The following is a 115,343-nucleotide window of genomic DNA, read 5'->3' as shown; positions in this document are numbered from 1 at the left end:
GGCATACACCATTTTTTGCGAATTACCAGCCACAGTTTTATTTAAGGACAACGGATGTAACTGGGAGCATAAAATTGCTAGATGGGAAGGAGATGGTAATGCCAGGAGATAATGTGAGTGTAGAAGTAGAATTGCAAGTACCGATAGCAATGGATAAGGGATTGCGTTTTGCGATAAGAGAAGGCGGTAGAACTGTTGGTTCTGGTGTTGTTTCTGAAATTTTGGAGTGAGTGTAGTAACTAAGATGAAGCAAGATATATATATTAACATTAAGGCTTTCGATTGTTCTTTATTGGAGGAGTGTGTTCGAAAATTTGTTGATGAATTAAAGCGGTCCAGTGCAAAATTATCTGGTCCGATTGCGTTGCCAAGGAAAGATTCTAAATTTATTGTTAATAGATCTCCTCACGTTGATAAAAAATCTCGTGAACAGTTTGAAATGAGAACTTCTAGGCGTTTGATTGTTTTACATGATCTTACTCCTACTATGATGCAGATGCTTACAGGTTTATCTTTTTCTGCTGGCGTAGAAGTGGATTTAAAAGTCAAGGAAGTTAAGGTTTAGGAGAAGGAAATGAAGAGAATAAATTCGCTGAGGAGAATTGGTTTACTAATGATGAATATTGGTCATACTGCTATGTATTCTGACAATAGTCGCATGGCTGTAACTTTATTGCATCTCAGCGAAACTTATATTATTGATATAAAAGGACAAGATAAATGTGGCTATAATTCAGTCATTTTAGGCACAGGAGATTTTAAAAATATAGCAAAACCTCAGTTGGAATATTTAAAGAAAAAGGGTATAAATAATAAATGTAAGTTATACGAAAGTAGATTAAATGACCTGTCGGGAATAGAATGTGGTAAAAAAGTGGGAATCAATCATTTTGTGGTTGGTCAATATCTTGATATTACGGGTTATTCTATAGGTAAAGGATTTGCTGGTGTGATGAAGCGGCATAATTTCAGTGGGCTTAGGGCATCTCATGGTGTTTCTATTGCTCACAGATCACAAGGTTCCACTGGCCAATGTCAGGATCCTGGTAGAGTATTCAAAGGAAAGAAAATGGCTGGTCATTTAGGTAACAGCAGGATAACTGCACAAAATATGAAGATATTATCCATTGATCATGAAAATAGTATAATTGCTGTGAAGGGTAATAATGTTCCTGGGTTTAAAAATTCCTATGTTTTTGTAAGAGATGCAGTTAAAAAATCTTTACATAAAGATGTTCCTTTTCCGGTAGGTTTACTGTTAGATGTAAATGATGATGCTAGTAATTTGGTAAGTTAGTTATGGAATGTAATTTAGTTAATCTATCTAATGATAATGTAGGTACTGCTCAGCTCAATCCTTTGATATTTTCTGCTAAGCAAAAATTGAGTATTTTGCATGATATAGTGAGATGGCAATTAGCGAAGAGAAGAGCTGGTACTCATAAAACAAAAGGTATTAGTGATGTCTCTGGTACAACAGCTAAACCTTATGATCAAAAACGTACCGGTAGGGCAAGACAAGGGAGCTTGCGATCTCCTCAATTTAGAGGTGGTGGGATTATTTTCGGCCCTGTTGTGAGGAGTCATACTTATTCTCTTAATAAGAAGGTACGCAAATTTGGTTTAAAAATTGCTTTATCTCTAAAGTATTTAAATAATCAAGTAATTATTCTGGATAATTTAAATATTGATGTGAAGAAAACGTCTGAAATGTGTAAATGTATTAAAAATTTTAAATTTTCTTCCTTTTTGATAGTTGGTGATTATGGAGATGATTTGTTGCGTGCGGCTAAAAACTTGCACTATGTAGACTTAATCAAACCTATTGGGTTAAATGTTTTTGATATATTGAATCACGAATGCGTGATGTTGACAAAGGATACTTTAAAGCATCTTGAAGGTAGATTGTTATGATCAAATATAATAATATAATAAAATCTCCTATAATTACAGAAAAGGCCTCTTTTTTGAGGGAGAAGTTTAATAAATATTCTTTGTATGTTTTTGTAAATGTAAATAAGCGTCAAATAAAGTTGGCAATAGAGTCTCTATTTGATGTTAAAATTTCTTCTATAAATGTTGTTAGAATTAAGCCTAAATATAGGCGTTTTAGGGGTGTGATTGGTTGTGAAAAACAGAAAAAGAAAGTTTATTTTTCTTTGATGGATGGTCAAAAATTAGATATAATGAGCGTTTAGTATGGGTATGAAATTTTTTAATCCTGTTACTCCGTCTTCTCGTGGGACTGTGTTAGTAAGTAAAGTTGGTTTATCAAAAGATGAGCCAGAAAAGTCTCTTACATCCGGTAAAAAGTCCAGTGGTGGAAGAAATAATCATGGTAGAATTACAACTCGTCATAGGGGTGGTGGTCACAAAAAGAAGTATAGAGTGATAGATTTTAAGCGTAATAGAAGTGGTCAAGGTATAGTTGAAAAAATAGAGTATGACCCAAATAGAAGTGGGTTTTTGGCGTTAATATCATATAAGGAAGATGATATTAAGTCTTATATATTAGCTCCTCAAGGTATGAAGCCAGGTGATGTTGTTACAGCTGGGAATGATGCTGATATTTTGCCAGGGAATTGTTTACTACTCAAGCATATACCTGTTGGTTCTTTCGTTCATAATGTTGAGCTGAAGCCAGGTAATGGTGCTGCGATTGCTAGAGCTGCTGGTTGTTATGCACAAATCGTTGGTCGTGATGGCCAATATGTTTTATTACGACTCAGGTCTGGTCAAATTAGGTTGATTTTATCTTCTTGCAAGGCTACTATTGGTGTAGTATCTAACCCTGACCATAAGAATAGAAAGTTGGGTAAAGCTGGGAGAAGTAGGTGGCTTGGGATTAGACCTACTGTACGTGGAGTTGCAATGAATCCGGTTGACCATCCTCATGGAGGCGGGGAAGGAAAAACCTCTGGTGGTCGTCATCCTGTTACTCCTTGGGGTGTTGCAACAAAAGGAAAGAAAACTCGAAGGAGAAATAAATCTAGTGATAAGTATATAAAACAATTGAAAGGTTAGTTTATGAGTAGATCTGCATGGAAGCCTCCTTTTTGTCATCCTTCTATATTAAAGTCGGTGAATAATGCTTTAAACAAGGGGTTTGTTAACATGGCTATAAAAGTTCATTCCAGGGCTTCTGTAATTCTTCCTAATTGTTTAGGTTTAAAGTTTGCTGTTTATAATGGTAAGGATTACATTCCTGTGAATGTTAATGATCAGAATATGATAGGTCATAAGTTTGGTGAGTTTTCACCCACTCGTAAATTTACTGGGCATAGTGGTGATAAAAAGGCGACAAGAAGGTAATTGATATGAAAAACAGAGATGTAATAGTTAAAGCTGGTTCTAGGGTTTTAAAATCAACTCCTCGTAAATTGAATTTGGTTGCTGGTTTAGTACGTAATAAAAAAGTTTCTTTTGCCACTGTGCAATTAAGATTTTGTGAAAAGAAAGCTGCAGGTCTTATAAGGAAGGTATTAAATTCTGCGATTGCTAATGCTCAAAATTATGGATTGGATATCGATAATTTATATATAAAAGAAATTTTAATAGGTAAGTCTCTTACTTTGCGTAGGGTATGTCCAAAAGCTATGGGTAGAGCTAATAGAGTTAGTAAACGTTATAGTAATATAACTGTAAAATTGGGGGAAATTATATGATTCATAAAAATAGAAAATTAATAAGGAAAGTGCAAAAATATGGGAAACGTTAATCCTAAAGGATTTAGGTTAAAAATAATTAATACTTGGTCATCTATTTGGTATGCTGAGAAGGGTTATAAACAATGGTTGCATCAAGATTTATCTATTCGCAGTTATATAAATGAATCTTTTAAGCATGCTGGTGTTTCTAAAGTAATTATAGAGCGTACGATCGATTTGGTATCTGTAATAATACATTCTTCTAGACCTGGAGTGATAATAGGTAAGAAAGGCTCGGATATTGAGAAGATAAAGCAAAAGATAGCTGAAAAAGTAAAAAATAATGTGGAAGTGAATGTAGTAGGGGTTAAAAGGTCTGAAATAGATGCAGTTTTAATATCAAACAGCATTGCACAGCAGTTAGAAAAAAGGGTTTCATTTAGAAGAGCGATGAAAAAAGCTATTCAAAGTTGTTTGAGGATGGGTGCTAGAGGTATTAAAGTAAGTTGTTCTGGGCGCCTTGGCGGAGCTGAGATAGCTCGTACTGAGTGGTATAAAGAAGGCCGTTTGCCTTTGCATACTTTACGTGCTAATATAGATTATGCTTTTGCTGAAGCAAAAACTATATATGGCATCATAGGAGTTAAGGTCTGGGTTTATATTGGTAACTAATTAGGTATATTGAAATGTTTATTCCTAAAAAAAGTAAATATAAAAAAGTATTTAAAGGACGAATTAAGGGTAACACGAAAGGTGGTAGCACATTATCTTTTGGAGATTATGGTCTAAAGGCTATGGAAGCAGGTAGGATTCAATCTAAGCATATTGAAACTGCAAGGCGTGTAATATCTAGAACATTAAAACGCTCTGGTAAAGTGTGGATAAGAATTTTTCCTGATACCCCTGTTAGTAAAAAGCCGGCGGATGTGCGTATGGGTAAAGGGAAAGGTAGTGTTGAGTTTTGGGTATTTAAAGCTAAGCCCGGTAGAATGTTGTTTGAAATTAGCAGTGATGTTCCCATGCATTTAGCAAGATTGGCGCTTGAAAAGGCAACTGCTAAGCTTCCTATGAAGTGTAAATTTGTATCTAATCATAATTAAATGGAGTTGCAATGGATATAGCTGACATTGAATCGAGGTCCTCGCAAGAATTGCATGAAATTCTTGTGAATTTGAGAAAAGAGTTTGTTAATTTGGTTTTTCAAAAGAAGCTGGGCCAGTGCAACAATATTTCGCGTTTTAGCTTAATAAGAAAGAGCATAGCTCGTATTTTAACTACATTAAATAAAAGAAGAAGAGAGGAAAAGAATGCCTAAAAAGGTTTTTTGTGGTACTGTAACTAAGGCTAAGTGTGATAAGACTGTAAAGGTTTCGGTATTACAAGTGTATAAGGATGAGCTGTATAAAAAGGTTATAAAAAAATACAAGAAGTATACAGCACATGATGAGAATAATAGTTGTAAAGAAGGGGACAAGGTTTTAATACAAGAACACAAGCCTATTTCTACTACTAAAAAATGGGTTATTGTTAATAGCTCACATTGAATAGGATATTTATATGATTCAAAAAAATACATTGTTGGAAGTAGCTGATAATTCTGGTGCGCGTGCAGTGCTTTGTATTGGTTTATTGGGTGGTAGAAAATCTGCATCTATAGGTGACACAGTTATTGTATCTACTAAATCTATTACTCCAAGAGGGAAAGTTGAGAAGGGAAAAGTATATAGAGCAGTTGTGGTGAGGGTGAAAAGCCCTATTAGAAAATCTGATGGTTCTGTAATTCGTTTTTCTAGCAATGCTGTAGTTTTGATTAATGATCAAGGTGAACCACTTGGCACTCGGGTGTTTGGTCCGGTAAAAAAGTTATCATCTGGTTCTTTTATGAAGATAATGTCATTAGCTGTTGAGGTTTTATAATGAGTGCTAAAATAAAAAGTGGTGACGACGTTATAGTTTTAACTGGTAAAGATAAGGGAAAAATTGGTAAGGTAATCAAAGTTATAGCACGTGATGCTAAAAAGAAAGTAATTGTTTCTGGAGTGAATGTGCATAAGAGACATACTAAACCAAAAGCTGGTAGTAGTAGTGGTATATTAAATAAAGAGTTAGCTATTGATATATCCAACGTTGCAACATTGGACCCTAAATATAAAACTCCAACTAGAGTGGGGTTTAAGGTTATAGACGGTAGAAAAGTGCGTTTTGCAAAAGTTTCTGGAGAAGTGATAGATTAGGTTGATATGTTTAAAGAATTGTATAAAGATAGCATAGTAAAGTCCTTGAAGGATAAGTTTAATTACGGCAATATAATGCAAGTGCCTAAACTTGTCAAGGTGTGTATCAATATGGGCGTTGGAGATGCTGCTACAGATAGTAAAGCAATAAATGAACCACTTGATAGCCTATATTTGATTGCTGGGCAGAAGCCTTTATCAACTTTTGCAAAAAAATCTATTTCTGGCTTCAAGATCAGAAAAGGTGCTACAGTAGGTTGCAAAGTAACTTTGCGTAGAGATAAAATGTATGAGTTTTTAGAAAGATTGATATATATTGTTTTGCCAAGGGAAAAAGATTTTAGAGGATTTAGTGTGAAGCAATTTGACGGTAATGGTAATTTTTCCTTTGGTATAAAGGAACATATCTCGTTTTTAGAAATAGACTATGATAAAATAAGTAAAATTAGAGGTATGGATATTAATATTATAACAAGTGCAGTTAGTGATAAGGAAGCAAAGGAATTATTACTGGCTCTTAAATTTCCTTTTTTTGATTAATTGAGAGGAGAAATATATGGCAAAAAAATCTATGATAGAAAGAAATCTTCGCAGAATAAAGTTGTGCGATCAATATAAAGAAAAAAGAGAAAAATTGAAATCTATAATAAATAATAAGAATTTGTCTATTGTAGAAAGGTTTACAGCTCAAAATAAATTAATTAAAAAATTGCCTAGAAATTCTTCTAAAACCAAAATTAGAAATAGGTGTGCTTTAACTGGGAGACCAAGAGGAGTATATAGAAAATTTGGTTTATGTAGAATTGTTTTGCGTGATTTATGTTCTTTTGGGCAAATTCCAGGAGTTACAAAGTCTAGTTGGTAAATATAATATAAGGAGTATATTGTGGCGTTATCTGATAGTATTGGTGATTTTTTAACAAGGATACGTAATGCTCAATTGGCAATGCATAGGGCAACAAGGGTACTATTTTCTAAGATGAATTCTTCTATATTGGAGATTTTAAAAGAGGAAGGGTATATCCTTGATTATGAAAAGCAAGTTGTAGATAATTTACCTTCTTTCATTGTAAAATTGAAGTATTATGAGAAGTCACCTGTAATTAGTGACATAGTTAGGGTGTCAAAGCCTGGTTGTCGTCGTTATTCTAAGTATAAGGACATTTCTAAAGCATATAATGGTCTTGGTATTTTTATTATATCGACACCCAAAGGAGTGATGACTGATTATAATGCACATAAGTTAAAGGTTGGTGGAGAAGTTTTGTGTCGTGTGTTTTAAATAATAGGAGAAATTCATGTCTCGTATAGGTGCTGCTCCTATCAATATTCCTGCTGGTGTTTCAGTTGAATATAATAATGGTAGTATGTTAATAAAGAGCGCTAAGGCTGAAAAGGAAGTTAGCTTGATCAGGGATGTTGTGTGTCAGATTATTGATAATCAGCTATTGCTTTCTGTTGATCAAGATAAAGATAATTATGATAAAATAAAGCCTATGTGGGGCACTTATAGGAGTAATATTAATAATATCATTAACGGCATGGTTGATGGTTTTTCTGTTAATCTTGAGATTAACGGTGTGGGATATAAGGCAGAGTGTGATGGTAAGTATTTGACTTTATATCTTGGTTATAGCCATAATGTTAAATATAAAGTGCCTAAAGATGTTGAGATTAAGTGCATAAAGCCAACTCACTTAGTAGTTAGTGGTATGGATAAGCAGAAGGTCTATATGGTGGCGTCTGATATATGCAAAATTAGAAAATATGATCCTTATAAAGGTAAGGGTGTTGTAATAAAAGGCAAATTTATGCTGCGTAAGGTTGTAAGTAAAAAGAAGTAATAAAAATGAAAAGATCGTATAATTTTTTAAGTAATTCTGAAAAAAGGAAGTTACGTAATAGAGCGAAGCTTGACAAGAGCGCTGAACGTTTACGTATATCCATATTTAAATCTAATAGGCATTTTTATGTCCAGTTAATTAATGATGTAAAAGGAATAACTCTCACTTCAGCTTCTACTTTGGATGCTAAAATTAAGGATGTATGTAAAGGGAAAGTCAACGCTGAAACTATAAAACAGGTTTCTTCTTTAATGGTTGAGCGTCTGTCTGGCATGAAATTAGAGCAGCAGCTTACGTTTGATCGTGGAGCGTATAAATACACAGGATTAGTTTCTCAATTTGCTGAGGCTTTAAGAAGTTCTGGATTTGAATTTTAGAAGGTTTTGAATATGGCTATAAAGAATTTACAAAATAATAATGATTTATCAGAGCTTTTAGTTTCGGTACGAAGAGTGACAACGGTTACCAAAGGTGGTAGAAGATTTTCATTTTCAATTTTGGTTGTTGTTGGCGATGAGAAGGGTAGGGTAGGGTGTGGAATAGGTAAGCACGCAGAAGTTGCTGAAGCAAGAGTCAAAGCTGTAAATGCTGCAAAGAAATCAATGATTAGAGTGTACTTGCGTGAAGGTAGAACTTTGCATCATGATATTAAAGCTAAATTTTGTTCTGGTGAGATAGTTTTAAGAACCGCAAGAGCCGGAACAGGTATTATTGCTGGTGGAGCGATTAGATCAGTTTTTGAGGTGTTAGGTATAAAGGATGTGGTAGCTAAATCCACTAGATCAAATAATCCTCATAACGTTATATGTGCGGTGTTTAAGGCTTTTGATAGTATGTTATCTCCTCGTCAGGTAGCAAGCAAAAGAGGCAAAAAGATTAGCGAGATAGTTGGAAACAGGTAAAGTATGAATAATGCTGTAAAATTAAACTCTATATTTACTAAATTATCTAAGAAAAAGAAGCCTAAGTTGCTGGGTAGAGGTATCGGTTGTGGTAAAGGTAAAACATCCGGTAGAGGGCATAAAGGGCAGAAGGCTAGAAGTGGAGTTTCTATAAATGGTTTTGAGGGTGGACAACAGTCTATATATATTCGTTTGCCTAAAAGAGGTTTTAAGCCTATACGTAGGAGCATATACTCTATAATTAATGTTGGCGATATACAGCGCTTAATGGAAGCTAAAAAAATAGTGAAGGACTCTGTTATAGATAAGGAGAGGCTGTATAAATTAGGTTTTATAAAGTCTATTAAGGATAAAATTAAACTTCTTAATAAAGGTAAGTTGAGCGAAAAATTTGTGTTTCATGTTGATTTTGCGTCAGAAGCTGCAAAAAAATCTGTAGCTTCAGTTTGTGGTAGTGTGGAAATACTATCGTAAGTCATGGGCAATAAATCAGCATTTAATAGCTTGGATCCTACGTTGTTATATAAAGGCGATTTATTAAAGCGTATATTTTTTACGCTAATAGCTTTAATTTGCTATCGCTTGGGTACTTATGTGCCTATTCCTGGAATTAATCTTGATGTAATTAATGATATATTTCCCAAAGATGGCTCAGGCGTTTTTGGAGTATTTAATTTATTTTCTGGTGGTGCATTGGCTAGAATGACAATTCTAGCATTGAACGTTATGCCATATATAATGGCTTCTATCATTATTCAGTTACTTTCTTCTGCGATTAAAGGAATGAAGGAAGTTAAGAATGATGGAGAGTCAGGCCGTAGAAAGATGAATTCTTATATACGCTATCTGACCATAGTAATTTGTGTATTTCAATCAATTCCAATTTTGGTTGGATTGGAAGGGATGAATAGGGAAGGGGTATTGGTTGTAATCGAACCTGGTGTTATGTTTCGTACAATAGGTGTTTTCAGCCTTTTAGGTGGAACTATGCTTTTAATATGGCTTGGTGAACGAATCAGCGCTAGCGGTATAGGCAATGGTATCTCATTAATCATTTTCACGGGTATAATATCAGAGTTACACAGCGCTTTGTCATCTTTGTTAACGTTAAATAAAAACGGTAGCGTATCGTTATTTATTATCCTTTTTGTTTTGGTATTGTTTTTTTTGCTGCTACTCTTAGTCATTTTTGTAGAGTCTTCTTATAGAAAGGTTATTGTTCAACATCCTAAAAAGCAATTTAAAAGATTACATAATGACGATTTTACTTATATTCCATTGAAGATTAATTTATCTGGTGTAGTACCAACCATTTTTGCTAATGCAATTTTATTGACACCTATTTCAATTGCAAATTTCTATAAGGGGCACGCTTTTTCTGATTTTATTTTGAATTACTTTATGGCAAATAAAGTAGTATATATTGTAGCCTATTTGGTGCTGATAGTATTTTTTAATTTTTTCTATACCAATTTTATATTTAATCCAGAGGAAAACGCAGATTTTCTTAAAAAAAATGGTGGTTTTATACCTGGTAGAAGCCCTGGGAAACATACTTCTGATTACCTTCAAGATATAGTTTTTAAGTTGACATTCATTGGCTCTGCGTATTTGGTAGTCATATGTACTGTACCTGAAGTTATGAGATATTATTATGATATACCATTTATTTTTGGTGGGACGAGCTTACTGATTATAGTGAACGTTATTACTGATACTATTATGCAAATACAATCTTATATTTTTTCAAATAGGTACGACAACTGGATAAAGAAATATGAGTCTAAAACGAGGAAAGTAAGATGATCATTACGATTTTTGGTCCTCCAGGTTCTGGTAAAGGTACTCAGTCAAGCTTGTTAATAGCAAAATATAATTTAAAATTAATTTCAGTAGGGGATTTATTAAGGAATATTATATCTAGCAGTAGTGAGTTAGGTAAAAAAATAAAGGGTACCGTGGAATCTGGTAATTTAATTCAAGATGAAATTATATGTGGATTATTACGTGACCAGCTTGCATTAGTGGATGATAATTGCTTATTAGATGGTTTTCCGAGAAATTTAAACCAGGCTCATTTTTTGACTCAAGTTTTGCAAGAAAAATATAATAGGGATGTTGACATTGTAGTTGAGCTGCAGCTTGACGATAATATTGCAATCGATAGGTTAAAAAATCGTCTCGCGTGTTTGGACTGTAAAAGCATATATAGTGTATCTTCTTTTAAGAGTACTACTTGTGCTAAATGTAAAAGTACGAGGTTAGAGAAAAGAATTGATGATGCTGATATGTCTGCAATTAATAAGAGAATAAGTGAATATCACCTTCAAATGAAAGGTTTACGCGAGTATTATAAAGGCAAATTATTAACAATTGACGCTAATTTGAGTGTTGATGAGGTAACGCAAGAGATTGAAAGTAAAATTTCTTGTAATTTGGTTTGACTCTGAGTTGTTTTATGGTATAAATTAAGAGTTGTTATTAATAAAGTATCGAGGTACCAGTGGCACGTATTGCAGGCATAAATATTCCAGTGAGGAAATGTGTTCCTTTTGCATTAACTTATATATATGGTATAGGTATTGCTACTGCGAATGTAATTTGTCACGCTTGCGAAGTTGATAAGCGCAAACGTGTTTCAGAATTACGAGATGAAGATATAGAAAAGATCAGCGGTTTCATTAGACAAAATTATGTTATAGAAGGTGAGCTCAGAAAAGAAGTGGCTATGAACATAAAATCTTTAGTGGAAATGGGATGCTATAGAGGGGTGAGACATAGAAAAGGTTTACCTGTGAGAGGGCAAAGGACTCATACTAATGCTAAGACTCGTAAAGGTAGATCTCGGTTGCCTATTGCTGGGAAAAAATAAAATTTATTATTATTGTGAGTTTTAATGAAAAAAGTCAAAACGGTTAGTAAGAGTAAGAAGGAGTTTATTACTGGTGTTGTCCATATTCGTGCAACTTTTAATAATACTTTTGTAAATGTAACTGATGTTCATGGTAATACGCTATGTCAAACTTCTGTGGGTGCATGTGGTTTTTCAGGTTCGAGAAAATCCACACCTTATGCTGCAGGTAAGGCTGCGGAGTCTGCTGCGAAGAACGCAATGGAGAGATTTGGTATGAAGGTTGTCTCTGTAATAATTCGCGGTCCTGGCTTTGGTACCGAAGCTGCGGTTAAAGCGCTTCAGAGCTGTGGGTTGACTGTGACTTCAATTGCAGATAAAACCGCAATTCCTCATAATGGGTGCAGGTTAAGAAAAAAAAGAAGAGTATAGGATATTTGAAAAGGTTGTTTTATGTATTATAATAATGATGTTTCTCTCTGTAGCAATTTAGATAAATTGATTAAACCTAGTTCAGTTAAGGTAATATCAGATGATTCAAGTGAAAAAAGTGATATAGTGCTAGAACCGTTGGAAAGTGGTTTTGCTTTAACATTAGGTAATGCATTAAGACGTGTAATGTTATCTTCTCTTAAAGGTAGTGCTGTTTATGGAATAAAAATTGAAGGTGTAACTCATGAGTTCACTTCAATTCAAGGGGTGAGAGAAGACGTAACTGATATAGTATTAAATATGGGTATGTTGAGGTGTAAATTAAATGGTGCTTCTAATAAATGCTTAAATTTAAACGCTAAAGGGCCTTGCCAGGTATTAGCTGGGATGATAGAAACTGATGATCAATGCTCTATTGTTAATAAAGATTTGTTAATATGTACGCTGGGGCAAAATGTGGAGCTTAACATGACCATATATGTGGCTAGCGGAAAAGGTTATCTTCCTGTAACTAAATATAAAGAAAATGAACTTTTGAAGCTTATGAGTGAACAGGATTTAATTGGTTTTATTCCAGTTAATGCTTTGTATAGCCCTGTCAACAGGGTTTCGTACAGGGTAGAGAACAGTCGTGTTGGCCAAGTGACTGATAAGGATAAGCTGATATTGTCAATTGAAACTGATGGTACAATTTCTCCGAGTCAAGCTGTTGACTCTGCTGCAAGAATATTACAGGAGCAACTTCAGCCCTTTATTAGTTCTGATGTAAGTTATAAAAAATCGCAGGTTTCTTCGTCTAGTGGTGCTAAAGATTTGGGTTATGACCCTGTCTTATTGCGTAAGGTAGATGAAATGGAATTATCTGTCAGGTCTCATAACTGTCTGAAAAACGAAAACATCACTTATATAGGTGATCTTGTGCAAAAGACAGAAGGTGAAATGTTAAGAACTGCTAATTTTGGCAGAAAGTCTTTGAATGAGATTAAGGCAGTTTTGACTAATTTTGGCTTGTCTTTGGGTATGAATGTGCTAAACTGGCCACCTAAGGATATAGATGAGTTGGCTAAACAACATACTGATGAAGATTAGGTGATATATGAAACATGGAATAAAAAAACGTAAACTATCTCGTTGTACTGAACATAGATTATCGACGTTAAAGAATCTATCTATCTCATTAATTAACCATGAGCAGATTGTAACTACTTTACCAAAAGCTAAGGAACTTCGTCCATATGTCGAAAAGTTTATTACAATTGCTAAGAATAAGAATACTTTACATGGTAGAAGACTTTTGCTTTCACGCCTTCATAATAGTAAGTTAGCAGTTGATAAGTTATTAAACGTCTTAGCCAGCCGTTATCAAGATCGTAAAGGTGGGTATTCTAGAATAATAAAATTTAGCACTCGAAAGGGTGATTGCGCTTCAATGGCAGTGATAGAACTGGTTGATAGGGATATTGCAGCAAGAGGTAAGGTTTATAGTAAAAATAAAGAAGGAGGCAAAGTAGTTACACAAAGTTAATTGTTATCATAATTGTTCTTCTTGTGGTAAGTAGGTTACGCTACTTTGTAGGTTACTTTGGCGAGTTATTAGTTTTAGTATATTTAAAACTGAAATGGTATAATGTTATAAAACGCCGTTACCGTTGTAAGTTCGGTGAAATTGACTTAATTGTATCTAAAAAAAAGGAGCTGATTTTTATAGAAGTTAAAACAAGTTTACTTGGAAAAGAAATACCGATATCTCATCTTCAATGTCAGTCTATTATAAATTCTTCTAAGTATTTCTTAAGTAAAAACCTTAGTTTTTTAGATTATTCAGTCAGATATGATTTATATTTTCTTTCCTTAAAGAGAAGACCTGTTTATATAAAAAATGCTTGGATTGAAGAATGAAAGATTTGTAGCTGAATTAATTTAGATTTACTGGATTTAATATGAAAAAGACCCAATACAATAATTTAGTTTCATCTTACGCTAGAGTGCTATTTCATGTCTCAGGAAGCAGGTTAGGTATTATAAGGAAAGAAGTAGAATTTTTGTTGGCTTTTTTTAAGGATCAACGTGATGTTTTTGTGTACCTATCTCATCCTATGATTTCTTTTGCACACAAAAAAGAAGTGATGCTTTCTATAAATGAGCACTTGAGTGAGAATTTAGTAAAATTTATTATGGTTATATTTGCAAATAAACGCTCTAGTTTATTGATCCTTATATTAGAAAAATTCTTAAGTCTTGCAAGAGAAAATGAAAATGAATTCGAAATTACTATAAAGTCAGCAGAAACTTTAAAGGAATCTGATATAAAAATAATTACTGAATCTTTGAGCTTTCTTGGTAAAATAATAAAAGTAAGCAATGTGGTTGACCCTTCTATACTAGGTGGCTTCGTAGTTAGGTATGGTTTTAATTTGATCGATGCTTCGCTAAAAAGTTACTTGGATAGGTTAGTTGACTTAAGTAAAATGGAAATATTAAAAGTAAGGAATTTTGTATGAAGAACAGTATGAATGTTTCTGAGATAGCAAGTATAATAAGAGAAAAGGTTGAGACGTTTGATAATCCTATAAAGCGGGAAAATATAGGTGAAGTAATTTCAGTAACAGATGGTATCGCATTGGTTTATGGGCTGGAAAAAGCAAAATTCGGTGAAAAGGTATTTTTTGCAAGTGGTGTAGAAGGAATAGTTCTCGATTTAGATCATGATACGGCTGGAATAGTTGTGCTTGGTAATGACCGTGATGTGAAAGAAGGGGACGTTGTAAAATGTAGTGGTGATGTTGTGCAGGTGCCTGTAGGGCATGAATTGTTAGGGAGAGTTGTAAATGCGTTGGGCCATCCTATGGACGACGGTGGGGAAATTAGAGCCAAAAACAGAATGGATATAGAATCTAAAGCGCCAGGCATTATTGATCGTAAGTCTGTGCATGAGCCACTGCAAACAGGAATTAAAATTATAGATTTGCTAATTCCAATAGGTAGAGGGCAGCGTGAATTAATTATTGGTGATAGACAAATTGGTAAAACTACTATTGCGCTTGATACTATTATCAATCAGAAGAAGATTAACGATGAGGTAAACGAAAATCAAAAAGTTTACTGTGTTTATGTTGCTATTGGGCAAAAAATTTCAACAGTAGCAAAAGTGGTAAATAAGCTGAAAGAAAGCGGAGCATTAGAGTATACAACTGTAGTTGTGGCTAGTGCATCTGACTGCGCGCCTATGCAATTTTTAGCACCTTATGCTGGTTGCACTATTGGGGAATTTTTCCGTGACAATGGAATGCATTGTTTGATTATATATGATGATTTATCTAAGCATGCTGTGGCATATAGGCAGATGTCTTTATTGCTCAGACGTCCTCCTGGTCGTGAAGCTTACCCTGGAGATATATTCTATGTACATTCTCGCTTGCTTGAAAGAGCTGCTAAAATGTCTGATAAAAAAGGGCAGGGTTCTTTAACTGCTTTGCCAATTGTCGAAACTCAAGCTGGTGATGTATCTGCATATGTGCCAACAAATGTTATTTCAATTACCGATGGGCAGATCTTTCTTGAGTCTGAATTATTTTATAAAGGATTTCGACCTGCAGTAAATATAGGTTTGTCAGTTTCACGGGTTGGTTCTGCTGCACAACTAAAGTCTGTGAAGAAAGTTGCTGGTTCTATAAAGCTAAGCTTAGCTCAGTATAGAGAATTAGAAGATTTTGCAAAATTTGGTTCTGATCTTGATGCTAGTGTTCAATTATCCTTGAATAAGGGTAAATATCTTGTCGAGTTATTAAAGCAAAAACAACATTTACCTATGTCAATAGAAGAGCAAGTAGTGCTGATGTATATTTTTTCTAACCTATATAATCAGTTAAGTAAAATACAAATAAGTTACATTAATAAATTTGAACATGATCTTATTAATTATTTTCATACTGTACACCCTGGGGTTTTAAAAAAGTTGTCAAATGACATGAGTGATGATATAAAAGGTGATATTTTTAACATTGTGAGTAATTTCGTTACTCAATTTAATTGCGTTTAGGTGGTGATTATGGCTTCATCCATTATTAATAAATTTCCTATGACGAGGGAAGGTTTTGAGAATATGCAAGCCGAACTTGAAAAATTAAAGGAAGAAAAACCTTCTGTGATACAGGCTATTTCTGATGCTCGTGATCAAGGTGATTTGTCTGAAAACGCAGAGTATCATGCAGCACGGGAAAGGTTAGGTTTTATTGAAGGCCGTATAATGGAGATAGAAAGTAAGCTCTCACATGCGGAAGTAATAGAAGTAAAAAATTTGTCTGGTGATTCAGTAATGTTTGGTGCAACTGTGACATTAAGCATGTTAAGTGATAATAACGGTGAAGTGGAATATGTTTATAAGGTTGTAGGCGAATATGAAGCTGATGTTTCAAAGCAGTTAATATCTACTAGTTCACCACTTGGGAGTGCCTTAATCGGCAAAAAAGTCGGTGAATATGTGGAAGTGACAGTGCCAAATGGAGAGAAATTGTATAAAATAGTTAAGATTGAATTTAAGTAAATTATTATGGTACAGGCCACTTATGCTTCAATGAGTCTACCAGGTATTTCTTCTGTGGAAGATGTATTAGAGGATGCTCGTTCCGGTAAATTATTCATTTTAGTTGATGATGAAAATAGAGAAAATGAAGGCGATTTGATTGTCTTAGCTGAGAAAATAAAGCCGGAACATATGGCTTTTATGGTTAGGTACGGTACAGGGGTTGTTTGCTTAGCAATGACTAAATTTCACATGAAAAGGTTGGGCCTTAATTTCATGGAAAAGAAAAATATTGGTGAAAATCATACCGCATTTACTACATCAATTGATGCACGTTATGGCATTACAACCGGTGTTTCAGCAGAGGATAGAACGAAAACTATACATGCTGCTATCAACAAGGATGGTACTCAGGATGACATCATAACTCCAGGTCATGTTTTTCCTGTAATTGCACATAAAGGTGGGGTGGCACAACGTGCTGGTCATACTGAAGCGAGTGTTGAAATGGCGAAGTTAGTAGGGTTTGATCATTCAGCAGTTATTTGTGAATTAGTGAATGATGATGGCTCTATGATGCGCTTACCTCAGTTACTTAAATTTGCTGAACAACATAAAATTAAGTTAACTACCATCGACAAACTTATCAGTTACGTTAAAAATTTAAACTAGCGTTTATAAATTTGTATAATTTAAGTGTTAAAATATAGGATTTCTATAAATTATACAAGCACAGAATTTTCATGTTTAGAGTTGCTAAGTTTTTGACCTTATTGTTCTTTTTTGCATATTGTAATAATGCTTACTCTATTAACATTATTAGAGATAGTGAAGTGGAAGCAATAGTGAAAGAGCTAGCGCAACCTTTATTTTCTGCTGCGGATATTGATCATGAGCAAATAAAAGTTTTTATAATTAATGACAATTCGATTAATGCTTTTGTAATTAACAATAACAGTATTTTCATTCATTTAGGACTTTTACAATATTCGGCTAAACCTTATGTCCTGCTTGGTATATTAGCACATGAGATTGCTCACATATCTGCTGGTCATATATTGCAAATGAGTAGTGCTATGGGTTATTTTCAATCGATAGCAATGATTAGTTATATGGTAGGATTAGTTTCTAGTATTATCATTAACCCTCAGGTTGCTGGTGCAATTTTGCTTAGTGGTGTAGCGTTTAGTTCAAGGCTATTTTTTAACTATTCTCAAGAGCAAGAAAGTGTAGCAGATAGCTATGCTTTAAGGTATCTTGATGAATCTGGCTATGATAATTCAGGTATGAAAGAGATTTTTGATTATTTTAAAAGTATTGAGCATGAGAACACCGAGGAATATTTCCGCACTCACCCACTTAGTGAGAAACGCATATTTGCTGTACAAAATTATAAGGTTAAAAACAACGTAAAACCAATTTTTGCGGATAAGTTACTAAAGTTTGAGCGTGTGGTTGCAAAGCTAGACTCTTTCTTTGCTCCTATTCATGTGTTATCTAATAAATATGAAGATAATTCTGAGTATGTAAATGCTATAGTTTGCTATAGGCAAGGAAAGATAGAAGAGGCTATTGCTAAAGTTAACTCATTGATTCAAGAATCACACAGTGATCCATACCTATATGAATTAAAAGCAGAAATGCTATACAAGGCCGGAAATTTAAGTGAAGCAATAAAAATGTATGAGGAATCGCTTAGGTATTTATCTGAGAAAAACAGTTATTTAGTGAAACTTGCATTATCTCATACTTTATTATTACACGGTGATGCAAAAAAGGCGATTTTTTACCTGGAGCAGATTTTGAATGTAGAACCAAATAACGCTTTTGTCTGGAAATATTTAAGCATTGCATATAAATGTGAAGCTGATACGGCAATGCATTATTTTGCCTTGACAAAAAAGGCTTGTATTGAAGGTGATTTAAAGCAATTTATGAAATACGCTGAGTTAGCTGTTAAAACTCTACCAAAAGATAGCCCTTATTTGTTGCAAGTTGAAGATATGAAGCGGTTTAATGGATAACAAAAAAGCATTTCTGCACTTTTTGGATTATTTTTGTCCACACTTTTCCAACATAGTTTTTGCTTCATCGCTTACGTTGGGCATAATTTTCGTTATGATAGTTTTAGCGCCAAAAAATACACCACAGAACATGCCAAGAGCAAAGAGGGCTGGCCACGGCATCCTGCCAAATATTGCAAGCAAAGCTGCACCAATTATTACTACCGTCATAAGTGGACCGCCTATCCCCCAAACATAACCAATAATATTGCATATTACTTTAGTTGTGTCATCCATATCAACACCAGGGTTATCTGCATAACCTGAGAAAGAGAAAAGCAATACTACACACAAAACACCAAAAAATCCTATTATAGAGCTCATTTTTTTGCCTCTAAATAATAAATTAACGCAAACCTAAACCTACACATATTTTTATTTTAAAGTAAAAATTATAATTTGTCCATACATAAGTGTTGCTACATAAATAACCCACCATTAATGTTAAGCACATGCCCTGTTATATATTTTGCTTCATCACTTGCTAAAAACAAGACCCCTGCTGCTATTTCTTCCCCTGTTCCCATTCTTTTCATTGGAATATTATCTAATATTTTTCCCTTTTGTCCTTCATTTAAAACTTCAGTCATTTTAGTATCTATAAACCCAGGAGCAATACAATTTACTGTTATATTACGACTTGCAACTTCTTTTGCTATGGATTTGCTCATAGCTATTATTCCAGCTTTAGACGCCGCATAATTTGCTTGCCCGGCGTTTCCTGTCAGCCCTATTATTGAGGAAATATTTATAATTCTTCCCCAATTATTCTTAATTAGTTTTCTGCATGCTTCTCTACTCAGCTTAAATGTAGAGCTCAAGTTAATATCAATTACTTTCTGCCATGCTTCATCTGTCATTCTCAATAATAAACTGTCTCGCGTAATACCCGCATTGCATACGAGCCCGTCAAAGCCTTCCATCAGCTCACTTGCTCTATTTATTAGTTGATTTACTTCCTCAGCATTTGATAAATCACAAGGGAGTACATGCATGTTTTTTTCATATTGTTTAGCAACTTCTTCGAGCACTTCTTTTTTTGTGCCAGAAATACATAAAGTTGCTCCGGCTTTGTGCATAATTTTTACAATTGCTTGCCCTATTCCGCCTGATGCGCCAGTAATCAGGAACTTTCTGCTTTCCAATTTAAGCATAATAACTTTATATTATCTTAATTCCTAACAGAATATTGACTAGTTGGCAATAGATTTCTTACATAATATAAGTAACTCAGATATTCACAAAATAAAGAAAAAGTTATAATAAAGTTAAACGTCAAAAAATTTTAAAAACATAGTTGATGCAGGAATTGTTACTAAATAGTTTATTCTGGTGCTCTACAGTCTAAATGGAATGCTTAAATTATAGATTCTTTGTTTTTGTGTGTTATCTTGAGTTAACACAAATTCACAGTAGTATTATGATAAGTAAGTTAAAAAAGCTTAGCGCTGGATTTTCTTTGACAGGCTTGATTGGCCATGGTGATAATATAAATATGCAAGGAGCAAAAAATAAAAAGAAGAAGTACCCAAAATTTTTGGATAAGACGTTTGCATTGATTGATGCAGTGATAAATTTTATTTTAAAACGCGAAAGTAATAACGTAAATGAAGTCCTGAAAGTAACGTGGGGACCACTATTTTTTGGTCTGGTAGTAATACTCATCTTTTTTGGGATAGGTGGTATTTGGTCGGCTATAGCTCCAATTGACGGTGCGGTGCATGCAAGTGGAGAAGTTATTGTATCTTCAAATAGAAAAATAGTTCAACACTTGGGTGGAGGAATAATAAGCAAAATTTTAGTAAAAGAGGGTCAAGCAGTTAAAAAAGATGAGCCTCTAGTTTTGTTGAGTGATGTTAACGAGAAGGCGAATTTAAGTATCATCAAAGAGAAGCTCTTATCATTTTTAGCAACAGAAGCAAGGCTTCTTGCAATCAGAGTAGATTTGGACACGCTCGAGTTTCCTGATGAGGTTAAAAAATTATCTCACGATGAACTTGTAAATAAAGCGATAAAGAATCAAGTAAAGTTGTTCAACTCTCAGAGAAAGAGCATATTGGGAAAAACAGACATACTGCAACAACGTATAAAGCAGTTAAATGATGAATTAGCGGGGCTAAACTTTCAACTAAATGCAGCTCATAAGCAATATGACTTGATAACTGAGGAGTTGGAAACAAAAAGACAATTACTTGATAGTGGCCATATAAGCAAACCACACATTTTAGCTTTAGAAAAGCAGTTTGCTGAAATTGAAGGCAGAGTTGGACATTACCGTTCTGCAATATCTCAAGTGCAGCAAAAAATTGGAGAGAACGAATTAGAAATTATAAACGTGAGAAATGATTCTCAAGAAAGAGCAAACGCTGAACTTAAGGAAGTTAGTACGTCTATTGCAGACTTGAAAGAGAGACTGATGGTTGCTGAAGATTCATTAGCACGTACAATAATTAAATCGCCTCAAGATGGGATAGTCACAGATATAAGATACCATACTGAAGGTGGTGTTATACAATCTGGAGTTCCGATCATGAGCGTAGTGCCATCGGATGATGACCTAATAATAGATGCTAAAATTCAGACCAGAAACATAGAAGAGATACTGTCAGCACAAAAGAAAGATAGCAACATAGTCTCTATTGATGGGCTAGAAGGGCTAAGGGTTAAAGTTCGTTTAAGTGCTTACAGTGCACGTCGTTTAAGTTTAATTAATGGTATAGTAAGCAATATTTCTCCCGATGCCCTTGATGATCCAAGGCTAGGGCGTTATTATTCAGTACGTGTAGTGATACCAAAACCAGAGCTTGCTCAGTTTAAAAACGTATACCTATACCCTGGTATGCCAGCAGAAGTGTACATAGTTACTCAATCTCGTACTCTTTTATCATTCTTGTTTACGCCTATAATTGCAACAGTCGATAGGTCTTTTATAGAAAGGTAGCTCACTCGTTAAAGTAGTAGTGAAAGTGCCGTAATAAAATTTAGGTACATAATTAGACAATAGGCTTCTTGACCTTACCCAGAAAAAGTGGAGAGAAAGAAAGGAGTTTTTTTGGGTAAAATAAAATTTTGGAGGATTAGAAATGGCAAGAGAATATACGGCAGAATTCAAATTGGAAGCTGTTAAGCTGACAAATGAACAAAGAAAGGTAGGTCAACCAGTTGCAAAAGTAGCAAGAGATCTAGGAATAAGGGATAGTGTATTAGGAAAATGGATGAAGAAATATAACGAAAAAAAGTCAGCGGCAAATGCATTTCCAGATGTAGCACCTTATGACAAAGAGAGATTTGATTTACAGAAAGAGTTAGCAAAAGTAACAAGAGAAAGAGACATTTTAAAAAAAGCCCTGGCCAGTCAAAAAGAGTAAAATATTTTTTCATAAAAGAGCATAGTAAACACTATAAAGTGCAGGAATTATGTAGGGTTTTCTGCTAGTGGCTACTATAAGTGGACTACAAGGAAAATAAGCAGTAGAGAATCAGCAAATAAAGAGTTATTAGCAGATATTCAAAAAATATATCAAGCTTCTAAATGTAGATATGGAGCTCCTAAAATTCATGCTGAATTAAAGGCTTTGGGTAAAAGTTGCAACTTAAAAACAGTGCAAAGTATTATGCAGAAAAATGGTATTCAGGCTATATTGAGAAGAAAATTTAAAATTAAGAAACAACAAACGGACAGTAGCTCCCAATATATTAGACCAAAACTTTATTGTCGATCAACCAAATAAAGTATGGGATTACTTATATAAAAACCAAAGAAGGATGGCTATATTTGGCAACAATAATCGATCTATATTCACGCATGGTAGTTAATGAGCAGTTCAATAAATAAACAATTGGTTATGGACTCTTTATTAATGGACGTTAACAAGCGTAAACCTGCCAAAAATCTACTATTACATAGTGATCAAGGTTCACAATATACTTCGCAAGGTTATCAATATCTCTTATCCATAAAAAACATAGATGAGTCATAAAGGTTGTTGTTACGACAATTCTGTTGTGGAAAGCTTCTTCAGTTCTCTAAAAAGGGAGTTACCAATAGACACCTCTCGGCACTCTAAACAGCATATCAAAACTGCTATATTTGAATATATAGAAATTTTTTATAACAAACAACGTCACTATTAACTATTGCATTCCAGAACAATTTGATGCATCATTCTTTTTGTAAAAAACATTCCAAACTTTCTCTCCACTTTTTCTGGGTAAGGTCAATACCTTTAAGCCCAACACCAAGCTCGAGAAAGTAGAAAGTGTGGAGCAGCCTATTCAGTCTTCTTTGAATCTAACATGAAAGGCTATGCTCAAAAAACTATAAGCGTCCAAGTAATTTTTTAAATAAGATAACTCCTTTAGAATATCTCTTAAGCTATTAACTTAACATCACCATAGGATTTAAAACATTCCCCAAAAAATGTTAAAGCTATTTTAGTAAAATACTCAAAACTTGACCCTAAGCAACTTTGAGTTCATGCTCCTGGTACTCTTGCTTTACCTTCCTACATAATCACTTTTGGAGAAAATATATTACTGGATGAAGAACTCACTATATCACCACACTTTAAACCTTTTACCGCTGCTTTGACTCCTTCTGAGACTTTTTTAGATAGACTAATTGTTTCAAAAGATTGACAAAGTTTTCCAGACCTTTCAAAATATCCCTGTTTAATAGCATCGTAGACCCAATATCCACCAAGCGAGCAATTCTCACCTAATTCTTCTTTACAATTTTTGAACTTTTCCAGTATTTCCTTTTTGTTACTAACTTCTACTATTATTTTATCTTGCTTGTCAGGGTACAAATTAACTTCTAATTCTCCTAAACTAGTAGAGAAAGTTAACACTATATTACTATTGTCTGCAAGATTAGTGTAATGCCTTATGCCATTTTCCGTTATAATTTCTACCTCACTTTTACCGATCTTTACTATATCTCTTCCGTATTCTATTTTTCCTTGAGTTAACCCTAAGCTCCTTGCCCCATCTGTTATCTTTGCGACATCTATTATGCTATCCTCTGAATACTCTAAGTAGAAAGTAGAGTTGTCCATTTTTGCATCTTTTAACTTACCATTAGTTGCACCTCTAACAACTTCCATAAACTTGAGAGTAAGATTTGCACAACTTCCATGAGCTTTTATCATATTAGTTTCATGATCTTCAAATTCTAATTCCAGTGTATTGAGCACATACATACTATCTACAACATACCACACCGCTCCTTTTGATACTAATTTACATATTATATCACTAGCAACCTTGGAGTTCTTTTCTAATTCACTAATCTCTTTTATTCTTTTCATCACACAATCCATAAAGTTATACTTATCTTCATACATCTTTCCATATAGCTTTCCTTGATGAGGAAAATTAAACCTTATTCCAGACTTTATAGCTTCGTTTACAACTTGTTCTAATTGATTCATGTTTTGCGCTTTACCTACTTCATCTAAAAACACTTCTAACTTTGCCTGCTGGTCTAGTATTAAATTATCCCATAGAGTCCTAGATTTAAGCAGATGCTTTTCACTATCTAACCCTTTGAAATCTTTTATTCCTGCTGCCAGCAACAATCTTTCTGCTTCTTTACAACAAGTTTCATCACTATGAAAAACATCTCTGATATATTGAAAGATTCGTAACTTCCCTTTATTGTTATGAAGGCTTAAAACTCTCTTTAAGTCTTGAGTACCCTTGCGTTCATTCAAAAACTTTTCTAATACAGTAAGACCTTTACTTAGAGAAGAAGGGTTATCTTTGTCAACACCACCAAGAATACAGTCTAATTCTTGCTGCAACCTTTTGTGATCCTCAGTTAAAAGATAACCTTCAGCATAGTAGTTACAATTATCAATTGCTATGTCTAGTGGGGTCTTTCCTTGTTTATCACATATATCAGATCTAGCTCCACTATCCAGAAGTGAAGAGATGAGATCATTGTAATCAGTGCTTGCAATACAATGTAAGGGTGTTTTTCCTTCATTATCCTGCTCATTAAGATTAGTTCCTTTTTCCATAAGAGAAGCTATACTATTAGGTCCAGTAGCATAATGCAAGGGTGTCTTTCCTCTATCATCCTTTACATTAGGGTTAGCTCCTGCCTTCAAAAGTAAAGCTACAGAATCGTCATATTCTTTTTCTACCCCAGCTATACTTGATATTATGTGTAATACTGTTAATTTAGATTCTCCTCTTCTAAGATTAAGGACTTTTTCTAGATCTTGATTATCTCCATTGTCTTGTAAAAAATTTCTAAGTCTCACAATATAACCATGTTCATTATAATCACCTTCATCACTAAAAGACAGGTATGCTTGGAGGATACTGAATAATTCTTTATTTAATTCTCTTTGACTTGGTGTTAGACCAGATATGCCAGCAAGCCGTATATGCATTAAGCTATTGAATATATCTCCTCCAACAATATCAACTAAAGAATGATCATCACGACATAGCAGTGAGTATTTAAGTGATTCATATTCATCATCCCTTTGCTCTTTTCGAAACTGTTTTAAATTATCACTTTTGGTTAGTTTTTCTAAGTACTTTAGGATTCTATTTTTATTTCCCAATAAAAAATCTACTCCCTTTTCCATTAAAGCACATACTGCTTCTTTATGACCATTTTCGGCAGCAAGAAATAATGGCGTCAACCCCTTTTTATCTATTATATTAATTTCTGCACCTTTTTCTAATAGAGCATCCATTGTCTTTATATGACCATTTTTAGCAGCCATATGCAATGGAGTACGCTTCATTCTATCCACTTCATTAACCTTTGCATCTGCGTTTATTAAGATTTTTACTACCTCTGCGTGACCTTCTTCGGCAGCTAAGTGTAACGGAGTCACCCTGTCTAGATCTACTGCATTGACCTTTGCATCTGCGTTTATTAAGATTTTTACTACCTCTGCATGACCTCCTTCGGCAGCTAAGTGTAACGGAGTCATCCTATCTAGATCTACTGCATTGACCTTTGCACCTATTTCCAATAGAGTCTTCACTGCCTTTATATAACCATTTCCAGCAGCGATATGCAATAGAGTACATCTCTCTGCGCAATTGTTTATCCAATAATTCACATTAAAATTAAAATTTTTCCACTCTTTATACGTGGTTGGATCTATTGCTTTTAACTTCTCTTTTATTTTTTCAATTATGTTATCCCTATTTAAATCATTGTCAGAATTTATTGCACTTAATATTTCTAACCACTTATAATGTATCATATTTCTACCCTATGCTATTGAATTGTTTATATTTAGCTCTTACCACTACACCTAGCAGCACTTGTCTCACAACCACATTTTTTTAGCTCTTCCATATTTAATTTGTCACTAAACACAATTAGCTATACAAAAACCCATCTACTGTCAAGATGTATCAGTGGATGTTGCCTACTTACGTTGGACTCGCTTAGCCTATTACTAGGCTTTAATGCTACATCTTATTAGTGATACCTCCAGTACGACCTAATTTTGAAATGGATGTTATAAGTAACTCAATATTATCTTCTTGCACTTTATCCAGTTTAGTTCTTTTAGCAGCCTGTGAAGGAACATTATTGTTTGCATCAGAAGCAACACGCTTTTTATTAAGAAACTCAACTACACCTGGATGACTATACTCATCAACGATATCTGAAGGAGTTTTTTTGTTAACATCCACTGCATCAACGTCAGCTCCATTTTCTACAAGATATTTAACTATGTCTAAGTAACCACCTTTAGCAGCAGCATGTAAGGGGGTAGTGCCACGATAGTTCTTCATATTCGGATTAGCTCCTTTTTTTATAAGACATTCAACTATATCTAAGTAACCCTCTGAAGCAGCAGCATATAAAGGAGTATCACCATCCTTGTCTTGTAGATCAAGAGTAGCTCCGTTTTTTACAAGATGTTTAACTATGTCTAAGTAACCCTTAAAGGCAGCAAAGTACAAAGGAGTAAAGCCGTGATTGTTCTTTGCATTAGGATCAGCATGATTTTTTATAAGATATTCAACTATACTGAAATTATTCTTGCGAACAGCACTGTGTAGGGGAGTATGATCATCCTTGTCTTGTAAATCAATAGCAACATTTTTTTTACCTACAAGATATTCAACTATTCTTAAGCGATCCATGGAAGCAGCTACATGCAGTAAAGTAGTCTTTACATCCATATCGGAAAATATTATGTCAAAATCTTGTTCTTTTAGCTGATTTTCTATTCTATCAATAACATTACTCTCATCTACACCATCTTGTATTATTGCTCTTAATATCTCTTGCAACTCACTTAAATTCATAATTTTACCTTAGCTTAAAACCGCTTTAATCATTATATGCCTGATACAAAAGTCAAGAATTTTATATGTCTTCCTGAAAATTACGAGCGATTGTTTTAGTTGCTCTGCTTGATCGGTAGAAGGAGCATATTTGTGCAATTCAATAGAAACATGCCTTTCTTCAGCATCACAAAATTTTTAATTATTGACTTTCCCCAAAAACGCAAAAAAGTAAGTATATTTGTGAGAATAATTTAAATAAAAGCGGCGTTATAAAAATAAAAACGTAAAATTGTTGCAATAAAGTTAGGTGTATTAGTTTATATCTAAATATGGCAAAAGTAGGCTAATATAGCTGGTTTTACGGTATAGTAAAATTATTATAAAGAAAAGTTCAAACGGTTTAAGCGGTAGTCCAATCCATCCCAAAACAAACTCTTCTCACGACCCTTGGTTTTGAATGCTGGAAATGGTTGTGTTATTTGAGTTAGTGGTAATTAATGTTAAAGAGTGAAAATTAGTTTATTTGGAAATAAAAGGAAAATTCATTGCAATTCTATATTTAAAATAGAATAAAGCTCTTTTTGCATCATGTATTAATAAAAAAATATATTTTTTTGCGTATCCTTTCGTTTTAATTAATATGAAGTGATATGACACCTAATGTAGAGTTTAAAGATAATCACGGCACATCGATATCAAATTTGGAAAATGTTAAAATTATAACCTTGAGCGATGAGAAAGGTAATAAGTATACTTTAGATGCAAGCAATGGTAGTCTGGAATTAAAATATAAACAAGATGGTCAAGGTGAAATAAGCTATAAAGTAGGAGGTTTAGCGGCAGCTTTTAAAAGTCTACTTGATATGAAAAGTACTAACAATGATGAACATACAGTACTTGAAGAGAAGTTAGCAGAAAAGTCCATAGTGGAGGCGATATTTTATGCAAAAGATTTTGATAAGGGTGATAGAATCTCTAACTTGATACTAGATAGTACATTTTCTAGGCGAGATGTTCTGCTTGCTTACCTAAATAAAAAGGTTGATGTTGAAAATGTATATACTAAGGAAGAAGTAGATGAAGGATTAAATAAAAAGGTTGATGTTGAAAATGTATATACTAAGGAAGATACAGATAGAGGATTTATTTCTCGTGACAGTGACGGAATCAATAGATTAGCAAGGGAATTATTTTATAAACATGATCCCAATGCAACTTCAATTTTAGTTAATACATTAGGGAAGCTTCTTGATGAAAAATATGAAATATATGGTGATAATAAAACAGCAAAAGATTTTTTGGCAGAAAAGGGTAATTTTGCTAAAGCTGATGGCTCTAATATAAAAATTTTAGAATTCACGAAAAAAATACTTGATGCAACAGAGGATATAGGAGATGGGAAAAAGAAATCAATTTTAGTGGAGAAATTAGGCAGATTTCTTGATCAAACTGCTGATAACGAAAATGCTTATGATGGTAAGATAGCAAAAGCTTTTTTAGGAGACAAGGGGGTGCAGGGATCAAAAGGTGCAGATGGTCCTCAAGGTCCGGCAGGTAGAGATGGAAAAAGCCCATCAATTGAGGAAGTCGCTGCACAGCTACTTACTGATGAAAATAAAGATATATTGGGAAAAACAGTACTTGATATAACTGATAGCACTGGTCAAAATCTTGCTACTCATGTTGCTAATAAAATAAATCTTAATTCGCAGGATTTTATAAATAAAGCTGATCCAATAAAACTCGCTGAGTTGCTTTTTAATAAAAGTAACTTAGATCAACTTGCAGCCAAAAAGATTGCCGAAGATAAAGTTAGCTCGTATAAGATTTCTGAACTAGTATTTAACGATGCTAAGAATGCACTAGCAGAGAATTATCAGTGGGATCAAAAGAGCTTTATTGAAGATATAATAAAAAATGTCGGCACTTCTAGGTTAGCTGAGTTGTTATTTAATGCTGGCAGTATAGAAAAAGGTGAAGCAAAAAGAATTACTGAAGGGAAGGTTAGCCCTGAAAAATTAGCTGAATATTTGTTTAATGCAAGTGGCTTAGGCGATAATATAGATGAGTCGAAGACGTTAGTCAATAACGTAACTCAGCACCTTTTGAATACCAAGGTAGATGAAATAGGGAAAGCGGTTGTGAAGGATAATGAAAATAGAGAGATCTTAGCAGGTAGTCGTATTTTGCAGGAAGGAGTGGCAGAAAAATTAATTAGTAGCAACACAAATAAATTGGGACAAGCTATTCTGAATGTGAAAAACAAATTTGGTAATGACGCAAAACCTGTGCTGGAAACTCATCTTGCCAATAACAGCAGCTTTCAGGAAGCTGTGGCAGGAAATCAAGATTTAAGGACTGCAGTAACAGCTAATTTTGGGAGCAATAGAGATTTTTGCAATATTGTAACAAGAGATCTTAGTAGAGATGAAGAAAGTCTGTTAATTGATAGGCTGCCTTTTTATGAAATTCCAGATGATCCAAATGCTCCGCTTTCTTGGAATTAGTAATGTAATTTTTGCTAGACCAACCGATTCCAAGAAAAATTGTTCTCACGCTTGCTGGTTTTGGGTGCTGGAAATGGTTATATTGTTTAGGTTTTTAACAGTATATATTGCTAAATTAGTAGCAATATATTAAAGACTTTCATCAAAAATTATTCCATAAAAAATTTCTAAATAGGGGTTGATAAGTTTTAAAAATGGAGTATTGTACTGAGTAGGAAAATAGTTTTTTTTATATAGTTTATGAAAGATCAAACGAGCCTTACAACGGATTTTACGCATGCTATAGAAAATGACGACTTTAAACGGTTGGAGGAATATATTGATCAACATATTGATAAATATAATGTTAATCGTGAACTTTTAGATAAGTTGCCTTTGCTGTCCTGGGCTGCCTGTAAAAATAGTGTAAATGTAGCTCAACTTCTTCTTAGTATTGGTGCTGATATTGACATTAGATGTGACCAAAATTGGACACCTCTACACTATGCTGTTAGTGCAGGTCAATACGATATGGTTAGATTTCTTGTTGATCAAGGTGCCAGCATTTTAGCTAAGGATAATAATGTTAAGACACCTTTACGCATAGTAAATGAGCTTGGTAACACAGAAGTAGCAAACTTTTTGAGAGCAAAGCTAGATAAATATTTATTTTCTGCTATAGAAAGAAAGGATATTAGAAAGGTTAGTGATTTTCTTGATGGAGGTGCTAATATTGAGGCTAAAGGTATAAACAATCAAACGCCTTTGTGTGTAGCTTCTTGTAAGGGTAATTTGTATGTCCTTAAACTTCTTCTCAGTAGAAATGCTAAGGTTAACGTTCAAGATGATAGTAGAAAAACACCTTTACATTATGCTGCTAGGGAAGGTCATTCAGATGTAGCTGAACTTCTTCTTGGCCGTGGTACTATGATTGATGCTGAAGACTGTTTTGGTATGGCTCCTCTACACTATGCTGCTTACCACAATAGAAAAAATATGGTTAGCTTTCTTATAAAACAAGATGCCAAAATTGAGGCCGTGGATAAAGAAGCTAAAACACCTTTACATTATGCTGCTGGGGAAGGTCATTTAGATGTAGCTGAACTTCTTCTTGACCGTGGTGCTATAATTGATGCTGAAGACCGTTTTGGTATGACTCCTCTACACTATGCTGCTTGCTACAATAGAGAGGATGTGGTTAGCTTTCTTATAAGCCGAGATGCTAAAGTTGAGGCCATGGATGAAGAAGATAAAACACCTTTACATTATGCTGCTGGGGAAGGTCATTTAGATGCAGCTAAACTTCTTCTTGACCATGATTCTATAATTAATGCTAAAGACCGTTTGGGTATAGCTCCTCTACACTATGCTGCTTACTACAATAGAGAGGGTATGGTTAGCTTTCTTATAAGCCAAGGTGCTAAAGTTGAGGCCATGGATGAAAAAGCTAGAACACCTTTACATTATGCTGCTAGGGAAGGTCATTTAGATGTAGCTAAACTTCTTCTTGAATGTGATGCTATAATTGATGCTAAGGACTGTTATGATCGGGATCCTTTATATTATGCTGATTCGTATAATAAATTAGATGTAGTTAGACTGCTTGAAGGTAGGAATGGTGTGAACACTTGTAACCCTCTTACTAATTTTTTAAGTGCATGTATCCATTCCCCTATTGCTCGTTACTTCGGAAGTGTTTGCGTAGAAGGAGCGCCAATTTTATACAGAAGGCAACGTGCCTCTGCAATTGATCACAATGCTTTGGAAGGTAGTTTACGACTCTTCAGTATCTGTAAAGGAGGAAGAGAAGGTATAGATAAAACACGTTTCAATAAAGAGATTAGTTATCTACATGAAAATGCTTATTTGTATGATGTTTTACTGTTACAAGATGAGGAAAATCAAAACACACTTTTGCATGTGGTTATTAAAGAAAATCAGGTTGATCTTGTAAAAGAACTTTTGTGTATTCTTAAGGAGCCATATCGTTCGAATAAGGTGTATAAGTGCAAGTATTTTGAAGATAAGCAAGAAAATGAAAAGCCGCTTTCTAAAGTTATTAATTCTAAGGATAAAGAAGGAAAAGATGCAATTACTCTGGCTATTGAAGGTAATGACCCAGAATGTATTTCGGCTCTTTTCAAGTATTTAACTTATGAAAATATTAACAGAAGGAAAGATGTTAAAAGCGATTACACACCTCTACATGAAGCTGTGCGTTCTAGAAGTAGTAACGCAATTAGTGCGCTTCTAAAATCAGAGCATGTAAACGTTGAGCTCATAGATGGAAGATCTTACAGAGCATGGAAATATGTTAATAATGAAGAAACAAAACAATTGTTTATTAGGTATTATAGTGATAAAATTAATGATTTGCGTAAAGAATTAGCACATTGCAATGAAAAATTAGCGCAAGTCGAGTATTTCCTGTGCAGAACAAAACTTGCTTTTGTATGCTCTGCAGCTTTTGGCTCTTGTCTTAATATGTATAAAAATTTTCATGATGCAAGAAGTGGAGATATGCCAGGTGTTACCATTCATCCTCTCTTGTTGTTATTTTCTAGTGCTACAGGTCTAATAGTGTTGTGTAATCATTTTATCGATTTAACACTTTCAAAGTATAAAGAAGAAAGTGTTAGCTTGCAAAAAAAATTGGACAGTTTTAGAGAAGCAAGAGATAAGTTGGAAAATAAATTACTTCATTTTCAAGAAGGTACATCTCAGGGTATTAGGACGAATTCAATTTCTACGCAACTATCTGATTATGATGACGTACCTGGAACATTAGAATCACCTACCTCTATAAAGAGCTTTGAAAGCTCAGCAAAGGTATCCGTTTATAACCTGCCTAAGGAATTTAAGTAGCCTAATTTAGTAAGTACATAGAAGTAATCATATTAAAGAAGATATTGGTTTTTGAAGTAAGAGGAGAAAGCTCACAATCTTTGCTCATGTGTCTAAATTGGAGAACCAAGAGAAAGTTTGTTCCACAATAGAGATGTTCAAAAAAGTGTGTCAAATCAAAAAGAAAGTAATAAATTGATATAAAAAGGTGAAATAGAAAACCACTTATTGGCTGAAAGTGAAGAAAATAATAGAAAAAATGGGAGAAATGCAAAGGCTTTACGTACAAGTGCAGATTCATTTGAACTTTTAACACCAAGAGATAGAGAAGGAACCCCAAATAGTCAAAAAAAGGCAAACAAACTTACATCCAGGGCTTGAAACGAAGATTTTAAGCACATTTGCAATACCAATCGATTTCCAAAAAAATCTTCTCATGCTAGCTGGTTTTTATTGCTGAAAGTGGTTGTATTATTTAGGTTCTTAGTAATATTTAATATTAAATTAATAGTAATTCATTAAAAATTTTCATCAAAAATTATTTCAAAAAAATTTTAAATTAGGGGTTGACAAGTTTTAAAAGTGGAGTACTATTCCTGAAATACATTAGATTACTAATTTTTTATGGTATGTAAGTGTGTGATGGCTAAGGTAATTTTACTTTTGTGAGCGGGCTATGTTATGTGAGGGCATTCCAGAATTCTTGTTTGAGGGAAGATGGTCCTTTCTGTGTTGCTTGAGGAAAGAAAAAAGCTCAGGGTAAGAGTGGCTTGTTATAGTGTGATTGCTTAGTTAAGTTAGGTAAGTTTTTATAAATGTGGAGGGACAAATGACTTTAAACAATGATGATTTATTAGTTAGTGCTGCAGGAGCAGGACGCCTTAGTGACGTTAGAGAACTTCTTGAGAAAGGGGCTAATATTGAAGCTAGAGATAGTGATGGTTACACATCTTTGCATAGGGCTGCTGAAGGAGGTCATTTAGAGATAATTAGATTTCTTATAGATAAGGGGGCTAACATTGGAGCTAAAAATAAGGATGGTGGAAAACCTTTAGATGTAGCAAATACCTCTCGTCAGTCAGAAGTAGTAAACTTTTTAGGACCAAAGCAAAGTGAGTATGATAGACTTTTATTTGCTGCTGTAGAAAGTGGGAATGTTAGTGAAGTTACAAATCTTCTCAATATTGGAGCTAGTATTGAAGTTAAAGGTGTAGAAAATGCGGAGTTTAGGTTAGCCCGTTATGTAAAAAGAATTATGGAGATGAGTAATTACCATAATGTTCATTCGGAAAAAAATCTGAGCTTGAAAGGATAAAAGGAGAATTACCAGAGTCAGTAAAGAATGCAGTATTTTTATCGGAGGTATGTATTAAAAGTGTTTACTATAGTAATGAGTATTTATATCCTGCTAGTGATTATCTTAGCCATGATAGGGATAGAAGGAGAGTATTTACTTGGAGGCCAGGGGCAAAGATAGTCCATGTCAATGGAAAATTGAGGATTGTGGATCTACTCGCAAGAAGCGTGATGTACAATATAGTATTACAAAAGAAGCTAAGTGTGATCTATCTTATGATAATGCATCAGACAATTCATCGCAAAGTGACGAAATAGGCTATAACAAAATAGGAGCTACAAGCGGAGCAAGTAAGCCGTCTTCATGGATAGATGCTGTTAAAGGTGTTTTTCAGTTTATCTCTTCCCCTTTAAGGGCTGCGTTGCCTTCATTTTCAGAAAATAGCTCTAGCCGTTCTGGTACAGCAGGAAGTAGCTCCAATCATTCTGATACAGTAAGAAACCCAAATATCCAATATACTAGCCAATTTAGTCGTGAAGTTTGTGCGAGTAATAATGCTAGCTTGATGTTTTTCTTGTTACAAGCTTTTCTAGATAAAAAGTGTCCTCTTCCTAAGTTTTCTGATGTTAATCCTGTAAAGGCTCTTTTTTACACATCGGATATTATAAAGTCGTTCAAGGAAGTATTAGAGAAGCAAGCTGAATCGAAAGGTGGTATAAAAATGCACCGCTTAGATATTAATTTTGAGAAATTATTTGAGAAGATTAATGAAAAAATTAGGAGTGGTGAATTTAATGAAATTTCAGGGATTTTAAAATCATACGCAGAGGAAGCATTGCCTGGTAGAGAACCCGGAGATCCCGGTAGATTAAGTCCGAAAAAGTTTGATAAGTTTATGGCTGAATTTAATAGAAGAATAGACCCAGTAATAAATCAATTAATGCAACAAATGTTAAGCAGATTAGAAGTGAGTGACGTAAAAGAACAACAAATAAGCTTGGAGCCTAAAAGTTATCTAAATAATACTTCTGTTCAATGTCATTTAACTCAAGCTAGAGGTCAAGGTAAAGTATTAATTCCTTAATTTTTGAATTTCATCTATCGAAAGGCCGGTAATTTGAGCGATAACATCAATAGAGACACCGGCCTTAAGTGAGTTCTTTGCCACTTCGATTTTCTCTGCTTTTCTGCCTTTTTCATGTCCGATTTGGATGCCTTCTTCTTTACCTTCTTCTCTACCTTTTTCAGTAGCATCATCAAGTTTTTGAGCGAGGACAGCCTGTTCATCAAGAATACGTTTTATTTCCTGTTCATAGGCAATAAATTCTTTTTCTGACCAGTTGAATCTATTTAGCTCTTCATAGGCCTTTTTAATTATTACATCACTACCTATTATTTTTTCCAGCTCTTCTTCACTAGTCTCATCTGCATATCGAAAAAAATAAACCCATTTTTCAACTATATTTTCCAACTGATCTTCCTTATTCTTTGGAAATTTTGGCAACTCAATAAATATAAAATAGAAATCTTTTAGATCATGCTCATTAGTGTCTTCATCTCGAATAGTATGCTTTGATTTGTACTCAGATTTATTAGGAAACAGTACACAATCTGCTATAGCAATGAAGATAATTTCCTTAAGGTTATGATACTGGTCACCTTTATCAGCTTGCCTTGAGTAAGCTTTAGCAGCATAGTATTGGGCACGTTTTTCAAAGCCTTTAGTTTTAGCGACCTGCATTTCGCAAATGTATTGAGCACCTGTAGAATCTCTACAGAGAACATCAACAATACTTTGCTTTTTAGCGGCGATATCGGGGTCTTGAATAGTACTTAAAAACTCTATATCCTTTATTTCATTTTTACCAGTAAAGCCAAGAATATCATTGAGGAAGTGAATAAGGATATCTCTATTTTTTTCAGTACCGAAGATACGCTTAAACGATACATCATTTTTGGGATCAAGAAACTTAGAAAAAGTCATAAGAAAGAACCTTAAAAAGCATTAATAATTATACACAATTCTGAAGAAATGTTCAAGTTTTTTATTTTTTTAAGTTTTGAATGCGTTGATGAAAAAAATGTCTCCCATAGATGGCTTTAGAATGCTACTACGCACCTTAGACGTCCTTTTTACATCTTTTATTAACCCTTCTATAAAGCGCCTTAAAAGGCTGGCAAATGGATGCTATGAGTTTGGAGCTGTAGATACCGTCTTGCAAGTCAACAAAAAAATTACAAAAATTGTTCAAGCTGTATCATAAAATTAAAAAATACTTCCAATTCACATTTTGTGTAACGGTACACAGATTATAGTTAGTGAATATGTTGATAAGTAAATTTCCGCTTTTTTGTACGTATAAAATTAATTTACTTATCAACATATTCACTAACCAGTTACAAAATTTGTGTAAGATACTATTTTACATAATTGGAGCGTTTTTTGATTTTAAAGCACTAAACTTTCAGCCAAACTCCTAGCTCTGTAGTTTTTGATATGATCTGGATCAAAAGCCTTCTTTGACCTTAAAACACCAAAAACAATATGGAGTAACTTACGCATTGCAGCTCCCACAATGGCCATGTTATGCTTGCCTTTCTCTTTTAACCTTTTGCAAAAAGTCATAATAGTAGGATTATGATTCTTAGCTACTATGGCAGGAAAGTACATTGCCTTACATAATGTTCGTGAACCGGATTTACTTAATCTGGGCTTGGCATGTACAGACGTACCTGACGTTATATTTCGTGGTATAGCTCCAGCATATGCTGCCAATTGCCTGGCATCCTTGAAAGCTTTTATGTTAGGAACTTCAGCCAAAATAGCTACTGCTGATTCTTCTCCTATTCCTGGAATGGTCAATAGAAGTTGAAAATTTTCCAACAATTCTTTGTGTTTATTTAATAGTTCACGTAAGGAGTTTTTTATTCTTTCTATTTTTTGTTTTATGTTCATTGCAAGGTCTTCCCAAGCATTTGCAACTTCTTTAGGCAGTCTCTCTTTTTTTTCTAAGTGGTTATTTACTAATGTCAATTCATCTTTTAACGCAGCCGAGCAACGATAAAGATGCTTTAATTTCTTTAACTCAGGAGAAGTGGTGCCCAACGAATAGGTTCCTGTCTTTGGCAATAATCGGCAATTATCTCTGCATCAGTCTGATCATTCTTTTGTCGTATAAGCTTACTTTTTGCATAAAATCTTATACAAGCTGGATTAACAACACTCACAAAATGTCCAGTATTGTGTAGAAATTCAGCTAAGGCTTCACTATAACAACCAGTAGCTTCCATGCAGGCTTTTACTTGTTCTACATTATGCTTTTGTAGAAAGCTCAGTAAACCTTGAAACCCATGATCATTATTCTTGAAACTCCTTTTCCTGGTTTCACGTTTTCCTTTGTTGCTTATGAATGAAAGAGAAACATCAAAGCGATCTTTTGATATGTCTATACCCAAAAAGTTGTTGATCATATATAACTCCATACGTTACTATTAAAATGAAAAGTAAGGCTAACCTTGTGGATACAGAATTATAACCATTTAGGTCTTTCTACGATACCGTTCAGCCTATACTTTTGAGAAGGGAACTCTTGTCTACCACACAGATTTTATATCTAAGGAGATATTCAAAGTTCTTCCCTTCTCCACCTAATGCTTAAGCTTAAAACATCAGATGCTTTTGACAAGATACAAGGAGATATCAAAGATACCCTTTTTGGTGTATAAAAATACGAATCTACGACAACATCGTTTAAAGAAATTAGCAGCTATTAATATCTTCTACCTTTTCATAAAAAAATAAACAAAAAAAAATTGAAAATTTGATTTGACTTCACCCAAAAGCTATGGCTTTATGCCAATACTGCTAAGAAAATAACAGTAAACATTTAAAAATAATTTATTATTAGTGAAGGGTATATTATATGAACAATAAGAATAAAAGTAAAGATCGTAAAAAAGAAATAGAGTTCCGAATTGACCTTACCCAGAAAAAGTGGAGAGAAAGAAAGGAGTTTTTTTGGGTAAAATAAAATTTTGGAGGATTAGAAATGGCAAGAGAATATACGGCAGAATTCAAATTGGAAGCTGTTAAGCTGACAAATGAACAAAGAAAGGTAGGTCAACCAGTTGCAAAAGTAGCAAGAGATCTAGGAATAAGGGATAGTGTATTAGGAAAATGGATGAAGAAATATAACGAAAAAAAGTCAGCGGCAAATGCATTTCCAGATGTAGCACCTTATGACAAAGAGAGATTTGATTTACAGAAAGAGTTAGCAAAAGTAACAAGAGAAAGAGACATTTTAAAAAAAGCCCTGGCCAGTCAAAAAGAGTAAAATATTTTTTCATAAAAGAGCATAGTAAACACTATAAAGTGCAGGAATTATGTAGGGTTTTCTGCTAGTGGCTACTATAAGTGGACTACAAGGAAAATAAGCAGTAGAGAATCAGCAAATAAAGAGTTATTAGCAGATATTCAAAAAATATATCAAGCTTCTAAATGTAGATATGGAGCTCCTAAAATTCATGCTGAATTAAAGGCTTTGGGTAAAAGTTGCAACTTAAAAACAGTGCAAAGTATTATGCAGAAAAATGGTATTCAGGCTATATTGAGAAGAAAATTTAAAATTAAGAAACAACAAACGGACAGTAGCTCCCAATATATTAGACCAAAACTTTATTGTCGATCAACCAAATAAAGTATGGGATTACTTATATAAAAACCAAAGAAGGATGGCTATATTTGGCAACAATAATCGATCTATATTCACGCATGGTAGTTAATGAGCAGTTCAATAAATAAACAATTGGTTATGGACTCTTTATTAATGGACGTTAACAAGCGTAAACCTGCCAAAAATCTACTATTACATAGTGATCAAGGTTCACAATATACTTCGCAAGGTTATCAATATCTCTTATCCATAAAAAACATAGATGAGTCATAAAGGTTGTTGTTACGACAATTCTGTTGTGGAAAGCTTCTTCAGTTCTCTAAAAAGGGAGTTACCAATAGACACCTCTCGGCACTCTAAACAGCATATCAAAACTGCTATATTTGAATATATAGAAATTTTTTATAACAAACAACGTCACTATTAACTATTGCATTCCAGAACAATTTGATGCATCATTCTTTTTGTAAAAAACATTCCAAACTTTCTCTCCACTTTTTCTGGGTAAGGTCATCATAGCATTAGTTAGATGCATTAGAATTGATCATGATGATGTACATATAATGTTTAGGTTTCAAGAACTTGCTCTGGAAATGCAAAAAAAAATGTTCAACATTATGTCGCGAGTCAAACTTAGGGTATTTGGCGTCTCATGTTTAATTTTTCGCACTACGTGCATCGCATGTCTTTAAAAATTTCTGGGTTTTTACCTATATAAGCCGAAACGCGCTTATAAAGCGTTACAAGACATCAAAAAATGCCAATACTCGACAGAGATAGTAAAAGACTAGCTAACTCGGGGATTCTTTGTCTTTTTTTCTGCTTAGTAAATTTCTTAAACATTTGCAGCGTAGGTTAGTTGCAATTAAAAGCAGCTGAATTTCGCTTGTCAAGCGTTTAAAACATAAAAAACGCCAATATTTTAAAGCGGATAATAACCCCAGGGCTTCTTTTGCCTTTTTTTTATTTGGTAAATTTCTTAATGTTTATGGCTAAACGACAATCGTCATCCCGCTACTTGTTAGCGGGATCTAGAGATACCGCGAATGAATCGCGGTATGACGGTTTGTGGCGGCATGACGATAAGGTTTATACCTTGTCATCCCAGTGCTTGACACTGGGATGACAGCTAGCCTGACAATCGTCATCCCGCTACGTGTTAGCGGGATCTATGCTTTGAGATACTGCGAATGAATCGCGGTATGATGGTTAAGTAAGGGATCTATGCTAAGAGATGCCAAAGACCTTCATGAAACTTTGCCCATTTGGCTTCTCTAAAGATTTCGTTTACAGAATCTAGTAACTTAGCTATGCAGAATAAAAAAAGTTTGTATGGTATACAAATAGTGTGTTTTTTTTATAATTATTTTCTATAATACATAAACCTTTGGTCCAAGCTGTAAATGCCACCATAGGCATTAAAAGTTAATTAACAAACTGCAATGTATAATTAAATAAAGAAACTTGTAAGACTTTGATCTTACAGATTATAAACTTGTCATAAAGTTTAATAGTGTCTGTTACTGCTTTTAGGTGTGAGGCTAGAGGGTTATTAGCAGTAACAGACACTATTAAACTTATTATAAAATTTACTTAAAGTAAATACTTAATTTAAAATATTATAATATTTTTACTTACAATAGATTTATGTAAATGCTTTTTTCCTCAATTAGTATTGTACTATTATACTTGTTGAATGCTAAAAAATTATTAACCATCACTAATCTCTATTTGCATAGTAAGTTTATATATACTATTATACAGTATATCACTTAGTTTTATAGCAAACAAACAAAAGATATGGTGAAGTTATTTGCACTATTGATAATATTTTACTCAAATATATCTGTTGCCTCTGCTCCTACTTCCTGGCAATTTGGATTTCCTGCTCCTGCAACTGAAGTAATGGAGGCTGTAGTTAGGTCACATTCGTTTGTGATGCTTGTGATGGTTACAATAATGCTTTTTGTGTGGGCGCTGCTTGCTTATATAGCGTTTCGCTTTCGTAAAAGCAAAGTAACAAACATAAGTAAAACTACCCATAGTGTTCCTTTAGAAATTATTTGGTTTGTTATACCAACTATCATTGTTGGTATATTAGCCTTTGAAAACGCTAAATTACTGAAGCTACAGGAAGAAATACCGAAAGCTGATATAACACTGAAAGTTATTGGCCATCAATGGTATTGGAGTTACCAATATCCAGAATATCAAGGTGTGTCATTTGATAGTTATATTAAGGGAAAAGAAGACTTTATCGAAGGAGATTTAAAGCTGTTCTCTGTTGATAACAACATCGTTTTACCCGTTAATGCTAACGTTCGTTTACAAGTTACAGCAGGAGATGTTATACATAGCTGGGGAGTACCAGCTTTTGGTGTAAAAATTGATGCGATACCAGGTAGGCTGAATGAGGCGTGGTTTAATATCAAAAAGCCTGGTGTTTATTATGGGCAGTGCTACGAATTGTGTGGTCAAGGCCATGGATTTATGCCAATTGTTGTTGAAGCAGTAAGCAAAGAAGATTTTAATAAGTGGATTGAAAATAGAAAATTAGTGAGTTAAATTTGGAGTATAGATATGAGTGACGTACCAAAGGGCATAAAGCGTTGGTTGTTTTCCACCAATCATAAAGATATAGGGACACTGTACATTATTTTTTCCATATTAGCTGGAATTATTGGTGGATTATTATCGGTGATTATTCGCACTCAGCTAATGCACATTAATATACTTAACAATAACTATCAATTATATAACGTAATGGTTACAGGGCATGCGTTGATAATGGTGTTTTTTATGATAATGCCAGCCCTCATGGGAGGATTTGGTAACTGGTTTGTACCTCTCATGATTGGCGCACCAGATATGGCGTTTCCTCGTATGAATAATTTGAGTTTCTGGTTATTAGTGTCATCTTTTATTTTGCTCATTCTCTCAGTGTTTATTGGTGAAGGTCCAGGTACAGGTTGGACTTTATATCCACCTTTATCACAGGTAATGTCCCATCCAAGTGCAGGAGTTGACATTGCTATACTTGCACTCCACGTTGCTGGTATGTCGTCAATTGTTGGGGCGATCAACTTTATAGTTACTATATTTAACATGCGCGCAAAAGGCATGTCATTAACTAAGATGCCACTGTTTGTTTGGTCTGTCTTGTTAACAGCATTTATGTTGATTGTTGCCTTACCAGTGCTTGCCGGTGCTATAACTATGCTTCTTACTGATCGCAATATTGGTACTTCCTTTTTTGATCCTGCCGGTGGCGGCGATCCTGTGTTATTTCAACATCTATTTTGGTTTTTTGGTCATCCAGAAGTTTACGTAATTATTTTTCCTGCATTTGGCATCATAAGTCAGGTTGTATCAACTTTTTCTCACAGACCTGTATTTGGTTACATAGGGATGGTTTATGCAATGATAGGTATAGCAGTATTTGGCTTTATGGTTTGGGCTCACCATATGTTCACTGTTGGGCTTAGTGCTGACGCTGCTGCATTTTTTAGCACTACCACAATTTTTATCGGTGTTATAACTGGTGTAAAAGTCTTTAGCTGGATTGCAACTATGTGGGGTGGAGCAATTGAGTTTAAGACCCCTATGCTATTTGCACTAGGTTTTATTTTCATGTTTGTTGGCGGTGGCATAACGGGAATAATTCTTTCTCATGGTGGAATAGATAAGCTCTTGCACGACACCTATTATGTTGTTGCTCACTTCCATTATGTCATGTCACTTGCTGCATTATTTGGAGCTTTTGCTGGCTTTTATTATTGGATTGGTAAAATGTCGGGTAAACAATATAATGAGCGCTTAGGTCAAATCCACTTTTGGCTTACTTTTATTAGCACCAATATCACTTTTTTACCTCAACATTTCTTGGGATTAGCTGGTATGCCAAGACGTATACCTGATTATCCTGATGCGTTTATCCCTTGGAATTATATATCCTCAATTGGCTCATATATGTCCTTTGTTTCAGTTATGTTTTTTGTGTTTATAGTTATACATCTCTTCAAATGGGGCAAGAAAGCTGGAGATAATCCTTGGAAAGGTGACACCTTGGAATGGACGGTATCTTCACCACCGCCTTTTCATACTTTCGAAAAGCCACCAGTGGTAAAATAGAATGTACACAAGTGTTTTGCTAAATGTTGAATCAACAATACTGGATTTTTGGCGTTTGCTGAAGCCAAGGATAATGTATCTTGTGGTATTTACTGCAGTTGCCGGTATGGTTGCTGCACCAGGTGGTATGCATCCTTTTCTAGCATTAATATCTCTTATATGTGTTGCTCTTGGCTCAGGATCTGCAGGTGCTATAAATATGTGGTATGACAGAGATATAGATCTGCTCATGGAAAGGACAAAAAACCGCCCTATACCCTCAGGTAGAGTTTCTGCAGAAAGCGCGCTTGAATTTGGTATCACTCTTGGAATATTATCAGTATTTATCATGGCAATAGCAGTAAACTATATTTCTGCTGCTTTACTTGCAATCAGCATATTGTTTTACGTTTTTGTATATACGATCTGGCTCAAAAGACGCACTCCGCAGAATATCGTTATCGGTGGTGCAGCAGGTGCTTTCCCTCCAATGATTGGCTGGGCAGCTGTGACTAATTCTGTAAGTTGGGAAAGTTTCATTTTATTTTTAGTAATTTTTATGTGGACTCCACCACACTTTTGGGCCCTATCTTTAAATAAGTCTGAAGACTATGTAAAGGCATCGATTCCAATGTTCAATATTGTTTATGGTCCGAAGAAAACAAGAAAATATATATTAATTTATAGTGTTTTGCTGGTGCTAACTAGCTTGCTTCCAGCTCTATTCTTGAAAAAGGCTTTACTTTATCTAAGCATGGCAACCTTTGAAGGGTGCGTTTTTATTTGGTACGCTATATCAATTCTCAGATTCAAGAACCACAGCTCACAGAAAAAAATGTTTTCTTATTCAATTTCTTATCTATTTTCCCTATTCGCCAGTATTATTTTTTGTTCTATTGATTTATTTTAATTATGAAAGAACGGCAGAAGCATAAAAACTATTTTTTACTTTTCCTTTTGGTAATGCTCGTTGTCACACTTTTTTTTGTTTCTATAATAAAATTTAAAGGTGCAGCTTAAACTACCTTTAGAAATTGTGCTTTCATAGAAGCAACTATATACTTTATTAATTCATTACAGTTAAAGATGAGCAAAAAGGAAGTGACAATATATACGGATGGGGCGTGTTCTGGTAATCCTGGAGCGGGAGGATGGGCAGCTATCATATTATTTCAAGATTATAGAAAAGACATTTATGGTAGAGAAGAAAATACCACAAACAATAAAATGGAGTTAACAGCGGTGATCAATGGGCTGAAAGTATTGAAATTTTCTTGTAATATTAATTTATATACGGATAGTCTCTATGTTAAACATGGCATAACAGAGTGGATAAATAAGTGGAAAATGAATGGTTGGAAAACAAGTAATAAAAAATCAGTAAAAAATATGGAATTGTGGAAAGAGTTAGACAACGTTGCTTTACAACACGAAATTGATTGGAAGTGGGTTAAAGCACACAGTGGCGATAAGTATAATGAGGAGGCTGATAGTTTAGCAAGAAAAGCAATAATCAATGCTTAAAAAAATTACTGTATTATTTTCCGTAGCTTTATTGTTCATATTGTGCTTCTTTATTTTTTTAAAGCCTTTAGAAATCAATATTAATTATGTTAATTTTTATGTTAAACATAAAATATCAAAAATATTTGTTGGCTCAAGCGTTAATGTGGAGAATACCTCAGTTGTTTGGCAGAAAGGTAGCAAAGATCCGTATTTAGTCATTACAGATTTGGCAATAGCAAACCCTAATTTTACTATAAAAGTTCCTGAGCTTTTTGTACATTTTAAGTTAAGTTCCTTATTTAAAGGTAACATAAAATTTTCTCAAGTTTTAGCTGATAATGTGCGTGTATATATCAAGAGAGAAGAAATTAATGTTAATCCGCAAAACTCATTAGACCTTTTGGATAATCATTATTTAAGTAATAACCGCCTTCCTTCGGTGTCATTCCAGCGCGTGACGCTGGAATCTAGAAAAAAAGAAACAAGTAGTCAAGCTACTTGGATGACAGGAAAAAAAGATATTGGGATGACAGGAAAAAAAGATACTGGGATGACAGGGAAGAATTTCAAGATGACAGAAAGCAGTGCAAAAAATCTATTAAAAACAATAAGGGAATTTTTTTTTGACTTAAATGCGGATTCAAAAATTGAATTTACTAACATCGCTATTAATAAAGGCACGGAAGATGAATTTTTTATTGATAAATTGTATATAGGGAAGGGGGAAGATTTTAATGTTTTAGATATTCATGTGAATACAAAAGATGAAAAGGGATTTTTGGATGATTTATCAATTACGATAAAAAATCGCAACAATTTGCTAAATGTGTACGGGACATTTTATGATCTAAAATTGGGACTATTAAGCGAGTTTTCTACATTAGTTAAAAGCTACAATTTGGACAAAAATATAGGATTCAAAGGAAGCTTCTCAGTGAAAATTAATAAAAAGGATGAAATTGTAGATGGAAATATATACGTATTGAATACAGAAAATTATTTGAACAAAAATTTGGCCTTAACTAATGTAAATATAAATTTAACATATAGTAATGGAATTATTAGTGTAAAAAACTTCCATTTTAAGTTAAATGACACGTATCTCTCTTTAATAGGCAAAATGAACTTTGGTACAAGTCATGCTTTGCTTAGAATTAATATTAGTAAGTTTGCTGCAAAGGATTTATGTACTTATATACCAGATAGTGTAGTAAATAGTAAATTTAAAAGCTGGTATTGTGATAATATTGATGGGGATGTTTTAAATACCATTGTAAGTTTCAATGGCAAAATTAACAATTTGGTTGATGACGATCTGTCAGACATTGTAATTGTTGCTGATATAGAAAACGGTAGCGTAAAATTTGATGAAGATTTTGAGCAAGTAAAGGAATTAAAGGGTGATTTGATCATCAAGAATAACGATCTTGAAATTACTGTAAATAGCGCTAAGTTTCAGAATTTCACTGTTAATGGTGGTGATATTGAAATGAAATCTCTAAATAAGGAAGATTCAGTTCTAACCATTAATGGCAAAGCTGTAAGTGATGCGTATGGTTTATATGAGCCTATAAGATTTAAGCTGGATGATGTGGTGAAGGTTGAAAGGGATAAAGTAAGTGGAATGGCAAAATCCGTATTTAATTTTCGCATTTTTAATCTAAATGCTGATGACAAAAAAGTAGACTTCTCAGCAAATTTTCATTCTGAAATTGACAATTTGGCCGTCTATAATGCAAGTCTTGGTAAATATGATATTAAGCTTAGTTTTGGCAGTGACTTTATAGATTTAAATGGTAGTGGTATGGTGAATAACACACAGCTATTATTTGACCTGAAAAGTAGCAATAGGAATGAAAGTTTCGCCTGGAATTTGACCGGAGATTTACCCGCTCAAATATTTAATTTTGATAGTGGCTATGTCAGTGCAAATTTAGAGTCAGTGATAAATCAAGATAAGACGGGGTATGTTAATGGTGATATAGATTTATCAGAATTTGAATCACATTCAAGCTACTTAGGGTGGAAAAATCGCTTTGAAGATCACAATAAAATTTTGTTTTCTACAAGGTTAAAAGGAGCAGGTGAATTGTTAGTAGATAAATTAGACATTGTAGGAAATGACCTAGATATAAAATTCAGCGGAAGAGTAGAAAATGGAAATTTATATTTAAATTCTAGTAGCTTTAAATTGCCTGATAATGATTTTAGTATAGAAATTGAATCAGGTAAGGAGAAAAATGCCATAACTATTTATGGTGAGGAAATTAACTTAAGTGATATTTTAGGCTTGCTTGGCAAAAACAGTAATGGATTAAATAAAGATATAGAGATTAGTATGAATGTTGACAATGTAATTATGAAAGAAGGCATCGTTATCAAAAATGCTAAGCTGAATGTAACCTGTACTAAAGGTAATTGCAATGGAAGTCAATTTACAGGGCAGTTTCTGGAAGATAGCAGCAACATACTAGCAGAATACAGTGGAATAGGGCTCGAAATATATGCGGATAATTCAGGTATGCTTTTGCGTTCCTTAGGCATTAGTAAATCAATTAAAAACGGCAAATTGTCTTTTTATCTCTCTCCTCAGAGAGAAAGTGGAGAACATTATGGTACGTTATCCATTAGCAATTTCTACATCAAAGATGCTCCACTACTTACTACTTTATTGTCGATGTCTTCATTGCCTGGCATTGTAAATGCCATAAAAAATGAAGGTGTATACTTTTACAAATGTAATGCACCTTTTTCATACAAAGATGGCACTATTGAAATTGAAGAATCTTGGCTTGAAGGGGCGGAGTTAGGTATTAGCACTGGTGGTAAGCTCGATATTAGAAATTATAAATTCCAGGTTGCAGGACAAGTAATACCAGCATATTCAATTAATAAATCTTTGTTAAAAATTCCTATAATTGGAAAACTTCTTACTGGTGGGAAAAGTAGGGGAATCGTTTCAATAGACTATAAAGCAAGTGGTGATGACAAAAACAATAACGTATCTGTTGATCTTATCTCTTCGCTAACTCCAAACCTATTAAAGAGGTTATTGGGAGTGTTTGATCGCATTATGACAAAAACTAACGAAAGTGGCTTAAAAGGTGGTGTGAAAAAGAAATTTGGTTCGATATGACCAAAAGGGAAGTTATTTAACAAAATTATGGACAAAAATGCAAGAATTTCAGAATGATCTACCTGGTTTTTTATTTAGTTGTTTAAGTAATACCACTCCCTTTAACCTCTCTATATTTGCTGAACAACTAAAAAGGGTAGGGGGGTGGTTGTAAATTGTATCTGTTCAGCAGAGTGGCAAAATAAGGTAGACGAGAAAAGACAACTATAGGAACAAATGGGTGTCATGCCAGTGCGTGACACTGGTTTGGCTTTGTTGCATCGCTCTTCGGATAGTAGGTAACGCACAATAAATTTATGAAGCTATCTCAAATTTAGCCATGCCTATTTCAGTAAATTTGTTAAGCAAATAACATTTGAGTAGCAGTTCCCTCTCACGATTCATTTCAGATTTGTTCCTAAAACTAAATCCAAATGTCTTTTTTAATCGCGAGAAAAAACCTTCTATATAAGATCTTTTTCCATAACTCATCTCTTTTTTCCACTTCTTTATACCATCTTCATCATATGACTTTATGAGCTTGACTGCAGAATTTCTCTCAGCCATATAGTCTAACTTTGGATGCTCTGCTGCGTTGTTTTTCGGAGGAATTTTCGTTTTTATACCATATTGATTACACAGCTTATAGAGCTTTTCTCTGTCATATGCCCTATCTGCATATAGTACTTTTATGACATACTGAAAATCGACTTCTTTTAGCAAATCACAAGCTCCATAGTGATCAGCCGTTACTGTATTTTACAGCTATGGCTTTTTTGCTGTTTGTATTCAACATTACATGCAATTTTCTTGTCTGTTCATAGCTGCGATACTTTCTATCTTCGCTATTTTCTTTGCTATGACCAGGAGTGTTGTTGTATATACTAATTCCTGTACTGTCTATAGCAATTTCGATATCTTCCATATTATTTTCTGCAATCATTGATCTTAATATTGAGTTTCTTAAACCTTCTTGATGATTGTGAATAGCTGATAACTTGCAAATTTTTCCCAATTTGCTCAAGGTATCCTGCTATAAACCCAACTGTTTGCCTCAGGCCTATTCTAAATAAACAAGTTATTATGTGCACCAAAATTACAACTTTATCGCTATAAATATTGTTGCCACCTGGTATTTTTGGACCATTCTCGTACCACTTTTCTATGGCTTCGTTGATATAATGAAAAATATTTCCTCTTTTTTCTAGAAATTTGTTATATTCGCTATGGTTACTGACCCTCATTTTTTGTGGCATATTTTTTCTTTCAAGGTTAAATGGCTATTTTATAATGAATTTTGTCAGTAGCCACCAGATTTTTTCAGTTGCTATGCAACAAAGCCATCCCAGTGTCAAGCACTGGAATGACATCACAGGGGCACTGGAATTTTTGTTTCAATATTTGTACATTAGCCATGCATCTGAACAGATACTGTAAATTAGCTATATTACATTAGCCCATCAGATGAGTTGTAATGGTTATAATTGTCTGATAAGTGATCTCTAACATCGTGACCTAACTCATTGGCATCAGGCTTAACTTCGTGATCTAACTCATTAGCATCGAGCTTAAACAAAGAAGGATTATCATCAGATTGTTGATTAGACTCTTTCTCTTTCGACCCAAATAACCATGAAAAGAGTGATGAGATAGAATCAATAATGGATTTAATTGCTGAAAAAATATTGGATAAGAAATTACTGGGTTGCTGAGTATCCTCTTCGGCTGATTCTGGTTCAGGCTCTTTTCCTGCTGTGTCATCCACATCTTGTTCAGGCTTACTTCTGCTTATGAGTGTCTTATCTAACCATTTGGACATATTCTTGTCTGGATTATGAAAATACATTTTCTCTATGTCCTTGTTTTCATCAACAAAAATTACTACAGTTGCATTCTGACTTAATGACCCTTCATTTAATCTATAACGTTCACTAACGAGCGATTCATGAGAGTTCTTTATATCTTGAATCAATCGAAGTTTTTCTTCTTCTACTAAAAGGTAACCTCTGTGTTGTATAGCATAATTGGTCCCTTTGTACTTAAATTGCAACATTCCTGTAACCTCTGTGTAGTCATCACCTTTTTGTTCTTCTTCTGGCTCTGGATTCGTGCGGTTTTCATTTACCTCTTCTTCAGACTTACTTCTGCTTATAAGTGTCTTATCTAGCTGTTTGAATATATTTTTGTCGGAGTTTCGAAAATACATTCGACTTATCTCCTTATTTTCATCAACGTGAATCGATAAAACTGTATTCTCATTCCCCAATCCATCACATTCACTAACGAGCGATTCATGAGAGTTCTTAATGTCTTTGATAAATTGAAATTTTTCTTCTTCTGAAAAGTACTTGCATCTTACGTTATAAGTGGTGCCTTTGTATTTAAAACTAAATATCCATCCATGGTCTTTATATTCATCTACTAGTTCATGAATATTCTTGACATTTTGTATAGCTTTAAATTTTTCATCTTCTGAAAAGTCCTTGTATCTTACGTTATAAGTGGTGCCTTTGTATTTAAAACTAAATATCCATCCATGGTCTTCATATTCATCTAGTCCAGAATTCTTGACACGTTGTATAATTTGAAATTTTTCATCTTCTGAAAGGTCCTTGAGGTATATACTACCAGTTGTATCTTTATATTTAAATTTAAACATCCATCCATGGTCTTCATATTCATCTAGTCCAGAACTCTTGACACGTTGTATAATTTGAAATTTCTCTTCTTCTGAAAGGTTTAGGCGGTATACACTACCAGTTGTACCTATGTATTTAAAAATAAAACTCCATCCATCGTATTTATATTCATCTACACCCATCTGCTTGCAAATAGCTTTATAATTTTTTTCTTCTACTTCTCGTCCAACAACATTTGCTATGAGTTCAGTATCCAGAATACTCAAAGTTTGGACTGTTGCCGATGGTGAAAAACACAATTGAAATATGTGGCCTAGCTCATGACCCAGAACAAAATCCATGGCACTTTGCTTATATGTCAGAGTATTCTGACAATCTGTTACTCCTCGTGTAATATATCCTGGACTACCATCTTCATCTATGCCGAGAAGATTGTTATACTTTGTATAATCGCTTCTATTATTGAAAATGTAAACCGTTATATTTTTACTTATGCTACTATCTTTGAAGCAAAACTTTTCTTTAAATGCCTCATAGGCAGTTTTAATGTCTGTTTCTATTTGGTTTTGTTCCTGCTCAGATAAGTTGTCGTATTTTATAGTACAATTTATATACCCGTATTTAACGGTAAAGCTGTTAGACAAAACATCATGTATATTTGTGGAAAAATAATTGAACTGCTTTGACTCGGCTTCTTTATACAATTGATGCCCATATTTATCACTAGAATACTTTGGTAGTTTAGGTACTTTGGCAATTAAGTTTTTGTTACTATCAAAAAAAGAAATATCAGAATTACCAATCCTAAAATCCTTTATAGATTGCCCGCAAGTGCCATCATTTGCACAATCATGATTATCTTTCTTATTAAACCATGCGTTGGTGTATTTTTCCATTTTGATACCTCACTACCAAACCTTACTATATTATTATCTTGGTAAAAATCATAATAATTCGTTAACTTGTATTTTAAATCTGTATCAAATGTGCTTTTCTCGTAAGGTATCAATTGTGAAGTAATTAACTTTATTTGTTTAAAATTTTGCTAAAATAGCTCTTTTTATACTATGTTTTATATAGCTAAACTGACTTAGATTTACTGACAATTTGAAAAACAAAAATTCGTCATTCCGCTACTATAGTATTTTCTAAAACGAATGATAAACGTCTAAAATGGTATTACCAACTAAAAGGTGTAAGTTTGTACATTGATGCATTAGAGGTCTGAGGCGACTTTTGATGGTGTGCCAACAATGCTCTATCGGATTTAGATCTTACTATTACCCACAAATATAAATGTTTGTTGCATAGCTCTTAATGGCATAACTTTTGCTTGAAATAACTGTTTATATGGTGCAATTTACAGCTTTTAGTTGCTAAAATTATAACTCTTAGTTTAATAATTTTAGTCTAATAAGCTTTCAGGTTAATAAAATTAAATTATTTGAGTAAATACAATATTATGTTTTTATTTGTGGGTAATAGTAAGGCTTAAAGCAAAATGTAGTACGAACGGTAGGTGGATCTAAAAGATCGAATTACAATCCTGTATACAGCATTTTGCATTATTGTTTGATTATATTTATAGGTACAAAAATGGCTAGAATAATTTTCATGGGAGTAGATGTTTCCAAGGAAGCATTGGACATCTCAATTAATGGCAAGCATAAGCGCATAGCAAACGTGAGTGATGCTATATCTAAGTTTATAGAAACAAATATAGTCGATTTACCCATCAAGTTATATGTAAACTGGTGGCTATGAAAAGCTCATTATAAAATTGTTGCAAGATAACTGTCCATAAAGCTCACCCGAATCGGGTATATGCATTTGCCAAAGCTTGCAATCATTTTGCAAAAACTGACAAGTTAGATGCTAAATTACTGGAAAAATACGCTGAATTTGTCAGTAAAGACGGTGAAGTAAAAGGATGTATAATTTCACAAAAGCAAGAGGAATTAAAGGAGCTGGGGGCAGTTGAGCGTAATTTAAATGATGCAATTCATGCAAACAAGTGTCGCCTGCAAAGTGCGACGGGAAAAGCTAGAGAATACATAGAAAGACAGATAGGGTTTGCTGAAAAACAATTGAAAGAAATTAGGCAAGACATAGAAGACACAATAGATTCTGACCCTGAATTGAAAGGAAAAAATGAGCTTTTAATCAGCTATAAAGGTATTGGTCAAAGACGGCGAGCGTTCTACTGACAGAGGTGCCTGAGCTTGGTAGGTTAGAGAATAGAGAAATTGCATGCTTAGTTGGAGTTGCACCTAAAACTAGTGAAAGTGGAAGAAAAGTTGGCAAAGCTCAAATCAAAGGAGGCAGGTTTTATGCAAGGAAAGCACTATACATGTCAGCTCTTGTTGCTATGCGCCACAACAGAAAAATGAAAGCGTTTTATCAGCGTTTGGTTGATTCTGGCAAAGCTGCTAAGGTTGCATTAGTTGCTGTCATGAGAAAAATTATCGTTTGTTTAAATGCCATGATAAAAAATAACAACTTTTATCTTGACTCTTAAGACGGTAGATGACAGACCATTGATTGTATGGGTTCCATCTGTTATATATAATCTTTTTGAATACGAAGAAAACTGATGAATGAGTATGATATTACGGTTATAGGTAGCGGTCCTGGTGGTTATATAGCGGCAATTAGGGCGGCACAGCTTGGGTTTAAAACTGCAATTGTGGAAAAAGAAAAAAATTTAGGCGGTATATGCTTAAATTGGGGATGTATACCAACAAAATCACTGCTTAGAGCATCTGAGGTTTATAGGCTAATAAAAAGATCAAAAGAGTTTGGTATAGAAGTAAAGGGAGCGAATTTTGATATACAATCAATAGTGAAATACTCAAGAAACGTTGTTGATAAATTGTCAAGCGGTGTTGCATATTTGATGAAAAAAAATAATATCAAAGTTCATCAAGGTTTTGGTAAACTTGCAGGCAATGGTACTATAAAAGTCGTTAGCGATAAGGAAGAACAAGAAATTGTTTCCAAGCATATCATTTTAGCAACAGGCGTGAGGGCACGGAATCTGCCTGGAATAGAGGCAGATGGAGATTTAATATGGAATGCGCAGCACGCTATGACTCCAGAGAGATTACCAAAATCGCTACTAATTATAGGGTCTGGTGCAATTGGAATAGAATTTGCAAGTTTTTATAGTACTTTGGGGGTTGATGTAACAATCATAGAGATAAAGAGCACTATTTTGCCGCTGGAGGATAAGGACATTTCAGATTTAGCACAAGAAATATTCACAAAACAGGGGATAAAAATATATACAAACAGTAGCGTAAAAGCTCTTACTAAAAGTAAAGACTCTGCTCAAGTGCTACTAAGTAGTGGTGAAAGCAAAGAATTTGATAAGGTGATTGTTGCGGTTGGAATTCAAGCAAATATTGAAAATATAGGTTTAGAAAATACAAAAATTAAATTAAGCCCTTCTGGCTTTATTGAAACGAATGAATGGTATGAAACTAGTGAATCAAATGTGTATGCAATAGGTGATGTAGCTGGCCCACCATGTTTAGCACATAAAGCGAGCCATGAAGCCGTGATCTGCATTGAAAAGATTGCTGGTAAAAATGCTCATGCGTTAAAAAAAGAATGCATACCAAATTGCACTTATTCTCATCCACAAATAGCGAGCATCGGCCTTACTGAGGAACAGGCAATAAAAGGTGGGTATGATATAAAAATAGGAAAATTTCACTCTAATTTTAATGGTAAGTCTGTTGCACTCAGTGAAACTGAAGGGTTAGTGAAAACGATTATAGATAAAAAAACCGGAGAAATTCTGGGTAGCCACATGATAGGTGCAGAAGTAACGGAGTTAATTAGCAATTTTGCTCTTGCAAAGCAACTAGAAGGAACAGACTTCGACATAAAATCTACGATTTTTCCTCATCCAACCATTTCAGAGATGATACATGAATCAGTGCTTGCTGCAGATGTTAAATAGTTGAACTAACGTTCCATCGTTTTAGAGTTGTCAATGTTTTGAGTAGTAGTTTGATTAGGCACTTTAGTTTCAATAGATTGATTACCACCAGCATCAGAATTCTGTAACTCTTCTTTCAATCCCTTAGCTGCTTCTTTAACTTCAAGCTTTGCCTTTGGATGAAGATCTTCTGGGCCTTTTCCTTTAGTATCCAAACCTTGTTGTAGATTAGTGCTTTTCATTTTATTATGCTGCTCGTGCTCAGGTAGGTCAACGACCGAATTGAAAAGAATTTTTATTATATTTTTTAGCAGTTCTAAAAAACCTCCGCTTCTGCCTTCTCTTTGTTCTTGAGGTTTATTTTTCTCATTAGGTTCTTTTTTACTATTACTTTTAGGCATTTTTAACTCAACTATCATAACGCTTAATAAAATTCTACGTGCAAATTGTTAAATAACAGTTAACAATCTAGGATTTATTATTTACAGATGGATATTATTTTAGCAACAGGTGGCACAGGTGGGCATATCTTTCCGGCCATAGCTTTAGCAAAAGCACTAAAGACACAAGGATACAATTGCATATTATTCACTGATAAAAAAACAAATAAAAATACCGACATAGAAAGCTACACCTTACCATTACGTAGACCAAGCAGCAACAAATTTAAGTTTTTCCTTTTCTTGATATACAGCTCTATGTTAGCACTGTATCAAGTAAGAAAATTAAAACCAAAATCGGTCATTGGTTTTGGTAGCTATGCTTCTTTTCCAACTCTTCTTGCAGCAAGAGTTCTTTCTATACCTATAATTTTACATGAACAAAACACAGTTTTAGGGAGAGTAAATAGATTCTTTTTCAAGAGTGCAAAATTAATTGCAACCAGCTTTCCGGAGACTAAATATGCAGAGGGCAATAAATGTATTTTTACAGGAAATTTTGTTGATATAAAAGCACAGAGCCATTCTAGCACTGAGAAAATCCTAAATATATTGGTCATAGCAGGCAGCCAAGGTGCAAATTTTTTTGATGATGTAGTAAGCAGCGTAATTTGTGATTTACCTATTAAAATGAAAAAGAAAATTAGAGTGACGCAGCAATGTACGAAGAAAAATGTAAACAAGGTCAAAAGTCTATACAAAAGTGAAAAGATCGATTGTGAATTGAGTGAATTTTTTGATGATATGGAGAATAGACTGGCCAATGCTCACTTGGTAATTAGCAGAGCAGGAGCAACTTCAATAGCAGAGATCACTCTTGCTAGGCGTTCTGCTATATATATTCCTTACCCTTACTCAAAAGATAATCACCAATTTTATAACGCAAAATATATTGAAGACTCGAGAGCAGCTATAATAGTTGAGCAGAATAGTGAAGCAAAAAAAAATCTAACAGAGGTACTATTTGATCTATTAAATAATTCTCAAAAATTGCGTGATATGACCAATAGTACAGAAAAAACAGGGATAAAGAATGGGACTACTGAGTTTGTTAAGGTGATTGTTCACAGGTTTAGTTGATGGCTGCTTGCTTTTTCTTCAAACACGTCCCAAAGATCCTTTTCTAGCGATATATTATACAATTTATTGATATAAACTACTCCCGTGGGTGAAGTTGTGTTAATTTCGAGCAGGAAGTCATCTATAATATCAATACCAACAAATATTAGCCCTCTTTTCTTTAATTCAGGACCAATTTTGTTACATATTTCATTGTTTCTATCGTTCATTTGAGCGGGCTCAAAACTTGCTCCAAGTCGCATGTTTGTTCTGATCTCTCCACTGATTTTTGGAATTCGTTTCATTACACCAATTGGTTGGCCATAAAGTAGCAATATTCTTTTATCTTTATCTATGTTTTTACAAAATGATTGTGCAATCACAGGGCATTCGTATTTTGCTATCATGAGATCCACTACTACTTGAATACTATTCTCATCTTGTATTCTTATCACATCGTTTCCTCCATAACTATACAATGGCTTCAGAATAATATCTTGATAGTTGTAGTAGAAATCTCTAATCATTGATATATTTTCAGTAATCAAAGTTGGCGGAATTAGCTCTGGAAATAATGAAGTTATCAATTTTTCAGGACAATTTCTTATTTCTGTTGGATTGTTAATTACCAATGCGCTGGTTTTTTCTAAGATATATGTTGTTGTAATATAACGCATATCAAAGGGTGGATCCTGTCTGATAAATATGATGTCCATTTCATTCAAGTTGATTGCTACATCCTCTTTAGAGATAAAACTAAAATCATCAACGCTGACTTTCTGAGCCAGAGCAATTGGATGGTTTAGCTTTAGTGCTAAATTGTTAGGAGCATAGACAAAAACTTCGTGCTTCCTCCTTTGTGCTTCCTTTATTAGCACGAATGTAGTGTCAGTTTCAAAATTTATATTTTCATCCATCTGAAAGGCAATTTTCATTTATGTTCTCTACCTATTGTCACAACTGTACAAATGTTATAATTTGAAAGCGATTTTTGCCTAATGGCGTAACTTACTGTACCTGTATCGTACATAACTTACAACTTGTTTTACTCCCTTTACTTTTCTTGCAATTGCTATTACAGCTTTTAATTCCGCTTTATTTTGGGCTATACCCATCAAATAAACAACTCTATCAACCGTATTAACGCTATAATTAATTGACTTAATATTTCTTTTTCCCAGGAGTCTTGTTCTTATTTCCGCTGTTATCATGCCATCTACAGTGGTGTCTAGCATGGAAGCCATTTGAATTGGTATTACTCTTATTTCATTTATCACTTCTTTAATTTCTTTTTGCTGCCAAGCTATTTTTTCTGCTGTAAGTTGTTTTTCAGGAGTGTCAACACTTCCAATGAGCAATACTCTTCCTTCACTTACTTTAACCTTTATGGATGAAAATAGCCCATGTTTTAAGAGCCCCTTATTAATTCTGATGACCATAGTCGTATCATCAATGATATTTCCCAAGGATTTGTCCTGCATTGTTATTGCTGTTGCTGTCGCTGTAGCCACCACACCACCTATTATAAGGGTTGTGCAACCACTTTGTGTAATCAAAAAAATTGCGAGTAAGAAGCTTGTTATTAATCTCATTATTGATTTTCATGGTTTAGAGCTTTCATTAAGAAATGTTAATAAGCTTTTTTGATTGTGTAAATACCATAAATTAAGTAAGACTTTAAACCTTGAATATTTTTAATGGAATACCTATAATAGGGTACTGAAAATTTCTTGCGGATATGGCGGAATTGGTAGACGTGCCAGGTTTAGGTCCTGGTGAGCTTGCTCGTGGGGGTTCAAGTCCCTCTATCCGCACTTTAAAGTCATGTAACTTAGGTTTTAAGGGAAAATTTATAATCACTAAATACACTTTTGTTTGTGTAAAAACCTGTTCTTAAGGATTGTGTTTAACTTAAATTCTGGTAAAATGACTCTATTAAGATATGAATTAAAATGTTAATAAATGAATTATGATGTCTAATAATATACCTCAAAATACAGTCGAAGTAAGTAGCGTATATACCTACAAAGAGCTTAGTATAGATAAACTAAAGTATGAGTATGAAATCACAGTTGGTAGTGATTATATAAAACAAAAGGTAAATTCCAGGTTGCAAGAGATAGCAGAAAATGCAAAATCACCTGGATTTAGGGCTGGAAAGATGCCCTATGACCTTGTTGTTGCAAATTATAAAAACGAGGCTTTGGAATATGTGATAAATAATACAATTGATTATTGCTCAAGTGATTTGATGAAAAAAATTGAAGTCAAGTCTCACATTTATCCTAAGGTTGATGTTATATCATTACCAGATCTGGGCAAAGAAAATGAGGAGGGCAATTTTGTATACAAGCTATCTTTTGAGTCGATGCCTGAAGTACCGATGATAGATCTTGACAAAATAAACTTAAAGAAAATTGAAGCAAAGATTGAAGAGGAAGATATAAAAGAATTTATTGATTCTATCAAAACAAAGTTCCCCAATTTTGCCTCTGTTGATGATGCTTCTTATCAAGCGAAAGATGGGGATAAATTGATAATTGATTTTGAAGGGCGGATTAGGAATAAGCTCTTTCAAGGTGGAAGTAGCAAAGATTTTGCCGTTAATTTAGGGTCTGGCACATTTATTAATGGTTTTGAAGATCAATTAACTGGTATGAAAAAGGGAGAAACAAAGAACTTTAAGTTGAAATTTCCTGAAAATTACCAAGCCATTTCCCTTGCAGGACAGGAAGCTGATTTTTCTGTGCGAGTTAATGAGATTCAAATTGCCAAAGATTTTGAAAATGATGATGAAATAGCTAAGAGTATTGGGTTTAAAGATTATTCTTTGCTAATAAATCATGCAAAAAAAATGATTGGTGATCAGTGCACCGAAATGAGAAATCTCTTAATTAAAAAGGAGCTGTTTGATTATTTGGATGCTAATTATAGTTTTGATTTACCCACAGACATAGTAAAACAGGAGCAACAAAGAATGGAAGGAGAATTGGGTGCTCAAAATGATTCTCGTAAAGAAGCTGAAAAACGTGTAAAGCTTGCTATGTTATTTATGAAATTTAGTGCAGAACATAAAATATCATTAACTCAAAATGATGTTTTGAGTGTTATTGTAAATCAATATGTCAGTAAAGATGTGCAATTTGACAGAGTAATTAAGCATTTTGAATCAAATAAACAATTTCAAGAATTAGTTAGAGGGCAAGCGCTTGAGTATAAAGTGACAGATTATATAATAGAAAAAGTTAGTAAAGAAGAGCAGATTGTTTCTGTGAAAGAATTAAAGGAATTATTTGATAATATTTAATAGGAAAAGGTATGACTCTTATACCAATTGTAGTTGAACAAACTAGTCGCGGTGAGCGCGCTTATGACATATATTCAAGACTAGTGAAAGAAAGAATAATTTTTGTAACAGGTCCTATTGAAGACAATATGGCCAGTGTAATAGTAGCACAGCTTTTATTTTTAGAATCGGAAAATCCCGATAAAGACATTTGTATGTACATCAACTCACCAGGTGGTGTTGTAACTGCTGGTTTGTCGATCTACGATACAATGCAGTATATAAACCCAGACGTTTCAACTTTATGTATAGGTCAAGCTGCGTCTATGGGTTCTTTATTGCTTGCAGCTGGTACAAAAGGTAAGCGCTACTCTCTACCTCATTCAAGAATTATGATACATCAGCCATCTGGTGGTTATCATGGTCAAGCAACTGATATAGAAATACATGCTAATGAAATTTTGCGAGTTAAGAAAAAACTAAATCAAATTTATGAAAAACATACTGGAAATTCACTGAAGAAAATTGAAGGAATGATGGAAAGAGATAAATTCATGGATCCTGAAGAAGCAAGGAAAATTGGCTTAATTGACAGGGTGATAGCTGAGCGTACAGATATTGAAATTGAAAATATTAAAGTTAAACAAAAGGTGGGTTAATGGATAACAATAATGATTTACACTACTGTTCTTTTTGCAACAAGGCGCAAGATGAAGTAGATAAATTGATTACTAACTCTTCGGATGGTTTAAAGGTGTTTATTTGTAATGAGTGCATAGAATTATCCCATAAAGCAATAAGTCAAAAGAAAGATAGATCTTTTAATTCAGATCGTATATCTGATATGAAGCTATTACTAAAGAAACCTGAGGATATAAAAAACTTTCTCAGCAAGCATGTTGTAGGTCAAGAACACGCGCAACACGTTTTATCTGTAGCTATGTATAACCATTGTCAATCCATGGTACAATTTCATGCTATAAGTGATATTGAAATCGAGAAGTCAAATATAATGCTTATTGGTTCCACTGGTTCTGGTAAGACTTTGCTAGCCAAAACACTTGCTAAAGTTTCAGATGTGCCATTTGCTATGGCTGATGCGACAACTTTAACTGAGGCAGGTTATGTGGGTGATGATGTAGAAAGCGTGTTGTCGCGTTTATTACAAGCTGCAAATTATGACGTTGTAAAAGCACAGCGTGGTATAGTGTTTATAGATGAAATAGACAAGATTACAAGAAAATCTGAAAGCACTTCAATAACCCGTGACGTTTCAGGTGAAGGGGTCCAGCAAGCTCTGCTTAAGATTATGGAGGGTACAGTTGCTTATGTTCCGCCACAAGGAGGGCGAAAACACCCGCAACAAGAGTTTATACAAGTGGATACTAGTAACATACTGTTTATTTGTGGAGGAGCTTTTGAAGGCCTCGATAAAATTATTGAAGCGAGAAAAAAGGGAACGTCAGTTGGCTTTGGAGCAGATATAAGTCAGTCTAAAGAGCAAAAGAAAAAGAATGCTTTACATGATGTTCAACCTGAAGATTTAATCAAATTCGGTTTAATACCCGAATTTGTAGGGCGGGTTCCAATAACTGCTGTTTTAGATGAGCTGGATCATGAAGATTTAATACATGTGTTGACAGAGCCAAGGAATGCACTAATAAAACAGTACAAAGCATTGCTTGCGTTTAGCAAAGTAAACCTTGAGTTTTCAGATGAAGCAATATCAGCTATTGCTAAAAAGGCTATAAGCTACAAAACAGGTGCAAGAATGTTACGTGCTATCTTGGAGTCACTTTTGCTTGACATTATGTATACATCTGGAAACGGAGGCTTTGAAGGTAGCACTATAGTAATCACTAAGAAAATGGTAGAATTAGGAAAAGCAACGGTTAATCATAATAACAATGGCAATGTTATAACGGTTAATGATTAATTTGAGGCATATATTATGAACATTGAACGTGCTGTAAGCTCTAGTTTTACTGCATTGCCAGTATTACCTTTAAGAGATGTAGTAATTTTTCCAAATATAATGGTGCCTTTATTCATAGGCAGAGAAAAATCTGTTAATGCACTAGAGTATGCAATAAGTAGTAGTAATCACCAAAATGAGATTTTTCTTGTAGCACAGAAAGATGGCTCTGTTGATAATCCAGAGCCTGAAGATCTTTATGAAGTAGGTGTGTTAGCAAGCATTGTACAACCGTTAATAAAATTACCTGACAATGCAGTAAAAGTTATAATCCGGGGGATAAGAAGGGGAAGAGTTGTAGAATATATTAGCTCTCATACTTTATTACAAGCCAGGGTAGAGTTAGACAATCATTATAAAGAAGATGAAGACAATATTGATTTAGAAGCTTTAAGGCGGTCTGTTGTAGACGCGTTCGATAGCTGGTGTGAGCTAAACAAGAAAAATCAACCCGAGGTTGCCATTAACTCCATTGATCAAATCAAAGAAGTTGATCAACTTGTAGACACGGTAGCTTCACATTTAAATATAAAAGTATCAGATAAACAAAGTATACTTGAGGCTTATGACCCAGAAGAGCGTTTAAAAAAAGCTTTTGCTTTTATTGAGAGAGAAATGAGTATTTTGAACGCACAAAACCGTTTATATAAGACAATTAAATCGCAAGTTGAAAGCACTCAGAAAGTTTACTACCTTAACGAGCAATTGAAAGCTATACAGAAAGAATTAGGCGAATTTGAGAATGGTGATGAAGGGAATATACTCAATGAATTTGAAAAAAAGATAAATGAAACAAAGCTTTCTCAGGAAGCAAGAGAGAAAGCTATAACTGATTTGAAGAGATACAAGAAAATGAATCCCATTTCTCCTGAAGCTACAGTTATATCTAGTTACTTGCATTGGTTGCTTGAGTTGCCATGGGGAAAGTACAAAGATGCAAAAATTAACTTAAATGCAGCTAAGAAAATCTTAGATGAAAATCATTATGGCATAGAGAAAGTAAAAGATAGAATAATAGAATTTTTAGCGGTATTAAAAAGAGTAAAAGAGATAAAAGGTCCTATACTTTGCTTAGTTGGACCGCCAGGTGTTGGTAAAACTTCTTTAGCTAAGTCTATGGCAAGAGCAGTAGGAAGAGATTTTGTTCGCATAGCTCTTGGTGGTGTGCGTGATGAGTCTGAGATACGAGGGCATAGGAAAACTTATATTGGCTCAATGCCTGGTAAAATCATTCAACACATGAAAAAAGCTAATTCATGCAACCCGCTTTTTCTGCTTGATGAAATAGATAAGATGGGTTCTGATTCGCGTGGCGATCCTGCATCTGCATTACTTGAGGTTTTAGATACTGAGCACAATAAACACTTTACGGATCATTACTTGGAAGTTGAGTTTGATCTTTCAAGTGTAATGTTTGTAGCTACGGCAAACAGCTTAAATTTACCACATCCTTTGCGTGATAGGATGGAAATTATACAATTGTCCGGGTATACTGAAGATGAAAAAATCAGTATTGCTACACACCACCTTATTCCGAAGTTAAAGAAGGAGCATGGTTTGTATCAGAAGGAATGGGACATAACTAATGAGGCGTTATACGAGTTGATACGTTTATATACACGTGAAAGTGGTGTGCGGAGTATGGAAAGGGAGCTTGCAAAGCTCATGAGAAAGGCAGTTAAAGAAATATTGACTGATAAAAATAAGAAAATATCCGTAGGGGTTGACAATTTACAAGATTATTTAGGGGTACGTAAATATACCTTTGGCATTGCGGAAAATGAGAGTTTAGTAGGAATAGTAACTGGGCTCGCCTATACTGAAACAGGTGGTGATATTTTGATGATAGAATCAGTCCTAATTCCGGGCAAGGGAGAAATAAAATACACAGGAAAGCTTGGAGAGGTTATGCAAGAATCTATAAAAGCTGCGTATAGTTATATTCGATCAAATTGTTTGTTTTTTGGTATAAAGCCCGAAAAATTCCAAAATAATGATATACATTTACATGTACCTGAGGGTGCAGTACCAAAAGATGGCCCTTCTGCTGGCGGCGCGGTATGTACGTCTATTGTTTCTCTTATGACGAATATACCAGTTAACAAAAATGTTGCTATGACAGGCGAAGTGACATTGCGTGGTAGAGTTTTAGCTATTGGGGGCTTAAGAGAAAAATTGCTTGCAGCGCTCAGAGGATCAATCAAAACTGTGATTATACCAAGTGAAAATGAGAAAGATATGCAAGAGATTCCGGCAAGCATCAAAGAGGGGATCAACGTAGTTTTTGCTAAGAATATTGATGAAGTTATGAAAGTTGCTTTAATGCACCCTACTACTCCAATTGATGGTGATGATAATCAAAATAGTGTGCCTTCCTCTATAGAAAGTAAAGATGATACTTTTCCTATGTCGGAAACATTGAAGCATTAGATTAAAAAAATATTATCAATCTCCATTTCTCTTTTATCTGGCAAGAATCCACCAACTTGTGCATCCCATAAGGATATGACTTGCTTTGTTGTTATGTCATTCATATTTTTTACTTATTCTATCTCCCAGTTTAATTCAAGTAGATGATATATTATAATAGTCCTTTTCATGGAAACCTTTTCTGGTGGATTGCTTTCTAGAAAAACATTGGTCAAGGTGCCAACTGTGGTTTATAATAATATAAATTATATCATAGTTGATTTGCGTTTATCAGAGCTGAGGTATGTTTTATTTTACAAATTTTTTGCCTATTTTACTGTTCTTGGCGTGTCAAATGCTTTTTATCAGTTATCTCCACTAGTAGCCATTGTTCCTGCCATAGCTCTGGGTTGGGTTTTATACAAGGGCAATACTGAAGAAAAAATGTATGCCTTTCTAGATGGGGTAAGAGATCGTAATATTATCACTATGTGCATCATTTTTTTACTTGCAGGTGCATTCAGTGAAGTAACTAAAGCAATCGGTAGTGCTGATGCCACAGTTAATTTGGCTCTTTCATTTATACCAACACAATTTTTACTCATAGGATTATTTTTTGTAGCAGCTTTCATCTCCACTGCTATTGGTACATCAATGGGCACCATTGCAACAATTGCTCCTATTGCAGTTGAACTGACACAAGCTGGGATTTCTCCTTCCTTAGGAGTTGCAACCGTTGTAGGAGGAGCAATGTTTGGCGACAATTTATCTATTATCTCTGATACTACAATTGCATCTGTGATGTCTCAAAAGGCTGATATAAAGAAAAAATTAAAACTGAATGCAAAAGTGGCACTAATTGCTTCTATATTCACAATAATTATATTATTTTATAGCTCAAGCAATAGTGCTGCTATTTCAGTTAAGGAGTATTCTTTATTGCTTGTGACTCCTTACATAATACTTATATTGCTTGCAAACTTTGGAATAAATGTATTTACGGCATTGGTTTTAAGCATAACTTTTGCTGGAATCATTGGATTTATAAATAACAACAATTATGGTTTATTGTTTTTAAGCCAAAACATCACTAAGGGGTTTATGAGTATGCATGAAATTATGCTACTGTCATTGATGGTTGGCGGGCTTTCAGGACTGGTAGGTAAAAATTCTAAGGAGCTTGCAGATAAACTTTCATCTTGGGTTATGATACAACGTGGTGGACAAAAAACTGCGCAATTATTTATTGCAAAAATAGTCAGCATATTTGATATTTTACTTGCAAATAACACCATCGCTATAATTTTTAGTGGTGAAATTGCTAGAGATATTGCTAAGAAATATGAAATACCGCCTCACTATAGTGCAGCATGGCTAGGCATATTTTCTTGTGTATTTCAAGGATTAATACCGTATGGCGCTCAATTGCTTTTGGCTAGCACTATTGCTGGAGTTTCACCTTTGGCAGTCGTGCCACACGTATACTATTGCTATGTTTTAGGTATTATTGCAGTGTTATATATTGTATTGAACAAAATTGAGAAAAAAGATTGTGCTTAATATACAAGACAACGCTCCGCTCTGTAGAAAATGGATGTTCTTGGCAGTATGTGCTCTTGCTTGCTCTGGGTTACTGTCAATAATTGTTATTTTTCTACGATTGCCTTTTATCTCCTCTCTTGTTCCTTCTGCACAATATATTTTTGATAATGCGCTGGTAATACACGTGAACTTGTCAATTTTAGTGTGGATGTGCTCTATAATATCTCTGCTCTTTATCATAAACCTACAAAATACCAATAGTTGGTTTAACTTTTCATGGGTTCTATCAACCCTTTCGATGCTGCTCATGTTTATATCCGCATTCGTTCCAAACACTGAAGTTATCAAAAGTAATTATATTCCCGTGTTACAAAACAAATTATTTTTGTTTGGACTCAGTTTATTTATTGCCAGTATATTAGTAAATACAATGCTAGCATACACATCAAAAAAAGAGGTTTCATTTCTCTCTGTTGGGCAAATTGGGCTAGTTATTATACTTGTATCGTCATTTCTTTGCTTTGTTTTAGCATATAATAATATGCCTCCAGGTCTATATCACTCAGATAATAATTTATTTTACGAATATCTCTTTTGGGGAGGCGGACATTTATTGCAGTTTGCTTTTACTCAAGGAATGTTTTTAGTCTATTTAATGATCAGTGATGTTAGTTTAGCTTCAAGCAATAAAATTACTATTTTACCACTATTTATAAACACGATTTTAGCTGTAGGCGCACCGTTTGTATATTTTGTTTATCCAGTTGATAGTGCCAAGTTAATACAGTTTTTTACTTGGCATATGAGGATTGCTGGAGCAGTTTTGCCGTGCTTTTTGATAATATTAGTGTGCTGCAACATCAGAACTTTTATTAATGATAAAAGCAACTATTTATTACATTCATTTTTGTTGTTCACTTATGGAGATGTGCTCGGAGTGTTGACTATTGAAGGAAATGTCACCATTCCCGCTCATTATCACGGTTCTGTAGTTGGGATCACTATAGCTTTTATGAATTTCATTTATTGGCTGTTACCCAAATTAAACTTTAAAGAGATAAAAGGTTCCATGGTAAGATTACAGATTTATGCCTACAGTATAGGGCATTTTCTCCATATCACTGGTCTTGTGTGGCTTGGTGGATATGGTGCTTTAAGGAAGGTTGCAGATCTGCCAAGTATTTCATCAATGTTAGCACGCACGTGCTTCATTATAGGTGGCGCTATATCAGTTGTTGGTGGAATGTTGTTCGTAATAATTGTGCTTTTACATCTGTTAAAAGGCAAAGCGCGTACCAACTGACCCATAGAAACAAAAAAAACTTCCTTGACAAACTCCGCCAGCCCCCTTATCATGAAACTGAAGCTATTTATTTATCTTCTCTGTACAGATTAAATGACAAAAAAACTCACGTATCTGGTGTCTCATGTTTAATTTTTTGCACTATGTGCACTCTATGTCTTTATCAAATTTCTAGGTTTTTACCTAATATAAGCTGAAATGCGCTTATAAAGCATTTAAAACATCAAAAAACGCCGATTTAAAAAATGGATAGTGAATAACTAGCTACCCTAGGGTTTCTTTTGCCTTTTTTTCTGTTTAGTAAATTTCTTAATGTTTATAATTTAGATTAGTTGCGGCTTAAAAGCAACTAAATCGCGGTTATTAAGCGTTTAGAATAAAAAAACGCCATACTTGAAAGTATAATGTAAGTAATTAGCCAACCACGGGGCTTCTTTTGCCTTTTTTTTCATTTGGTAAATTTTTTAATATTTATACGGAAGGTAGCGCGTGACGCTGGAACCCCAAAAAAAGGATGATGTCATCCCAGTGCTCCTTTTTTTGTCATCCGAGTAGCTGACACTGTCCTCCTTTGTCATCCCAGTGCCCAAACATTGGGATCCAGCATTTCACGCAATCCCATCAAGAACGTTGTATTTTACATAACACTTTTATGCTTACCAACTTAATAAAATTCCTGGATCCCAGTGGGCTTTGTTGCATCGCTACTTATGAAAGGCTAACTATAATTAGGATTATAAGCAACTTATTGAAAATCTTGTTTTTTTTGCAATCAATCTGATCAAATTTAAGAATAGTAACTTGTTATTTATATTAATAAATTTAATTCTATTGAAAATAGCTAAAGCATTGAAATTCTTGAATTTTAGCCGGATTAGTGAGTGGTAGTGAAATTTCTTTTACTCGAATTTAGGTATTCACTGACCGTTCTTGTTATAAATACCAGAATAATAAGCTACTGATATTCTCCACCTTTTTTATCTTTAATCCATCATAGCTAGCGATGCAACAAAGCCATCATAGTCAAGGCACTGGAATGACAAAAAAAGGAGGCACTGGAACGACAAAGTGGAGTGTCTGCTTCTGTCATCCTATGATAGCTAAAAAGACCTGGTCACGCGCTGGAATGACACCGAAGGGGCTACTGCCCTCTTGGATGGAGACCAGTGTCAGCTACTTAGATGATACCTTTTTTCTACTTAGTTTAGGTTATGCAGAAGTCTAATACAATTATAGAACAAGCTTAAAAATTCTGGTAAAGTAGTTTTATTTACAAAGAAAGAATATGCTACTTGAAATTGAAAAGCGCAGCATAACAAATGCATTGTGGAAGTTGCAAGAAGCAGATCAAAGGCAAATCTTAACTCTTACACAGAGATTTGAGTTACCAGAAATATTAGCAAGAATATTGGTTACTCGTGGTGTTAACATAGAAAATGCAAGCGACTTCTTATATCCACTAATCAGATCGCTATTACCAGATCCCTTTCACTTTCTTGATATGGATAAAGCTGTTTCTCGTATAATACGGGCAATAAAAAATGATGAAAACCTTGCAATATTTGGTGACTATGATGTTGATGGTGCAACGTCGTCAGCATTGATTAACAGGTACCTGAGAGCAATCGATATACACTCTATAATCTACATTCCAGATCGTGTTGATGAGGGTTATGGATTAAACACAGATGCTTTATTACAACTTAAAAAGAATGGAATTGATTTATGTATTTCCGTTGATTGTGGTACGCTTGCATATCAACCAATAGAAGATGCAAAGGCTTTTGGTCTTGATATTATAGTTGTTGACCATCACCTTGGTACGGAAAAATTACCAAGCGCCGTAGCAGTTGTGAATCCAAACCGCCTTGATGAGAGCTCTCCTTATAATAACCTAGCAGCAGTTGGAGTGTCATTTCTGCTAATTGTTGCTCTTAATAAAAGCCTACGTGAGCAAGGATTTTTTACCAACAAAAAAGAACCAGATTTATTTGATCTGTTGGATTTGGTTGCCCTGGGAACTGTCTGTGATGTTATGCAGATCACAGGCCTCAATAGAGCACTTGTCTCACAAGGATTAAAAGTTATGTCAACAAGAAAAAACGTTGGCTTGCGTGTTTTATTTGATGCTTTGGGAATCCTTGAAAAACCAAGTGTTTCGCGGTTGGGGTTTAGCATTGGACCGTGCATAAATGCTGGAGGAAGAATTGGAGAAGCATCGCTTGGTGCAAGGTTGCTTTCCACCGATGATGATGAAGAGGCACATTCAATCGCGCTAAAATTAATAGATTTGAATAATGCAAGAAAAGTGTTAGAAAATGAGGCTCTCTTGGAAGCTACAGCACAAGCGGAAAAGTCTGCCCAATCAGGTGCGAATTTTATAATGATAAGTGGCAATTGGCACCAGGGAATAATTGGTATAATTGCATCAAGGCTAAAGGAGCAGTTTCACTTGCCAACAGTAGTGATATCTTTAAATAATGGAATAGGAAAAGCAAGCTGTAGATCAATTTTGGGAGTTGATATCGGTGCTGCAGTCCTTTCCGCAAAGTTTATAAATTTGATTATTGAAGGTGGTGGCCATAGTATGGCGGCAGGATTTTCAATTAAAGAAGACAAAATAAATGATTTGCATGATTTTTTTACTGAAAGATTTTCAAACTCTATAAATAAGAAAACTTTAAAAGCTGATAGTATAGTAACTGCTAAAGCAATAAATTTGTCTTTATGGAATCAATTGCAACGCTTGGGACCATTTGGAGTTGGAAATCCTGAACCAAGGTTTATTATCCAAGGAGCAAAGATAAGAAAGCCTGAAGTTATAGGAGTTGACCATATAAAATGTTTTATTGCTGATGATAATGTTATGGTAAGAGCTATTGCATTTCGTTCTGCAAATACTCATCTTGGCTCTGCTATCATGCAGGGTAATGTTAAAGCTATTTTGGGTAAAATCTCTATGAATTACTGGAATGGCAATGAATTTGTACAATTTTTAATAGAAGATGTATTGACCATTAGTTGAGTGTATCTGTTCAGCAGAGTGGCAAAATAGGTAGACAAGATAAACCAAAAAATCGAGAAAAAGTGAGTTTACAACAACTGGTGTCATGAAATTATCTGACACTGATTTCCATCCAAGAGGGTGTCATCCCAGTGCTCCTATAATGTCATCCCAGTGCGTGACACTGGGATGACACCCTACTTAACCGTCATACCGCGATTCATTCGCGGTATCTCTTAGCCGCTAACAAGTAGCGGGATGACGAGCTTATCGTCATGCCACTGCGAACCGTCATACCGCGATTCATTCGCGGTATCTCTAGATCCCGCTAACAAGCAGTGGGATGACGAGCTTATCGTCACGCCGCCACGAACCGTCATACCGCGATTCATTCGCGGTATCTCTTAGCCGCTAACAAGTAGCGGGATGACGAGCTTATCGTCATGCCACTGCGAACCGTCATACCGCGATTCATTCGCGGTATCTCTAGATCCCGCTAACAAGCAGTGGGATGACGAGCTTATCGTCACGCCGCCACGAACCGTCATACCGCGATTCATTCGCGGTATCTCTAGATCCCGCTAACAAGCAGCGGGATGACGGCTGTCGCTTAGCCATAAACGTTAAAAAATTTACCAAACGAAAAAAAAGGCAAAAGAAGCCCCGTGGTTATTATCCGCTTTAAAATATTGGCGTTTTTTATGTTTTAAACGCTTGACAAGCGAGATTCAGCCGCTTTTAATTGCAACTAACTTACGCTGCAAATGTTTAAGAAATTTACCAAGCAGAAAAAAAGACAAAGAATCCCCGAGTTAGCTAGTCTTTTACTATCTCTGTCGAGTATTGGCATTTTTTGATGTCTTGTAACGCTTTATAAGCGCGTTCAGCTTATTTAGATAAAAATCTAGATGTAGATGAAGTTTTGTAAAGACATACAGTATCTATATACTGCAAAAAATTGAACATAAGACGCCGATACATTAAGTAATCCTTACCTTTTAATCTGCAGATTGGCGAAAGCAAATACAATAGCTTCACTATCATGATAAGGGCGCTGGCGAAGGGTGTCAAGTAAGTTTTTTCGTTTCTATATGCGCTACCTTAAGACTTCAACGTCTTAACGCACCTAACTCCATCTGCATATAAATTTGCATGGCTCTTTCCAGTATTAAGCAATGCAAATCCAATGTTGTCTACACTAGAGCGCAGTTCCCCTATTTCCTCATTGTTTTCATTTGTCACTTTAGTGCCAATATCTGGAAGTGCGTTATCCCCCTCAACAAGGTAAAGTTTTCTTCTGAATATTTCTTGTCTGCTCATTCGATTTACAACTTCCTGACCTATATAACACCCCTTATTAAAGCTTATACCGTTTACCTTATCGATTAAAAATTGCAGCGGAAACGATGAATTCTGCACCATATCTTTCGCTCCATCTGGAACGAGATTTTGAATTCTAACTTTTTCATACTGAGTAAAATCCCCAACCGGCTCTTTTATTTCATCTTTATGTATGATCCTCATTCCTAGCAGCTTGTGCCTTGGATCTTGAAAAATAACTTGTGACTTACCACTACACTCCGCCAACTTAGTATTAAACAAAACTCCAACCTTATATAGTGCGCTAACGTCTTTAATCTTCACTCTCAAGTAAGTTTTAAGCAAATCCAGTTTCTCGATTATTTGCTGCAAGTGCATGTTTTCGCACTCTAAGAGGGTGTATTTACCATATTCAATAAGAAAAAAATCATATAGATATTTTCCCTGAGGGCTAAGCAATAAAGAGTAAATGGCTTTTTGGCTATCCAACTTATTAATATCATTGGTTATAATACCCTGCAGAAAATCTCTAGTGTCAGGCCCATATAGCACTATCACACCACGACTTAAAAATGGTATATAACTCATGAAATCTCTATAAATAAATCTAAATTTTATTATATAACATTAGGCTCTTTTAGAAACTGCTTTTGGCGTGCATATTTTATAATGGCGTGCATATTTTACAAGCTCCAGCCCTTGAAATCTAACTTACGAGTATATATATAAACTTATAAGTTAATTTGTTGATGAGGAAAAACAAATGTCAAGTATAAGTTTAAATGTATTAGATGATAGCGTGCTGATCAAGCCTATTAGCGAAGAAAAGCAAGGTGGAATTGTGCTTCCATCAAGTGCTGAAAAGAAACCTACTAAAGGTGAAGTTATAGCAATTGGTGAAGGTTCACGCAATTCAAGTGGCGAACGCGTAACTTTAACTGTGAAAGCTGGTGATAAAGTGTTCTATCGTCAATGGGCTGGTACAGAAATAGAACATAATGATGAAAAGCTTATCGTGATGAAAGAGTCCGATATACTTGCTGTCATTAAATAGCAGTCTTTATTTTACTAAACTTAAACAAAGCGCAACATGACGCATTGTGAATGATTTTATTATAGTTTTCTAAATTTTTTATTAACAAGAGGTGATAAAAATGACTAATGTAGTAGTATCAGGTGAGCAGTTGCAAGAAGCCTTTCGTGAAGTAGCAGCAATAGTAGACTCAACGGTGGCAATAACTGCGGGACCTAGAGGAAAAACAGTAGGGATTAATAAGCCCTATGGAGCACCAGAAATTACAAAAGATGGTTATAAGGTGATGAAGGGTATCAAGCCTGAAAAACCATTAAACGCTGTAATAGCAAGCATCTTTGCACAAAGTTGTTCTCAATGTAACGATAAAGTTGGTGATGGTACAACAACGTGCTCAATACTAACTAGCAACATGATAATGGAAGCTTCAAAATCAATTGCTGCTGGAAACGATCGTGTTGGTATTAAAAACGGAATACAGAAGGCAAAAGATGTAATATTAAAGGAAATTACGTCAATGTCTCGTACAATTTCTCTAGAGAAAATAGACGAAGTGGCACAAGTTGCAATAATATCTGCAAATGGTGATAAGGATATAGGTAACAGTATTGCTGATTCCGTGAAAAAAGTTGGAAAAGAGGGTGTAATAACTGTTGAAGAGAGTAAAGGTTCAAAAGAGTTAGAAGTTGAGCTGACTACTGGCATGCAATTTGATCGCGGTTATCTCTCTCCGTATTTTATTACAAATAATGAAAAAATGATCGTGGAGCTTGATAATCCTTATCTATTAATTACAGAGAAAAAATTAAATATTATTCAACCTTTACTTCCTATTCTTGAAGCTATTGTTAAATCTGGTAAACCTTTGGTTATTATTGCAGAGGATATCGAAGGTGAAGCATTAAGCACTTTAGTTATCAATAAATTGCGTGGTGGTTTAAAAGTTGCTGCAGTAAAAGCTCCAGGTTTTGGTGACAGAAGAAAGGAGATGCTCGAAGACATAGCAACTTTAACTGGTGCTAAGTACGTCATAAAAGATGAACTTGGAATCAAGATGGAAGATCTCACGCTTGATGATCTTGGTACGGCTAAAAATGTTAAAATTACTAAAGATAATACCACAGTTGTCAGCGAAAATAGCGATTCTGACAGTGTGAAAGCTAGAATCGAGCAGATTAAATCTCAAATTGAAACTTCAACTTCTGATTATGATAAAGAAAAGCTAAGAGAACGTTTAGCGAAATTATCAGGTGGCGTTGCTGTGCTCAAAGTTGGTGGAGCAACTGAAGTGGAAGTTAAAGAACGTAGAGATAGAGTCGAAGATGCGCTGCATGCAACAAGAGCTGCAATTGAAGAAGGTATAGTTCCAGGTGGTGGGGTTGCGCTTCTTTATGCTTCATCTGTTCTCGACAAATTAAAAGGTGCAAGTGACGAGGAACAAATAGGCATAAACATTATCAAGAAAGTTCTCAGTGCTCCAATTAGAAGGTTAGTCAAAAATGCTGGTCTTGAATCTGCTGTTATAATTGACTATTTGATTAAGCAGAATGATAAAGAGCTTATGTACAACGTTGAGGCTATGAATTACGCTAATGCATTTACAGCTGGTGTGATTGATCCAGCAAAAGTGGTGCGTATTGCTTTTGAAACAGCGGTATCTGTTGCGAGTGTGCTGATAACTACTGAATCTATGATAGTTGATGTACCAAGCAAAGAAAATGCTTCATCTCCTATGGGTGCAGGAGAAATGAGTGGCATGGGTGGATTCTAAGTAGAATGAAACCGTGGAGCAATTGCTCCACGGTAGTTCCAAAAAATCTCACATTTTACTATTCGTTAAAGGTAATACGTTTGGTGCAGAAATGCACTACTGTTTGCATCCGTTTCATGCCTTTATATTGTGGTTGTCTAATAACAAAAAGGCAGCATAAAAGAACTATAATCCCTAGTATATTTATACTATAGCTAACACGTCATACCGCGATTCATTCCACAACTGTACGAACATTACAATATGGCACATAGTAAACGATGTCATGAAAGTAGCTGACACTGGAATTCAGGAAAAAGGATGATGTCATTCCAGTGCTTGACACTGGAATCCAGCATTTCCATAATCATCAAGACATTGTATTTTAACAAAAAACAGCTATTTTTATGCTTGCCAACTTAATAAAATTCCTGGATCCCAGTGTCAAGCACTGGGATGACACCCTCCTTATGGGCCAAAATCACAATGTTCGTACAGTTGTGGATTCATTCGCGGTATCTCGGTATAGATTCCGCTAACAAGTAGCGGAATGACGAATTTGTCGTTTTTCAGATTGTTGTAAGTCAGTTTAGCTATAGCATAATGCTATATTAATAAATAATCTATATAATGCTATTAAATGTAATAATTAAAATCTAAATCACTTTCTCTATAAAAGGAGAAATTTACCTTAATGAAAATATATATATATTTAATATTATTTTTATTTTTTTCTTGCGCTCAACTATATGCTGACGAGGAAATTGCAAAATTTGATTTACTTATTGGCGAGATAAATGAAGCAAGCTTCACTCTTAAAGGTGCAATAAAGGTTACAGTAGAACCAGGCTGGCACATATATTATAAAGATCCTGGAGATTTTGGCCTTCCCACGTCTATTAGTTACAAAGGTAATGCATCAGATATAAATATTCACTGGCCTATTCCAAAGGAACATAAAGATAAAGTAGGGAGAGAGACGTTTGTAAGTAACGTATATGAGGATATGGTATTATTTCCCTTTAAGATGAATATATTTTTAAATCAAGGGTATATTGACCTTAACTTCCATATAAATTATGCGATATGTAAAGATAGGTGCATCCCTAAAAATGTTGAGATAAAAATCAGGCAACCATTAAAGGATTTTATAGATTCTGATATCAATAAACTTATAAATGAGTGGTATGAAAAATAGAGTTCTCATGGGGTAGGTGTCATTCCAGCGCGTGACACTGGAATCTCATTTACTTTTTTGTTCACTATGTGAGGAACTTGGGCCTACAAGTATATAAACATAATGGTTTCACATAAAAAATTTAGATCCCAGATACTGTCTCTGCTGTCAAACAAATTATCCAACAAAATTACAATTAAATGGTTGATTCTTTTTAAGAATACCAAAAAAGACATGCATTAATTTTCGCATTAACGCAAGAACTATGACTTTTGGACATTTGCCTTTACTTGCTAGACGCTGACAAAACTTTTGAAAATGATTATTATGGTTTTTGACTACTATAGCTGGCATATAAAGAGCTTTTCGAATACGCTCAGATCCTATTTTGCATATGCAACTTCTCTTACTTACTGACGATCCCGATTGATAATGTCCTGGCAGCAAAAGCTGTAAATTGTTTAGCATTGTCAAAGTTATCAACTGATGGCATTTCTGCGACAACAGCAACAGCAGTAAGATATCCTATACCTTTTATAGTCTTAAGGTTTTCCACCATATTTTTTAGATGTGGATAGTTATTTATATGCTCATTAATTTCTTTTTCGAGAACAATAATTTGCTCCTCTATTGCCAAAATTACTTTAGATATAGCTTCTTTGCAACTGGAATGCATATTTTTGTTTTCCAAGCGATTTGTCTGTTGCACCTTATCATCTTTTAGCGATTGCATGCAACGCCCTCAAATGCCTCATTTCAGGTGCAATGGGCTTCCAAAGAGCAGGTTTGTTGGCGATACAAAATCTAGCTATCATAGCTGCATCTGATTTATCTGTCTTATTTCTGAGCAGCTCACTTTTGCCAAAAGCTTTCTGGGTTTACTATACTGACATTATGTCCTAAATCATGCATAAAAGTAGCCAAATCTTCTCCATACCAACTAGTTGCTTCAAGACATAAATGAGTAAGATTTGCTCCATGGCCATTGCACCAAACTACAAGTTTTGCAAAACCATCTTGATTATTTTGAAAGACTTTGTGTCGTTTTTTACTGTCCACTAACAAACAAACATCAAATTTCTTTTTTGAAATATCCACACCCAAAATAGCATTTACTTGCATAAAATTGCCTCCAAGACTATAAATAAACTGAGAGTTTAGACTAACCTTGTAATACGGGATATAATTCCAAAAGATACTGTTCAGTCTTTAACTCTATGGGAGGGAAGCAAAATCTGGCTTAATGGCATTAGTGTCGCATCAGCTTCACCCTCCCTGTGAGGTATTTTAGCTCTAATGCCTCACATCATAAAGATACAAGTGTCACGCACTAACTGTACGAACATTGAGATATAAGAGTAATTTGTACCAAGAAAAAAGATGTCATCCCAGTGCCCAGACACTGGGATGACATCGTCTTAACATTGTACCATATTACAATGTTCGTACAGTTATATGTCACGCTACTTGGATGACAAGAAAAGGTTTCTAGAATGACGGAAACGAAGTCATACATAGAAAATAGGTTAGGTATTTTCAATTTTTGTTGTATACTCAAATAAAAATCTCACTTTTACAGATGGATACAGTAAAGTTTGTTTTATTACTGCCAACAATATTACTCATGCTAGTTGCTGGTGTTTACCTATCGATTAAACTAAAATGGCTACAGGTATTTAGATTACCATACGCCCTTTCACTCCTTGGAGCCAAAAAAGGAGAAAATAAATTTTCTTCTATAGCCGCTCTGTTTACAATTTTAGGGGGAAATTTGGGGGTAGGAAATATTTCAGGAACTGCTGTTGCTCTAAAAACCGGAGGACCGGGCTCTATTTTGTGGATGGCGATAATTATTGTTATCACTTCTGTGATAAAATATGTCACTTGTTATCTAAGTATAAAAACCAGAAAGGAAAAGAACGGACGGTTTATAGGTGGCCCTGTAGCCTACATGGCTGATGCATTTAACTCTAGAAAAGCTACAATTGTGTTTCTAGTTGTTATGATAATGGTTTCAATAACAGTTGGTAACCTTGTTCAGGTAAATTCTCTATCAATACCACTTAACATGATAGATGTGCCTGTAGTCATTGGTGGCATTGTAATGGCCATAATATTTTTTGTTGTTGCAGCTCTCAGCTTAAAAAAAATTAAAATTTTTATATCGGCTATGATACCGATAATGACGGTAAGTTACCTCACACTTTGCGGTATCATATTATTTAAATTTAGTGAAAATATTCTTCCTTCTCTAAAGCTAATAACAAGCAGTTTTTTTACAACCAGTAGCTTTAACTCTGGTTTATCTTTAGGTTTGATTTTAGAAATGTTGACTATTATTCAAGTTGGAACTTTGCGAGGTATTTTTGCAACAGATATAGGGCTTGGCCTTGAAGGAATCGTACATTCTTCAATTGTTCCTAAGAAAAATAACAATAAATTTATTATTGAGCAGAGTCTAATTACGATAATATCGCCTTTTATAGTTGCGTTTATAGTGTTTATTACAACAATGGTACTGCTTGTCACAGATTCTTGGATTACTGATTTAGAGAGCACTAACATGTGCATATTTGCTTTTAGAAAGGCAATGAATTGGCCTTATATTGACTATTTAATTATGGCCATAATGTTTTGTTTTGCTTTTACTACTATTTTTACTTGGTTTTTTTGCTCAAAACAGACAATACGCTATGTGTCTATGGATAATAAATACACTAAAATCTGGATTGTAATTTTTACCATGATCATTCCGCTTGGTGCGATAGGTAAAGTCCGGTTGCTATGGGATGTTGCTGATATCTCGATTGCTGCTTTGTTGTTTATCAACATACTCGCTATACTCAAGCTAACCTCTCAAGATCCAGAAGTGTTTACTATGAGTAGCAGATATTTGAAGTTGCAAAAACAGAGCTATAGCTAAAGCAATTTAGGCTATGCAGCTGTTGTGATATAAGAGTGATTTCCGCCAAGAAGGATGTCATCCCAGTGCCCAGACACTGGGATCCAGGAATCTTGATTGGCACTAAGTTAGTGAGCATAAAAGTAGCTAATCTTATGTTAAAACACAACATTTTTGATGGGGTTCGTGAAAGGCTGGATTCCAGACTGGAATGACAACTTAAATCGTTTGATGTTACCATAAAATAGCTTGTGTCATCACATTAGTAACACAACCTTCCTTAATAAAAATTCAACCAATGCTTGTGATAATTATATTAGCTAGTATTAGCTAGAACTAAAGGCAGAGGGTTATTAGTGAGGGATATATGGGCACTAACGATACACAACAAGAACACATTTATAATGAGCGCATTCAAGAAATTTTTCCTTTATTTGATAAAATAAGAAAGGAAGACGACCCAATTTATAATGCTAGAGTTGATTTTAACACAGTAAAGTTTTTAACAAAACACGCCAACTGGAATTGGGACGAAGAAGAAAACAAAGATAAAGCATATGGAGTTATTCTTCAGAAATGCGACAAGACAAAGAAAGCTGGACAAGACCTTGAAAGTGAAGTTAAAGAAAGGTTGAAAGAGTATGTTGATGATGTTGCAGGAGTTTCAATATACGGTAATCACGCAAGTATTACGCTGGGAAATAACAAAAAAGAGTTTAAAATCAGCGAATTTTTAAACAGTGATTTTTGTGAGAAGAATGAAATCTCGGGATTTTCAACATTGCATAGTGATGGAAAGAGCGGAATGCATGGTTTTGTTGCCGAGGAAGAAGGGAAAAAAATAAGACATTATGTCGTAACTGATGGTTCATATGAAATGACTTTAAAGTGGTATGCGGAGGGGAAGGAATGTAAGATCAAAATTAAGATTGATGCTAACGGTGTAGACCTTGTTAAAGGTGATGATTTTTCTCTAGAACGGTTAGAAGTAAACAGAGATGTAAAAATAGGTGGTTTATTCTTGCATGAAATACAATTCAGGGAGAAAGGACAAGGAAAAGTGAATGAGGTGCAACATAATAAAGACAGTAACGAGCTATCATCTGAAACTACAACAAGAATTGATGTTAATAGAGATGTTAGCGTTCAAGCTACTGATATAACTCGAAAAAAAGAAGATCACCATTCACATTTTGGACCACAATCTAACAGCAGAAGGCAGTCTTACGATAGCGGAATTGGAAAAGATTTTGATGATAAAATTAATTCTCAGGAGGCTAAAGAAAAGCGTGAGCTTAGACAAGCAGCACGAGAAGCAAATTCGGGAGGTCGAGTTTATAACCTACAATCGCTTTTTGAGGAGAATCCTCAGAACAAAAAAACTCCTCCGCCACTTCCACCTAGAACTAGTTCACTACCACCTAAAAAAGGTGTTTTCGATGAGCAAGGGGGAGCCAAATCTGGAAGCCAAAAACCAGATGACTTGCGCGAAAATGAGCAAACACCTAATAATCAGCAAAAAGGTGCAACTTCTGATTCTTCAGATAGTTCTACTTTCACCAAGTCTGTAAGCCACAATCAAGATAATAGGCAAGAAGATGAACGGTATGACAATCCTACATTTGGACATGCTGTACCTGGAAGCCAAAAACCAGATGGAAGTGAGCAAACACCTAATGATCAGCAACAACCTAAAACCCAGCAACAAGAAGGAAATAGCAAAGGCGATCTGTTACAAGACATCAGAAATTTCAAGAAAAACAACTTACGGAACATTGATGTTGATGATAGAAAAGCATCAATTGCAGGAAGTAGAAAAAATAACCCATCACCGTTAGAGACATTAAAGGACAGAATTCCTTATTCATCTTCTCCAGATAACAGTGATAACCAAGATGCTAGTGATGCTAAGTGGAAAGAAAGTGAACAGCCGCTCTCTGCTACAGCACTCAATAATAAAAGTGACTCGGGCTATTCATCTCCAACTCATGACAATAATGAACAATCTCAAGTAAATCCTGAACAGTTAAAGAAGAGCTTAGAGAACATTGAACAAAGTGATCAAACTCCACCTGAAAATCTTCTTAAAGAAATCAGAGATAGATCACAGCAGGATAATAGAGGATTAAGGCAAGTTGATCCTACTGATAAACTGTCACAAGATAAAGAAGATGGATTGCAAAAAGACGATTTAGCAGATGTAAAAATAGTGGAAGGTCCAACTGTTAGTGTCTCTGCTTCAACACCAAATAGTATAAGTGATTCAGGCTATATATCTCCAACTAATAGTGATAGTAAATCTCAAACAGATTTAAAACAGGTAGGAAGGAAATTAGAAGAACATATTAGACAAAGTAATCTAACTCTATTTGAAGAACTTAAAAATACATTAGGTCAAGAAAATCTCGGGTTAAAACCAGCTGATCAGAGTCAGATTAGCGAAGAAACTAAAAAACGCTTGAGAGAAGTTGGGTTGCTAAAAGACAGCTCAACAGACATAAAAGCAAACGATTCGGGCTATTCATCTCCAACTCATGACAATAATGAACAATCTCAAGTAAATCCTGAACAGTTAAAGAAGAGCTTAGAAAACATTGAACCAAAAGAAATCGGAGATACGAGTGAGTTAAAAGGAGCATTGGGAAACCCGGATAAAGGGTTAAGAGAACCGGCACAACAGGCTACTAAAGAAAATATTCCTAAAGATTCATTCTCAGAAAACATTTTAGAAAAGATAGGAGAAGGTAAACAATATGACCCTATACGTAAGTGGTTAGAAAAAACAGTGGCAGAACGAGAAAATAATGACACTAATCCAACTGTAGATAAAAATAGCGAACTATATAAATTACTAGAGAAAGATGAAGCACAACTGAAAGCTGGAGTAATAGAAGAAGAAAGAGGAGATACTTTAACAGAACACACTGATGGTTATGATCGCAATAGAATTGCATTAGCTAACAGAAATAAAAGACCACTAGATTGGGCTAAACAGGTTGCTGAGTCACAACAAAAAAAAGATACTAATAAAGGTATTTCAATATAAATTGAAGTTAAAATAATTGCTTAGCAAACAATAGGTTTCATGTAATGGTAACCCTATAACGGAAGAGTAGGAGCCGCGTAAGAACAATAGGAACACTCCAGCTAGGCCTTGTATATTGCATCCCCCCGCCCTATTTTTCCACTCTTCTGATGCTAAATAATACTTAATTTCTTGTTCACTGAGACGTTTAAATTTCACTATTGTAACCACAGTCCTGATATGTTGTTTAGATTGATCGGGAGTTAATAGACATACACTGGTGTATACTCTATGCCTTCTTCCTGATAACAAGCGGATACATTTTTCTGCTTGCTCAACGTTTTCAGCTTTGAGCAATATCCTTCTACCACAAGCAACAACTGTATCAACACCAAGCACAAAGTAATTTGGATTTGAGCTTTGTATTTTCTCCGCTTTACTTTTTGCCATACGGATTGAGTAATCCTTCGGAAGTTCCTTTTTTAAAGGGGCTTCATCTATATCTGCTGGCAAAATTAAACCTGGCTCAATGTTTATTTGTTTTAGTAAAGCTATACGCCTTTTCGATGATGAAGCAAGAATAAGATTATTTAGAGATCGTTCTGTCACTTGTACCTTTAAGCCTTCTAATGATCCTACCCTTTCTCGCATTCCTATCGTAAATGCTCATCTCAACTAACACCCTATCCCCTATAATGATGCGTATTTTACTTCTTCTCACTTTCCCTGATACATGACAGATAATCTCATGTTCATTGTCCAGTTTCACTCTAAATTCTGCTGCAGGTAGTAAAGCAGTTACTGCCCCTTCCACTTCAAAAATTGTTTTCGATTTCTCGTCTTTTATCATATGTTATATTATAATTTAATAATCTTTTTTAGTCTACTATAGATTTTAAATTATTATCAACACAAAAGACCTTTTGCGCCCCACTTAAGTTGCAACTTAACCCCAACCATCTTCACAATGATACCCTACCTACGTTTCTACTCTCTGCCACCTTCTCAATAGAACTTATAGGACTTATGTTGAAAGATAAATCATTATCACAATTTTCTTCATCGCTATCAAGTCCACTATCAACGCTTAAAGATCTGAGTAATGTTGTCTTCTCTCTCAGTGGAACATAAGACTCATTATCAACGCTTGAAGATTTGGATAACCTTTTCTTCTGTCGTGGAGCATTACCAGACTCATTAGAAATTTCTCCCGTTAATTGATTGTTGAAGCTCCTTTGTTCATCAGCACGAATTTTTTCTTCCAGTCCATCAAGCATTCCTACCAATTCATCACCCCATTCATTTTCTTCTTCTAATAATTGTTTACACTTTTCTTTCTCACGCTCTAGCTCGTTTCTTAACTCTTCGACTTTATCTTCATCTTTAGTGAGTTCAAGTGTAAGCACCTTATCTCCTGGAAATTCCTCGTACTCGTTTTCTAGTTCTTCAATGTTGAGTTTTAGTCTCTCTTCTCCAAGTGTATCTTGTAAATCGCTATCCTGCCTATCTGATTCTTTAATCTTTTGCCCAATTTCTACTTGTACCTTATATTCCTGATCTAATTCTCTTAGCTGATCTTTCAAGCGCTCTTTCTGCTGGCGTCGTTCAACCATTATCTGTTCCGCATCTTCTCGTGCTTGATTTAGCTCTTTTTCCAAATTCTTCTTTCCTGCATTAACAATTTTCAGCTCTTCCTTTAGCTTTCTTTTTTCTTCATATACACCTTTAAGTTCTTGTGCTTTCCCTTGTAGCTCTTTTAACACACCTGCTAATTCTTCATTTTTTTGTGCCAGTTCAGTTTGCAATTCCGTGTTTTTTTGCTCCTCTTTTTCAAACCTGTCTTGTAAATCGCTATTCTGCTTCTCTAACTTTACAATTGTTTGATTAGCTTCTGCTTAGGTTGTTTCTAGTTTCTCCTGTAGTCGCTGATTTTCTTGTATTAATTCATGGTGCTTTTTATTTATCACTTGCAACCCTGCTTCTATTTCTTGCTTCAATTCAACAGCTTCTTTTTTCAAATTTGACATTTCTTGCTTCAATTCAACGTTTTTTTCGGACAGCATCTGATTATTTAAAATCAATTCATCCATTTGTTGTGAAGCAAATTCTGTCTGAGTTCCGGTGTGCTGTAAATTGACTTCCGTTTTAGTTTCGATTTGTTGTGAAGCAACTTCTGTTTGAGTTTCAGTGTGTTGTAAATTGACTTCCGTTTGAGTTGATGCATTGCTATTAATAGAAGGAGGAAGGCTATTGTCAGCATCAACTTTAGGGTCTAATTCCCCCTCTGGTTCCTTGCGATAGGCCACTATAGATTCATTTTGAAAATTGTTATTAGCAGTAGGCACAACATCAGCAGCCTTACCCTTTTCTAGTACAGCATCATATAAGGAGAGACTTTGAATATATAATTCATCATTTTGCTTTATCAATTCTAAGATCTCCTCCGATGAAACAAAATCTTCACCATTAAATTTTAGTACTTCAGTTATGCGACCGCTACTCACATTCATAATCATGGTACAAATTGAAACATTCCCGAACTCATCCTTTATAGGCCAAGTGCTTGTCATTTCATAACATGTGCCTTCTTTAAATTCATAATATCTTTTCTTATCTTCTTGATAAGCGTATATTTCATGTTTTTTATTGCAATAGATATTCAATTTTTTAATATCTTTCTCTTGCTGTAAAATGTCACTAATTCTTGTTGGCTCACTTTTATTGTAATTAATAAGGTTAACATTCAAAACTCTATGAGCATTATCAGTTTCTGTGTAATAAGCTTGAAGCTCTACGTCTTTCCTCTCAAAATATTTACTTGCAGTTTTTTTTCCCTGCTCTGCCAACTCTATGCATTTATCTATATCTTCCTTAAAGCTCTTATTAGCAGACTCTGTTACTGCTTTATCTATGTACGTTTGTTTAAAATCTCTATCGTTTATTAGGTCATAAAAACTCCACCCATCCCCAAAAGCCCCCTGCACGTAAGTGAAATTCTTTTTTTCCTTTAGTTCTCTTAAGAACCACACCTTTTCTTTCAGATTTTTCAGTTGAAAGCTTACCCTTGCCTTTACACTAGAGTTTTTGGCAGGAATACTAACTTCTTCTAATTCTTTAAGTAATTTGTTATTTTTTATAATTGAGGAACAAAACTTTACAATAGCAGAATTTGCAAACGAAGGATCTTTTTTTATATCTTCATCAATAATTTCTTTAAAACGTGCAAATTGAGGTAGAACATAAAAATTGATTATTTCTTTTTCTGATCTTGTTTTATTAGCATAAGAGATATCACCTAATTGTGAATATAACTCTTTTAATGTATAGTAGATAAGCGTAGAGCAATAAACCTCCCTATTCAGTGAAGTTGGTCCAATACACTTTTCAAGTTGATCACCTGTTTTTCCTGCCTCTGCTGTTTTTTCTTCTTTAGCCAAACTTCCAATCATAATACACCTCCTTAACTATATTTATATTATACCAATTAACATATATTAAAAGAAATCAAACTGTATAACCTCGTCCTACACTAACTTTTATGATTACTTAATTGTGTAAAAATAACTGCAAGTGTTAAACTTGAGCTTTTATTTTTCATTATACATTTCTTACTACATGTTTATACTGCTGTCTTGCATAATAGACTATTCGAAGTTACACAAGTATTTTTTTTATTAGATAAGAGTTAGTAAGAGCCTGTTCATAATTTTTTCAGAAGTAAGGCAGTGAAAGCCAGAACTACCATTTGTAGGCTAGTATTGAGTTTTCGCTCACAATTTTTCCACAATCTTCTACATTTTTCTAACCAAGCAAAAGATCGCTCCACAACCCATCTTTTGGGCAATACAACAAAGGAACGTAATTCATTTCTTTTGATCACTTCAACGGTTGCACCAATAATCGTTTTTATTTGAGTTACAAAATTCTTTCCAGTATAGCCTGCATCAACCAGTACATTTTTAACTCCCGAGAGGTTTTCTTTTGCATTTTCGACCATTCTCACAGCACTGCTACGGTCAGTTATCTCTGCTGTTGTTGTATAAATTGCATGCTTGCGTATCTACTGCAATACGGCCCTGAAATCTTCTTGCCTGCATCATAGCTTCAGCAGTATCTGCATTTTTTATACTCTGTGCATCAATTATGCAGAAGCTTTTCCGACCATTGTTTTGTCGCAATTATTTTTTTTTAATACCAGCTCCAGAACACTTTCTTTATTTGCATCTGGTTTTTCACTCCACTTCTTAAAATAGTCGTAACAATTGCGCCATTTTGGGAACTCTTTTGATACCATTCTCCACTGGCAACCACTTTTTAACACGTATAACACTCCACAAAATACATCATGTAAATCAAGTGTTCTTGGTTTTGTCTTCTTTCTGCAAGATTCCAGATCTGCTACAATAATCTCAAACTTTTCTCGACTTATGTCACTTGGTTATAAACTTCGCATATCCTACTTTATATACTTTATCCTCTCACTTTATCTCTTTTTTGAGATTACGTACAGGCTCTAAGATACAAAGACGTTTTCAGAAATCTTTAAGCTTAATAACATCCTCTCTCTTTGGACTAGTTGAGATTAGATGAATTGGTACACCTATTAATTTTTCTAACCTGTCTATATATTTTATTAAATTGATAGGCAATGCTTTAATCGACCTTTTACCTTGAGTGTTTTCTTTCCAGCCAGGAAACTCTTCATATATTGGCTCTAATTCCCCTTGTATTGAATGCGATGCGGGTAAATAATCATACATTTTTCCGCTATACTTGTAACCAGTGCATATTTTAATTGTATCAAAAGAATCAAGCACATCTAATTTGGTTAATACAATGCTTGAAACTCCAGAGAGTTGTACGGCCTGGCGCACTAAAACTGCATCGAACCATCCGCAACGCCTTCTCCTATTGCTCACTGTTCCAAGTTCCTTGCCTATAGTAAATAAGCTGTCCCCCACTTCGTTCTTTTGCTCAGTAGGGAATGGACCATTGCCCACTCTTGTTGTATAAGCTTTTACCACACCAATAATGTAAGCATTGGAGGATAATCCTGAGCCTGTTATTGCTTGCGATGCTACGGTATTACTTGAAGTAACAAAAGGGTAAGTTCCGTGGTCGATATCTAAAAATGCGCCTTGGGCACCTTCAAATATTATTTTCTTACCTTCTTTCATCAAGTCATTTAATATCTTCCATACAGGTTTTTTATATGGAAGAATTTTTTCTGAAATTTCTTGAATTTCCTTTAATATTTCTTCTTTTTTAACCACCTGGTAGTTAAGGCCTTTTCTGATAGCATTGTGGTAATTCAGAAGAGTATCCACTCTTTTGTTGAGCTCATCTGCGTTTTCTAAGTCACAAAGGCGTATAGCTCTCCTGCCAACTTTATCTTCATAACATGGCCCTATCCCTTTGTTTGTTGTACCAATTTTGTGATTTCCGTTTAAATCTTCAAATAGCTTTTCCTTGTCCTTATGTACGCTAAGTATTAATGGACAGCTCTCGGATACCATCAAGTTGTTATAGTTTATGTCCACTCCTTTAACTTTCAATGACTCTATTTCTGAAACTAGAGCATGCGAATCAAGAGCAACACCGTTTCCTATAATAGATATTTTGCCTGGCCTCAAAACAGCAGAGGGCAGTAAATTTAATTTATAAACCTCATCATCTACTACTATAGTGTGCCCTGCATTATTTCCTCCCTGAAATCTCACAACTACATCTGCATTCTCAGAAAGATAATCTACTATTTTACCCTTGCCTTCGTCACCCCATTGCAGACCAATAATTACAATGTTATTCATCATTATTTTCTAAATTAATACATAAATATTAATACAGTACGCTACAAATGAAAAGAGAAATCTACGCCTTTCCTACACCCCTTAAATAAAGAAATATACTGTCGATTTTCTTAATATATTACCAAATTATTCATCATTATATGATATAACTTACAGCATATTTACAGTAAGGTGTTATTTATGAAAGAGACAAAAGGAAAAAATAATAAGAGTCCAGTAGTTAGATTAAAGGCCACAGCTAAAGAGTTCAATTTTAGTAAATTAAGAGCAGATCAAGATAATAAATTAGCGAATTCCGGTGAAACAATGTTCTTAGATTTTCAAAGGATGAATTTTATTATTAACGGAAAAGAAATAGATAAAAATCTTATTATTGCATTTAAGGAAGGAGCTAAGCACCGCAAAAGCGAACTTTTTAATAGTGATGATATATATAATGACGAAATATTTAACAAAAAAGGAACAAGAGAAATAGATACGGATCATGGCAAAGCTTTTGTTGCTTCAGTACTCGAAGATATTGAGAAAGAGCTTGTAAGTAATGCATTGGGTGAGCTATGGAAAAATCACTGTGAAAATTCCAAAACTGCCAATCATCAAAAAACCGATTCATATAAGAAAGAATTTGAAGAATTTTACAATGCTGGCCAAAGGTATATCCATCTATTACCAACAGAGAAAGATGAAAACAAGGATTACCGTTCCTTTGCAAAAGAAGTTTTCAAAAAAATGTTCAGATACGCTGGGGCAGAAGTTCCAAGTGATGCTATTTTAGAAGAGCTAGTTACCAATTGTAATCAAGCAGGGTATGAGGCTGCTCCATTTATACAAACCCAACTTGCACTTGGACAGTCGTTCATAGTAGAAAATCCTAAAAAAGTAATAAACATTGATTGTGCTAACCAAAATAATGTGAGAATTAGATCTGATATGAGGCTACCAATACTCTCTGTTAAAAATCAAGTTATGCATGGCGATAAGATATGTAATCTGTCTAGTTCATTGGAATTTACAATTGAATCTCACAATGGTGAAGACTTTGTAACATACAGAGATGGTAAATTGTCACTTACTATTCCTAAAGAGTTAAAAAATTATAAAGATAATGGCAAGAGCTTGTTTGACATTATTAAAGAATATTTTCAGAAATTCTGTGCAAAATTAGGATTTAAACCTGAGACAAAAATACAAATAGAGCATGGCTTCGGTGCTCAAAGTAACTATTTAGATGGTACAATATCAACCACAGGATCAGATGCAAATGAAGAATTTATCAATCTTTTAAGCGAAAATCTCAGAGAGAGGTTATTGGGGTCAGGAGTTGCTCTAGAAGATGAAGATGTTGATGATATTGTTGAAGTCAGAGTATCTACCGTTATAGATCTATTGAGTGATTATGCTAAATTGGAAGATAATAAAGAACACAGAGAGTTATTAATAAGTAAAGTAGCAGATAATTTAGGACTTTCCACTCAAGATAAAACAGCACCAGAAGTATTGATGGAATTAGGCTCTTTACCTTCTTTGATAAAAGGTCAGGTTAATCATAATCAAGTGCAGTCTGTTGTAAATACTTTTATTAAGTTAATTATTGAAGGGAAAAGCGAAGTATACAAAAAAGGAGGTGCAATTGATGCAATTCATAAGGAGATAGATAAGGCAATTGTTGAGCAAGAAAAAAAAGCAACCAACAAACAAGATATAGAAAATGATAAATGGACAGATAGAATCAAAAAACAGAATTATTCTGCGGAATCACATGAACATTTACCTTAAAGATATTAGTAGGCTCTTTAAATATTTTAGAGTTCATGGTTGCAACGGTTGCTATTTTACAGCGCACCTCATCGTAAAAACTACGTGCCGTTGCATCATATGTTTCAAGAACGTTGGTAAAATGTTCAAGTTGATCTCGATTCAATACCTGATCTATTCTAGTTAGTTGGTCATTGCTGCTTTTAAAATTAGTTAGATCACATAACATAGCACGTTCTTCAGTTTCAGCAGGCAAGTATTTAAAGTGACCAAAGATATTTTGCCTAATTTTCTCTAGCATATTTACCTGTATACTTACAAAGCTACCTAATACCGCATACTGATTTCTCTCTTTATCTTATATAAATTAATTAAGTAAAGTGAATACAGTATCCACACTACTAAAAAAAATGTGGCACAAAACATAAACATTGCAACCAGTGGCAACAGCAGGGAACTTTCTATTGCTATTCCACCTTTTCTCAAAATGCTTGCTGGCTGATGGAGAGTGGACCATAAATTCACGGAAAATTTTACTATAGGAATATTTATAGCACTAAAGATGGCAAATACTGCTGCTGATTTTTCTGCCCTCGCTTCATTATCAAAAGCGCTCCACAATGAAAGGTAGCCAACATATAGGAAAAGTAAAATCAGCATTGAAGTAAGTCTTGCATCCCATACCCACCAAGTGCCCCAGGTTCCTTTTCCCCAGATGCTGCCTGTGATTAAACATATTGCCGAAAAGATTGTCCCTGCAGGAGCAGCAGCATGTGCCAAGACACTAGCAACGCTATTGTTCCATACCAATGAAATGAAACTGAGTGATGCAATTAATCCATATATTCCAAGAGCAAGCCATGCAGAAGGCACATGAATGTACATGATTCGTACAATTTCTCCTTGTTTATAATCTTCTGGAGAGAAGAATAACGCCAAAGACATTCCAATTAAAAAACATGCGAAACAAATAACCCCAAGCCAAGGTAGAGCTTTCTTAGAAAAATAAGAGAAATTTGTAGGCTTTAATAAAAACATTCGTTTTGAGAATAATTGTGTTAAGAATTTACCAATTAGTTTGAGTTTTATCAACAGGATAGTTTTTCTATATTTACGTAGGTCAACAAATTAGCATAATTTCAGTAGCAGATTGCTAGCTATTATTTTTAGTATATGACCCTTAAAAAGCTTAATCTACACTTAGTATCAGATTCAAGTGGTGAAACTGTTATATCAGTTGCAAAATCAGCTCTGAAACACTTTCGTTCTATAGAAACGATCGAATATGTTTGGTCTTTTGTGAAAAAAGAGGAGCAGATTGACAAAATTCTGGAGGAAATTAATAGGAAAAGTGATGAGCATAATTTTGTTATATGCACTATTACTGATGATGAGCTAAGAAAATATTTAAAAGATAACTGTATAAAGTTGAAAATTCCCTATAGAGCAATATTATCACATATTATTAGAGAAATTTCGTCCTATCTTGAAATTGAAAAAGACGAAAAGCTTGACTTGCATACTGAGATAAATAACGAATATTTTCAGCGCATTGAGGCAATAAACTACACTATTAATCATGATGATGGACAAAATATTCAAGATATTGATAAAGCAGATATAATTTTGGTTGGAGTTTCACGTACATCAAAATCTCCCACCAGTACGTATTTAGCTTACCGAGGCTATAAAGTTGCAAATATTCCTTTTGTTAGTGGAGTACCCTTTTATGTTGACTTGGCAAAATTAAAAAATAAACTAACGATAGGGGTAACAATAGACGTAAGTAGGCTAATAGAAATACGCAAAAATAGACTTACTTCAATTAACAACGAAGATAATAATATATATGCTAACCCTGAGAAAGTAGAAAAGGAAATTAAAGAAGCAGAGGAGCTCTTTAAACAGAATAACTGGCCAATTATCGATGTCACGCAAAAGTCGATCGAAGAAGTATCAGCAACAATTATACAATATTTTAATAAAATGTTATCAATTGACTAACTCTTGATAAGTGATTATAATGTAAAGTAATTTAATTCTTACTATAGATATGAAAGTCAAAGGGTCGCTAAAATCTCATCGTAACAGAGATAAAAATTGTAAAGTTGTGAAAAGGGGTGGTAAGATTTACATTATAAATAAGGTAAAGCCAAGGTGTAAAGCGCGTCAAGGTTCTTAGCTTTTTGTTCACCTTTTCATGTTATATATTTTTTATATGTGAAAGTACGGTGCTTATATCTAAAAAGAAGCAAAAGTTACTGTGTTTAAGCGCAGCCTTACTCATTTCTTCCCTTACATTATATTTCAGCATTAGCACAATTACAGGTAAACGTGGCTTATTGACGTTAATCGATTTAAAAAAAGAAATCGAGTACAATAAACTTTTGCTAAAGGATGTCTCTTCTGAAAAGGAAAAGTTGGACAACAAAGTATTTGGCTTATATGAAAAAAGCTTAGATTTAGATCTGCTTGATGAGCAAGCAAAAAATGCTTTAGGTTATGTGAACCCTAATGAACTTATGGTTGTTCTTGACGTGAAATAGCAGTAGAGATCTCCCTACGTCATACCGCCGCGGCGCTAACACGTAGCGGGATGACGGTTTTTCAAATTGTCGGTAAATCTAAGTCAGTTTAGCTATATTGTCTCTCACACCGCTTAGCTGAACAGACAATGGCGTCAACTTAAGGAAAAATGTCAGCGATAGTGTATAAAATTTCTCTCTAAAATTTTTACCATTAAATTACCCAAAAGCTGCATGACCTTACCCAGAAAAAGTGGAGAGAAAGAAAGGAGTTTTTTCGGGTAAAATAAAATTTTGGAGGATTAGAAATGGTAAGAGAATATACAGCAGAATTCAAATTGGAAGCTGTTAAACTGGCAAATGAACAAAGAAAGGCAGGTCAAACAATTACAAAAATAGCAAAGGATTTAGGAATAAAGGGTGGTTTATTAGGAAAATGGATAAAGAAACACAACGAAAAAAAGTCGGCAGCAGATGCATTTCCAGGTAGAGGTAACATGGCTCCTTACGACAAAGAGAGGTTTGATTTACAAAGCAAGAGTAACAAGGGAAAGAGACATTTAAAAAAAAGCCCTGGCCAGTCAAAAAGAGTAAAATATTTTTTTATAAAAGAGCATAGTAACTGCTATAAAGTACAGGAATTATATAGGATTTTCTGCTAGTGGCTACTATAAGTGGACCACAAGAAAAATAAGCAGTAGAGAATCAGCAAATAAAGAGCTACTCGCAGCTATTCAAAAAATATATCAAGTTTCTAAATGTAGATATGGAGCTCCTAAAATTCATGCTGAATTGAAGGCTTTGGGTAAAAGTTGCAATTTGAAAACGGTGCAAAGTATTATGCAGAAAAATGACATCAGGGCTATACTGAGAAGAAAGTTTAAAATTAAAAAACAACAAACAGATAATAGAGCTGTAGCTCCCAATATACTAGATCAAAACTTTATTGTTGATCAACCAAATAAAGTATGGGATTACTTACATCAAAACCAAGGAGGGATGGCTATATTTGGCAGCAATAATTCTCACGTATGGTAGTTAATGAGTAGTGCAATAAATAAACAATTGGTTATGAACTCTTTATTAATGGCCATTAATAGGCGTAAACCTGTTAAAAATCTACTGCTGCACAGTGACCAAGGTTCACAATATACTGCGCAAGGGTATCAATATCTCTTAGCTGTAAAGAATATAGATGAGTAATAAAGGCTGTTGTTACGACAATTCTGTTGCAGAAAGCTTCTTTAGCTCATTGAAAAGAGAAATACTTATTGATACTTCACAACACTCTGCTCAACAAACTAGAACTGCAATATTTGAATACATAGAAATTTTTTATAACAAACAACGTCACTATTAACTATTGCATTCCAGAACAATTTGATGCATCATTCTTTTTGTAAAAAACATTCCACACTTTCTCTCCACTTTTTCTGGGTAAGGTCAAAGGATCTTATGTCTTAAACCTTATCACCAGGCTTAACAAATAGGTGGCCCAATACTATTAACTTTATGGGTTTATCTTCGTTATTTGCTACTATCCAAACCCCATCGCTCTCATGATCAACAATTTCTATTGGTGCAAATACTACATAATTATTGTCATCAACAATCTTTATTCCAAGAGCACCCTCGTCACTTAAGCTCAGGGCTGAAGAAGGAATTTTATATGCAAATCTTTCGCCTGAAGGTAGTCTTACGTTGGCAGTTAATCCCTGCAAGGATATCATTTTATTATTAGTTACCTTTACCTCTACCCTATAAGACCCAGTTTTAGGCTCAGCAATTTTACTAATAAAACTTACTTCACCTGCCAATTCTTTTCCGTCCAGTAAATTAATTTGAGCTGTGCTGCCTAGCTCTATTTTACTTACTTCATTTTCCGAAACGTATAACACCACAAGAATTTGATCGAAATTAACCACGTCAGCTATTTTTTGCCCAGCATTAACAAAATCCCCTTCGTTTGCATTGATTTTATCAATATAACCATCTATAGGAGATGTGACTGCAGTATTTTCTAAATCCAATTCTAGCCTTTTTAGGTCAGCTTTTGCACTTTGTAACGCAGTAAAAAGCTGCTTCTACTTGTATTTGTGCCCCATAGCCTTTTTTATTCAGTTTGTGAGAGGAATCATACTCAATTTCACGCTGCTTTAATAAAGCTTTGGCTTTCTGAGCTTGCTCAATCCTGTCATAATCTTCTATCTTTAACACTACATCATCTCTTTTTACCTTTTCACCATCAGGTAAATAAATAGCAATAATCTTACCACTTATTTTTGAGACAAGGCTAGCTCTATGTAAGGGATTTACTGTACCAGAAAAATTTAAATATATAGTGCGGTTTTGCGGCGCACATTCTTGAGTTTTTACTGAAAAGCTACTAGTTGCATTATCGCTATGAACCGCCTGATCTTTTTTTAAAAATGCACTGCTGATAAAAAACAGTAGAATAAAAGCAATACTGGAAATGATGATTACTTTGTTTCTCACCTTTAAACAATAGAATTTGTTGACCAATCTTGTTAGAAACAACTGCATAAATTTTCGAATCAGAAATGTAAGTATAATACATGTACCATTGTCACTCCATAAATAGTTTTATATGAGAACAAACACAAGATTTTCCTACAATAAGTAAGTTTTTTATTGCTAAAATGCAATTTTTAATCGAATAAAAATGTAAAATTGCAAACAAAGTTGTGCATAAGACTGGATTTAAAAAAATCTTGAAAAATATACTAAAACTTTTAAATAATAACTTTATATCTAGTGGCTTTGCCTTCTCCAAGACGCTGTAAGTATTTCATCCCTAGCAGTTTCTTTGTAATTGCCTCTACTGTTCTTGGAGGAAATCCTAGAGCTTCTATAGCATCTTTTCTACTAAATTCTTTATCTGCAAGGCTAAGTGCCCATTCCCAGAAGAACAATTGTTTTCTTGATAATAAATATTCAGTATTCTCCCTCTCAAGAATATAATGCGCCTCATTTGCTTGCGTTTTGAGTACATTAAGAAAAAATATTAACCACGGGGAAATATCTTCTTTGCCACTTTTCCAGCTACTTTGTGTTTTATTAAGCGCTAAGTAGTAATCAAGTTTGTTAGTTTCAATTATCTTTTCATGTGATACAATAGATACAAAATCATAACCCTGCTGCAACAGCATTAAATTAGTCATCAATCTACTAGTTCTGCCATTTCCATCTTGAAAAGGGTGTATTGCCAGATACTCAAAAACAAAGTTAGCAACAATAATAAGAGGATGCTTAAATTTATTATTTAAGGACCAGTGATACCAATCAATAAGCTCTTGTACTTCCTTTCTAACAAGGTAAGGTGGTGTGGGATCAAAAATTATACCAACAACTTTTCCATTCTGATCTTTTGCCTCAACTCTATTAGAACTTGCTTTGTATTTTCCTCTATGATACAAATCTTTTTCACTATAAAGTAGCATCTGGTTGTTAATGTGCAATATTGATGACTCACTAATTGGAATATCCGTATAATCATGAAATATTAGTGTAAGCATTTCTAAGTAGCCAGCAATTTCTTGCTCATCTCTATTTTTAAATTTTTTGACACGTAGGTTTTTATATAGATCCTCAACTTCTTTATCGGTTAGACGATTTCCTTCAATACGGTTAGAAGCGCCAGAAGATGTAACAATAACTGAATGAGTTAATCTTTCAATTGTTTGTGGTAGTAGTTTTTTCGTTATCTGCCAGCTATTTTTAACACTATCAACTGCAGTAATTAACTCGTACACTTGTTCAATTACAGGCCCTTCTAGGTTGAGACGTGTACTAAGACGAAAATTCTTCCAGTTCATATTCTTCTCACATGCATATTATGTGAGATAATGTGAGATAATGTGATAAAAGTCAATAGTAAGCTTTATATGCATAGCAGAGCTAACTACAAAAATTATACATTTTCAAGTGATCCTAACCATATCAAAAACTACAGGGCAAAGCTGTTGGAGGAAGGCTTAATTAGTTAAAAATTTCAATCTTATGTAAAATATTGTCTTATTTTGTAATTTTCTTGTTGACTAACGAGACGATATCTACTTTTCAATAAACTCCATTTGCATTTCTTGTATACTACTTTCTATTTGCTCTATTTGTTCTATTAACCTTTCTTCTAAGTCAAGATTACCGCTCAGCCTCGCTTCGGTTCTTTCTTTTCGTAATGCATTTAATTCTTTTAGTAACACTATATTATTCCACACAATTTCTGCAGATTTTCTCTCGTTCAGTTGGCTATTTAGTACACTAGTTTTTTCAAATACATACTTTATAACGTTAAACTGTTTCAATTCTTGTAACAAAGCCTCTTTATCGAGTTTGCTTTTGTTACTTATTACATCAATTACACGCTGTTGTAATCTTTTCATCTCATTAGTAAATTCAAAATGAGAAAATTGCTCAAAAAATATAGGACGGTTCAAAATTTCAGGAAATTCTACGGCTATACGCAAAATTACGGCCTGATTTTGCTCTGCTTCAATTAGCTCTGGAGATTTGTTATGAAGATACTCACCTTTTGTTGCTCCAGTTTTACTATTAAAAATCTGTTTTTTGAAGCTACTTCTTAGTTCACTAGCCTTATTGTAAAAATAATCTCTGTAATACCTTCTAATACTGCTGTTGCTAATAGTATTTACATATTCCATGAACTTGTGCTCAAGAATTGAATATTTTTCCGGAGCAAGTTTTTCATAATTTTGCAAATTGCTATCGATTATGTGATGCCATAAATATTCAGAATGCAGTTTTGTTGAATGGTCAAGAGCAGTCAACACGTCTTCTTTCTTGTATGCCAGTTCGTTACATATATCGTATGGATCTTTATTACTTGGCAAAGTCACAAACTTTAACGTGTATCCAGGCTCTAATATTGGCAGAGCAAGTTCTGCAACTCGAGTAGCAGCATGACGTCCAGCACTATCGCCATCCATACAGATGGAGATTTCTTTAGCAAATCTCCATAGATTTTTTATCTGCTCTGCAGAAATTGCGGTACCAAGCGGAGCAACTGCATTACTAATTCCTGCTTGATGTAGCGCTATAGCGTCCATATATCCTTCAACAACGAGTATGTGCTGTTTTTTACGTATTTCGCTTAAAGCAAAGTTTAATCCGTATAAATTCTCCCTCTTCTTAAAGAGCTGACTCTCTGGACTGTTTAAATATTTCGGCTGTTGCTCAGAACTTAGCACACGTCCGCCAAAACCAATAACTCTCCCTGCAATGCTCTGTATAGGAAATATCAGCCGGTCATAAAAATAATCATGAAAATTTTTGTTTACTAATCCAATATCAATCAAAATTCTGTCTTCAATACCTGAAGAGTTTAAATACTCTTTCAAACCAGAGCTTGGTGCATAACCTATCTTAAATTTATCTATGATTTTAGGTGAAATCTTACGCTGCTTTAAATAATCTACAACACCTTGATTTTTTTGTGCAAACCAATTTGCAGCTAAATCAAGCGCTAAAAATAGTTTATTGTCCTCTTTTGTAATACTAAGATTTTTGGGCAGTTCAACACCTGTAACCGATGCTAATTTTTCCAATGCTTCTTTAAAGCTTAATCCTTCAGTTTGTGAAATAAATTCAAATGCATCACCACTAGCCAAGCAACCAAAACAGTAATATAACCCCTTAGTATTGCTCACCGAAAAAGATGGGGTTTTTTCGTTATGAAATGGACAGAGCCCAACAAAACTATCTCCTCTTTTTATTAATCTGACTTTTTTACCTACTATGTCGGATAATAATAATTTTGATTTTATAATATCTATATGATCCATCTTGTTAAATTAGTAGTAGGATAAAAATTATATAGAATTTATACACATCTGACTCGAAATTTATTTCTATAACTAAAGCAATTTAGATTTACCGACAATGTAGCTATACAAATTCAAGAGCAATCCTGTCATCCAGGTAGCCCACAGAAACAAAAAACTTCCTTGACAAACCTCGCCAGCGCCCTTATCATGAAACTGAAGCTATTTATTTATCTTCTCTGTACAGATTAAATGACAAAAAAACTCAACGTATCTGGCGTCTCATGTTTAATTTTTTGCACTATGCGCACCTTATGTCTTTATCAAATTTCCGGGTTTTGACCTACACAAGCTGAAATACGCTTATAAAGCATTTAAAACATTAAAAAACGCCAACTTAAAAAATGGATAGTGAATAACTAGCTACCCTAGGGTTTCTTTTGCCTTTTTTTCTGTTTAGTAAATTTCTTAACGTTTATAATTTAGATTAGTTGCAGCTTAAAAGCAGCTAAATCGCGGTTATTAAGTGTTTAGAATAAAAAAACGCCATACTTGAAAGTATAATGTAAGTAATTAGCCAACCACGGGGCTTCTTTTGCCTTTTTTTTCGTTTGGTAAATTTCTTAATATTTATACAGAAGGTGTCATTCCAGTGCTTGACACTGGAATCCAGTTCTTATTATACAGCTATCTGGTGTACTTATTTAAAATTAAGTTTTCTGGATCTCAGTGCCAAAGCACTGGGATGACACCCTTCCTGGCGGAGATTATTCTCAAATCACAATGTTCGTACAGTTGTGGAATGAATTGCGGTATGACGTAGGAAAACCTTAGCTATAGCTTTAGAACTCCCAAAAGGTCAGAAGCATTGAATGACTTGACAGAAAGTTCAAACCCATATAAAATGTCCTTATTTCTTATATGTTAGGTATAGTATCAATTGCCTCAGATCATGCTGGTTATGAATTAAAATCAGAAATAAAACCTTACCTGGAAGCCCTAGGTTACAGAGTAGTAGATCAAGGCTGCACTGCTAAGCAAAAGTGTGTAGATTACCCAAACTATGCTGTTAAAGTTGTAGAAGATATAACAAGCAAAAAAGCAAATTATGGGATATTAATTTGTGGTACAGGTTTGGGCATGAGTACTGTGGCAAATCGTTTTGAAGGAATCTACGCTGCTTTATGTAACAGTGTTGAGATCGCAAAATTAGCTCGCGAGCATGGCAACGCAAATGTACTGTGTCTTGGTGCAGGGTTTACTGCGAGTGGATTAGCAAAAGACATAGTCAAACAATTCCTCGAAACAGAATTTTCAAAAGAAAGCAGACATAAAAAACGCCTTGATAAACTCAGCAATATAACCTCTAAGAAAAAAAAAACAAAAACTTATAACGAAGATGAAATATCAAAATTCGCTAAAATGGCAGGCCAGTGGTGGGATGAGAACGGCAAATTCAAACCATTGCACATGATGAATCCTGTTAGAGTATCTTACATTATTGAGAAAATAAAAGAGTTAAAAAAATGCAATTTAAAAGAATTATCATTGCTTGATGTCGGGTGTGGTGGTGGCATTTTGTCAGAGTCAATGGCACGCGTTGGCATTAACGTTGTGGGAATAGATGTATGTGAAGAAAACATAAAAGTAGCGCATTCACATGCAAAAAAAGTAGGGTTAAATATAGAATATATACACACCAGCATTGAAGAGCTAAGCAATGACAAGAAGTACGACGTGGTTCTGTTGATGGAAGTAGTTGAACATGTGGATAATTTAGAGCTTTTCATGAAAAAAGCGATAGAACTGCTAAAACCGGAGGGGTTAATCTTTATATCCACAATAAATAGAACTATCAAATCCTTCTGCCTTGCAATAATTGGTGCAGAGTACATATTAAATTGGCTGCCAAAAGGTACACATAACTGGAATAAATTTCTCAAGCCGTCAGAAATTGCAAATCACTTAAGAGAAAATAATGTAACGCTGCAAAACATGGCTGGCATGGAGTACAACGTAATAAAGCGTGAGTGGAATCTAACTAAAGGCGTGGATGTTAATTATATACTTTGCGGTTTGTTAGATTTAACTCTATAAAAGCACCATTTTCACTTCCAATACTTTGAAGGATCTTGGCCAGCTTTTATACAGTAGCCTTTATTAGTTAGCGCCCAACCGGAACGACAAGCATAACCTGTACCTACACGTTCATATCCAGGAGCAGCAACACACTTTCCATTCTCCAAGGTTTGACCTTTAAAAAGACAACAAACTTCTTTTTCTGTTACCTTTGTTACAATTTGAGGAGCACCAAAAAACACAGCAACAAACATACCCAGTGCGAAAAGTGCAGGCCAAGGCATTCTGCCAAATATTGCAAGTAAGCTTGAACCAATTATTACCACTGTAATCATTGGTCCACCTATTCCATGAACGTAACCTATTACATTACACATTACATCTGTTGCTCCATCAGCGTGTGCATCAAATGCATAGAAAACTATAAATAGAATTACAAGAAAATTTCTCATTGTTCTTTCAATAATCATGCCTGATTGTTTCTTATTTTAATAAAATTTCAGTAAATAGCTTTTTTCAAAAATTATGCTTAACCCAATCAATATTTATTTATTACTGCCTTTTTAATACTATAATTAACTCAGTTGATTTTTATCAAAATGCTAAACCATGGAACAATTCGAGAACTTTTACATCACCACGCCAGTATATTACGTAAACGATAAGCCGCATATTGGTCATGCATACACTTCTCTCTTGTGTGACGTGGTGGCAAGGTTCATGAAACTAGCTGGGAAAAATGTCAAATTTACCACCGGTACAGATGAACATGGACAAAAAATAGAAAAAGCAGCTAAAGCAAAGGAAATGCAGCCAAAAGAATTTACAGATGATGTGAGCGTTTCATTTAAAGAATTGGCTAAGTTCATGAATTTTGAGTATGACGATTTTATTCGCACTACGGAGGAACGTCACAAAAAAGCAGTTATAGCTTTATGGAATAGACTTGAAGAGAGAGGGCAAATATATTTGGATTCCTATTCGGGTTGGTATTCAGTTCGTGATGAAGCATTTTATCAGGAATCAGAGCTGATAGATGGCAAAGCACCAACAGGCGCAGAAGTTCAGTGGATAAAAGAAGAGAGCTACTTTTTTCGCTTGTCAAACTGGCAAGACAAATTACTGGAACTCTATAAAAATCAGCCAAGTTTTATCTTTCCTGAGAGCAGAAGAAATGAAGTGATATCGTTTGTAAGATCAGGGCTCATTGACCTCTCAATCTCTCGCACTAGTTTTAACTGGGGAATAAAAGTACCAGGTAATGACAAACACGTAATCTATGTCTGGATAGATGCATTAACCAATTATCTTACATCAATAGGTTTACCTAGTACTGAAGGTGAGGAATATAAGAGGTTTTGGGCAGAACCAGAAACACAGATTCCAGTGTCAAGCACTGGAATGACACCAAACCAAGGGAAAACGCAGATTCCAGTGTCAAGCGCTGCAAACCTAGCTGACAACTCTTTCAACGTTCATGTAATCGGTAAAGACATATTGCGCTTTCATGCTGTATATTGGCCAGCGATTCTCCTTGCAGCAGACCTACCACTGCCAAAACAAATTGCAGTTCATGGTTGGTGGTTGAACGAGGGAGAGAAAATATCCAAGTCCCTTGGTAATGTCATAGATCCAATTGGCCTCGCTCAAGAGTTTGGTGTTGATCAGCTACGCTATTTTCTCCTCAGGGAAGCAAGCTTCGGCCAAGATGGCAACTTTAGTAAGAAAAATATGATCAGCCGGATAAATTCAGAACTGGCAAACAACATAGGCAATTTAGTGCAAAGAACAATTTCATTTTTACACAAGCAATGTTCTGGAATTGTACCAACAATCGATCAAAGCCTACTTAAAGGTGAAGAAAGTCTTCCAGGTTGCAAAGCTATACTCGATCAAGTGATGAATCACCTATCAAAGTATGAATTTAACCATATCATACTTCTAATCATCAACATCTCTTCTGAAGCAAATGCCTACATAGACAAAAGTGCACCCTGGACACTAAGCAAAACTGACAGAGAGCGCATGAATTTAGTAATTTACAAGTTACTGGAATATATCAGGATAATAGGCATTTTATTGCAGCCAATCGTTCCCAAGTCAGCAGAGATGATACTAAATCAACTGCAAATTCCGAAAGAACAACGAGATTTAAAATCTTTGTGCGACGCGTGCGTAAGTTCAGGCATAACATTGCCTAAACCTACGCCGGTTTTTTTGAGGGTTGATGCTAAAGAGGAGAAATAGTGTAAAAACTATTTCTCCTGGATGGGATTATCTTTAGTTAACGACGGTGCACACCGCTGTCTACATATTCAAGTTAGGTGGCAAGTGCCTTAGTTACTTTAGCACAATATGGTTTAGTAACATCAGCACCTATCACTACTACTTCAGTCATTGCCGACTTAACCTTTCCTAGGCTCCATGCAAACCAGCCTTGACCATTTTCTTCTTTAGTTGGCTGACTTTCTGGGCTAGAAATCTCAGTACCTTTTTCATCACCAGATTCTGCATCATAAAATACATCCTGATCCTCAGAAAGACTCATTAAATAACTTTTAGCAGCATCAACATTTAAATGATCAGGTTGCTTAGGAACGTTATCAATATTCATCTGATTTTCCTGGCTAGGAGTCTCAGTTTTTAAATTTTCTTGTGTAGCCACATTCTTTTTTTCATCAGTTTGCTCTCTTAAAAATTGCCTTACCATCTTCTGTTTTTCTCTAAACAAAAAATCAAATAATATTGGAGAAAGCTCTAGCTTTGCCCCCTCTGGAATAACAATACCATTACCTTGAGATTCACTTGAAAGTTGACTAGCACCACTTGCTTGATCTGCCTTATTACCAAACATCAAGTTTTTAACACTATTCCAGTATGGTGAAAATTTTTCTGAGACCCATGAAAATTCTATTTTAGTTGATGGCATAGTATCATAAACATTTTTTAATTTATTTCCAACACTACTAATTGTCCCTTTTGCTGACTCAATTGATGTATCACAAGTGTTTTTCAAGCTGCTTCCAAAGCTATTAAGTGCACTTTTTACTGGTTCAAATGACGTACCATAAACATCTTTTAAGCCATCTTTAACAATACGAGTTACACGACCACTAATAAATGCTTCTTTTGTAGAAGTAAATGCTTTTTCAGATGCTGTTTTGATATCCTTTGCAAACTCAGCTGATGGCATAGTATCATAAATATTTTTTAATTTATTTCCAACACTATTAAATTTCCCTTTTGCTTGTGAAATAATGGCTTGCTCTTGAGTTTGTACTTCGAAATCTCTCTTAGTAAGCTGCTGGTTTATGCTATCAAATTCTACCGCATTACCTGGCTGAGAAGCATTAATCCTTCTGGTTGCAGCCAACTCATTTTTCATTCTAAAAATCTCCCGATCTTTCTCAGAAATAGTTTTATCTTTATCTTCTATCTCTTTTGCTTGATTAGCCAGTTGAGTATTTTTTTCGGATATTTCTTTTACTTTCTCAGAAATTATTTTACCTTTAGCTTCTACTTTTTTCATCAGAAAGCTGAGCTTCCTTCTCAGAAATAGTTTTGTTCTTACTAACTGCTGCATACGAAAGTGCAATAGCTACAGCAGAAAATACAGCACCACCAATAATAAATGGAAGGCCAACACTTAATGCTGCAACTGGAGCTAAGAAACCAATATAAGGAGCTGCAGCAAACACTCCAGATGCTAATAAAGTTAAAGCAGCCAGAGTTCCAGCTATATAATAGGGTACATTGTTTTTATTCATCATCTCACGTATTATAAAATATAATACCATATATAAAAGGATTTTTAAGAAATTGTCAAGCTATCTTTACATAAAAAAAATAATCAATGAACTTGGGAACAAGAAGATTGCTGCCAAGCTATGAACTATGCCTTTCCGTGTAATCTTTGAATGCACCTCTGTTAGAGTCAAAATATAGCTTCACACTGCCAATTGGTCCATTTCTCTGCTTTGCAATAATGAGCTCTGCAATGTTTCTAATTTTTTCCATTTTCTCTTGCCATTCCCGATGTTTATTGTTTCCTTCATTTGGCTGTTTTCTTAGTTCATAATACTCTTCTCTATAGAGAAACATTACTATATCTGCGTCTTGCTCTATGCTCCCTGAATCACGTAAATCAGAAAGTTGTGGTTTTTTATCATCCCTCTGCTCAACAGAACGAGAGAGCTGAGATAGTGCAACAATGGGAATATTTAGCTCCTTTGCAATTGCTTTCAAACCCTGCGTCACTTCCGAGATTTCTTGCACTCTATTTTCATTACTCCTTTTTGTTGTTCCTCTGATTAGCTGCAAATAATCAATGAATACCACTTCTACATTATATAATTGATACAGCAAGCGTATTCTGGTGCGAAGGGCACTAATTGATAGCGCAGGGGTGTCATCTATGATGAAAGGCAGTTCAGATAATTCTGTACTAGTATTGATAAATTCATGCAATTCAAAATCACTAATTCTCCCGGTTAATGCCTTATAATAACTAATCCCTGAATCTATAGTGATCAGCCTTGCAGTTAATTGCTCTGCTGACATTTCAAGTGAGAAAAACGCTACATAGTGTTGTTTATCTGCTCTTTTTTGCAACATCTTACAAGCATTAAGTGCAATGTTTAGCGCCAATGCTGTTTTACCCATAGAAGGCCTTGCAGCTAAAATTAATAAATCAGATTTTTGTAGACCACCAAGAAGCTGATTTAGATCTTGAAGTCCGGTTGTAACGCCTAGCGCTTCTGGATTATTTTTCAGTGTGCTGATCTTCTCAACTACATCTTTAATTGAACTTGCAAGTTTTATATATGTTTTCTCACCTTGTTTTTTTACTGCCAAATTGAACAATTTTGTCATTGCTTGTTCAATTTGCGCCTGTGCAGGATTTTCAATATCGTAGTTGTAGCTATCACCAACTATTTCTTGCCCGAGCTTAATTAAACATCTCCTTAAGTAAGTATCACGGATTATTCTAGTCAAACTATAAATATCAAGTGCAATACTTGCCTTCGCTGCAAGCTTTGCTAAGTACTCTACCCCGCCACACTCGGTAAACGCTTGGTCGTTCTCAAAAAACATTTTGAGGCTCAGTTCATTGGCAACTATACCGTGTTTCCTGGTTTTAGATATTTGCGTAAAAATACTTTGATGCAGTGGATCATAGAAATTTTCTGCTGTAATTGTGTCTTCAACTGCATCACAGATTCTATTATCACGAATCATTGCACCAATAAGCATCTGTTCAGCTTCTAAATTATGCGGTAATTTACATATTTCCTTATCTACACTTCTTGAACTGAGGAGATTGGCTAATTCATTCATTTTAAGTTTTGAGAGTAACTGTTGATTATTGTAGAATATTTAGTCCTCATTTGAAAGATGTAAAGGCAAAAAAATTTGACTAATTCCGTGTTGCCTATAGCATTAAAACTTAATGCCCCTGTGGTGGAATGGTAGACACGGCAGACTCAAAATCTGTTGCTTGCAAAAGCATGCTGGTTCAAGTCCGGCCAGGGGCACGTTAAATATTGGAAAGTATATATATGTTACATAAATTTTTTAATCGTTTATTTTCTATTTTTTCTTCTATAAATGTTATTCAAAAGGTAAAGAAAGATGAAAATGGGATATGTTATGTAACGGGCCTCAGGCGCTATATATCAGTATTGCTTGATTTGATTATTATCGTTTTGTTCTTGCAGTTTTGCAGCCAAGCCTTAAATCAGCTCTTTATGAACTCAGAGGATAGCAAAATATTAAGTCAAATTGCTGCAAAATCCCCAATGCAAGCACCACTGTCTGCGGAAGAAAAGACAACGCAGAGTAGACTTATAAAATTACTAATCCTAAATCAAATAGTCCAGTTTATTATGCTCTTTTGCTATGTAATATATATGTGGGTAAAGTTTGCTACTACACCTGGAAAACTATTATTTGGGCTTAGAGTTGTGGATGCACAAACTTTCGAAAAGATGACCCTAAAACAAGCAACAAAGAGATTTTTTTCCTTTATATTGTCAGTTGCACCATTGTTCTTGGGCTTTTTATGGTCAAATTTCAACAAACGCTGTCAAACTTGGCACGATAAGATCGCAGGCACAGTGGTTGTCACGAGTAAAAGCCTTAGAAGGCAGAGCTAAAAACTACTTGACACCCTTCGCCAGCCCCTTTATCATGATACTGAAGGTATTCATTTATCTTCAATCTGTGCAGATTAAACGACAACAGTATTACGTATTGGCGTCTTATTTTTAATTTTTTGCACTATGTGCATGCACTGGGATGACACCTCTGGGCACTGCCGTCGTAAAGGAACCAGTGTCAGCTACTCGTATGACAAAGGAGGACAGTGTCTCAGCTACTTTCATGACACCATTTGCTGTCTTTAAAAATGAATGTTCTTACAATTGTGCGTCATGCGCTTTATTAAATATTTTACTTAAAAATCTAATTTCTTATTATACAAGAGATAAGCAATTCATTGATGATGAAAAATTACAAAAAGGGGCATAGAAAGCGCCTAAGGGAGAAAATTATTTTAGATAATGGACAATCATTACTTGATTATGAGGTTTTAGAGCACATTTTATATTCAGCATACAGTAGAATTGATGTAAAGCCGATAGCAAAGAGTTTGATAGAAAATTTTGGCAGTTTGAATAAAGTTTTTAATGCTGACCTGGAAGCGCTGCAAAACGTTGATGATGTCAGCAATGCAGCGATATCTGCCATCTTTTGTGTAAAACAAGCCTTTGTTCGTTCTGCAAGAGAAGAAATAAAAAACCTGCCTGTAATCGATAACTGGGAAAAATTGCTTGATTATTTAAGAATAAGTATAGGAAGCCTCAATAAGGAAAATTTTCGTGTCATCTATATGAATAAAAAGTATCGTCTAATAGCGGAAGACCTGCAAAATATTGGTACAGTAGATCAAACTTCTCTTTATGTCAGAGAGATCATCAAGCGCGCACTTTTGATTGGTTCAACATCCATTGTAATATCTCACAATCATCCAAGCGGAGATACACAACCTTCAAATAGCGATATATCTCTCACTAGACAACTAGCAGAAGCTTGCCAAAGTATAGGAATAGAATTAATAGACCACATTATTATTACATTCAGTAGCTATTTTAGTTTCAAGGAAAATAGGTTGTTGTGAAAGCCTTTATAGCTACAGTAACTTAGATTTACCGACAATCGTCATTCCGCTACGTGTTAGCGGCTAAGAGATACCGTGACGGGATGACGTAGGGGTTGCCGAGAACTTGTCATTCCAGTGCTTGACACTGGAATCCAGTTTTCTTTACAAATTCACCAAAAGTGCTTCATTCTATAACGCAAAACCCATACTCACCAAACCCAATGCATTACTTGCAATTAAGTTTCCTGGATCCAAGTAGTCAGGGCACTGGGATGACACCGTCATAAAGGAACCAGTGTCAGCTACTTTCATGACACCCTTCTGGTAGGCCCAAATCGCAATGTTCGTACAGTTGTGGAATGAATCGCGGTATGACGGTTCGCGGTGGTATGACGTAGTAGCTATTTCTTGCAATCAAGTTTCGTTAAAAGTCAGATTGAATGGTTAAATCTTCCACCCAAATAACCACGCACTCTACTTGCTTGTTTGGATATATTTCTTGTACTAAGGTTTTATAGATTAACATCTGTTTTTTTATTTCATTTAATAAGGAAACAGAAACGTTACGGTGTGACTTGTAGTCAATTATGATTGCTTTATCTTGCGTTATGCATAGCCTATCTAGTCGTACTAATACTGGTTCGCCATCGATTATTCCACTCAGTGTAATCTCTGATTTGCCTCCTAAGTCAAACAAATAGCCATATTTTTCATTAAAGGCCAATATTTTACTGTAAATTTCATCCTTATCTTCACTGGTGTTGATGTTATCAAGGTATTTTCTGACCCAATTTTTTCTCCTTTCTTTTTCTATCTTGGGCATATACTGCAATATGCTGTGAATTATTAGGCCTCTTGCATAACCATCTGTCATCCCAGTGCTCTTTTTTTTGTCATTCAAGTAGCTAGACACTGGCTTTTTTTCTCTAGGTTCCAGCGTTACGTGCTGGAATGACATTGATAGGTTTGGCGGAAGAGAAATGACCGGAACGTCAAAGTAATCACGTTTTTTATAAATGTAAGGATAGTTTGCGTTCACACATAGCACTTCAACTTTTTCTTTAAATATTGGCTGTAAGCATGCTTGTTTCTTTTCATATGATGTTCCATACTGAGTGATTAAATCATACCAAGAGCCCTTTTGCACTGTCTCTTTGCTTAAGATGTATAACTCATCTTCAGCACGCGTGAGTGCTACGTATAATAAACGCAAATATTCATTATAATCCTCTAGTTTTTTCTCTCTTTTTACTTGATCACAATAAGCATTGTTGTTTTTTCCACACCAAAATGGCACTTCCATTCCATCAAAGATGATACTTTCATTGCTTCTTGGCACCGTATTTGTATCAACCAAAAATACTATGGGAGCTTGCAGACCTTTTGATTTGTGAATCGTCATTATTCGCACAGCATTGCGTTCTGATTGCATATCATTCTTAATCTCCGGATTATTCTTCTTGATCCATTGAACAAACGCTTGAAGAGATGGGTTTTCAAATTGCAACACAAGGTTCATAAATTCGTCTAGAACCTCAAAGCACTCAAGACCTAGCCTTGCAGCAAATTTCTTCTTACCTGTGCGCAATATATGTGTAAATAGTGCAAGAGGAGACTCTATGCAAGATAAGTTAATGAGATAGTTTAATTCACTATAGATAACCACAGAATAATCCTGAATTCTTTCCCATAGTGAATGCTCTTTACGGTCGTATGCAATGTTAAATAAATCATCCTCGGTGAAATTAAATAGCGGTGATTTTAAAGCATTTGCAAGAGCTAAATCATTTGCCTGGAGGAGTAAAAATTCGGCCAAAGCTATTAAGTCCTGCACGGCTATATAGTCCATAATTCTAAAATAATCCCGGCCTACAACTGGCACATTTGCTTTTTTAAGTTCGCTTATTATGTAATCAACTAACACGTTTCGTTGTCGCACCAAAATCATAATGTCTCTTGGCTCTATATGGCGATCTTTAGCGACTAAAATCCGCCCTTCGTTTAACCAATTGTGAATTCTGTTAGCTATTGTTTGAGCAAGTAATCGATCTGCTATTGTATAACCTTCCTTGCATGTCAGAGGAATTTGTAAAGCTCGCTGTTCTTTCTCTTTGCGCCTTGGTAACGCTGGCCAAATTTCAATATATCCTTGGTCATTTTCTCTATGTGGAACATGTTTTATTTCATTATCATTAAAAGATATTTCTGCGCGGAAGTTATTAAATATTCTATCTACAAGCATCAAAACTTCTGGAGTTGAGCGAAATGACTTTTCAAGTTGGCATGATATCCAATCTCTACCACCAGTTTTCGTATGAAAGTATTGTTGCATATAGTTGAATAGATGGGGATTTGCTCCTTGAAATCTGTATATTGATTGTTTTACGTCACCAACTACAAATAAGGTTCGCTTTTCATCATTACCGGCAAAAAATTCATCGCAGAGATTTGTTATAATTTTCCACTGGCTGATGCTATTGTCTTGTGCCTCATCAACAAGGATGTGATCTATTTTTTGATCCAAGTTAAACAATATCCAATCTTTATAGTTTGGATTGCTGAGAAGATTTGTTGCTAAGCCAATTATATCATTGTAGTCAAGCAGTGCATTTTTTGATTTTTCGCTACTGTATAGATCAACATATACTTTAAATATACCAAGTAAGCTACTGGTTCTCTTGAATATTTGATAAGAGTTCATGTCTCTTATATGGGTAAATACTACATTCTGAACGCTCTCTATTATTTGCTCTGCATCTTTGAATTTCTCCAAAATACTTTTTGTTGCAATGGATGATATGCTCTTTTTTTCGTGCGATTCTGATTTTAGAAATACCTTGGCTAGGTTTTCTATTTTGGTGTCATTCCACTTTATTCCGGTGTCATCCGAGTAGCTGACACTGGTTCTTTTTTTCTGGATCCCAGCTGGGATGACAGTAGAATAAAGTATTTCACTATAACTCTGATCTCTTTTACTGCCTTCACTTAATATCTCGGCTAGTCTTCCCACGTGCTCAATTGTTTCACTCTGTAAGTCATGAATTCCATCTGGGGCGCTCAATTTATCTTTGATATATTTCGAATCATTTGCTGACATCGATCTTTTTACACATAAAGTATAAAGCAAATCGCGTAGTTTATTTTCATCAATTTCAGTTGCAATAAGGTTGATATCATCCTGCACAGTTTCGTTATGAAGCACTTTATTGAATATGATGGAATGTAATTCTTTACATTCACTCAGCGTGCAATTTGGAGCAATGCCAGCTTCTATGGGAAAGCTGGAAATTAATTTGTAACAGAAAGCGTGTATGGTTTGTATAGTTAGACCAAGATTTTCCAGTTCAGAGAAAAGCCTTCTTGCTCTTGTTAAATAATCTTTATTTTTTCTGGATCCCAGTGTCACGCACTGGGATGACAAGTAGGGGTACATCGGAAAGAAATCTAGTTGTTCCAGATCCATTATTAATTCACTATCTGAACATATTGCCCACTTACTGAGTATGCTGTGAATGCGATTCTCCATCTCGTTTGCTGCAGCATTGGTGAATGTTAAGCAAAGAATATTTCTTTTGTTTTCTAATAAAAGTCTCAATACTCTGTCTATTAAGATTTTTGTTTTGCCTGTACCAGCGGACGCATTTACCCACACAGAGAAATTAGGATTTATGGCATTTGATCTCATCAGAAGTGCGAGAACCTTATAAAAGTTGACTAGAATAGCATTATACATATAATGTAAAAATAGTGTTAGTGAAGATATATAATGAAAAGTTTTTGTGTAAAGGCGCCTGCAAAAATCAATCTTTTTTTGCATGTTGTAGACAAAAAAGAAACAGGGTATCACTTGATTGAAGGTTTATTTGTCTTTGCTAATCTCTCTAATTTTTTGGAAATAAAAGTAGGTGAGAAGGATTCTAGATACGATAACTCTACAGTTGAATTTATAAACTCCGAGTCTAGAATAAATAACCAGTATAACACTGTAATGAAAGCGGTTAATCTGCTGCTTAGGCATGCTCCTGTACGCACTAAAGTCACTGTAAAGGTTGTAAAAAACATACCAATTGCTGCAGGACTTGGTAGCGGATCCTCAGATGCTGGAGCTGTGGTACGTACGCTAGGGAAGCTGTGGGAGATTGATAGGACGATTTTAAATGAAATAGCCTTAAACGTTGGTGCTGATGTTCCCGCAAGCGTAGATAGCAAGCCAGTTTTTGTTAGAGGTATTGGCGAAGAATTATGCCACATTAAAAAATTCTCTTTACCTACAAATGTGGTGCTTGTGAAACCGAAAAAAAGGTTTTTGAGTACACCAGAGGTATTTTCCAAACATGAAGGAAAATTTTCTGAGCCAATTAAATGGAGCGATGACGCTGAAAAGGATTTGTTGAAGCTTCTTAAAGAGACGAGAAACGATCTTCAAGAAATAGCAATAAGCTTTGTACCTGAAATTAAGGATGTGATATCAACACTTGAGTCACAAGAAGGCTCTATACTTTCTCGCATGTCAGGCAGTGGTGTATCATGTTTTGGAATATTCGATAGTGAGGAAAATGCAAAAGCTGCTGCAGTTAATATCGGAAAAAAGCAACCAGAATGGTGGGTATGTGACACTCAATTAATAGTTTGACTTATGCCCTTAATTTCCGAGAATAAAAATCTTATAAATGGTTACAGGGAAGGAAAATTTTTGGTGAATAATAGAGAATATTGCGGCTCAATTATAATTTTTCCTGAAAAGGTGATTAAATTGAAAGAAAGTGATATAAATAGCAAGGAACATTTTAAATCTTTTTTAACAGAGGAAATAGAAATTTTGATAATAGGTACTGGTAAAACACGCAATATACTAAGTTCTTCAGTGAAGTCCTATCTTATGGAACAAAAAGGTTTAAATTTTGAATTTATGACAACAGGTTCTGCATGCAGAACCCATAACGTTTTAATATCCGAAGATAGATTTGTTGTCAGTTATCTAATAGCCATATAGCATGCTTACCCAGGACTTTTTCATCAATAGTCTAGTTGCAGTAGTTGTAATTAGCCTAGTAACAGGCGCTTTAGGATCGTTTATGATATGGCAAAGGTTATCTTATCTTGGTGATAGTTTGTCCCATTCTTCGTTGCTTGGTGTTGCACTTGCTTTAATCTTTAAGATTAGCCCATCGCTTAGCATAATGCTCATTGCAATTACATTTGCTATACTACTTTCTCTTAATTTTAACAGATTATATTCTGCTGATACGATATTGAACATTGTTACCAATGTAGTTTTATCATCGAGTTTAATACTTATGTCTTTTCTTCCATCTGGCAATAATAGTATTATTAGCTCACTGTTTGGTGATATATTAACGCTCGATCAAAGTGATATAGTATTGATTTTTTTAACCTCTGCAGTAGTTACTTTGATATTAATATTTAGATGGCGTTATTGGTTAATGATTTCAATTAATCAAGATTTAGCAGTAGTTGAAAAAATTAATGTTACCTTTGTTAGACTAGAATTTTTAATCACTCTTGCTATATTTATAGCAATTGCTGCCCAACTAATAGGAATATTACTCATTGCTGCATTTTTGCTAATACCAGCAGCATCTGCAAGGCTCATTTCGAAAACTCCAATGCAGATGATTATTGTTGCAACAGTTTTTTCTGTGATCTCTGGGATATCAGGTCTCATGTTATCTGCAAGTTTTGATTTGTTAACTGGACCTGCAATTATACTTGTTGCAGCGGTATATTTAATTATCGCTTATTTTATAAGGCTAGTATTAAGCAGGTTGGCTTAATTTTGATCTCGAATGTTAATAATTTTGTAATATACTCATTATAAAACATCACTATCTTAGCACAAAATAGTTTTTGCTATACTATTATTTATATGCTAATGATAAGTTGTTAATTTTATGGAGTAAGCAATATGAGCGAAGAAGGATTTTTTTCCAAATATATATCTCAACCTGTGAAAAAATTTTATAATTATATTACAGGAAAAACAGAAGAGTCAGATGATGTAGCAGGTGATGTGCATAATATTGCACAAGGAGACTCAGAGTCTTTGGATACTCATGTACAGTCAAATGAGAATGATATCATATAGATAGCATGAGGGTCACACCATCCAAAGTTAAAAAATTCCTAGAGAAACCTGATGCTTTACGTGGTGTGTTAATTCATGGAAGTGATAACAGTAGGGTTGATTTTTATGTACAAGAAATAATTGCTAATTTGGGTGAGTATTCAGTTCAGGTGATGGATTTTGCAATAGTGAATAAGTCACCCAGTTTACTGTTTTCTGAATTGGCAAACGTTTCGATGTTTACCAGCAAAAAATTAATTAAGCTGATAAATGTGAGTGGAGGTATATCCAAAGAGTTAAAAAACGTATTGGATTATAACGCAAGTGGTCACTATGTAATGATGGTAGCAAGTGATCTTCCATATAATTCTGCGACTAAAAGTTATATGGAGAGTTCAAAAATTTTTGGTGTGATTGCTTGCTATAAGGACAGCAACAGCAATCTTTATGACATTATATCAAGTTACTTAAAACAAAATGATATAAAATGCACAAATGAGATAATCTACCATTTGCAATCTTACTTTAATCATAGCAAGCTGCCTATATGTTCAGAACTTGAGAAGTTAGTTTTATACTTAGGGGAGAGAAAAGACCTAAAACTTACTGATATAGAATTATGCTTTTCAACTTCCGGCAACGACTATGCTACACTTGATGATTTATGTTCTGCCATAGCAAGTAAAGATATGTTGCGCTTCATTAGAATTTCTGATGCATTGGTATCGCAAGAAAATTTTTCACCGATAGCGCTAATTCGCATTATATCAAATTATTTCCTACGCCTTGAAAACGTTTTGCTGTCAGTGCAAGGTGGAATGAGTGAGCAGGCTGCGATTGATCAGCTAAGCCCTCCATTGTTTTTTAAACAATTGCAGAGTTTTAAATCTCATTTGAAAAGTTTGCAACTTTCAGAACTTAAGAAGATCTTGGAAAAATTGATAAGCTTAGAAGTTACCTGTAAAAAAACTGATTTAGATCATAAAATGATTTTTCAACATGCACTGACGGGTAGCTGACTACTCGGATCCAGCCTTTCTTATAATTTCATCAAAATGTTGTATTTTAACATAAAATAGCTGCTTTTATGCCTACCAAAATTCATTCTTTAGTGTGTGTCTCACAAGTATTCTTTGCTAATAGGATATTTTCGAATATAATTGAATATAACTAGATAAAAATACAGATATGTTTGACATTTCAAAAATTGTAATAACACCTGAAATGTTAAAATTAGTTGCTGAAATTGATGAATTTAAAGGAGCATGGCAATTGTTTGGTAATTTAGCTCCAGAACGTTTACAAATGCTCAAGAAAATTGCAACAATTGAAAGTATTGGTTCTTCTACTCGTATTGAAGGGGCAAGATTATCAGACCGTGAAGTTGAGCAATTACTATCCAAACTTGATACACGCTCATTTCGTTCTCTAGATGAACGAGAAATAGCCGGATATGCGTATGTGTGTGAAGAAGTATTTCAAAACTTTAACAAGATGCCATTTACAGAAAACACTATAAAACAGTTTCACATCTGGCTTTTACAATTTTCATATAAAGATCAAAGGCACATGGGAGAATATAAAAAATTCCCCAATCATGTTGAAGCGTTTGATGAATCTGGAAAAAGCTTGGGCATAGTTTTTGAAACAGCCTCTCCATTTGAGACAGCAACACAAATGCAAGAACTTATTTATTGGACTAGCCAGCAATTAGAGGTGAAATCGTTACACCCTCTATTAATTATTGGCATTTTTATAGTTACTTTTTTAGCTATTCATCCCTTCCAGGATGGAAATGGCAGATTATCACGCATTCTCACAACTTTCTTGTTACTAAAGTTAGGGTATATCTATGTACCTTACAGTTCCCTTGAAAGTAATAAGGAGAGTTACTACTTAGCTTTGCGTCGTACTCAACAATCCTTGAAGACGAGCAGCAATGATTTTAATCCATGGCTTATGTTCTTTTTAAGGTCACTACAAAAGCAAAAATTTTATCTTGAACAAAAGGTGTCACATGAAAAAGTGTTAAATCTCTATTTACCACCACTTTCTGCTGAAATACTAGCACTACTCAGCAAACATGGACGTCTTACAATTAAGGATTTGGAAAATATTACTAAAGCAAACTGCAATACCTTAAAGAAGCACGTATCTAATCTCGTAAAGAGTAATCACATTACTCAGCATGGAAAAGGCAGAGCAACCTGGTATGTAATATAGAGCTCAATAGGATATGTATTCATTTTGAATTGTTAAATTATTCAGCTATAGAATATAGATCACAGCTGTACAAACATTGTAGTTTGAGCCCACTAGATCCCAGTGCCCTATTCTTGTCATCCCAGTGCCTTCTCCTGTCATCCCAGTGCCCAGACACTGGGATCCAGAAAAGTTTGCTTGTAAGCAAGCAAACTAGCATAGAAAGTGGTTACAACGTTTTCGATGAGATTGCAGAAAGGCTAGATTCCAGACTGGAATGACATCGTTCACTATGTACCATATTGCAATAGTTGTGGTCAAGGCACTGGGATCTGAAATTGCAGTGTTCGTACAGCTATAGAATATAGATCAGAAGTGACAGAGCTTAAAAAAAGGCCTAACATTCTTAATAAACGTAAAAAGCTTTATGAAAATCAGAGTTGGAGTAATAGGCTGCTTAGGCAGAATGGGCAAAAAAATACTCAATGAATTAATTACAAATACCAAAGTGGAAATAGCAGGTGCTGTTGCCCGTTCAGGTAGTAAGTACATAGATTCAGATATTGGACCAATTATAGCCAATCTAGGAATTAAAGTTACAAGTTCTATTAGTGGCATATTTGAGTCATCTGACGTTGTAATAGATTTTACAACTAAAGAATGTATGTTAGACTGCCTTAAAGCAGCTGTAAAATTTAAAACACCGCTGGTTAGTGGCACAACTGGAATAGAAGGTGTCGATTTGAAAGAATATGCTGCTGAAGTTCCAATATTATGGTCAGCAAATATGAGTGTTGGGGTTAATGTGTTGCTGAAATTGGTAAAAAAAGCTGCTGAGCTTTTAGGTAATGAATATGACGTTGAGATTTGGGAAATGCATCATAACTTAAAAAAGGATTCACCATCTGGAACAGCTATAGAACTTGGCAAAACAATTGCTAACGCTTCAAAAGTGGATTTTCAGTCCAATCAATATTTACATAGTGGTTCAAACATAAGGAAAAAGGGGGGAATAGGTTTTGCAGTATCTCGTGGAGGTGGAGTAATAGGAGATCACAGCGTGATGTTTGTTAATTCTGATGAACGGATAGAACTAAACCACAAAGCAATTGATCGCACAACATTTGCTAGAGGAGCTGTTCAAGCAGCAGTATGGCTATACGAAAATAAAAGAGAAATTCCGGGGCTCTATTCAATGCAGGATGTGATATGAGCAATACACGTGCCTCTGTTAAAGATTTAAATCTCTGGTACGGCTCTAAGCAAGTTTTATTCGATATAAATTTGAATATTTATAAAAGAAAAGTTACTACTTTTATCGGACCATCCGGGTGCGGTAAATCAACATTTTTGCGTTGTTTTAATCGTATGAATGACTATGTACCAGGTTGCAAAACTGTTGGTGAATTAGATATCGATGGGCTGGGTGATATATATTCACGCGATATGGATGTTGTACTACTTAGAGCAAAAGTTGGTATGGTATTTCAAAAGCCAAATCCTTTTCCAAAATCAATATATGATAATGTTGCTTGTGGGCCAAAATTGCATGGTATGGCGAAGGATAAGCAAAAATTGAATGAGATGGTGGAAAATAGTTTAACCAAGGTTGGTTTATGGGAAGAATTGAAGGACAGATTGCAAGATAGCGCACTCAATTTATCCGGTGGCCAACAACAGAGGCTATGCATCGCTCGCGCAATTGCAGTGAAGCCAACTATTTTATTAATGGATGAACCGTGCTCTGCTCTTGATCCAATGGCAACCAATGCAATCGAAAATCTTATACAAGAGCTGAAATTAAGATTTACTATAATTATGGTGACTCATTCAATGAAGCAAGCTAAAAAGTTATCTGATAGTGTAATTTTCTTTCATAATGGCAGAATTGTTGAGTCTGGAAGCACTCAAGAAATATTCGAAAATGCTCAATCTCCCTTAACAAAGGAGTATATCCTGGATCATTAAATTTCTGACCTTACCCAGAAAAAGTGGAGAGAAAGAAAAGAGTTTTTTCGGGTAAAATAAAATTTTGGAGGATTAGAAATGGTAAGAGAATATACGGCAGAATTCAAATTGGAAGCTGTTAAGCTGACAAATGAACAAAGAAAGGTAGGTCAACCAGTTGCAAAAGTAGCAAGAGATCTAGGAATAAGGGATAGTGTATTAGGAAAATGGATGAAGAAACACAACGAAAAAAAGTCGGCAGCAGATGCATTTCCAGGTAGAGGTAACATGGCTCCTTACGACAAAGAGAGGTTTGATTTACAAAGCAAGAGTAACAAGGGAAAGAGACATTTAAAAAAAGCCCTGG

The 115,343-nt window shown here is 34.6% G+C and carries 100 protein-coding genes, 2 tRNA genes and 13 pseudogenes (2 of these 115 cut by a window edge); 84 read left to right on the top strand and 31 right to left on the bottom strand.

Translation table 11 applies throughout. The features are described 5' to 3' along the window. The 33 genes from tuf to WHA_RS02960 all read left to right on the top strand — a co-directional run. Positions 1–230 carry the 3' portion of an elongation factor Tu gene (tuf, locus tag WHA_RS03120; RefSeq protein WP_010962759.1) on the top strand. 943 nt of this gene lie to the left of the window's left edge, so the window shows 230 of its 1,173 coding nt (coding positions 944–1,173); its start codon lies beyond the left edge, outside the window; it ends in the stop codon at positions 228–230. Between the two features lie 14 nt (positions 231–244). Further along, entirely contained in the window at positions 245–565 is a 321-nt protein-coding gene (rpsJ, locus tag WHA_RS03115) for a 30S ribosomal protein S10 (protein WP_012673184.1), read from the top strand. 9 nt (positions 566–574) lie between these two features. Beyond that, positions 575–1,297, top strand: coding sequence for a 50S ribosomal protein L3 (rplC, locus tag WHA_RS03110; protein ID WP_006279218.1), 723 nt, complete (start codon positions 575–577; stop codon positions 1,295–1,297). Positions 1,298–1,299: 2 nt separating this feature from the next. Further along, entirely contained in the window at positions 1,300–1,914 is a 615-nt protein-coding gene (gene rplD / locus WHA_RS03105) for a 50S ribosomal protein L4 (protein WP_015589145.1), read from the top strand. Further along, positions 1,911–2,198, top strand: a complete 288-nt coding sequence (locus tag WHA_RS03100; protein WP_015589144.1) for a 50S ribosomal protein L23 — start codon at positions 1,911–1,913, stop codon at positions 2,196–2,198. Before rplD ends, WHA_RS03100 begins: the two co-directional genes overlap by 4 nt. 1 nt (position 2,199) lies before the next feature. After that, on the top strand, positions 2,200–3,024 hold the full coding sequence (gene rplB, locus WHA_RS03095) for a 50S ribosomal protein L2 (RefSeq protein ID WP_015589143.1): 825 nt from the start codon (positions 2,200–2,202) through the stop codon (positions 3,022–3,024). 3 nt (positions 3,025–3,027) lie between these two features. Beyond that, positions 3,028–3,312 (top strand): 30S ribosomal protein S19, encoded by a 285-nt coding sequence (gene rpsS, locus WHA_RS03090; RefSeq protein ID WP_006279181.1) that lies wholly within the window; start codon positions 3,028–3,030, stop codon positions 3,310–3,312. A 5-nt stretch (positions 3,313–3,317) separates the two neighbouring features. Beyond that, the gene (gene rplV, locus WHA_RS03085; protein WP_007549821.1) at positions 3,318–3,665 is read left to right on the top strand and encodes a 50S ribosomal protein L22; all 348 of its coding nucleotides are present in this window, start codon (positions 3,318–3,320) and stop codon (positions 3,663–3,665) included. Between the two features lie 39 nt (positions 3,666–3,704). Next, a complete protein-coding gene (gene rpsC / locus WHA_RS03080) occupies positions 3,705–4,319 on the top strand; it encodes a 30S ribosomal protein S3 (RefSeq protein ID WP_015589142.1) in 615 nt (204 codons plus the stop codon). 14 nt (positions 4,320–4,333) lie between these two features. Next, positions 4,334–4,747: a 50S ribosomal protein L16 gene (rplP, locus tag WHA_RS03075; RefSeq protein ID WP_010962752.1), complete on the top strand. Its 414-nt coding sequence runs from the start codon at positions 4,334–4,336 to the stop codon at positions 4,745–4,747. 11 nt (positions 4,748–4,758) lie between these two features. After that, positions 4,759–4,962 (top strand): 50S ribosomal protein L29, encoded by a 204-nt coding sequence (gene rpmC, locus WHA_RS03070; RefSeq protein ID WP_006279350.1) that lies wholly within the window; start codon positions 4,759–4,761, stop codon positions 4,960–4,962. Continuing rightward, positions 4,955–5,191 (top strand): 30S ribosomal protein S17, encoded by a 237-nt coding sequence (gene rpsQ / locus WHA_RS03065; protein ID WP_007549925.1) that lies wholly within the window; start codon positions 4,955–4,957, stop codon positions 5,189–5,191. Before rpmC ends, rpsQ begins: the two co-directional genes overlap by 8 nt. A 13-nt stretch (positions 5,192–5,204) precedes the next feature. Beyond that, complete coding sequence (rplN, locus tag WHA_RS03060; RefSeq protein WP_006279348.1) at positions 5,205–5,564, top strand: 50S ribosomal protein L14; 360 nt, start codon at positions 5,205–5,207, stop codon at positions 5,562–5,564. After that, a complete protein-coding gene (gene rplX / locus WHA_RS03055) occupies positions 5,564–5,881 on the top strand; it encodes a 50S ribosomal protein L24 (RefSeq protein ID WP_015589141.1) in 318 nt (105 codons plus the stop codon). The genes rplN and rplX overlap by 1 nt, the downstream gene beginning before the upstream one ends. 6 nt (positions 5,882–5,887) lie before the next feature. After that, positions 5,888–6,421, top strand: a complete 534-nt coding sequence (rplE, locus tag WHA_RS03050) for a 50S ribosomal protein L5 (protein WP_015589140.1) — start codon at positions 5,888–5,890, stop codon at positions 6,419–6,421. 16 nt (positions 6,422–6,437) lie between these two features. Continuing rightward, positions 6,438–6,746, top strand: coding sequence for a 30S ribosomal protein S14 (gene rpsN / locus WHA_RS03045; protein WP_006279345.1), 309 nt, complete (start codon positions 6,438–6,440; stop codon positions 6,744–6,746). Between the two features lie 21 nt (positions 6,747–6,767). Continuing rightward, positions 6,768–7,163: a 30S ribosomal protein S8 gene (gene rpsH / locus WHA_RS03040; protein ID WP_007551150.1), complete on the top strand. Its 396-nt coding sequence runs from the start codon at positions 6,768–6,770 to the stop codon at positions 7,161–7,163. 16 nt (positions 7,164–7,179) lie between these two features. Next, complete coding sequence (gene rplF / locus WHA_RS03035) at positions 7,180–7,725, top strand: 50S ribosomal protein L6 (RefSeq protein WP_007551152.1); 546 nt, start codon at positions 7,180–7,182, stop codon at positions 7,723–7,725. Positions 7,726–7,730: 5 nt separating this feature from the next. Continuing rightward, the gene (gene rplR / locus WHA_RS03030) at positions 7,731–8,102 is read left to right on the top strand and encodes a 50S ribosomal protein L18 (RefSeq protein WP_006279867.1); all 372 of its coding nucleotides are present in this window, start codon (positions 7,731–7,733) and stop codon (positions 8,100–8,102) included. A 12-nt stretch (positions 8,103–8,114) separates the two neighbouring features. Then, positions 8,115–8,627, top strand: a complete 513-nt coding sequence (rpsE, locus tag WHA_RS03025) for a 30S ribosomal protein S5 (RefSeq protein ID WP_010962748.1) — start codon at positions 8,115–8,117, stop codon at positions 8,625–8,627. Between the two features lie 3 nt (positions 8,628–8,630). Further along, entirely contained in the window at positions 8,631–9,101 is a 471-nt protein-coding gene (gene rplO / locus WHA_RS03020) for a 50S ribosomal protein L15 (protein ID WP_015589139.1), read from the top strand. A gap of 3 nt (positions 9,102–9,104) precedes the next feature. After that, positions 9,105–10,433 (top strand): preprotein translocase subunit SecY, encoded by a 1,329-nt coding sequence (gene secY, locus WHA_RS03015; protein ID WP_015589138.1) that lies wholly within the window; start codon positions 9,105–9,107, stop codon positions 10,431–10,433. After that, positions 10,430–11,071 carry an adenylate kinase family protein gene (locus WHA_RS03010; protein ID WP_007550178.1) on the top strand — a complete coding sequence of 214 codons (642 nt, stop codon included), beginning with the start codon at positions 10,430–10,432 and terminating at the stop codon, positions 11,069–11,071. The genes secY and WHA_RS03010 overlap by 4 nt, the downstream gene beginning before the upstream one ends. A 59-nt stretch (positions 11,072–11,130) precedes the next feature. Further along, a complete protein-coding gene (gene rpsM / locus WHA_RS03005) occupies positions 11,131–11,499 on the top strand; it encodes a 30S ribosomal protein S13 (RefSeq protein ID WP_010962745.1) in 369 nt (122 codons plus the stop codon). Positions 11,500–11,523: 24 nt separating this feature from the next. Next, positions 11,524–11,910, top strand: coding sequence for a 30S ribosomal protein S11 (rpsK, locus tag WHA_RS03000; protein ID WP_015589137.1), 387 nt, complete (start codon positions 11,524–11,526; stop codon positions 11,908–11,910). A gap of 21 nt (positions 11,911–11,931) precedes the next feature. Continuing rightward, positions 11,932–12,999, top strand: a complete 1,068-nt coding sequence (locus WHA_RS02995; protein WP_012673178.1) for a DNA-directed RNA polymerase subunit alpha — start codon at positions 11,932–11,934, stop codon at positions 12,997–12,999. A 7-nt stretch (positions 13,000–13,006) separates the two neighbouring features. Further along, positions 13,007–13,435, top strand: coding sequence for a 50S ribosomal protein L17 (rplQ, locus tag WHA_RS02990; protein WP_007550873.1), 429 nt, complete (start codon positions 13,007–13,009; stop codon positions 13,433–13,435). Between the two features lie 23 nt (positions 13,436–13,458). Next, on the top strand, positions 13,459–13,809 hold the full coding sequence (locus WHA_RS02985) for a YraN family protein (RefSeq protein WP_012673177.1): 351 nt from the start codon (positions 13,459–13,461) through the stop codon (positions 13,807–13,809). Between the two features lie 41 nt (positions 13,810–13,850). Beyond that, complete coding sequence (gene atpH, locus WHA_RS02980; RefSeq protein WP_010962742.1) at positions 13,851–14,411, top strand: ATP synthase F1 subunit delta; 561 nt, start codon at positions 13,851–13,853, stop codon at positions 14,409–14,411. Beyond that, the gene (gene atpA, locus WHA_RS02975; protein ID WP_012673176.1) at positions 14,408–15,949 is read left to right on the top strand and encodes a F0F1 ATP synthase subunit alpha; all 1,542 of its coding nucleotides are present in this window, start codon (positions 14,408–14,410) and stop codon (positions 15,947–15,949) included. Before atpH ends, atpA begins: the two co-directional genes overlap by 4 nt. A gap of 9 nt (positions 15,950–15,958) precedes the next feature. Next, complete coding sequence (gene greA, locus WHA_RS02970; RefSeq protein WP_007549342.1) at positions 15,959–16,453, top strand: transcription elongation factor GreA; 495 nt, start codon at positions 15,959–15,961, stop codon at positions 16,451–16,453. A gap of 6 nt (positions 16,454–16,459) precedes the next feature. Continuing rightward, positions 16,460–17,104: a 3,4-dihydroxy-2-butanone-4-phosphate synthase gene (gene ribB, locus WHA_RS02965; RefSeq protein ID WP_007549343.1), complete on the top strand. Its 645-nt coding sequence runs from the start codon at positions 16,460–16,462 to the stop codon at positions 17,102–17,104. Between the two features lie 71 nt (positions 17,105–17,175). Next, positions 17,176–18,456, top strand: coding sequence for a M48 family metalloprotease (locus WHA_RS02960; RefSeq protein WP_012673175.1), 1,281 nt, complete (start codon positions 17,176–17,178; stop codon positions 18,454–18,456). 27 nt (positions 18,457–18,483) lie between these two features. Here WHA_RS02960 and WHA_RS02955 read toward each other — a convergent pair whose 3' ends face one another. Together WHA_RS02955 and fabG are read right to left on the bottom strand one after the other, a co-directional pair. After that, positions 18,484–18,819 (bottom strand): TrbC/VirB2 family protein, encoded by a 336-nt coding sequence (locus tag WHA_RS02955; protein WP_007550269.1) that lies wholly within the window; start codon positions 18,817–18,819, stop codon positions 18,484–18,486. Positions 18,820–18,914: 95 nt separating this feature from the next. Beyond that, entirely contained in the window at positions 18,915–19,649 is a 735-nt protein-coding gene (fabG, locus tag WHA_RS02950; protein ID WP_015589136.1) for a 3-oxoacyl-[acyl-carrier-protein] reductase, read from the bottom strand. A 266-nt stretch (positions 19,650–19,915) separates the two neighbouring features. On the opposite strand from fabG, the gene WHA_RS02945 reads away from it, so the two are divergent. Further along, positions 19,916–21,436 (top strand): HlyD family type I secretion periplasmic adaptor subunit, encoded by a 1,521-nt coding sequence (locus tag WHA_RS02945; protein WP_015589135.1) that lies wholly within the window; start codon positions 19,916–19,918, stop codon positions 21,434–21,436. A gap of 142 nt (positions 21,437–21,578) precedes the next feature. Further along, positions 21,579–22,672 (top strand): annotated as a pseudogene (locus WHA_RS07535) (IS3 family transposase). A gap of 328 nt (positions 22,673–23,000) precedes the next feature. Here WHA_RS07535 and WHA_RS06035 read toward each other — a convergent pair. Together WHA_RS06035 and WHA_RS02930 are read right to left on the bottom strand one after the other, a co-directional pair. Beyond that, positions 23,001–25,730, bottom strand: coding sequence for an ankyrin repeat domain-containing protein (locus WHA_RS06035; protein ID WP_015589134.1), 2,730 nt, complete (start codon positions 25,728–25,730; stop codon positions 23,001–23,003). Between the two features lie 211 nt (positions 25,731–25,941). Next, entirely contained in the window at positions 25,942–26,790 is an 849-nt protein-coding gene (locus WHA_RS02930) for an ankyrin repeat domain-containing protein (protein ID WP_015589133.1), read from the bottom strand. Between the two features lie 632 nt (positions 26,791–27,422). On the opposite strand from WHA_RS02930, the gene WHA_RS02925 reads away from it, so the two are divergent. The 5 genes and pseudogenes from WHA_RS02925 to WHA_RS02910 all read left to right on the top strand — a co-directional run bounded on the left by WHA_RS02925 (position 27,423) and on the right by WHA_RS02910 (position 34,483). Next, positions 27,423–29,279 carry a hypothetical protein gene (locus tag WHA_RS02925; RefSeq protein ID WP_015589132.1) on the top strand — a complete coding sequence of 619 codons (1,857 nt, stop codon included), beginning with the start codon at positions 27,423–27,425 and terminating at the stop codon, positions 29,277–29,279. 240 nt (positions 29,280–29,519) lie between these two features. Next, positions 29,520–32,123 (top strand): ankyrin repeat domain-containing protein, encoded by a 2,604-nt coding sequence (locus WHA_RS06030; protein WP_015589131.1) that lies wholly within the window; start codon positions 29,520–29,522, stop codon positions 32,121–32,123. Between the two features lie 183 nt (positions 32,124–32,306). Further along, positions 32,307–32,508: pseudogene (locus tag WHA_RS06415) on the top strand (transposase); the annotation flags it as partial. Between the two features lie 423 nt (positions 32,509–32,931). Continuing rightward, positions 32,932–33,417, top strand: coding sequence for an ankyrin repeat domain-containing protein (locus WHA_RS06025; protein ID WP_015589130.1), 486 nt, complete (start codon positions 32,932–32,934; stop codon positions 33,415–33,417). Positions 33,418–33,556: 139 nt separating this feature from the next. Next, the gene (locus tag WHA_RS02910; RefSeq protein ID WP_015589129.1) at positions 33,557–34,483 is read left to right on the top strand and encodes a hypothetical protein; all 927 of its coding nucleotides are present in this window, start codon (positions 33,557–33,559) and stop codon (positions 34,481–34,483) included. On the opposite strand, the gene WHA_RS02905 is transcribed toward WHA_RS02910, so the two are convergent. Both WHA_RS02905 and WHA_RS02895 read right to left on the bottom strand, forming a co-directional pair. Further along, positions 34,472–35,383 carry an Rpn family recombination-promoting nuclease/putative transposase gene (locus WHA_RS02905; protein WP_015589128.1) on the bottom strand — a complete coding sequence of 304 codons (912 nt, stop codon included), beginning with the start codon at positions 35,381–35,383 and terminating at the stop codon, positions 34,472–34,474. The two genes, WHA_RS02910 and WHA_RS02905, sit on opposite strands and share 12 nt — an antisense overlap. A 465-nt stretch (positions 35,384–35,848) precedes the next feature. After that, positions 35,849–36,870, bottom strand: a pseudogene (locus WHA_RS02895) (IS110 family RNA-guided transposase). 578 nt (positions 36,871–37,448) lie between these two features. On the opposite strand from WHA_RS02895, the pseudogene WHA_RS07530 reads away from it, so the two are divergent. The 6 genes and pseudogenes from WHA_RS07530 (at position 37,449) to WHA_RS02865 (ending at position 46,824) form a co-directional block, all read left to right on the top strand. Then, positions 37,449–38,542: pseudogene (locus WHA_RS07530) on the top strand (IS3 family transposase). 1,330 nt (positions 38,543–39,872) lie between these two features. Then, positions 39,873–40,637 carry a cytochrome c oxidase subunit II gene (coxB, locus tag WHA_RS02885; RefSeq protein WP_015589127.1) on the top strand — a complete coding sequence of 255 codons (765 nt, stop codon included), beginning with the start codon at positions 39,873–39,875 and terminating at the stop codon, positions 40,635–40,637. Between the two features lie 15 nt (positions 40,638–40,652). Continuing rightward, a complete protein-coding gene (gene ctaD / locus WHA_RS02880) occupies positions 40,653–42,203 on the top strand; it encodes a cytochrome c oxidase subunit I (RefSeq protein ID WP_015589126.1) in 1,551 nt (516 codons plus the stop codon). Position 42,204: 1 nt separating this feature from the next. Beyond that, positions 42,205–43,092, top strand: a complete 888-nt coding sequence (locus WHA_RS02875; RefSeq protein ID WP_015589125.1) for a heme o synthase — start codon at positions 42,205–42,207, stop codon at positions 43,090–43,092. 176 nt (positions 43,093–43,268) lie between these two features. After that, on the top strand, positions 43,269–43,706 hold the full coding sequence (gene rnhA / locus WHA_RS02870) for a ribonuclease HI (RefSeq protein WP_015589124.1): 438 nt from the start codon (positions 43,269–43,271) through the stop codon (positions 43,704–43,706). Beyond that, positions 43,699–46,824, top strand: a complete 3,126-nt coding sequence (locus WHA_RS02865; RefSeq protein WP_015589123.1) for a YhdP family protein — start codon at positions 43,699–43,701, stop codon at positions 46,822–46,824. The genes rnhA and WHA_RS02865 overlap by 8 nt, the downstream gene beginning before the upstream one ends. A gap of 294 nt (positions 46,825–47,118) precedes the next feature. Here the strand turns inward: WHA_RS02865 and WHA_RS07525 are convergent. Together WHA_RS07525 and WHA_RS02845 are read right to left on the bottom strand one after the other, a co-directional pair. Then, positions 47,119–48,059 (bottom strand): annotated as a pseudogene (locus tag WHA_RS07525) (IS5 family transposase). A gap of 191 nt (positions 48,060–48,250) precedes the next feature. Next, complete coding sequence (locus tag WHA_RS02845) at positions 48,251–50,338, bottom strand: hypothetical protein (protein WP_015589122.1); 2,088 nt, start codon at positions 50,336–50,338, stop codon at positions 48,251–48,253. Positions 50,339–51,038: 700 nt separating this feature from the next. Here WHA_RS02845 and WHA_RS07520 point away from each other — a divergent pair. Together WHA_RS07520 and lpdA are read left to right on the top strand one after the other, a co-directional pair. Beyond that, positions 51,039–51,960 (top strand): annotated as a pseudogene (locus tag WHA_RS07520) (IS110 family RNA-guided transposase). Between the two features lie 75 nt (positions 51,961–52,035). Further along, positions 52,036–53,409: a dihydrolipoyl dehydrogenase gene (lpdA, locus tag WHA_RS02835; RefSeq protein WP_015589121.1), complete on the top strand. Its 1,374-nt coding sequence runs from the start codon at positions 52,036–52,038 to the stop codon at positions 53,407–53,409. 5 nt (positions 53,410–53,414) lie between these two features. Here lpdA and WHA_RS02830 read toward each other — a convergent pair whose 3' ends face one another. Beyond that, positions 53,415–53,807 (bottom strand): hypothetical protein, encoded by a 393-nt coding sequence (locus WHA_RS02830; RefSeq protein WP_015589120.1) that lies wholly within the window; start codon positions 53,805–53,807, stop codon positions 53,415–53,417. Positions 53,808–53,876: 69 nt separating this feature from the next. Between WHA_RS02830 and murG the strand changes: the two genes are divergently transcribed. After that, positions 53,877–54,908 carry an undecaprenyldiphospho-muramoylpentapeptide beta-N-acetylglucosaminyltransferase gene (gene murG / locus WHA_RS02825; protein WP_015589119.1) on the top strand — a complete coding sequence of 344 codons (1,032 nt, stop codon included), beginning with the start codon at positions 53,877–53,879 and terminating at the stop codon, positions 54,906–54,908. Here the strand turns inward: murG and gshB are convergent. Together gshB and WHA_RS02815 are read right to left on the bottom strand one after the other, a co-directional pair. After that, positions 54,893–55,822: a glutathione synthase gene (gene gshB, locus WHA_RS02820; RefSeq protein WP_015589118.1), complete on the bottom strand. Its 930-nt coding sequence runs from the start codon at positions 55,820–55,822 to the stop codon at positions 54,893–54,895. The genes murG and gshB overlap by 16 nt on opposite strands. Positions 55,823–55,882: 60 nt before the next feature. Beyond that, the gene (locus tag WHA_RS02815) at positions 55,883–56,479 is read right to left on the bottom strand and encodes a BON domain-containing protein (protein ID WP_006279461.1); all 597 of its coding nucleotides are present in this window, start codon (positions 56,477–56,479) and stop codon (positions 55,883–55,885) included. Between the two features lie 140 nt (positions 56,480–56,619). Between WHA_RS02815 and WHA_RS02810 the strand changes: the two genes are divergently transcribed. The 9 genes from WHA_RS02810 (at position 56,620) to recJ (ending at position 68,427) form a co-directional block, all read left to right on the top strand. Beyond that, a tRNA-Leu gene (locus WHA_RS02810) sits at positions 56,620–56,701 on the top strand. Positions 56,702–56,859: 158 nt separating this feature from the next. After that, the gene (gene tig / locus WHA_RS02805) at positions 56,860–58,194 is read left to right on the top strand and encodes a trigger factor (protein ID WP_015589117.1); all 1,335 of its coding nucleotides are present in this window, start codon (positions 56,860–56,862) and stop codon (positions 58,192–58,194) included. Between the two features lie 11 nt (positions 58,195–58,205). Beyond that, the gene (gene clpP / locus WHA_RS02800) at positions 58,206–58,832 is read left to right on the top strand and encodes an ATP-dependent Clp endopeptidase proteolytic subunit ClpP (RefSeq protein WP_006280254.1); all 627 of its coding nucleotides are present in this window, start codon (positions 58,206–58,208) and stop codon (positions 58,830–58,832) included. Further along, positions 58,832–60,109, top strand: a complete 1,278-nt coding sequence (gene clpX / locus WHA_RS02795; protein ID WP_015589116.1) for an ATP-dependent Clp protease ATP-binding subunit ClpX — start codon at positions 58,832–58,834, stop codon at positions 60,107–60,109. The genes clpP and clpX overlap by 1 nt, the downstream gene beginning before the upstream one ends. A 15-nt stretch (positions 60,110–60,124) precedes the next feature. Further along, entirely contained in the window at positions 60,125–62,578 is a 2,454-nt protein-coding gene (lon, locus tag WHA_RS02790; RefSeq protein WP_015589115.1) for an endopeptidase La, read from the top strand. A gap of 168 nt (positions 62,579–62,746) precedes the next feature. After that, entirely contained in the window at positions 62,747–64,117 is a 1,371-nt protein-coding gene (locus WHA_RS02785) for a Na+/H+ antiporter NhaC family protein (RefSeq protein WP_015589114.1), read from the top strand. A gap of 34 nt (positions 64,118–64,151) precedes the next feature. Then, positions 64,152–65,402 carry a cbb3-type cytochrome c oxidase subunit I gene (locus WHA_RS02780; protein WP_174516867.1) on the top strand — a complete coding sequence of 417 codons (1,251 nt, stop codon included), beginning with the start codon at positions 64,152–64,154 and terminating at the stop codon, positions 65,400–65,402. A gap of 1,003 nt (positions 65,403–66,405) precedes the next feature. Further along, on the top strand, positions 66,406–66,627 hold the full coding sequence (locus WHA_RS06900; protein WP_041573526.1) for a hypothetical protein: 222 nt from the start codon (positions 66,406–66,408) through the stop codon (positions 66,625–66,627). A gap of 60 nt (positions 66,628–66,687) precedes the next feature. Next, positions 66,688–68,427 (top strand): single-stranded-DNA-specific exonuclease RecJ, encoded by a 1,740-nt coding sequence (gene recJ / locus WHA_RS02770; RefSeq protein WP_015589112.1) that lies wholly within the window; start codon positions 66,688–66,690, stop codon positions 68,425–68,427. Between the two features lie 1,080 nt (positions 68,428–69,507). On the opposite strand, the gene ygfZ is transcribed toward recJ, so the two are convergent. Then, positions 69,508–70,314, bottom strand: a complete 807-nt coding sequence (ygfZ, locus tag WHA_RS02765; RefSeq protein WP_015589111.1) for a CAF17-like 4Fe-4S cluster assembly/insertion protein YgfZ — start codon at positions 70,312–70,314, stop codon at positions 69,508–69,510. 184 nt (positions 70,315–70,498) lie between these two features. Here ygfZ and WHA_RS02760 point away from each other — a divergent pair, with 184 nt between their 5' ends. The 3 genes from WHA_RS02760 to WHA_RS02750 all read left to right on the top strand — a co-directional run bounded on the left by WHA_RS02760 (position 70,499) and on the right by WHA_RS02750 (position 73,707). Continuing rightward, the gene (locus tag WHA_RS02760; RefSeq protein WP_173862882.1) at positions 70,499–70,780 is read left to right on the top strand and encodes a co-chaperone GroES; all 282 of its coding nucleotides are present in this window, start codon (positions 70,499–70,501) and stop codon (positions 70,778–70,780) included. Positions 70,781–70,880: 100 nt separating this feature from the next. Then, complete coding sequence (gene groL, locus WHA_RS02755) at positions 70,881–72,530, top strand: chaperonin GroEL (RefSeq protein ID WP_015589110.1); 1,650 nt, start codon at positions 70,881–70,883, stop codon at positions 72,528–72,530. Between the two features lie 673 nt (positions 72,531–73,203). After that, positions 73,204–73,707, top strand: coding sequence for a protein-disulfide reductase DsbD domain-containing protein (locus tag WHA_RS02750; protein WP_015589109.1), 504 nt, complete (start codon positions 73,204–73,206; stop codon positions 73,705–73,707). Between the two features lie 156 nt (positions 73,708–73,863). On the opposite strand, the pseudogene WHA_RS07515 reads toward WHA_RS02750, so the two are convergent. Beyond that, positions 73,864–74,808: pseudogene (locus WHA_RS07515) on the bottom strand (IS110 family transposase). A gap of 208 nt (positions 74,809–75,016) precedes the next feature. Beyond that, positions 75,017–75,244 carry a hypothetical protein gene (locus tag WHA_RS06770; RefSeq protein WP_141456975.1) on the bottom strand — a complete coding sequence of 76 codons (228 nt, stop codon included), beginning with the start codon at positions 75,242–75,244 and terminating at the stop codon, positions 75,017–75,019. 21 nt (positions 75,245–75,265) lie between these two features. On the opposite strand from WHA_RS06770, the gene WHA_RS02740 reads away from it, so the two are divergent. Both WHA_RS02740 and WHA_RS02735 read left to right on the top strand, forming a co-directional pair. Then, positions 75,266–76,609: an alanine:cation symporter family protein gene (locus tag WHA_RS02740; protein ID WP_015589108.1), complete on the top strand. Its 1,344-nt coding sequence runs from the start codon at positions 75,266–75,268 to the stop codon at positions 76,607–76,609. A 346-nt stretch (positions 76,610–76,955) separates the two neighbouring features. Continuing rightward, positions 76,956–79,634, top strand: coding sequence for a hypothetical protein (locus WHA_RS02735; protein WP_015589107.1), 2,679 nt, complete (start codon positions 76,956–76,958; stop codon positions 79,632–79,634). On the opposite strand, the gene WHA_RS02730 is transcribed toward WHA_RS02735, so the two are convergent. From WHA_RS02730 to WHA_RS02700, 5 genes and pseudogenes are all read right to left on the bottom strand, one after another. Beyond that, positions 79,626–80,222, bottom strand: a complete 597-nt coding sequence (locus tag WHA_RS02730; protein ID WP_015589106.1) for a Maf family nucleotide pyrophosphatase — start codon at positions 80,220–80,222, stop codon at positions 79,626–79,628. The two genes, WHA_RS02735 and WHA_RS02730, sit on opposite strands and share 9 nt — an antisense overlap. Next, positions 80,200–80,463 carry a translation initiation factor IF-1 gene (infA, locus tag WHA_RS02725; protein WP_007550159.1) on the bottom strand — a complete coding sequence of 88 codons (264 nt, stop codon included), beginning with the start codon at positions 80,461–80,463 and terminating at the stop codon, positions 80,200–80,202. The genes WHA_RS02730 and infA overlap by 23 nt, the downstream gene beginning before the upstream one ends. Positions 80,464–80,575: 112 nt before the next feature. Next, positions 80,576–83,062 (bottom strand): annotated as a pseudogene (locus tag WHA_RS07510) (hypothetical protein). Between the two features lie 251 nt (positions 83,063–83,313). After that, positions 83,314–84,042 (bottom strand): annotated as a pseudogene (locus tag WHA_RS06380) (IS5 family transposase). Positions 84,043–84,145: 103 nt separating this feature from the next. Next, positions 84,146–85,423 carry an adenylosuccinate synthase gene (locus WHA_RS02700; protein WP_015589105.1) on the bottom strand — a complete coding sequence of 426 codons (1,278 nt, stop codon included), beginning with the start codon at positions 85,421–85,423 and terminating at the stop codon, positions 84,146–84,148. Positions 85,424–85,603: 180 nt separating this feature from the next. Between WHA_RS02700 and WHA_RS02695 the strand changes: the two genes are divergently transcribed. Then, on the top strand, positions 85,604–87,199 hold the full coding sequence (locus WHA_RS02695) for a hypothetical protein (RefSeq protein ID WP_015589104.1): 1,596 nt from the start codon (positions 85,604–85,606) through the stop codon (positions 87,197–87,199). On the opposite strand, the gene WHA_RS02690 is transcribed toward WHA_RS02695, so the two are convergent. After that, on the bottom strand, positions 87,153–87,479 hold the full coding sequence (locus WHA_RS02690; RefSeq protein ID WP_015589103.1) for a hypothetical protein: 327 nt from the start codon (positions 87,477–87,479) through the stop codon (positions 87,153–87,155). The two genes, WHA_RS02695 and WHA_RS02690, sit on opposite strands and share 47 nt — an antisense overlap. Before the next feature lie 26 nt (positions 87,480–87,505). Then, positions 87,506–88,216 (bottom strand): heme ABC transporter permease CcmC, encoded by a 711-nt coding sequence (ccmC, locus tag WHA_RS02685; RefSeq protein WP_015589102.1) that lies wholly within the window; start codon positions 88,214–88,216, stop codon positions 87,506–87,508. 135 nt (positions 88,217–88,351) lie between these two features. Here ccmC and WHA_RS02680 point away from each other — a divergent pair, with 135 nt between their 5' ends. The 4 genes and pseudogenes from WHA_RS02680 (at position 88,352) to WHA_RS07505 (ending at position 91,106) form a co-directional block, all read left to right on the top strand. After that, positions 88,352–89,182 carry a pyruvate, water dikinase regulatory protein gene (locus WHA_RS02680; RefSeq protein ID WP_015589101.1) on the top strand — a complete coding sequence of 277 codons (831 nt, stop codon included), beginning with the start codon at positions 88,352–88,354 and terminating at the stop codon, positions 89,180–89,182. A 49-nt stretch (positions 89,183–89,231) separates the two neighbouring features. Next, positions 89,232–89,360 carry a type B 50S ribosomal protein L36 gene (ykgO, locus tag WHA_RS02675; protein ID WP_006279631.1) on the top strand — a complete coding sequence of 43 codons (129 nt, stop codon included), beginning with the start codon at positions 89,232–89,234 and terminating at the stop codon, positions 89,358–89,360. A 49-nt stretch (positions 89,361–89,409) separates the two neighbouring features. Then, a complete protein-coding gene (locus tag WHA_RS02670) occupies positions 89,410–89,724 on the top strand; it encodes an FtsB family cell division protein (protein ID WP_015589100.1) in 315 nt (104 codons plus the stop codon). Between the two features lie 287 nt (positions 89,725–90,011). After that, positions 90,012–91,106, top strand: a pseudogene (locus WHA_RS07505) (IS3 family transposase). A gap of 57 nt (positions 91,107–91,163) precedes the next feature. Here the strand turns inward: WHA_RS07505 and WHA_RS07285 are convergent. The 4 genes and pseudogenes from WHA_RS07285 to WHA_RS07370 all read right to left on the bottom strand — a co-directional run. Next, positions 91,164–92,247, bottom strand: a pseudogene (locus WHA_RS07285) (efflux RND transporter periplasmic adaptor subunit). Positions 92,248–92,456: 209 nt separating this feature from the next. Beyond that, the gene (locus tag WHA_RS02650; RefSeq protein WP_006280480.1) at positions 92,457–93,539 is read right to left on the bottom strand and encodes a Fic family protein; all 1,083 of its coding nucleotides are present in this window, start codon (positions 93,537–93,539) and stop codon (positions 92,457–92,459) included. Between the two features lie 237 nt (positions 93,540–93,776). Beyond that, positions 93,777–95,525, bottom strand: a complete 1,749-nt coding sequence (gene dnaG / locus WHA_RS02645; RefSeq protein WP_015589099.1) for a DNA primase — start codon at positions 95,523–95,525, stop codon at positions 93,777–93,779. Positions 95,526–96,140: 615 nt separating this feature from the next. Continuing rightward, positions 96,141–96,230: pseudogene (locus WHA_RS07370) on the bottom strand (WPE palindromic element domain-containing protein); the annotation flags it as partial. A 195-nt stretch (positions 96,231–96,425) separates the two neighbouring features. Between WHA_RS07370 and ubiG the strand changes: the two are divergent. After that, a complete protein-coding gene (ubiG, locus tag WHA_RS02640; RefSeq protein WP_015589098.1) occupies positions 96,426–97,601 on the top strand; it encodes a bifunctional 2-polyprenyl-6-hydroxyphenol methylase/3-demethylubiquinol 3-O-methyltransferase UbiG in 1,176 nt (391 codons plus the stop codon). A gap of 11 nt (positions 97,602–97,612) precedes the next feature. Here the strand turns inward: ubiG and WHA_RS02635 are convergent, their stop codons facing one another. Then, the gene (locus WHA_RS02635) at positions 97,613–98,053 is read right to left on the bottom strand and encodes a TrbC/VirB2 family protein (protein WP_010082521.1); all 441 of its coding nucleotides are present in this window, start codon (positions 98,051–98,053) and stop codon (positions 97,613–97,615) included. Between the two features lie 139 nt (positions 98,054–98,192). On the opposite strand from WHA_RS02635, the gene metG reads away from it, so the two are divergent. Then, a complete protein-coding gene (gene metG / locus WHA_RS02630) occupies positions 98,193–99,830 on the top strand; it encodes a methionine--tRNA ligase (protein WP_015589097.1) in 1,638 nt (545 codons plus the stop codon). Between the two features lie 73 nt (positions 99,831–99,903). Here metG and WHA_RS02625 read toward each other — a convergent pair whose 3' ends face one another. The 3 genes from WHA_RS02625 to WHA_RS02615 form a co-directional block, all read right to left on the bottom strand. Next, entirely contained in the window at positions 99,904–101,112 is a 1,209-nt protein-coding gene (locus WHA_RS02625) for a hypothetical protein (protein WP_015589096.1), read from the bottom strand. After that, positions 101,093–101,353 carry a hypothetical protein gene (locus WHA_RS02620; RefSeq protein ID WP_179943640.1) on the bottom strand — a complete coding sequence of 87 codons (261 nt, stop codon included), beginning with the start codon at positions 101,351–101,353 and terminating at the stop codon, positions 101,093–101,095. The genes WHA_RS02625 and WHA_RS02620 overlap by 20 nt, the downstream gene beginning before the upstream one ends. Before the next feature lie 115 nt (positions 101,354–101,468). Beyond that, a complete protein-coding gene (locus WHA_RS02615; RefSeq protein ID WP_015589094.1) occupies positions 101,469–102,920 on the bottom strand; it encodes a replicative DNA helicase in 1,452 nt (483 codons plus the stop codon). Between the two features lie 114 nt (positions 102,921–103,034). Here WHA_RS02615 and WHA_RS02610 point away from each other — a divergent pair. From WHA_RS02610 to radC, 4 genes are all read left to right on the top strand, one after another. Next, a tRNA-Leu gene (locus WHA_RS02610) sits at positions 103,035–103,117 on the top strand. Positions 103,118–103,141: 24 nt separating this feature from the next. Next, positions 103,142–103,738, top strand: a complete 597-nt coding sequence (locus tag WHA_RS02605) for an RDD family protein (protein ID WP_015589093.1) — start codon at positions 103,142–103,144, stop codon at positions 103,736–103,738. Positions 103,739–103,931: 193 nt separating this feature from the next. Continuing rightward, complete coding sequence (locus WHA_RS02600) at positions 103,932–104,111, top strand: hypothetical protein (RefSeq protein WP_065094818.1); 180 nt, start codon at positions 103,932–103,934, stop codon at positions 104,109–104,111. Next, positions 104,086–104,760 (top strand): RadC family protein, encoded by a 675-nt coding sequence (gene radC / locus WHA_RS02595; protein WP_015589092.1) that lies wholly within the window; start codon positions 104,086–104,088, stop codon positions 104,758–104,760. The genes WHA_RS02600 and radC overlap by 26 nt, the downstream gene beginning before the upstream one ends. 171 nt (positions 104,761–104,931) lie before the next feature. On the opposite strand, the gene WHA_RS07240 is transcribed toward radC, so the two are convergent. Then, a complete protein-coding gene (locus tag WHA_RS07240; protein ID WP_255324787.1) occupies positions 104,932–105,054 on the bottom strand; it encodes a hypothetical protein in 123 nt (40 codons plus the stop codon). Between the two features lie 112 nt (positions 105,055–105,166). After that, a complete protein-coding gene (locus WHA_RS02590; RefSeq protein ID WP_015589091.1) occupies positions 105,167–108,427 on the bottom strand; it encodes a UvrD-helicase domain-containing protein in 3,261 nt (1,086 codons plus the stop codon). Positions 108,428–108,508: 81 nt separating this feature from the next. Between WHA_RS02590 and WHA_RS02585 the strand changes: the two genes are divergently transcribed. The 10 genes and pseudogenes from WHA_RS02585 to WHA_RS07500 all read left to right on the top strand — a co-directional run. Next, entirely contained in the window at positions 108,509–109,375 is an 867-nt protein-coding gene (locus WHA_RS02585) for a 4-(cytidine 5'-diphospho)-2-C-methyl-D-erythritol kinase (protein ID WP_015589090.1), read from the top strand. A gap of 3 nt (positions 109,376–109,378) precedes the next feature. Next, positions 109,379–109,735, top strand: a complete 357-nt coding sequence (locus tag WHA_RS02580; protein ID WP_015589089.1) for an Mth938-like domain-containing protein — start codon at positions 109,379–109,381, stop codon at positions 109,733–109,735. A 1-nt stretch (position 109,736) separates the two neighbouring features. Further along, positions 109,737–110,537, top strand: coding sequence for a metal ABC transporter permease (locus tag WHA_RS02575; RefSeq protein WP_010962536.1), 801 nt, complete (start codon positions 109,737–109,739; stop codon positions 110,535–110,537). 131 nt (positions 110,538–110,668) lie between these two features. After that, entirely contained in the window at positions 110,669–110,848 is a 180-nt protein-coding gene (locus WHA_RS02570; protein WP_010082539.1) for a hypothetical protein, read from the top strand. 5 nt (positions 110,849–110,853) lie between these two features. Continuing rightward, on the top strand, positions 110,854–111,846 hold the full coding sequence (gene holA, locus WHA_RS02565) for a DNA polymerase III subunit delta (protein WP_015589088.1): 993 nt from the start codon (positions 110,854–110,856) through the stop codon (positions 111,844–111,846). A 169-nt stretch (positions 111,847–112,015) separates the two neighbouring features. Next, positions 112,016–113,050, top strand: a complete 1,035-nt coding sequence (locus WHA_RS02560; RefSeq protein ID WP_015589087.1) for a Fic family protein — start codon at positions 112,016–112,018, stop codon at positions 113,048–113,050. 83 nt (positions 113,051–113,133) lie between these two features. Then, positions 113,134–113,310, top strand: coding sequence for a hypothetical protein (locus WHA_RS06890; protein WP_153801318.1), 177 nt, complete (start codon positions 113,134–113,136; stop codon positions 113,308–113,310). Between the two features lie 146 nt (positions 113,311–113,456). Then, the gene (gene dapB, locus WHA_RS02555) at positions 113,457–114,242 is read left to right on the top strand and encodes a 4-hydroxy-tetrahydrodipicolinate reductase (protein WP_010962542.1); all 786 of its coding nucleotides are present in this window, start codon (positions 113,457–113,459) and stop codon (positions 114,240–114,242) included. After that, the gene (gene pstB / locus WHA_RS02550; RefSeq protein ID WP_006280935.1) at positions 114,239–114,997 is read left to right on the top strand and encodes a phosphate ABC transporter ATP-binding protein PstB; all 759 of its coding nucleotides are present in this window, start codon (positions 114,239–114,241) and stop codon (positions 114,995–114,997) included. The genes dapB and pstB overlap by 4 nt, the downstream gene beginning before the upstream one ends. A 78-nt stretch (positions 114,998–115,075) precedes the next feature. Continuing rightward, positions 115,076–115,343 (top strand): annotated as a pseudogene (locus WHA_RS07500) (IS3 family transposase); it runs 818 nt beyond the window's last position.

Origin of the sequence: Wolbachia endosymbiont of Drosophila simulans wHa, from assembly GCF_000376605.1 — a bacterium.
Taxonomy (GTDB): Bacteria; Pseudomonadota; Alphaproteobacteria; order Rickettsiales; family Anaplasmataceae; genus Wolbachia; species Wolbachia pipientis.
This window is presented reverse-complemented; position numbering and strand designations above follow the sequence as displayed.

What these genes read in the sequence shown, in the direction of transcription:
- rpsJ (WP_012673184.1), top strand. Translation starts at nt 245, where the DNA reads ATGAAGCAAGATATATATATTAACATTAAGGCTTTCGATTGTTCTTTA.
- rplC (WP_006279218.1), top strand. Translation starts at nt 575, where the DNA reads ATGAAGAGAATAAATTCGCTGAGGAGAATTGGTTTACTAATGATGAAT.
- rplD (WP_015589145.1), top strand. Translation starts at nt 1,300, where the DNA reads ATGGAATGTAATTTAGTTAATCTATCTAATGATAATGTAGGTACTGCT.
- WHA_RS03100 (WP_015589144.1), top strand. Translation starts at nt 1,911, where the DNA reads ATGATCAAATATAATAATATAATAAAATCTCCTATAATTACAGAAAAG.
- rplB (WP_015589143.1), top strand. Translation starts at nt 2,200, where the DNA reads ATGGGTATGAAATTTTTTAATCCTGTTACTCCGTCTTCTCGTGGGACT.
- rpsS (WP_006279181.1), top strand. Translation starts at nt 3,028, where the DNA reads ATGAGTAGATCTGCATGGAAGCCTCCTTTTTGTCATCCTTCTATATTA.
- rplV (WP_007549821.1), top strand. Translation starts at nt 3,318, where the DNA reads ATGAAAAACAGAGATGTAATAGTTAAAGCTGGTTCTAGGGTTTTAAAA.
- rpsC (WP_015589142.1), top strand. Translation starts at nt 3,705, where the DNA reads ATGGGAAACGTTAATCCTAAAGGATTTAGGTTAAAAATAATTAATACT.
- rplP (WP_010962752.1), top strand. Translation starts at nt 4,334, where the DNA reads ATGTTTATTCCTAAAAAAAGTAAATATAAAAAAGTATTTAAAGGACGA.
- rpmC (WP_006279350.1), top strand. Translation starts at nt 4,759, where the DNA reads ATGGATATAGCTGACATTGAATCGAGGTCCTCGCAAGAATTGCATGAA.
- rpsQ (WP_007549925.1), top strand. Translation starts at nt 4,955, where the DNA reads ATGCCTAAAAAGGTTTTTTGTGGTACTGTAACTAAGGCTAAGTGTGAT.
- rplN (WP_006279348.1), top strand. Translation starts at nt 5,205, where the DNA reads ATGATTCAAAAAAATACATTGTTGGAAGTAGCTGATAATTCTGGTGCG.
- rplX (WP_015589141.1), top strand. Translation starts at nt 5,564, where the DNA reads ATGAGTGCTAAAATAAAAAGTGGTGACGACGTTATAGTTTTAACTGGT.
- rplE (WP_015589140.1), top strand. Translation starts at nt 5,888, where the DNA reads ATGTTTAAAGAATTGTATAAAGATAGCATAGTAAAGTCCTTGAAGGAT.
- rpsN (WP_006279345.1), top strand. Translation starts at nt 6,438, where the DNA reads ATGGCAAAAAAATCTATGATAGAAAGAAATCTTCGCAGAATAAAGTTG.
- rplF (WP_007551152.1), top strand. Translation starts at nt 7,180, where the DNA reads ATGTCTCGTATAGGTGCTGCTCCTATCAATATTCCTGCTGGTGTTTCA.
- rplR (WP_006279867.1), top strand. Translation starts at nt 7,731, where the DNA reads ATGAAAAGATCGTATAATTTTTTAAGTAATTCTGAAAAAAGGAAGTTA.
- rpsE (WP_010962748.1), top strand. Translation starts at nt 8,115, where the DNA reads ATGGCTATAAAGAATTTACAAAATAATAATGATTTATCAGAGCTTTTA.
- rplO (WP_015589139.1), top strand. Translation starts at nt 8,631, where the DNA reads ATGAATAATGCTGTAAAATTAAACTCTATATTTACTAAATTATCTAAG.
- secY (WP_015589138.1), top strand. Translation starts at nt 9,105, where the DNA reads ATGGGCAATAAATCAGCATTTAATAGCTTGGATCCTACGTTGTTATAT.
- WHA_RS03010 (WP_007550178.1), top strand. Translation starts at nt 10,430, where the DNA reads ATGATCATTACGATTTTTGGTCCTCCAGGTTCTGGTAAAGGTACTCAG.
- rpsK (WP_015589137.1), top strand. Translation starts at nt 11,524, where the DNA reads ATGAAAAAAGTCAAAACGGTTAGTAAGAGTAAGAAGGAGTTTATTACT.
- WHA_RS02995 (WP_012673178.1), top strand. Translation starts at nt 11,932, where the DNA reads ATGTATTATAATAATGATGTTTCTCTCTGTAGCAATTTAGATAAATTG.
- rplQ (WP_007550873.1), top strand. Translation starts at nt 13,007, where the DNA reads ATGAAACATGGAATAAAAAAACGTAAACTATCTCGTTGTACTGAACAT.
- atpH (WP_010962742.1), top strand. Translation starts at nt 13,851, where the DNA reads ATGAAAAAGACCCAATACAATAATTTAGTTTCATCTTACGCTAGAGTG.
- atpA (WP_012673176.1), top strand. Translation starts at nt 14,408, where the DNA reads ATGAAGAACAGTATGAATGTTTCTGAGATAGCAAGTATAATAAGAGAA.
- greA (WP_007549342.1), top strand. Translation starts at nt 15,959, where the DNA reads ATGGCTTCATCCATTATTAATAAATTTCCTATGACGAGGGAAGGTTTT.
- ribB (WP_007549343.1), top strand. Translation starts at nt 16,460, where the DNA reads ATGGTACAGGCCACTTATGCTTCAATGAGTCTACCAGGTATTTCTTCT.
- WHA_RS02960 (WP_012673175.1), top strand. Translation starts at nt 17,176, where the DNA reads ATGTTTAGAGTTGCTAAGTTTTTGACCTTATTGTTCTTTTTTGCATAT.
- WHA_RS02955 (WP_007550269.1), bottom strand. Translation starts at nt 18,819, where the DNA reads ATGAGCTCTATAATAGGATTTTTTGGTGTTTTGTGTGTAGTATTGCTT.
- fabG (WP_015589136.1), bottom strand. Translation starts at nt 19,649, where the DNA reads ATGCTTAAATTGGAAAGCAGAAAGTTCCTGATTACTGGCGCATCAGGC.
- WHA_RS02945 (WP_015589135.1), top strand. Translation starts at nt 19,916, where the DNA reads ATGATAAGTAAGTTAAAAAAGCTTAGCGCTGGATTTTCTTTGACAGGC.
- WHA_RS06035 (WP_015589134.1), bottom strand. Translation starts at nt 25,730, where the DNA reads ATGATACATTATAAGTGGTTAGAAATATTAAGTGCAATAAATTCTGAC.
- WHA_RS02930 (WP_015589133.1), bottom strand. Translation starts at nt 26,790, where the DNA reads ATGAATTTAAGTGAGTTGCAAGAGATATTAAGAGCAATAATACAAGAT.
- WHA_RS02925 (WP_015589132.1), top strand. Translation starts at nt 27,423, where the DNA reads ATGACACCTAATGTAGAGTTTAAAGATAATCACGGCACATCGATATCA.
- WHA_RS06030 (WP_015589131.1), top strand. Translation starts at nt 29,520, where the DNA reads ATGAAAGATCAAACGAGCCTTACAACGGATTTTACGCATGCTATAGAA.
- WHA_RS06025 (WP_015589130.1), top strand. Translation starts at nt 32,932, where the DNA reads ATGACTTTAAACAATGATGATTTATTAGTTAGTGCTGCAGGAGCAGGA.
- WHA_RS02905 (WP_015589128.1), bottom strand. Translation starts at nt 35,383, where the DNA reads ATGACTTTTTCTAAGTTTCTTGATCCCAAAAATGATGTATCGTTTAAG.
- coxB (WP_015589127.1), top strand. Translation starts at nt 39,873, where the DNA reads ATGGTGAAGTTATTTGCACTATTGATAATATTTTACTCAAATATATCT.
- ctaD (WP_015589126.1), top strand. Translation starts at nt 40,653, where the DNA reads ATGAGTGACGTACCAAAGGGCATAAAGCGTTGGTTGTTTTCCACCAAT.
- WHA_RS02875 (WP_015589125.1), top strand. Translation starts at nt 42,205, where the DNA reads ATGTACACAAGTGTTTTGCTAAATGTTGAATCAACAATACTGGATTTT.
- rnhA (WP_015589124.1), top strand. Translation starts at nt 43,269, where the DNA reads ATGAGCAAAAAGGAAGTGACAATATATACGGATGGGGCGTGTTCTGGT.
- WHA_RS02865 (WP_015589123.1), top strand. Translation starts at nt 43,699, where the DNA reads ATGCTTAAAAAAATTACTGTATTATTTTCCGTAGCTTTATTGTTCATA.
- WHA_RS02845 (WP_015589122.1), bottom strand. Translation starts at nt 50,338, where the DNA reads ATGGAAAAATACACCAACGCATGGTTTAATAAGAAAGATAATCATGAT.
- lpdA (WP_015589121.1), top strand. Translation starts at nt 52,036, where the DNA reads ATGAATGAGTATGATATTACGGTTATAGGTAGCGGTCCTGGTGGTTAT.
- WHA_RS02830 (WP_015589120.1), bottom strand. Translation starts at nt 53,807, where the DNA reads ATGATAGTTGAGTTAAAAATGCCTAAAAGTAATAGTAAAAAAGAACCT.
- murG (WP_015589119.1), top strand. Translation starts at nt 53,877, where the DNA reads ATGGATATTATTTTAGCAACAGGTGGCACAGGTGGGCATATCTTTCCG.
- gshB (WP_015589118.1), bottom strand. Translation starts at nt 55,822, where the DNA reads ATGAAAATTGCCTTTCAGATGGATGAAAATATAAATTTTGAAACTGAC.
- WHA_RS02815 (WP_006279461.1), bottom strand. Translation starts at nt 56,479, where the DNA reads ATGAGATTAATAACAAGCTTCTTACTCGCAATTTTTTTGATTACACAA.
- tig (WP_015589117.1), top strand. Translation starts at nt 56,860, where the DNA reads ATGTCTAATAATATACCTCAAAATACAGTCGAAGTAAGTAGCGTATAT.
- clpP (WP_006280254.1), top strand. Translation starts at nt 58,206, where the DNA reads ATGACTCTTATACCAATTGTAGTTGAACAAACTAGTCGCGGTGAGCGC.
- clpX (WP_015589116.1), top strand. Translation starts at nt 58,832, where the DNA reads ATGGATAACAATAATGATTTACACTACTGTTCTTTTTGCAACAAGGCG.
- lon (WP_015589115.1), top strand. Translation starts at nt 60,125, where the DNA reads ATGAACATTGAACGTGCTGTAAGCTCTAGTTTTACTGCATTGCCAGTA.
- WHA_RS02785 (WP_015589114.1), top strand. Translation starts at nt 62,747, where the DNA reads ATGGAAACCTTTTCTGGTGGATTGCTTTCTAGAAAAACATTGGTCAAG.
- WHA_RS02780 (WP_174516867.1), top strand. Translation starts at nt 64,152, where the DNA reads ATGTTCTTGGCAGTATGTGCTCTTGCTTGCTCTGGGTTACTGTCAATA.
- WHA_RS06900 (WP_041573526.1), top strand. Translation starts at nt 66,406, where the DNA reads ATGCAACAAAGCCATCATAGTCAAGGCACTGGAATGACAAAAAAAGGA.
- recJ (WP_015589112.1), top strand. Translation starts at nt 66,688, where the DNA reads ATGCTACTTGAAATTGAAAAGCGCAGCATAACAAATGCATTGTGGAAG.
- ygfZ (WP_015589111.1), bottom strand. Translation starts at nt 70,314, where the DNA reads ATGAGTTATATACCATTTTTAAGTCGTGGTGTGATAGTGCTATATGGG.
- groL (WP_015589110.1), top strand. Translation starts at nt 70,881, where the DNA reads ATGACTAATGTAGTAGTATCAGGTGAGCAGTTGCAAGAAGCCTTTCGT.
- WHA_RS02750 (WP_015589109.1), top strand. Translation starts at nt 73,204, where the DNA reads ATGAAAATATATATATATTTAATATTATTTTTATTTTTTTCTTGCGCT.
- WHA_RS02740 (WP_015589108.1), top strand. Translation starts at nt 75,266, where the DNA reads ATGGATACAGTAAAGTTTGTTTTATTACTGCCAACAATATTACTCATG.
- WHA_RS02735 (WP_015589107.1), top strand. Translation starts at nt 76,956, where the DNA reads ATGGGCACTAACGATACACAACAAGAACACATTTATAATGAGCGCATT.
- infA (WP_007550159.1), bottom strand. Translation starts at nt 80,463, where the DNA reads ATGATAAAAGACGAGAAATCGAAAACAATTTTTGAAGTGGAAGGGGCA.
- WHA_RS02700 (WP_015589105.1), bottom strand. Translation starts at nt 85,423, where the DNA reads ATGAATAACATTGTAATTATTGGTCTGCAATGGGGTGACGAAGGCAAG.
- WHA_RS02695 (WP_015589104.1), top strand. Translation starts at nt 85,604, where the DNA reads ATGAAAGAGACAAAAGGAAAAAATAATAAGAGTCCAGTAGTTAGATTA.
- WHA_RS02690 (WP_015589103.1), bottom strand. Translation starts at nt 87,479, where the DNA reads ATGCTAGAGAAAATTAGGCAAAATATCTTTGGTCACTTTAAATACTTG.
- ccmC (WP_015589102.1), bottom strand. Translation starts at nt 88,216, where the DNA reads ATGTTTTTATTAAAGCCTACAAATTTCTCTTATTTTTCTAAGAAAGCT.
- WHA_RS02680 (WP_015589101.1), top strand. Translation starts at nt 88,352, where the DNA reads ATGACCCTTAAAAAGCTTAATCTACACTTAGTATCAGATTCAAGTGGT.
- ykgO (WP_006279631.1), top strand. Translation starts at nt 89,232, where the DNA reads ATGAAAGTCAAAGGGTCGCTAAAATCTCATCGTAACAGAGATAAAAAT.
- WHA_RS02650 (WP_006280480.1), bottom strand. Translation starts at nt 93,539, where the DNA reads ATGAACTGGAAGAATTTTCGTCTTAGTACACGTCTCAACCTAGAAGGG.
- dnaG (WP_015589099.1), bottom strand. Translation starts at nt 95,525, where the DNA reads ATGGATCATATAGATATTATAAAATCAAAATTATTATTATCCGACATA.
- ubiG (WP_015589098.1), top strand. Translation starts at nt 96,426, where the DNA reads ATGTTAGGTATAGTATCAATTGCCTCAGATCATGCTGGTTATGAATTA.
- WHA_RS02635 (WP_010082521.1), bottom strand. Translation starts at nt 98,053, where the DNA reads ATGATTATTGAAAGAACAATGAGAAATTTTCTTGTAATTCTATTTATA.
- metG (WP_015589097.1), top strand. Translation starts at nt 98,193, where the DNA reads ATGGAACAATTCGAGAACTTTTACATCACCACGCCAGTATATTACGTA.
- WHA_RS02625 (WP_015589096.1), bottom strand. Translation starts at nt 101,112, where the DNA reads ATGAAAAAAGTAGAAGCTAAAGGTAAAATAATTTCTGAGAAAGTAAAA.
- WHA_RS02620 (WP_179943640.1), bottom strand. Translation starts at nt 101,353, where the DNA reads ATGATGAATAAAAACAATGTACCCTATTATATAGCTGGAACTCTGGCT.
- WHA_RS02615 (WP_015589094.1), bottom strand. Translation starts at nt 102,920, where the DNA reads ATGAATGAATTAGCCAATCTCCTCAGTTCAAGAAGTGTAGATAAGGAA.
- WHA_RS02605 (WP_015589093.1), top strand. Translation starts at nt 103,142, where the DNA reads ATGTTACATAAATTTTTTAATCGTTTATTTTCTATTTTTTCTTCTATA.
- WHA_RS02600 (WP_065094818.1), top strand. Translation starts at nt 103,932, where the DNA reads ATGACAAAGGAGGACAGTGTCTCAGCTACTTTCATGACACCATTTGCT.
- radC (WP_015589092.1), top strand. Translation starts at nt 104,086, where the DNA reads ATGAAAAATTACAAAAAGGGGCATAGAAAGCGCCTAAGGGAGAAAATT.
- WHA_RS07240 (WP_255324787.1), bottom strand. Translation starts at nt 105,054, where the DNA reads ATGAAAGTAGCTGACACTGGTTCCTTTATGACGGTGTCATCCCAGTGC.
- WHA_RS02590 (WP_015589091.1), bottom strand. Translation starts at nt 108,427, where the DNA reads ATGAGATCAAATGCCATAAATCCTAATTTCTCTGTGTGGGTAAATGCG.
- WHA_RS02585 (WP_015589090.1), top strand. Translation starts at nt 108,509, where the DNA reads ATGAAAAGTTTTTGTGTAAAGGCGCCTGCAAAAATCAATCTTTTTTTG.
- WHA_RS02580 (WP_015589089.1), top strand. Translation starts at nt 109,379, where the DNA reads ATGCCCTTAATTTCCGAGAATAAAAATCTTATAAATGGTTACAGGGAA.
- WHA_RS02575 (WP_010962536.1), top strand. Translation starts at nt 109,737, where the DNA reads ATGCTTACCCAGGACTTTTTCATCAATAGTCTAGTTGCAGTAGTTGTA.
- WHA_RS02570 (WP_010082539.1), top strand. Translation starts at nt 110,669, where the DNA reads ATGAGCGAAGAAGGATTTTTTTCCAAATATATATCTCAACCTGTGAAA.
- holA (WP_015589088.1), top strand. Translation starts at nt 110,854, where the DNA reads ATGAGGGTCACACCATCCAAAGTTAAAAAATTCCTAGAGAAACCTGAT.
- WHA_RS02560 (WP_015589087.1), top strand. Translation starts at nt 112,016, where the DNA reads ATGTTTGACATTTCAAAAATTGTAATAACACCTGAAATGTTAAAATTA.
- dapB (WP_010962542.1), top strand. Translation starts at nt 113,457, where the DNA reads ATGAAAATCAGAGTTGGAGTAATAGGCTGCTTAGGCAGAATGGGCAAA.
- pstB (WP_006280935.1), top strand. Translation starts at nt 114,239, where the DNA reads ATGAGCAATACACGTGCCTCTGTTAAAGATTTAAATCTCTGGTACGGC.